This window comes from Bacillota bacterium, assembly GCA_013178125.1.
Classification (GTDB): Bacteria; Bacillota; SHA-98; order Ch115; family JABLXJ01; genus JABLXL01.
In genome coordinates this window covers 1-115,343 of record JABLXJ010000008.1, presented here as the reverse complement: position 1 = coordinate 115,343, position 115,343 = coordinate 1, and the positions used below count along the sequence as shown (strand labels likewise).

General features: G+C 56.3%; 95 protein-coding genes, 1 tRNA gene and 1 pseudogene (1 of these 97 running past the window's edge). 70 read left to right on the top strand and 27 right to left on the bottom strand.

Annotated features, from left to right (window positions below; all coding sequences use genetic code 11):
* Positions 1-758, bottom strand: partial view of a dihydroorotase family protein gene (locus HPY71_08760; protein NPV53602.1) — the 5' portion only. Its footprint begins 634 nt before the window's first position; only the first 758 of its 1,392 coding nucleotides appear in the window; its start codon is at positions 756-758; its stop codon lies off the left edge, out of view.
* A gap of 673 nt (positions 759-1,431) precedes the next feature.
* Between HPY71_08760 and HPY71_08755 the strand changes: the two genes are divergently transcribed.
* The 18 genes from HPY71_08755 (at position 1,432) to rsmI (ending at position 22,457) form a co-directional block, all read left to right on the top strand.
* Complete coding sequence (locus HPY71_08755) at positions 1,432-3,375, top strand: sigma 54-interacting transcriptional regulator (GenBank protein NPV53601.1); 1,944 nt, start codon at positions 1,432-1,434, stop codon at positions 3,373-3,375.
* A 164-nt stretch (positions 3,376-3,539) separates the two neighbouring features.
* Positions 3,540-3,797, top strand: coding sequence for a hypothetical protein (locus HPY71_08750; protein ID NPV53600.1), 258 nt, complete (start codon positions 3,540-3,542; stop codon positions 3,795-3,797).
* Positions 3,798-3,919: 122 nt separating this feature from the next.
* The gene (locus HPY71_08745; GenBank protein ID NPV53599.1) at positions 3,920-5,059 is read left to right on the top strand and encodes an MFS transporter; all 1,140 of its coding nucleotides are present in this window, start codon (positions 3,920-3,922) and stop codon (positions 5,057-5,059) included.
* Positions 5,060-5,624: 565 nt separating this feature from the next.
* Positions 5,625-6,905 carry an ROK family protein gene (locus HPY71_08740; GenBank protein NPV53598.1) on the top strand — a complete coding sequence of 427 codons (1,281 nt, stop codon included), beginning with the start codon at positions 5,625-5,627 and terminating at the stop codon, positions 6,903-6,905.
* A gap of 94 nt (positions 6,906-6,999) precedes the next feature.
* Positions 7,000-7,863, top strand: a complete 864-nt coding sequence (locus HPY71_08735; GenBank protein ID NPV53597.1) for a PIG-L family deacetylase — start codon at positions 7,000-7,002, stop codon at positions 7,861-7,863.
* A gap of 135 nt (positions 7,864-7,998) precedes the next feature.
* Complete coding sequence (locus tag HPY71_08730) at positions 7,999-8,850, top strand: sugar phosphate isomerase/epimerase (GenBank protein NPV53596.1); 852 nt, start codon at positions 7,999-8,001, stop codon at positions 8,848-8,850.
* A 37-nt stretch (positions 8,851-8,887) separates the two neighbouring features.
* A complete protein-coding gene (locus tag HPY71_08725) occupies positions 8,888-9,901 on the top strand; it encodes a Gfo/Idh/MocA family oxidoreductase (GenBank protein NPV53595.1) in 1,014 nt (337 codons plus the stop codon).
* A 317-nt stretch (positions 9,902-10,218) separates the two neighbouring features.
* On the top strand, positions 10,219-11,451 hold the full coding sequence (locus HPY71_08720; protein ID NPV53594.1) for a sugar ABC transporter substrate-binding protein: 1,233 nt from the start codon (positions 10,219-10,221) through the stop codon (positions 11,449-11,451).
* 178 nt (positions 11,452-11,629) lie between these two features.
* Positions 11,630-12,529, top strand: a complete 900-nt coding sequence (locus HPY71_08715; GenBank protein ID NPV53593.1) for a sugar ABC transporter permease — start codon at positions 11,630-11,632, stop codon at positions 12,527-12,529.
* 102 nt (positions 12,530-12,631) lie between these two features.
* Positions 12,632-13,378, top strand: coding sequence for a carbohydrate ABC transporter permease (locus HPY71_08710; protein NPV53592.1), 747 nt, complete (start codon positions 12,632-12,634; stop codon positions 13,376-13,378).
* 275 nt (positions 13,379-13,653) lie between these two features.
* Positions 13,654-15,009 (top strand): MFS transporter, encoded by a 1,356-nt coding sequence (locus HPY71_08705; protein NPV53591.1) that lies wholly within the window; start codon positions 13,654-13,656, stop codon positions 15,007-15,009.
* A 113-nt stretch (positions 15,010-15,122) separates the two neighbouring features.
* On the top strand, positions 15,123-15,464 hold the full coding sequence (locus HPY71_08700) for a zinc-binding protein (GenBank protein ID NPV53590.1): 342 nt from the start codon (positions 15,123-15,125) through the stop codon (positions 15,462-15,464).
* Between the two features lie 276 nt (positions 15,465-15,740).
* Complete coding sequence (locus HPY71_08695; protein NPV53589.1) at positions 15,741-17,336, top strand: aminotransferase class I/II-fold pyridoxal phosphate-dependent enzyme; 1,596 nt, start codon at positions 15,741-15,743, stop codon at positions 17,334-17,336.
* Positions 17,337-17,350: 14 nt separating this feature from the next.
* The gene (locus HPY71_08690; protein NPV53588.1) at positions 17,351-18,937 is read left to right on the top strand and encodes an AAA family ATPase; all 1,587 of its coding nucleotides are present in this window, start codon (positions 17,351-17,353) and stop codon (positions 18,935-18,937) included.
* A 203-nt stretch (positions 18,938-19,140) separates the two neighbouring features.
* Positions 19,141-19,470 (top strand): hypothetical protein, encoded by a 330-nt coding sequence (locus HPY71_08685; protein NPV53587.1) that lies wholly within the window; start codon positions 19,141-19,143, stop codon positions 19,468-19,470.
* Between the two features lie 6 nt (positions 19,471-19,476).
* Positions 19,477-20,709 (top strand): DNA polymerase III subunit delta', encoded by a 1,233-nt coding sequence (gene holB, locus HPY71_08680; GenBank protein NPV53586.1) that lies wholly within the window; start codon positions 19,477-19,479, stop codon positions 20,707-20,709.
* A 25-nt stretch (positions 20,710-20,734) separates the two neighbouring features.
* Positions 20,735-21,487, top strand: coding sequence for a stage 0 sporulation family protein (locus HPY71_08675; protein NPV53585.1), 753 nt, complete (start codon positions 20,735-20,737; stop codon positions 21,485-21,487).
* Between the two features lies 1 nt (position 21,488).
* Positions 21,489-22,457 carry a 16S rRNA (cytidine(1402)-2'-O)-methyltransferase gene (gene rsmI / locus HPY71_08670; GenBank protein NPV53584.1) on the top strand — a complete coding sequence of 323 codons (969 nt, stop codon included), beginning with the start codon at positions 21,489-21,491 and terminating at the stop codon, positions 22,455-22,457.
* 186 nt (positions 22,458-22,643) lie between these two features.
* Here rsmI and HPY71_08665 read toward each other — a convergent pair whose 3' ends face one another.
* Together HPY71_08665 and HPY71_08660 are read right to left on the bottom strand one after the other, a co-directional pair.
* On the bottom strand, positions 22,644-22,889 hold the full coding sequence (locus HPY71_08665) for an AbrB/MazE/SpoVT family DNA-binding domain-containing protein (GenBank protein NPV53583.1): 246 nt from the start codon (positions 22,887-22,889) through the stop codon (positions 22,644-22,646).
* 99 nt (positions 22,890-22,988) lie between these two features.
* Positions 22,989-23,237 carry a hypothetical protein gene (locus tag HPY71_08660; GenBank protein ID NPV53582.1) on the bottom strand — a complete coding sequence of 83 codons (249 nt, stop codon included), beginning with the start codon at positions 23,235-23,237 and terminating at the stop codon, positions 22,989-22,991.
* Positions 23,238-23,306: 69 nt separating this feature from the next.
* Here HPY71_08660 and metG point away from each other — a divergent pair, with 69 nt between their 5' ends.
* The 11 genes from metG to HPY71_08605 all read left to right on the top strand — a co-directional run bounded on the left by metG (position 23,307) and on the right by HPY71_08605 (position 34,298).
* On the top strand, positions 23,307-25,460 hold the full coding sequence (metG, locus tag HPY71_08655; GenBank protein ID NPV53581.1) for a methionine--tRNA ligase: 2,154 nt from the start codon (positions 23,307-23,309) through the stop codon (positions 25,458-25,460).
* A gap of 11 nt (positions 25,461-25,471) precedes the next feature.
* Complete coding sequence (locus HPY71_08650) at positions 25,472-26,311, top strand: TatD family hydrolase (GenBank protein NPV53580.1); 840 nt, start codon at positions 25,472-25,474, stop codon at positions 26,309-26,311.
* 141 nt (positions 26,312-26,452) lie between these two features.
* Positions 26,453-27,163 (top strand): outer membrane beta-barrel protein, encoded by a 711-nt coding sequence (locus HPY71_08645; protein ID NPV53579.1) that lies wholly within the window; start codon positions 26,453-26,455, stop codon positions 27,161-27,163.
* Between the two features lie 319 nt (positions 27,164-27,482).
* Positions 27,483-28,514: a DUF348 domain-containing protein gene (locus tag HPY71_08640; protein NPV53578.1), complete on the top strand. Its 1,032-nt coding sequence runs from the start codon at positions 27,483-27,485 to the stop codon at positions 28,512-28,514.
* A gap of 192 nt (positions 28,515-28,706) precedes the next feature.
* Positions 28,707-29,588, top strand: coding sequence for a 16S rRNA (adenine(1518)-N(6)/adenine(1519)-N(6))-dimethyltransferase RsmA (gene rsmA, locus HPY71_08635; protein NPV53577.1), 882 nt, complete (start codon positions 28,707-28,709; stop codon positions 29,586-29,588).
* Positions 29,589-29,594: 6 nt separating this feature from the next.
* Entirely contained in the window at positions 29,595-30,065 is a 471-nt protein-coding gene (locus HPY71_08630; GenBank protein NPV53576.1) for a hypothetical protein, read from the top strand.
* A gap of 71 nt (positions 30,066-30,136) precedes the next feature.
* Positions 30,137-31,087 (top strand): sporulation peptidase YabG, encoded by a 951-nt coding sequence (yabG, locus tag HPY71_08625; GenBank protein ID NPV53575.1) that lies wholly within the window; start codon positions 30,137-30,139, stop codon positions 31,085-31,087.
* A 213-nt stretch (positions 31,088-31,300) separates the two neighbouring features.
* Positions 31,301-31,579 (top strand): Veg protein, encoded by a 279-nt coding sequence (locus tag HPY71_08620; protein ID NPV53574.1) that lies wholly within the window; start codon positions 31,301-31,303, stop codon positions 31,577-31,579.
* 262 nt (positions 31,580-31,841) lie between these two features.
* On the top strand, positions 31,842-32,186 hold the full coding sequence (locus HPY71_08615; GenBank protein ID NPV53573.1) for a hypothetical protein: 345 nt from the start codon (positions 31,842-31,844) through the stop codon (positions 32,184-32,186).
* A 154-nt stretch (positions 32,187-32,340) separates the two neighbouring features.
* Positions 32,341-33,309: a hypothetical protein gene (locus HPY71_08610; protein NPV53572.1), complete on the top strand. Its 969-nt coding sequence runs from the start codon at positions 32,341-32,343 to the stop codon at positions 33,307-33,309.
* Between the two features lie 623 nt (positions 33,310-33,932).
* Complete coding sequence (locus HPY71_08605; GenBank protein NPV53571.1) at positions 33,933-34,298, top strand: hypothetical protein; 366 nt, start codon at positions 33,933-33,935, stop codon at positions 34,296-34,298.
* Here HPY71_08605 and HPY71_08600 read toward each other — a convergent pair.
* Entirely contained in the window at positions 34,282-35,049 is a 768-nt protein-coding gene (locus HPY71_08600; GenBank protein ID NPV53570.1) for a hypothetical protein, read from the bottom strand. The genes HPY71_08605 and HPY71_08600 overlap by 17 nt on opposite strands.
* A 357-nt stretch (positions 35,050-35,406) precedes the next feature.
* On the opposite strand from HPY71_08600, the gene HPY71_08595 reads away from it, so the two are divergent.
* Genes HPY71_08595 through HPY71_08570 form a run of 6 tightly spaced genes read left to right on the top strand, consistent with a single transcriptional unit; the run spans position 35,407 to position 43,164 of the window.
* Entirely contained in the window at positions 35,407-36,591 is a 1,185-nt protein-coding gene (locus tag HPY71_08595) for a glycosyltransferase (GenBank protein ID NPV53569.1), read from the top strand.
* Positions 36,592-36,606: 15 nt separating this feature from the next.
* Positions 36,607-37,737: a glycosyltransferase gene (locus HPY71_08590; GenBank protein NPV53568.1), complete on the top strand. Its 1,131-nt coding sequence runs from the start codon at positions 36,607-36,609 to the stop codon at positions 37,735-37,737.
* Between the two features lie 59 nt (positions 37,738-37,796).
* On the top strand, positions 37,797-39,086 hold the full coding sequence (locus HPY71_08585) for a glycosyltransferase (GenBank protein NPV53567.1): 1,290 nt from the start codon (positions 37,797-37,799) through the stop codon (positions 39,084-39,086).
* Between the two features lie 59 nt (positions 39,087-39,145).
* On the top strand, positions 39,146-39,853 hold the full coding sequence (locus tag HPY71_08580) for a glycosyltransferase family 2 protein (GenBank protein NPV53566.1): 708 nt from the start codon (positions 39,146-39,148) through the stop codon (positions 39,851-39,853).
* A gap of 40 nt (positions 39,854-39,893) precedes the next feature.
* Entirely contained in the window at positions 39,894-41,141 is a 1,248-nt protein-coding gene (locus tag HPY71_08575; GenBank protein NPV53565.1) for a glycosyltransferase family 4 protein, read from the top strand.
* A gap of 10 nt (positions 41,142-41,151) precedes the next feature.
* Positions 41,152-43,164, top strand: coding sequence for a DUF3794 domain-containing protein (locus tag HPY71_08570; GenBank protein ID NPV53564.1), 2,013 nt, complete (start codon positions 41,152-41,154; stop codon positions 43,162-43,164).
* 291 nt (positions 43,165-43,455) lie between these two features.
* On the opposite strand, the gene HPY71_08565 is transcribed toward HPY71_08570, so the two are convergent.
* Entirely contained in the window at positions 43,456-43,650 is a 195-nt protein-coding gene (locus HPY71_08565) for a hypothetical protein (protein ID NPV53563.1), read from the bottom strand.
* A 393-nt stretch (positions 43,651-44,043) separates the two neighbouring features.
* On the opposite strand from HPY71_08565, the gene HPY71_08560 reads away from it, so the two are divergent.
* The 9 genes from HPY71_08560 (at position 44,044) to HPY71_08520 (ending at position 58,003) form a co-directional block, all read left to right on the top strand.
* Positions 44,044-45,498: a DUF3794 domain-containing protein gene (locus tag HPY71_08560; protein ID NPV53562.1), complete on the top strand. Its 1,455-nt coding sequence runs from the start codon at positions 44,044-44,046 to the stop codon at positions 45,496-45,498.
* A 93-nt stretch (positions 45,499-45,591) separates the two neighbouring features.
* Positions 45,592-46,602: a glycosyltransferase gene (locus tag HPY71_08555; protein NPV53561.1), complete on the top strand. Its 1,011-nt coding sequence runs from the start codon at positions 45,592-45,594 to the stop codon at positions 46,600-46,602.
* A 189-nt stretch (positions 46,603-46,791) separates the two neighbouring features.
* Positions 46,792-48,696 (top strand): hypothetical protein, encoded by a 1,905-nt coding sequence (locus HPY71_08550; protein ID NPV53560.1) that lies wholly within the window; start codon positions 46,792-46,794, stop codon positions 48,694-48,696.
* Between the two features lie 33 nt (positions 48,697-48,729).
* The gene (locus HPY71_08545; protein NPV53559.1) at positions 48,730-50,196 is read left to right on the top strand and encodes a hypothetical protein; all 1,467 of its coding nucleotides are present in this window, start codon (positions 48,730-48,732) and stop codon (positions 50,194-50,196) included.
* Positions 50,197-50,329: 133 nt separating this feature from the next.
* The gene (locus HPY71_08540; protein ID NPV53558.1) at positions 50,330-51,286 is read left to right on the top strand and encodes a GDP-mannose 4,6-dehydratase; all 957 of its coding nucleotides are present in this window, start codon (positions 50,330-50,332) and stop codon (positions 51,284-51,286) included.
* A 165-nt stretch (positions 51,287-51,451) separates the two neighbouring features.
* On the top strand, positions 51,452-54,328 hold the full coding sequence (locus tag HPY71_08535) for a cation-translocating P-type ATPase (GenBank protein ID NPV53557.1): 2,877 nt from the start codon (positions 51,452-51,454) through the stop codon (positions 54,326-54,328).
* A gap of 108 nt (positions 54,329-54,436) precedes the next feature.
* The gene (locus tag HPY71_08530) at positions 54,437-55,600 is read left to right on the top strand and encodes an acyl-CoA dehydrogenase (protein NPV53556.1); all 1,164 of its coding nucleotides are present in this window, start codon (positions 54,437-54,439) and stop codon (positions 55,598-55,600) included.
* Positions 55,601-55,657: 57 nt separating this feature from the next.
* Positions 55,658-56,653, top strand: coding sequence for an electron transfer flavoprotein subunit beta/FixA family protein (locus HPY71_08525; protein NPV53555.1), 996 nt, complete (start codon positions 55,658-55,660; stop codon positions 56,651-56,653).
* Positions 56,654-57,307: 654 nt separating this feature from the next.
* Positions 57,308-58,003 carry an electron transfer flavoprotein subunit alpha/FixB family protein gene (locus HPY71_08520; protein ID NPV53554.1) on the top strand — a complete coding sequence of 232 codons (696 nt, stop codon included), beginning with the start codon at positions 57,308-57,310 and terminating at the stop codon, positions 58,001-58,003.
* A gap of 172 nt (positions 58,004-58,175) precedes the next feature.
* Here HPY71_08520 and HPY71_08515 read toward each other — a convergent pair whose 3' ends face one another.
* The 4 genes and pseudogenes from HPY71_08515 to selD all read right to left on the bottom strand — a co-directional run bounded on the left by HPY71_08515 (position 58,176) and on the right by selD (position 64,039).
* On the bottom strand, positions 58,176-58,352 hold the full coding sequence (locus HPY71_08515; protein ID NPV53553.1) for an iron-sulfur cluster assembly accessory protein: 177 nt from the start codon (positions 58,350-58,352) through the stop codon (positions 58,176-58,178).
* Between the two features lie 335 nt (positions 58,353-58,687).
* Complete coding sequence (selB, locus tag HPY71_08510) at positions 58,688-60,856, bottom strand: selenocysteine-specific translation elongation factor (GenBank protein NPV53552.1); 2,169 nt, start codon at positions 60,854-60,856, stop codon at positions 58,688-58,690.
* A 188-nt stretch (positions 60,857-61,044) separates the two neighbouring features.
* Positions 61,045-62,565: pseudogene (locus tag HPY71_08505) on the bottom strand (L-seryl-tRNA(Sec) selenium transferase).
* 406 nt (positions 62,566-62,971) lie between these two features.
* Positions 62,972-64,039 carry a selenide, water dikinase SelD gene (gene selD, locus HPY71_08500; protein NPV53551.1) on the bottom strand — a complete coding sequence of 356 codons (1,068 nt, stop codon included), beginning with the start codon at positions 64,037-64,039 and terminating at the stop codon, positions 62,972-62,974.
* Between the two features lie 483 nt (positions 64,040-64,522).
* Here selD and HPY71_08495 point away from each other — a divergent pair, with 483 nt between their 5' ends.
* Positions 64,523-64,804, top strand: a complete 282-nt coding sequence (locus HPY71_08495) for a type II toxin-antitoxin system HicA family toxin (GenBank protein ID NPV53550.1) — start codon at positions 64,523-64,525, stop codon at positions 64,802-64,804.
* 1 nt (position 64,805) lies between these two features.
* A complete protein-coding gene (locus HPY71_08490; protein ID NPV53549.1) occupies positions 64,806-65,168 on the top strand; it encodes a type II toxin-antitoxin system HicB family antitoxin in 363 nt (120 codons plus the stop codon).
* 69 nt (positions 65,169-65,237) lie between these two features.
* Here the strand turns inward: HPY71_08490 and HPY71_08485 are convergent.
* Together HPY71_08485 and HPY71_08480 are read right to left on the bottom strand one after the other, a co-directional pair.
* Positions 65,238-65,334, bottom strand: a tRNA-Sec gene (locus HPY71_08485).
* 122 nt (positions 65,335-65,456) lie between these two features.
* A complete protein-coding gene (locus tag HPY71_08480; GenBank protein NPV53548.1) occupies positions 65,457-65,663 on the bottom strand; it encodes a zinc ribbon domain-containing protein in 207 nt (68 codons plus the stop codon).
* 411 nt (positions 65,664-66,074) lie between these two features.
* Between HPY71_08480 and HPY71_08475 the strand changes: the two genes are divergently transcribed.
* A complete protein-coding gene (locus tag HPY71_08475) occupies positions 66,075-66,248 on the top strand; it encodes a hypothetical protein (protein NPV53547.1) in 174 nt (57 codons plus the stop codon).
* Between the two features lie 27 nt (positions 66,249-66,275).
* Positions 66,276-66,482: a hypothetical protein gene (locus HPY71_08470; GenBank protein NPV53546.1), complete on the top strand. Its 207-nt coding sequence runs from the start codon at positions 66,276-66,278 to the stop codon at positions 66,480-66,482.
* A gap of 267 nt (positions 66,483-66,749) precedes the next feature.
* Here HPY71_08470 and HPY71_08465 read toward each other — a convergent pair whose 3' ends face one another.
* Positions 66,750-68,708 carry an FAD-dependent oxidoreductase gene (locus HPY71_08465; GenBank protein ID NPV53545.1) on the bottom strand — a complete coding sequence of 653 codons (1,959 nt, stop codon included), beginning with the start codon at positions 68,706-68,708 and terminating at the stop codon, positions 66,750-66,752.
* A 196-nt stretch (positions 68,709-68,904) separates the two neighbouring features.
* Positions 68,905-69,261, bottom strand: a complete 357-nt coding sequence (locus tag HPY71_08460) for a DUF2294 domain-containing protein (protein ID NPV53544.1) — start codon at positions 69,259-69,261, stop codon at positions 68,905-68,907.
* Positions 69,262-69,774: 513 nt separating this feature from the next.
* On the opposite strand from HPY71_08460, the gene HPY71_08455 reads away from it, so the two are divergent.
* The 5 genes from HPY71_08455 (at position 69,775) to carB (ending at position 77,259) form a co-directional block, all read left to right on the top strand.
* Positions 69,775-71,625, top strand: a complete 1,851-nt coding sequence (locus HPY71_08455) for a phosphoenolpyruvate carboxykinase (protein ID NPV53543.1) — start codon at positions 69,775-69,777, stop codon at positions 71,623-71,625.
* A gap of 145 nt (positions 71,626-71,770) precedes the next feature.
* The gene (locus HPY71_08450; protein NPV53542.1) at positions 71,771-72,058 is read left to right on the top strand and encodes a hypothetical protein; all 288 of its coding nucleotides are present in this window, start codon (positions 71,771-71,773) and stop codon (positions 72,056-72,058) included.
* 83 nt (positions 72,059-72,141) lie between these two features.
* Positions 72,142-72,303, top strand: a complete 162-nt coding sequence (locus HPY71_08445) for a hypothetical protein (GenBank protein NPV53541.1) — start codon at positions 72,142-72,144, stop codon at positions 72,301-72,303.
* A 307-nt stretch (positions 72,304-72,610) separates the two neighbouring features.
* Complete coding sequence (carA, locus tag HPY71_08440) at positions 72,611-73,969, top strand: glutamine-hydrolyzing carbamoyl-phosphate synthase small subunit (GenBank protein NPV53540.1); 1,359 nt, start codon at positions 72,611-72,613, stop codon at positions 73,967-73,969.
* The gene (gene carB / locus HPY71_08435; GenBank protein ID NPV53539.1) at positions 73,969-77,259 is read left to right on the top strand and encodes a carbamoyl-phosphate synthase large subunit; all 3,291 of its coding nucleotides are present in this window, start codon (positions 73,969-73,971) and stop codon (positions 77,257-77,259) included. The genes carA and carB overlap by 1 nt, the downstream gene beginning before the upstream one ends.
* 30 nt (positions 77,260-77,289) lie before the next feature.
* Here the strand turns inward: carB and HPY71_08430 are convergent, their stop codons facing one another.
* The 7 genes from HPY71_08430 to HPY71_08400 form a co-directional block, all read right to left on the bottom strand.
* Positions 77,290-78,375, bottom strand: coding sequence for an alcohol dehydrogenase catalytic domain-containing protein (locus HPY71_08430; GenBank protein ID NPV53538.1), 1,086 nt, complete (start codon positions 78,373-78,375; stop codon positions 77,290-77,292).
* A gap of 10 nt (positions 78,376-78,385) precedes the next feature.
* Complete coding sequence (locus tag HPY71_08425) at positions 78,386-78,571, bottom strand: hypothetical protein (protein ID NPV53537.1); 186 nt, start codon at positions 78,569-78,571, stop codon at positions 78,386-78,388.
* Positions 78,572-78,592: 21 nt separating this feature from the next.
* Positions 78,593-79,444: a carbohydrate ABC transporter permease gene (locus HPY71_08420; protein ID NPV53536.1), complete on the bottom strand. Its 852-nt coding sequence runs from the start codon at positions 79,442-79,444 to the stop codon at positions 78,593-78,595.
* Positions 79,444-80,343, bottom strand: a complete 900-nt coding sequence (locus tag HPY71_08415) for a sugar ABC transporter permease (GenBank protein NPV53535.1) — start codon at positions 80,341-80,343, stop codon at positions 79,444-79,446. The genes HPY71_08420 and HPY71_08415 overlap by 1 nt, the downstream gene beginning before the upstream one ends.
* A gap of 10 nt (positions 80,344-80,353) precedes the next feature.
* Positions 80,354-81,835: an extracellular solute-binding protein gene (locus HPY71_08410; GenBank protein NPV53534.1), complete on the bottom strand. Its 1,482-nt coding sequence runs from the start codon at positions 81,833-81,835 to the stop codon at positions 80,354-80,356.
* A gap of 138 nt (positions 81,836-81,973) precedes the next feature.
* Positions 81,974-82,786 (bottom strand): DeoR/GlpR transcriptional regulator, encoded by an 813-nt coding sequence (locus HPY71_08405; GenBank protein NPV53533.1) that lies wholly within the window; start codon positions 82,784-82,786, stop codon positions 81,974-81,976.
* 304 nt (positions 82,787-83,090) lie between these two features.
* Positions 83,091-84,032 (bottom strand): sugar-binding transcriptional regulator, encoded by a 942-nt coding sequence (locus tag HPY71_08400; GenBank protein NPV53532.1) that lies wholly within the window; start codon positions 84,030-84,032, stop codon positions 83,091-83,093.
* Between the two features lie 40 nt (positions 84,033-84,072).
* On the opposite strand from HPY71_08400, the gene HPY71_08395 reads away from it, so the two are divergent.
* Both HPY71_08395 and HPY71_08390 read left to right on the top strand, forming a co-directional pair.
* Positions 84,073-84,363 carry a hypothetical protein gene (locus HPY71_08395; GenBank protein NPV53531.1) on the top strand — a complete coding sequence of 97 codons (291 nt, stop codon included), beginning with the start codon at positions 84,073-84,075 and terminating at the stop codon, positions 84,361-84,363.
* A 114-nt stretch (positions 84,364-84,477) separates the two neighbouring features.
* The gene (locus HPY71_08390) at positions 84,478-85,632 is read left to right on the top strand and encodes an iron-containing alcohol dehydrogenase (GenBank protein ID NPV53530.1); all 1,155 of its coding nucleotides are present in this window, start codon (positions 84,478-84,480) and stop codon (positions 85,630-85,632) included.
* A gap of 228 nt (positions 85,633-85,860) precedes the next feature.
* On the opposite strand, the gene HPY71_08385 is transcribed toward HPY71_08390, so the two are convergent.
* From HPY71_08385 to HPY71_08375, 3 genes are read right to left on the bottom strand one after another with little or no spacing between them, the layout of a single operon-like run.
* Positions 85,861-87,120: an ABC transporter permease gene (locus HPY71_08385; protein NPV53529.1), complete on the bottom strand. Its 1,260-nt coding sequence runs from the start codon at positions 87,118-87,120 to the stop codon at positions 85,861-85,863.
* Positions 87,121-87,137: 17 nt separating this feature from the next.
* Positions 87,138-88,046, bottom strand: a complete 909-nt coding sequence (locus tag HPY71_08380) for an ABC transporter ATP-binding protein (protein NPV53528.1) — start codon at positions 88,044-88,046, stop codon at positions 87,138-87,140.
* A 17-nt stretch (positions 88,047-88,063) separates the two neighbouring features.
* Positions 88,064-88,495 (bottom strand): bifunctional nuclease family protein, encoded by a 432-nt coding sequence (locus HPY71_08375; GenBank protein ID NPV53527.1) that lies wholly within the window; start codon positions 88,493-88,495, stop codon positions 88,064-88,066.
* 572 nt (positions 88,496-89,067) lie between these two features.
* Here HPY71_08375 and HPY71_08370 point away from each other — a divergent pair.
* From HPY71_08370 to HPY71_08335, 8 genes are all read left to right on the top strand, one after another.
* Positions 89,068-91,614, top strand: coding sequence for a glycyl radical protein (locus tag HPY71_08370; protein NPV53526.1), 2,547 nt, complete (start codon positions 89,068-89,070; stop codon positions 91,612-91,614).
* A gap of 68 nt (positions 91,615-91,682) precedes the next feature.
* The gene (locus tag HPY71_08365) at positions 91,683-92,819 is read left to right on the top strand and encodes an ROK family protein (GenBank protein NPV53525.1); all 1,137 of its coding nucleotides are present in this window, start codon (positions 91,683-91,685) and stop codon (positions 92,817-92,819) included.
* An 11-nt stretch (positions 92,820-92,830) separates the two neighbouring features.
* Positions 92,831-93,841, top strand: a complete 1,011-nt coding sequence (locus HPY71_08360; protein ID NPV53524.1) for an alcohol dehydrogenase catalytic domain-containing protein — start codon at positions 92,831-92,833, stop codon at positions 93,839-93,841.
* Between the two features lie 99 nt (positions 93,842-93,940).
* Complete coding sequence (locus HPY71_08355) at positions 93,941-94,936, top strand: sugar ABC transporter permease (protein ID NPV53523.1); 996 nt, start codon at positions 93,941-93,943, stop codon at positions 94,934-94,936.
* Positions 94,937-94,958: 22 nt separating this feature from the next.
* The gene (locus HPY71_08350) at positions 94,959-95,783 is read left to right on the top strand and encodes a carbohydrate ABC transporter permease (GenBank protein ID NPV53522.1); all 825 of its coding nucleotides are present in this window, start codon (positions 94,959-94,961) and stop codon (positions 95,781-95,783) included.
* Positions 95,784-96,016: 233 nt separating this feature from the next.
* Complete coding sequence (locus tag HPY71_08345) at positions 96,017-97,297, top strand: sugar ABC transporter substrate-binding protein (GenBank protein NPV53521.1); 1,281 nt, start codon at positions 96,017-96,019, stop codon at positions 97,295-97,297.
* Between the two features lie 559 nt (positions 97,298-97,856).
* Entirely contained in the window at positions 97,857-98,846 is a 990-nt protein-coding gene (locus HPY71_08340; GenBank protein NPV53520.1) for a sugar-binding transcriptional regulator, read from the top strand.
* A gap of 575 nt (positions 98,847-99,421) precedes the next feature.
* The gene (locus tag HPY71_08335; protein ID NPV53519.1) at positions 99,422-101,767 is read left to right on the top strand and encodes a transketolase; all 2,346 of its coding nucleotides are present in this window, start codon (positions 99,422-99,424) and stop codon (positions 101,765-101,767) included.
* Between the two features lie 193 nt (positions 101,768-101,960).
* Here HPY71_08335 and HPY71_08330 read toward each other — a convergent pair whose 3' ends face one another.
* The 3 genes from HPY71_08330 to HPY71_08320 all read right to left on the bottom strand — a co-directional run bounded on the left by HPY71_08330 (position 101,961) and on the right by HPY71_08320 (position 105,024).
* Positions 101,961-102,503 (bottom strand): hypothetical protein, encoded by a 543-nt coding sequence (locus HPY71_08330; GenBank protein ID NPV53518.1) that lies wholly within the window; start codon positions 102,501-102,503, stop codon positions 101,961-101,963.
* 358 nt (positions 102,504-102,861) lie between these two features.
* Positions 102,862-103,080 (bottom strand): NifU family protein, encoded by a 219-nt coding sequence (locus HPY71_08325; protein NPV53517.1) that lies wholly within the window; start codon positions 103,078-103,080, stop codon positions 102,862-102,864.
* A 1,050-nt stretch (positions 103,081-104,130) separates the two neighbouring features.
* A complete protein-coding gene (locus HPY71_08320) occupies positions 104,131-105,024 on the bottom strand; it encodes a LysM peptidoglycan-binding domain-containing protein (protein ID NPV53516.1) in 894 nt (297 codons plus the stop codon).
* A 588-nt stretch (positions 105,025-105,612) separates the two neighbouring features.
* Here HPY71_08320 and HPY71_08315 point away from each other — a divergent pair.
* From HPY71_08315 to HPY71_08290, 6 genes are all read left to right on the top strand, one after another.
* A complete protein-coding gene (locus tag HPY71_08315; GenBank protein ID NPV53515.1) occupies positions 105,613-106,677 on the top strand; it encodes a LacI family DNA-binding transcriptional regulator in 1,065 nt (354 codons plus the stop codon).
* 245 nt (positions 106,678-106,922) lie between these two features.
* The gene (locus HPY71_08310; GenBank protein ID NPV53514.1) at positions 106,923-108,425 is read left to right on the top strand and encodes a sugar ABC transporter ATP-binding protein; all 1,503 of its coding nucleotides are present in this window, start codon (positions 106,923-106,925) and stop codon (positions 108,423-108,425) included.
* The gene (locus tag HPY71_08305) at positions 108,425-109,495 is read left to right on the top strand and encodes a ribose ABC transporter permease (GenBank protein ID NPV53513.1); all 1,071 of its coding nucleotides are present in this window, start codon (positions 108,425-108,427) and stop codon (positions 109,493-109,495) included. Before HPY71_08310 ends, HPY71_08305 begins: the two co-directional genes overlap by 1 nt.
* A gap of 431 nt (positions 109,496-109,926) precedes the next feature.
* Positions 109,927-110,859 carry a substrate-binding domain-containing protein gene (locus HPY71_08300; GenBank protein NPV53512.1) on the top strand — a complete coding sequence of 311 codons (933 nt, stop codon included), beginning with the start codon at positions 109,927-109,929 and terminating at the stop codon, positions 110,857-110,859.
* A gap of 308 nt (positions 110,860-111,167) precedes the next feature.
* The gene (locus HPY71_08295) at positions 111,168-112,571 is read left to right on the top strand and encodes a hypothetical protein (protein NPV53511.1); all 1,404 of its coding nucleotides are present in this window, start codon (positions 111,168-111,170) and stop codon (positions 112,569-112,571) included.
* A gap of 179 nt (positions 112,572-112,750) precedes the next feature.
* Positions 112,751-113,746, top strand: a complete 996-nt coding sequence (locus tag HPY71_08290; protein NPV53510.1) for a hypothetical protein — start codon at positions 112,751-112,753, stop codon at positions 113,744-113,746.
* A gap of 427 nt (positions 113,747-114,173) precedes the next feature.
* Here HPY71_08290 and HPY71_08285 read toward each other — a convergent pair whose 3' ends face one another.
* On the bottom strand, positions 114,174-114,701 hold the full coding sequence (locus HPY71_08285; protein ID NPV53509.1) for a helix-turn-helix transcriptional regulator: 528 nt from the start codon (positions 114,699-114,701) through the stop codon (positions 114,174-114,176).
* A 302-nt stretch (positions 114,702-115,003) separates the two neighbouring features.
* On the opposite strand from HPY71_08285, the gene HPY71_08280 reads away from it, so the two are divergent.
* Positions 115,004-115,315, top strand: a complete 312-nt coding sequence (locus HPY71_08280; protein NPV53508.1) for a transposase — start codon at positions 115,004-115,006, stop codon at positions 115,313-115,315.
* Positions 115,316-115,343: the final 28 nt, after the last annotated feature.

Sequence of the window (115,343 nt, the reverse complement as noted above, 5' to 3'; positions counted from 1 at the left end):
TTGAGGTGCAGGAGGTGCAGCTTGACACCTGTTGACCGCGCCAGGAGGAGGAGCAGGGCGAAGGCCGTGTCGTAGATTATCGAGTCGCCCCATCTCAATGCCTTGGCGTAGTCTCCAGGGCTCGTGAGGCCCTTCTCCCAGAAATACCGTTTCTCGATATGCTCACAGAGCTCCTGGTTGTGAGGGTGAATTGCGACAATCGCGCCGTATTTCTGGCATGCCCTCATAATCTCCATGAGGTGACCGTCGTCGGTTATGCCCAGCTCGGGCATGTGGGGATAACCCCGCTTGGTATCCTTCATCATGAAGACCTTGATACCTATTGCGCCCATGTCCATCAGGTCCTTGATCTGATCCAGGTCATGGGGAGGTCCCGGCCAGTGGTTGAAGTCAACTATTGCCTTCTGCTCGGAGGCCTTGCGGTGCTCCTCGAAGCGCTCGGGCGAATTGGTAGTGGGCTTGGTGTTAGGCATGTCAACGGCGAGGGTGACGCCTCCCGCCGCGGCGGCCCGTGTGCCCGTCTCGAAGTCCTCCTTGTGGGTGAAGCCGGGCTCCCTGAAGTGGGCGTGGGTATCGATCAGGCCCGGGATGACGGACTTCCCGGATGCATCGATGATCTTTTCCGCCTCCCCCTGGAACGTCCCGGGGGCCTGAAGGGAAACGATCTTCTCATCTTTCACTACGATATCGGCCTTGATTGGCCTCGATGGGGTGTAAACATCCCCGCCGGTGATCAGCAGCTGCACTTTTCCGTTCATTGATAAAGACCTCCTTACATAGTCGATGCCAGTAATAGAGATGTGCCATGATAGTGGAGATGAGATGTTTACAGTTATGCTAAGTGCAGGTTCCCTAATTTGTGCCAGTTTACCAGCACGTTCCAGGACTTACGGTATTGCGCTCCGGGGACGGCGCGCTTGCGGCGCGCCTCCGTTGAAATTTGGCGCGAGGGCCCTGCCAAATTTCAAAGGCCCCGTCACGCAAACACCGTAAGTCCTGGAAAAGCAGCGGTAATCTTCGAAACTCGCCCTTAGGATTACAGGCGACTACTGGGGTGTTCCACACATTTTACATGTTCAATGTCTTATCCATCACATGAAGCAAGATGGATGCCAGGAGACCAGGGGAAAGCATCGTGGGCACAGGCCATATGCCTTAGGGTCAAGGCATATGGCCATAAATTAATTTTCGAGGCGCGGTCCGGGGCCGGAGCAGAGCCGCCCGGCAGGAGAGGAAACGGCAACGTCGAATTAAAAAATGAAACATGGTCTTTACAAAATGAAACGTTGGATCAAATATTGCCTCGTCAGGAGGTCGGTATTGGCTCTCGTATTTCAGAATGAAAAGCGCATCCGTAATCTATTGGTAAATTCATTGGTAATCACACAGTTACTTACATTGGTACTTAATTATTGAGGAGGGAGCCGGGCATTGGGCAAGATTCTATTTATCGCGCCGGAGGAGGAGACTGCACAGCTGGTTGGCAAACTGGAGGATTCCCTGGGCATCGACGTCGGGGTAGATATAGTGGTCGCCGTAGGGGAGGAGCGGCTCAAGCTCTTGGCCACATGCAGTGAGAGAGGGATTGAGGTTGTGGTCAGCAGGTGGGGCTACAGCCTGAGGCGCGCCCGGCAGGTTTCAGATGTCCCCCTCGTAAACGTGGAGATAACGGGTTATGATATAGCCCGCGCCCTGAATGCCGCGAGGGCGGTCAGCGACAGGGTCGGGGTCGCACACATGTCCAATGTTGTAAAGGGCGCCTCGATGCTGGCCCCTCTCCTGGGCATGAAGTTCGTGGGCGCCTATGTCCTCGATTCGGACAGGCCCAAGGCCCTTCATGACGCAATTCGACGGATGCGGGACCTTGGGGTGGAGGTTCTCCTCGGGGGCATTGCTGTCACCTCCCTTGCAGCCTCCTATGGCATTCAGGGGCTCAGGATAAAGGCTGGGGAGGAGGCGCTCGCCGCCGCCCTTCTCGAGGCCTGGCGCCTCATCCCCGTCAAGCAGCGGGAGCGGGAACGGACTGAGAACATCCGCGCGATCCTGGATTTCGCCTATGACGGGATCATCGCCCTCGATAAGAACGGGATAATCACCGTCTTCAACCCCATGGCTGAGCAGATAACTCGCCTCAAGGCATCCAATGTCATTGGCAAACCCATAGACTTCGTAATGCCGGAGTTACGCGGCACAGATATCCTAGCTCTCAAGACAGGGCCCGAGGTTGGCAAGATACGGAATATTGGCGGGGTCCAGGTCATAACTAATCGTATCCCCATCGTTCTTGACGGACGGCCTGTTGGCGCCGTGGTAAATTTTCTTGATATAGGCCGGATCCAGGGCCTCGAGGCCAAGGCGCGAAAGGCGCTGGCGACGCGGGGCCTTGTCGCCAGGGTTCATTTCTCGGATATCATCGGGTCGAGCCGTGCTATGTCGCAGCTGGTTGAAATGGCGAAGCGATACAGCCAGATGGATAGCCCCATCCTGATTTGCGGTGAAACGGGCACGGGCAAGGAGATGTTCGCCCAGGCCATCCACAACGCAAGCCCGAGGGCTAATGGCCCTTTTGTGGCGGTGAATTGCGCGGCCCTGCCTGAAAGCCTCTTGGAGAGCGAGCTCTTCGGCTATGTGGAGGGGGCGTTTACGGGCGCGCGGAAGCAGGGGAAGGCGGGGTTGTTTGAGCTGGCTCACCGGGGGACCATATTCCTTGATGAGGTCAGCGAGATGCCCCTGAGCGTGCAGGCGAGGTTCCTCAGGGTCATCCAGGAAAAGGAGGTCATACGTTTAGGGGATGATAGGGTCATACCTGTGGATATAAGGATCATCGCGGCCACGAACAAGGATCTCGAGGCCCTTGTTCAGGAAGGTAACTTCCGGAAGGACTTATACTACCGCCTTGACGTCCTCAATCTCATGCTTCCACCCCTAAGGGAACGGGGTAAGGAAGACATACGGGCATGTCTTGAATACTTCATGAGAAAGTGCGAGCTCCGGCTCGGCCACCCCCTCAAGGAATTGGATCCTGAGGATATGGAGGTCGTGTTGAATTACAGGTGGCCTGGCAATATCCGGGAGCTGGAGAATTTCGTGGAGCGTATAGGAGCCCTGGCCGACCCCGGGGACGGGAGTATGCCCCCCGGCCTCGTGAATTCCATGTTATCCAGCAAGGAATGCCCCGGGTCGCATGGGCGCCGTGAGGGGGGTGAGGAGGGCGGTTGTAGAAGCCTCCGCGAGATGGAGCTGGAGGCTATCGAGAGGGCGCTAAAGGAGTGCGGGGGGAGCAAGAGAAGGGCGGCGGCGCTTCTCGGGATCAGCCAGACCACCCTGTGGCGCAGGCTGAAAACAGCGGGGAAATCGGAGGGGGAAAATGCTTGAGATTACCGCTCGAGGTCACCGGGGAGGTGGTGAGGTGACCGGGCCCAAAATATGCCTCCGATATGCCTCACAATACGCCTCACATTTCTTCACACCGGGGAATACCTTAATAGCAGGGCAGAGGTTCAAAGAAGGAATATGGCGAAAGGGCGGGAATTCTATAGATGAACGATGCTATCTGGGCGGTGGGATACGTGACCGGGCGCAGGGGCAGGATTCTGGAGCGAAGGAAATGCATCATATGTGGTAGAATGATGGTGCGCGGGATCACCATCCTGGGTCATTTCGTGTGCAGGCGATGTGAGAGGCATATCTCGGAGGTCAGCCCCTTTGATTCTGGTTACGACTTCTACCGGGACCGGCTCAAGGTTTTCTGGAGGGCGGTCTTGAATCCGCCTGCTTATTATGATGTCGCGCCGTGAATATGTGAAAATATGTGAATATAATGGACGCACAGAGATGGGCGAGCAGTCCTGGAGGAGCGGTGATCTTTTTGTATAATTCGCAGAAGCTTACCTATTTGTCGTATTTCGCGGTAGTCACGATGGCTATAGCTTCGAACATCACACCAGCCTCGCTCGTAAGTATCGATGGCGACCTGCGGGTCGGCCTGGCAAGGCTCGGCGCCCTATTCCTGATTTATTTCCTCGGTTTTTCAGCCGTGGTGGTGTTCTCCGGGATCATGTCTGATATCCTCGGGCGCAGGGTTCTAATCCTGGGCCTTGCCATCATGGCTTGCGGCCTCCTGGGGTTCGGATTCTCACCGTCATTCGGGCTTATGCTCGTTTCGTCATTTGTCCTCGGCATGGGGTGCGGGATCACTGAAGGCACCGTCAGCGCGCTGGTAGCGGACTTGAATCCTGAGAGGAAGGGGTTCTTCCTCAACCTGTCGCAGGTCTTCTTCGGGCTTGGCGCGCTCCTCGGGCCGTTTATAGCGGGCAGCCTGGTGGCGAGCAATCTGAGCTGGCGTGTGATGTACGTAGCCACCGCGGTCCTGGCCCTTGTATGCTTCGGAACCCTCGCAAGGCAGGTGTTCCCGAGGGCTTCGGGATCTGATGAGCCTATAACCGTGGACAAGCTCCGGAAGCTGGGGGGCGACAGGCTTTTTCTCAAGCTTGCGCTCGGCATGGCGTTTTACGTTGGGTCCGAGATGGGGGTTGCAAGCTGGGTCCCGACGTATATGGCAACAAGCCTGTCCGCAGGCGCGATCCTGGCAAGCTCGGCCCTTTCCCTCTTCTGGGGGTCGATGATCATCGGGAGATTCAGTGCGGGCTTTGTGTTGCGGTACTGCTCCGAGGCGGCCCTGGTATTCTGCTGCGCAGTTGCGGGTTTTGCCCTGCTGGCCCTGGCCATCGTCGTTCGGGCGCCATGGCTTGCCCTCATAACCTTCTTTCTTGTCGGGCTCGCATATTCGCCGATCTGGCCCACCATCCTTGCATATGCCGGCGGGAGATTCGGGGCCATGACTGGCAGCGCTTTTGGGGCCCTGATCGCCGCCGGCGCGATAGGCGGCATGGTCTACCCGTGGATCATAGGGGCCCTGGCTGACCATCTCGGGTTGCGAATTGCGCTCGCTACGGCCCTCCTGCCGATTCTGGGGGTTGCTATCATTTTTGTAAATATATTTTATCAAGAGAAAGCCATAAGAATTAAAGCCTCTGCCCAGCAACTACAGGGGGGATGAACTAAGAGCCCTGGAGGTTGCCCTGGCAACATATGATTCTGCCGGGCGAGGGTTACCAGGCGAGCTGATTTGCCGGGATGTATGATGTTCCTCTGCGGACCTCTATCTACGAATGCGAACCTCATATCTACGAACCCCCACGGGCCTCCCGGCAACCTGGGAGATTTTTTTTCTAAGTGAAGCAGGAAATTCACCAGGCATGTAGAACACTTAGAAATAGAGATTATAAAAGGTCTTTGCAAAGTAATATCCCATGATCATTGCATATTCCGGCTTTTTATATGCATCAGCCCGATTCACGTGGGTTCGACGCAGAGTGGTCCCGCTCTCTTAATGTATGAAGTTGCAGGTCTTCGGGTTCGTACGGTGCCTACGCGGCTATAGCAGTGCCCTCGCGTTACTTCGTAAACGCATTTCGAATATTCCCATGTAGGTTTGAACCTGCGCGGCACCGGGCACCTAGAGCCGAAGTGCGCGGCACCAAAGCGCGAGGCACCAAAGCAGGGGAGCTCAGGACACTTAGGACACTTAAAACACCTAAAAATAGGGGAAGAAGTGCGCAGGCTTGGACGGCAAAGTCTATTCAGGTAAGAATGTTCAATCAGTCTACAGGGAAAACAGGGCGGCCGTGGTCGATATCGTGCGCCGGTACGGGCCGGTCTCGAAGCCGGATATAGCGAGGATGACGGGCCTTACGACGGTGAGCGCGACGAATATAATAAGGGACCTGGTCGCGCTGGGCTTCATAAAGGAAAAAGGCATCGGAAAGTCAACGGGTGGGCGTCGCGCGGTCCTATATGATATCAACGGTGAGGGCAAATACAGCATCTGCGTTGATATGAGCGATAAGGATATCAAGGTTGCGGTGGTGGACCTGGCGGGCCGGATAATCAGCAGCGCGAATTTTCACGTCAAGCCCGGTGAAAACACGCTGATGCTGGATTTGATCCGCGCCCTGGATACCTTCATCAAGACCCGGGTATCCATGAGGGAGCAGATCCTGGGGATCGGGGTGGCGGTGCCGGGTATATCCGATCCCGAAACGGGCACGGTACTGGTCTCCTACCCGCTCGGCTGGCGGAATGTCCCCCTCAAGACCATGCTCACCCAGGCCTTTAGCTATCCCGTCTTCATCACAAAGGAGACCGCCGCGGCCATACTTGGCGAGCACTACTTCGGCGAGAAGACGGACGTCAAAAATCTTCTATACCTCAATATATTTGACGGTATCGGCGTCGGGCTCATGGTCGACGGCAGGATTCACAGGGGGGCCGACGGGGTGGCGGGCGAGATCGGTCATACCGTGATAGATATGGATGGACCGGAATGTGAATGTGGGAACCGTGGTTGCCTGGAACGCGTCGCCTCCATGAAGGCGCTTGTGGAGTATGTAGATGGTATGTTGAATGCAGGAAGAGATAGCGTCCTCTCAACCGCGGAGCGGGACCAGGAGGGCAAGATTCCCGTGTCAGCAATCTCCCAGGCGGCGCGCCAGGGCGATGCCGTTGCCATGGAGGCTATTCAGAAGGTTGCTGGCTACCTGGCTGCCGGCATCGTGAATCTGAGCCGCATCCTGAATCCGGATGTGATATTCCTGAGCGGCAAGATAATTGAGAAGGGGCAGCCGCTTTTCGAGGAAATAGGGCGCGCCATAAACAAATTCCGGCCGATACTGGACGAGAGAGTCCCGGTGAAGATCTCGAGCCTGGGCGAGTCCGCCCGCCTCCTGGGGGCGAGCATTCCGGTTTTTGAGGCTGCATTTGAGCGGCACATCCGGCAGAGGTCCGCTGCGCAGAGGTCTGCTATCCAGGGGACTGCTACGCAGAGGACTGCTGCCAGGAAATAGTTTCAGGCTCAACGGATCGAGGACGCGGAGGTTGAGGGTTCGAATCAGAATGATCAGGATGAGGGTCTGAATCAGAATGGGAGGTTAAGGGTTGATGGGATTCCGGTACTATGATCTTCGCAGGGCCACGCAGTCAGGGGATATCGATCTCCTCTTCCCCGGCTGGGAGAGGGGCGGGGAGAGGGTGGCCATCTTCTCACCCCACGACGACGACGCTATTCTTGGGGCCGGCTACCTTATCCAGGCCGTGGCCGAAAGCGGCGGTGAGCCCTTTGTGTTCATATTCTGCAATGGCAATGGAGGCTATAGCTTCCCCGAGGACAAGGATATCATCGTCAAGAAGCGAAGGGACGAGACCAGGGCGGCCTATGCAGAGCTCGGGTTTGGCGAGGGCAACCTAATTAGATTTGATTACCCTGATTACAGCGTGCTCCCTAACATAGGGTGGATGTTGCCGTGGGGGGCTGAGGGCAGTTTTACCAAGACTATTAAGAATCTACGTAATCTTGGGATAACGAGGCTTGTTATACCAAACCGTTACCGGGAGCATATCGACCACGAGTCGGTGGGCCGCATCGGCGCATTCGATGGACCGCAGGTGGGGGATGAGATCCTGGTGGACTGGGGGAAGCCGGTGAGGATCAAGTCCTTCCTCGAATATGCCGTGTGGGGGGATTTCTCGCCCGAGGATGCACTCGTCGCTGGTAGCGATAGCTCCATCCGGGCGAACAGGGCTATAAAGGCGCCTCCATCTGCCGAGGCGAAGGTAGCTTCGGCCCTGAGCAAGTTCGAATCCCAGCAGCGGATAATCAAGGGGCTGCTCGAGGCGAGGAAGGAGCGGCAGTGCAGGGACTCGGGGGACGGGTATATCGAGCTATATATCGATTTCGACCCGAGGCCAGCCCTGGGCTACGGGCCATACCGGAGCCTGATATCGAGCATTGACGCCGGACGTTGAGTTGAAAGGAGAGATTCATCGCGGCAGGCTGGGCCAGGACAAAGGGCAATGAAACGGGCAGTGCGTAGATTCGGTAGAAGTAGATCGGTATATTAAGCAGGTAGATCAGGCAGATACGATGGGGGGATGGAGTCAATGAAAAAGGCCATCAACTACTGGTCCTTCCCGGGAGGGCTTGAAGGGAGCAAGGATATCATGAGCTGCCTGGATGAGGCCAGGGAGCTGGGGTTTGACGGCGTTGAGCTATGCTTTGCCGGGTCGGGAGCCCTCCCGGTGGATGTCCAGCCGGAGCGCTTGAAGGCCATAAGAGATCACGCGAAGTCCATTGGCATAGATATCTGCAGCGTCGCAACGGGCTTACTCTGGGAGAAGTCGCTCACAGATGACGATGAAGAGGTCCGCCGGGAGGCCATGCACATAGTCGAACGCGGCCTCGAGATTGCATCAGCCCTGGGGGCGGATGCCCTGCTGGTGTTACCAGGGGCCGTCGACGTCTTCTTCATGCCGGAAGTGAAGCCTGTGCCGTATGAGGTGGCGTATGCCAAGCTGCGCGAGGCGATGGAGAAGCTGGTGCCGGCGGCCGAAAAGGCCAGGGTCAACATCGCACTGGAGAATGTCTGGAATAGATTTCTCCTCAGCCCGCTGGAGCTCAGGGAGTTTATTGATTCCATAGGGAGCCCCTACCTGGGCGCCTACCTCGATGTGGGGAATGTAATGCTGACGGGCTACCCCGAGCAGTGGGTAAGGATCCTCGGCAAGCGCATAAAGAAGGTCCACCTCAAGGATTTTAGGAGGAGCGTCGGCACCGCGGAAGGGTTTGTCGACCTGCTGGAGGGGGATGTAAACTGGCCGGCCGTCGTCAGCGCCTTGAGGGATGTCGAATACGACGGCTACCTGATCGCCGAGATGATCCCCCATTACAGGTATTGCCCCGAGGTCCGGCTCGCAAACGCTTCGCGGGCTATGGATGCTATACTCGGGCTCTAATTAATCAACTTAATCAACGGATGTGGAGGGAGAGAGAATGGCTCTTCGAGTGGGACTTCTGGGGGCTGGCTTCATTGCAGGCGTGCACGTCGACGCTTACGCAAAGCTCCAGGGGGCCACGGTAACGGCTGTGGCCGACGTTAATACAGAGGCGGCTTCCGCCCTTGCAGGCAAGTGCGGGGGCGCGAATGTTTATTCAAACCCTGACGACCTTATTGCAGATGAATCAATTGATGTGGTTGATGTCTGCCTTCCAACCTTTTTACATGAGAAATATGTCGTGGCCGCTGCCAGGGCCGGCAAGCACATCCTCTGTGAAAAACCCATAGCACTCAACCTCGAGCAGGCTGAGAGGATGGTTGAGGCGACGGGCAAAGCAGGGGTTATGTTCATGGTGGCTCACGTGGTCCGGTTCTGGCCGGAGTACCTGGCGGCCAAGCAGGTGATAGACAGCGGCGAGCTCGGGAGGCCGGTAGAGGTCGCTGCTGCCAGGCTGAGCACAACGCCCGTCTGGTCGGCGGACAACTGGATTCTCAAGCCCGAGCTGAGTGGCGGGGCGGCGCTCGACCTCCATATTCACGACCTGGATTACGTGAACTGGGTCCTCGGCAAGCCGATGTCGGTCTTCGCGAGGGGCCTGAAATCCGAGAAGGGGGCACTTGATCATATAGTGACGATGATCTCCTATGAGGCGGGCGGGACGGCGAATGTGGAGGGCGGCTGGATGATGCCCGAGGATTTCCCCTTCACCACCATATTGAGGATAGTGTGCGAGAAAGGCTGCGTAGACTTCCAGGCCCGGGCCGGGGTGAATATAGAGGCCCGCGAGGCGGCAAAGCCGGCCCTGGCGGTGCATAAGAGGGGCGAGAAGGTCCGCTATCCCGAGGTCCCGTCGAGGGACGCTTATCTCGCTGAGATAGAGTACTTCATCAAATGCATAGAGACCAACACACCTCCGTCGATGGTCACCCCGCAGGATGCGGTCACCGCGCTGAAGGTGGCGCTCGCGGCGAGGACCTCGGTCGAGACTGGCGCGGTAGTCAACGTTTAGTCGTGGTCGAGGTTTAGCCTATGCGATCCGGTAGTCTATGTAATCCGGGTAGGTCCGTGCAGTCAACGTAGCTAATGCAGTAATGTAGCAATGCAGTTAGCGTGGCTATACCGTGGCCGATACGAGGCAGACCTGAGGGGAACACGGGGAGAGTTGATGGGGTCTCAGATAGGGGGGGGTGGTAATGAGCGGGGTGGCGACCTGATTATACGGTTGGGGGAAGCAGGCGAAGCAGTGATGACTGAGATGACTGAAGACTAGTGATAGCCGCTGATGGTCAAGGCTGATAGCTAAAAATGCATAGGAGGATGAATGTGATGATGAAGTCAAAATGGTTGGTGCTCGTGGCTGCGTTGTGTCTGGTGTTTGCGCTCGCCATAAGTGCAAGCGCCAAGACGAAGCTGCGGGTAGTCTGGATGGACTATGACGCAAGGTTCAACACAGTTTACCAGACCATGGAGCAGGATTTCGAGAAGGAGAACCCCGATATCGATGTAGAGACCATCATACTCCCGTGGAATGAGGGCCACGACCGTCTCGTGACATGGATAGCTGGTCGCCAGGCCCCGGACATAGCAAACACCGGGACCAGGTGGGTGCTGGAATTCAACGACATGGGGGTTCTGGAGCCCCTGGACAAGTGGCTATCGCCGGAGTTCATCAAGGGCTTCTACCCGGGCGCTCTCGAGGCCAGGATCAAGGGCAAGCTTTACGGGCTGCCGGTTGCGATGAGCGCCAGGACTCTCTTCTACCGCTCTGACTTGATTTCAAAGCCACCTACTACATGGAGCGAGCTTGTCAAGGTCGCGCAAGAGGTGACTTCCAAACACAAGATCTACGGGATAGGCGTGTCGGGTAAGAAGTTCGTAGAGCTCACGGAGTTCGTTTACTACCTCTATGGCAACGGTGGCTCTTTCTTTGAAATCGAACCGGATGGCAGCTATGGCAAGGCCAAATTCAATGACAAGGCTGGTGTCGAAGCCCTCCAGTTCATGGTCGACCTCGTCCACAAGTACAAGGTCACAGAGCCCAACGTTACAGAGAATGATAGGGGCTCTCTCCAGGACCTGTTTATAGCTGGCAAGCTCGCAATGGTTGAAACCGGCCCGTGGTTTGCCGCCATGCTGCAGGAGCGCGCTCCAAACCTGAAGTGGGGCGTTGCGCCCATGCCTCACAACGATGGCAAGCCTCAGAGCACTCTCATGGTGACGGATTCCATAGTGATGTTCAAGTCCTCCAAGAATAAGGAGGCGGCGGTTAAGTACCTCAATTTCATATACCAGGACAAGTATAGACTTGAGTTCAACAAGGCATTCGGCATGCTCCCGGTCAGGGCCAGCGTGGGGGCGATGAGCTACTTCCAGACGCCCTACTACAAGGTCTATATAGACCAGCTCCCGAGGGCTCAGGGATGGCCTTTGATGTCCGAATGGGCCAAGGCGGAGGATGTCCTGTGGGATGCCGTTGGCGCCGCGCTCCTGAAGATAAAGCCGCCGAAGCAGGCGCTGGATGAGGCGGCCAAGGAAATTGATGCCTACAGGAGAAAGTAGTCAATTCATGGATCGGGCCTTAGATTGGTCCATGATGATTAGTCAGTTCATAGTGGTGTTAGTTAATCCATAGAGCGTAGCGGTGGTGATTACTTCCGGGGGGATGGCGGGTTGCCGGATTGCTGGGGCTGGCAATCCGGCAACCCGCTATCCCACTGTAAGGGGTGCAAAAGTCAAGATGAACAATATGAAGATAAAATCAAAGGGACGGTCTCATTCGGAAGCGGGTATAGCGTATTTACTGATGGGACCGGCCCTGCTGGCCATGGTGGCCATAGTCTTTTACCCCGTCATCAGCACATTGCTCTCCTCGTTCTTTGAGATGAACAAGATGGGCGATTGGGTTCGATTTGTAGGGCTTGGGAATTTCTCGTCCCTATTTGCTGACAGGACATTCTGGGTCGTCCTGGCCCGGTCAGTCTTCTGGACCGTGGTAGCCGTGAGTTTGAAAACGCTGGCCGGCCTCGGGCTCGGAGTCCTCCTCAACCAGGATTACAGGGGACGCGGCATTATAAGAACGTTGATCGTCATACCATGGGCCGCGCCGGTCCCTATAGCGGCGATGATATGGATGTGGACCTTCAACAGCCAGTTCGGCCTGTTGAATCATTTTCTCAAGCAGATGGGCTTTACCCCCCATCCACCGGCCTGGCTTGCCAACCCGACCACGGCTTTTTGGGCGAATTTGACGGTTGATGTGTGGCTTGGCATACCATTTATGGCGTTGGCGTTCCTCGCCGGGCTCCAGGCGATATCACATGAATACTATGAGGCAGCTCAGATTGACGGGGCTAACTCGTTCCAGCGGTTCTCCTATATAACCCTGCCGTTTCTGAGGCCGGTTATACTGGTGGCCACCTTGCTCTCCGTAATGTGGACGTTTAATGATTTTAATGTAATATACATCATCACTAAGGGTGGGCCGATGAACACCACCGACATTCTGGTCACCTACCTATATAAGACAGCTTTCCTGTTTCTCGATTTCAGTCACGCTTCCGTCATGGCGTTTATCACTTTCATCGTTCTCCTTGTATTTAGCCTGGCGTATGCGAGGCTATATTTTAAGGAGGGATAGTCCTTGGAGCTTTCGGGTTCGATTAGGAAAAAGGTACAGGCGATTGCATTCTATGTCATTTCCACGGTGGCGTTATTTGCATTGCTATTTCCGTTCTTTGTTATGCTTTCAACCTCTCTAAAGCAGGTAGGCGAGGTATACTCGACCCCTCCAACCTGGATCCCCAAGGTTATCTACTGGAAGAACTATATCGAGATATGGCAACAGTACCCGCTGGGGCGCTACATATCCAATAGCTTTCTTATTGCGGTGACATGCACGATTCTGAACGGCGTCCTCGCCGTCCCTGCCGCCTACGCCGTATCAAGGCTGCGTTTCGCCGGCAGGAAGATGTTCATGTACATGTTCCTCGTTGTCCAGATGTTTTCCCCGGTGATAATAATCATGCCGCTGTTCAAGCTCATGGCTATATGGGGCCTCCTTGATACCTACCAGTCGCTGATCATTACCAATACGGTGTTTACGCTCTCCTTCTCCATATGGATGCTATCAAGCTATTTCAATAACGTGCCGGTTGACATCGAGCAGGCCGCTCTGATTGACGGGTGCTCGAGGGTTCAAACCATAACAAAGATCTTGATCCCCATAGCTGCACCTGGGATCGTCACCACCGCTATATATACATTCATCAGCGTATGGAATGAATTCATGTTTGCCCTGACATTCATATCGCGGGCGGAGATGAGGCCTCTAACCGTTGGTCTATACAATTTCATCAGATTATGGACGATCAATTGGCACCACCTGATGACCGGGGCGGTAATCGGGATTGTGCCTATCGTCATATTGTTTATGATGGCCGAGCGCAACCTCGTGAAGGGCCTGGCCGCGGGGGCTGTCAAATCTTGAGGCATGAACCACGGCTTGATCTATAGACTAGGAGTATATTAGAAGATGTGAGGTGATATCCTGACGTGCTCCCCGGAGATTTTCTCAGGTTTCCGGCTGAGATTGGCAAGGACCTGGGAAGGAAAGGGGCCATGGCGGAAAGGGGACTTGCCTTAATTGGCGGTTCTATCGTAAGCTAGTGTCAAAGGGACCGGGCGTTCCGGGAGTCTCCTTCCCGTACTTCAATAATGTGGAAGCCCCGGTGCCGCGTGATCTGGCGGAGGTGGCAAAGGCCCTTGAATGTACATCTACGGGGGCCGGTGTTTGGCTCTTTTTCTCGCTGGGGGCTCGGGATTCAGGACGGCGCCACAAGTTGCAAGCTCTTTTATTTTCTCTTCTTTGCGACCATGGCGCCATTCTTTCCCTATGTCAATCTCTACTTTCGCGGCATTGGCCTGTCCGGAGAGGAGATAGGCTTGATCAGCGCGATTACGCCGGCAGTCGGCCTCTTCATGCAGACCGTGTGGGGCACGCTTTCCGATGTTTTCAGAGGGCGTCGCGCGGTTTTGATGCTTACAACCCTTGCCGCATCCGTGCTGGTTCTCTTTTTCCTGACCGCGCGGGAGTTCTACTCCCTTGTATGGATGATGATCCTCTTCTCGGTGTTCACAAATCCCATAATGCCTCTAGCCGACAGCATCAGCCTTCGCTACCTGGAGGATTATTCGAACACAGGCGAGTATGGGATGCTCCGTCTCTGGGGATCAATAGGGTTCTCCCTCGTCGTTCCCCTTGCGGGCTGGTTCTTGCAGCGCACCTCTCTTGCGAACCTTTTTATCTTATACTCGGTCCTCATGTTCATGACCCACCTTGCAAGCCGCTTTATGCCGGAGACACAGAGGGATCCGGGCCAGGCCCCTCTTCCTTTTCCTTGCCTTCGTGAGGGCAATGAGAATCCTCCGCCTCATGGGCATGGATGTTGCGCCGATCGCGGCCCTGGTCGCGCCGGAATAACCCGCTTGCTTGTCAATAGGAATTTCATAGGGTTTCTCTTCGCGATTTTTATTCTGCAGGCTGCCACGATGAGCGTTGGCACGTTTTTCCCCATTCACCTGAGCCGCATGGGGGCCAGTACACTGATAATCGGCACAGCTCAGCTGATTGCAGCCTTGAGCGAGGTGCCGGCCTTCGGGCTCTCCGGCAGGGTTATAGCCAGGGCTTCCTCCAGAACCATAATCACGTGGGCGAGCGCCACTTACGCCCTGCGTTTTTTCGTATATGCTATGTCACCAACCCCGGGCCCGATCCTGCTCGTGCAGGTGGTTCAGGGTCTGGGTTTCGCGCTGTTTTACAGTGCTGCCGTCGTCTTTGTGAGTGAGGTCAGCCCGCCTGAGCTCAAGACTACAGGCCAGGCGGTATTCTGGGCTTTTTCCTTTGGAGGGGGAGCGATCGCCGGGAATCTCGGGGGTGGTTTTCTTGTTGATAGGATCGGCACAGCGAATCTTTATCTCCTTGCATCCGGCGGAGCTCTTTTATCTATAGCCCTTTTGCTCATGGCTGTTCAGCCTGATGTTAATGATGTTAATGAAGGTCCGGGAGGCGGGGTGCAGAAGACGCAAAAAAAGAAACGAAAAGAAACGACCGCCTATTGACGCGCTCGCCTAACTCTGATATAGTTAATTTGCGGTCTTTGGATTCTTGTCCGATCTCAGAACAAGAGCCAACTTGATCGACAAAAATCAAAATTAAGAAGGAGGCGATCAGGTTGGCGGACAAGATCCTGCGGTGTAAAGACTGCGGAGCTGAATTCACCTTTACTGAGAGCGAGCAACAATTTTACGCGGAAAAGGGCTTTACGAACGAGCCGGGCCGGTGCCCGGATTGCAGGAGGGCCCGTAAGCAGCAGAATCGTGGCGGGTACGGGGATAGGAACCGGGAGCGGGTTATGTATTCTGCGATCTGTGCCGAATGCGGTTGCGAGACACAGGTTCCATTCCAGCCGAGGGAAGATCGGCCTGTGTACTGCAGAGATTGCTATGCCAAGCATTCTAATTCTTATTCCCACGGTAATAGGGGAAGTTCGTCGCGATACGCGGCGCGATATTGATCCAGACCCGATCTTCAATCAGATTCCAATTAGATACAAGGTAAGGTCAGGTATGCCAGGTATTGCACCCTGTGATCGCGGATGAGGTTATCTCGAGGAAGCCAGGTAGCGGTAGCGATGCCTGGCTTTTGAGCTTTCCTGAGCCCTTCAAGACTTAGGATTTGTTGGACCGTCGGCGAGGCAAGGCAGGGGTAAGGCAAGGAGCAGGAAGGCAAAGCCTGGCCAGAAGGAAGGCGGTGTGAAAGAAGGCCAGACAGCGGGCCGCGTGAATGACCTATGACTCATCGTCAGACTTTAGTTTGCCGGGCCTCACGTCAGCGTCAGGCATCCGCTCCGCTTTTCGAGGCCATCCTGAAGCATATCCGGCTCGGTCTAACCCCCTTTCACATGCCCGGTCACAAGCAGGGCCGGGAGCCGGGTCCAGCCAGCGGGATCGATCCCGAATTCGCCGGATTCCTTGGCAGGAATGTCCTTGCCATGGATCTCACCGAGCTCCCCGGCCTCGACGACCTTCACGCACCCGAGGGGGCCATACGCATGGCCGAGGAGCTTGCCAGCGAGCTTTTCGGCGCGGATCATACATTCTTCCTTGTAAACGGCACGAGCGCTGGCATTCAGGCTGCCATAATTGCGGCGTGCGGTCCCGGCGACGGGGTGATCCTCCCCAGAGATGTCCATCGATCAGCCATCGGTGGCCTGATATTGAGTGGGGCCTCGCCCGTCTATATCCCGGCGGCAATTGACCCGGTTTTCGGCATCCCCCTGGGACCCGAGCCTGGGAGCCTTCTCGATGCCCTCAAGGCCCACCCTTCTGCGAGACTGGTGGTGCTCATGAACCCGAACTACTATGGCGTCACGCGAGATCTGAGATATTCAGTCGACCTCTGTCACCAATATGATAAAATAGTAGTGGTAGATGAGGCTCACGGGGCGCATTTTGCGTTTCATGATGCACTCCCGCCCCCGGGTCTCAGCGCGGGCGCTGATATTGTGGTCCAGAGCACGCATAAGACCCTCGGCTCGTTGACGCAGTCATCGATGCTCCACGTGAAGGGGCGGCGTGTGGATATGGCCAGGCTGCGCCAGGCGCTCCGGATTTTGCAGACTACGAGCCCGTCTTATATCTTAATGGCCTCTCTGGACGCAGCGCGCCGCCGGATGGCTGTATGCGGACGGGAGCTCGTGGACAGGGCAGTGAAGCTCGCGGAGAGGGCGCGTGGCTCGATCAGCGGGATAATTCCCGGGGGGTGTCTGGAGCTTCCGGCGCCTTCGGCCAGAGCCGGTGATCTCGCAGGGGCCGGTGACGTCGCGAGAATTGGCGACGCCTCAATGCTCCTGGATCCCACGAAGATTACAATTTCATCTCGGGAGATCGGGATGAGCGGGTATGAAGCGGGACGCCTGCTGCGAGAGGGATATGGGGTCCAGGTCGAGTTCGCTGATATATGGAATCTACTCGTCATGGTTACAATAGCCGATAGGGATGAAGATATAGATCACCTTATCGAAGCCATAAGGGGCGTAAGCGAGGCGAGGGGCACGGAGGTGCCTGGCATCGCCGGCGGCTCCAAATACCTTCAAATCCTGCAGCGCATGGGCGAGGTATTCACGACTCCGCCGCAGCGCCTCCCGCCGAGGCAGGCGTGTCTTGGCGGAACCGAGGCTGTGCCGCTGCGTGAAGCTGCCGGGCGCGTGAGCGCCGAGATTGTTGCGCCTTACCCACCCGGGATAGCGGTAATCTGCCCGGGGGAGGAGATTACGCAGGGAGTAATCGAGTTCCTCACGGTGGCCAGGGAGCTGGGGGCGAAGTTCCAGGGGCCCGAGGACCCGGATCTGGCATTCCTGCGCGTGGCAGGTAGTGGAAGCGGATAGGAGTGAAGGGAACCTTGACGCGGCAAGAGATAACTGATAATATTGACCTGCTCCTGGAGGTTTTACCCCCGAGGTTGAGGGGCGGCATCGAGGCCCTGGATGATTTGAATGACCTCGTTGAGGTTATCCTCGACCTGGGTCGCCAGCCGGAGGCCCGATTTGCCGGAAGATTCATCTATCTGAGCGAGGAGCCCGTCTCCCGCGAGGATATCGGGTATGTCCTGAAGCGCGTCGGGAGGTTCGGGGGTGATAACAGGGCAGGGATTGAGAGAACCCTGCACAGGATCTCCGCCATACGGAACCGCACAGGTGAAATCATCGGCCTTACCTGCAGGGTCGGTCGGGCGGTTTTTGGGACCATTGATATAATCAGGGATGTGGTGGAGCAGGAAAAGAGCCTCCTGTTGCTTGGCCGGCCGGGAGTTGGCAAGACGACGATGCTTCGTGAGGTGGCCCGGGTTCTGAGTGACGAGTTTGAAAAGCGGGTCGTCGTTGTTGATACCTCAAATGAGATCGCCGGGGATGGGGATATCCCGCACCCTGGTATAGGGCGCTCCCGGCGCATGCAGGTGCCAACACCTGCAAAGCAGGCGGATGTTATGATAGAGGCTGTGGAGAATCACATGCCGGAGGTCATAGTGATTGACGAAATCGGCACAGAGGCCGAGGCAGACGCCGCGCGGACAATAGCTGAGCGCGGGGTCCAGCTCATAGGGACGGCTCACGGTGATACCCTGACCAACCTGGTTCTCAACCCGGTGCTGAGCGATCTTGTCGGGGGCATCCAGGCCGTGACCCTCGGCGATGAGGAGGCGCGAAAGCGAGGGACTCAGAAGACTGTTTTGGAGCGGAAGGCCCCGCCCACCTTTGATGTGGTAATTGAGATAAAAGATAGGGATACGCTTGCAATTCACCACGACGTGGCGAGGACGGTGGACCTGCTTCTCCGGGGCATCGAGCCGCGGCCCGAGATCAGGGTGCGGGGTTCTGGAGGCGAGATAAAGATAGTCCAGGAGGCCGGGTTCCCCGGTGCTATGGATAGGATGGGGCCGGGAGAGATTGAGCCGGGAAGAGGCGGTGCTCAAGGCGCCATCCAAGGTCCTACTGAGGAACAGCCCAGGTTTTTGCGGATATTTCCATATGCTGTAAGTCATAACAAGTTGAGCGAGGCCATCGAGGCGAGCGGTGTGCGAGCCTATATAGCACGGGACATCGATAGCGCAGATGTAATCCTCACATTGAGGGGACAGTATCGCAAGATGCCCAAGAGGTTGCGCGAGGCGGCGGAGCGGGGTCTCCCCATCCACATCATCAAGAGCAATACGATAAGCCAGATATTGGGTTTCCTGCGACAGAGGTGCGGCTCAGGCGGGGGCGGCTCGGGTGAGGGTGTGACTCCAGGGGCTCGACCTGAAGAAGGCGCCCTCCGCGAGGCCGAGGAAGCGGCGTTGCGCGTTTCAAGGCATGCTCAACCGGTGGAATTGCGGCCTCAGAACGCATATATTCGTAGATTGCAGCATGAGCTCGCCTCCAGGAAAAGCTTGCAGTCTGTCAGCATCGGGGTTGAACCGAATAGGCGTGTAGTGATATTCTCAAAGTAGACCTCCATGCCGCAGCGCGGCACCCCGGAGAATGAAAATGTCCTGGAATTGATTGGGTCATTTTCAGGGCAGAATGCCGGGCCAGGATGTCGGGCGGGTTTACTGGCAGAGCATCAGGCTCAGGAGATGCAGGAGACGGAGGAGATGGAGGATAGAGGTAGGGCAGGAAGGACTGGATTGCAGGACCGGGGGTGGTGAAGGCAATGAAGCTCGTGATAGCGATAGTCCAGGATCAGGACGTGGCCGGCCTCCTGGATCGTCTCGTCAAGAAGGGTTATAAGGCCACGAAGCTTGCGAGTACAGGGGGGTTTCTGAGGGTCGGCAATACGACGTTGCTGGTGGGCGTGGACGATGACCAGGTGCAGGATGTCGTTGGCGTGGTCAAGGATGTCTGTAAATCCCGGACCCAGCTCATCACGCCGATGCCTGCAGTAGGGAGGTCCATAACGTCGTACGTCCCCCAGCCTGTGGAGGTAAAGGTCGGAGGGGCAACCATATTCGTCGTTGATGTGGCCCACTTTGAGAAGGTCTGATTCGAAATGCGGGAATGTGAAGAGCGGGATATTGCGCGGGTGAGGAGCGATTTGGTGGAAAGCGATTTCTTCTGCGGAGAGGTTGTGGGCCAGCCCGAGACCCTGAGGCTGCTTCAACGTGCCCTGGAGACAGGGAGGATAGCTCATGCATACCTGTTTGCCGGCCCGAGCGGGGTCGGCAAAAAAACCCTTGCGCTGTGTTTTGCCAGGGCCCTGAATTGTCTCCGCACGGATATGGATTGCACCGATAAGGATAATGAAAGTGGGCCCGATGACAAACCCGGTAAACCTGGTAATAGGGCGGGATTTTTCGCTCCGTGTGGCACCTGCCCATCCTGCCGGAAGATCGCCAACGGCAATCACCCAGACGTAAAGGTCATATCCCCTGATGGGGCCTCCGTTAGAATCGACCAGATACGGGAGATCAAGAGGGAGATGTCCTACAGGCCATATGAGGGACGTTATAGGGTGTGGATAATAGAAGATTGCGACAAGATGACAGAGCAGGCTGCAAACAGCATCCTCAAAGTCCTCGAGGAACCCCAGGAAAGAACGGTTTTCATCCTCTTGGCCTCGAACGTCCTGAGCATCCTCCCCACTATAGTCTCACGCTGCCAGATCCTCCGGTTCTACCCGGTCGGCGCCTCCGCGATATCAGGGTTGCTCGAGAGCAGGTACGGTATCCCAAGAGAGGAGGCCAGGGTAATGGCTTTTCTCTGTCACGGGAGCGTAGGGAAGGCGGTGGGCTGGGCCACCGGCCGGATTCCCCTGCCGCCCCGGGATGAGGTTATCGCCCTCGCCGGGAGCGTTTTAGGACAGGCACAGGCCGGGTACGAGGCAGGTAGGGGCGGAGGAATGCTGGAGGCTCTGAGGAACGCTGGGGAGCTTGAGAAGCGCAAAGATGATCTTGATGAGATTCTTGACCTTCTCGAGGACTGGTACAGGGACCTCATGATAGTCTATGAGGCAGCTCATGACGGGGTGGGCCTTGAACGGGTAAGTCTTGAGCGGGTAAGCCTTGAACGTGGGATTCCCCACGAGACGGAGGGCCTTTTAGAGACTCTTGTAATAAACGTGGATAAGCTCGAGGTGCTCGAGGAGCAGGCGAGGATGTGCTCCACTGACAGGGCAGTCAACTCGATTGGCGTCATCGAGGCGGCAAGGCAGGGTATCAGGAGGAATGCGAATCTGAGGCTGGCCCTCGAGAATATGCTCTTCGCTTTGATTTTCAACGTGTGAGAGACGTTTGAGGGGAGTCTTGGGGATGTATGAGGTTGTAGGTGTGAGGTTTAAGAAGGCGGGGAAGATATATTACTTTGACCCGGACGGGATCGACGTGGCCGCCGGTGATAAGGTGATAGTTGAAACTTCAAGAGGGGTCGAATATGGAGAGGTTGTTATAGGTCCCAAGCAGGTCAGGGAAGAGGACATCGTGAGCCCGCTTAAGAAGGTATTGAGAGAGGCCACGGCCGAGGATGAGGCCCAGGTGGAGGAGAATAAGCGGAGGGAGAAAAAGGTCTTTGAGATATGCCTCCAGAAGATAGCTGATCACGGGCTCCCGATGAAGCTCATAGACGTTGAATGCTCTTTTGATAATAGCAAGATAACGTTCTATTTTACGGCCGATGGCAGGGTCGATTTTAGAGAGCTGGTTAAGGATCTGGCGAGCGTATTCAGGACCCGGATTGAGCTCCGCCAGATAGGTGTGAGGGATGAGGCCAAGATGCTCGGGGGGCTGGGCCCATGCGGCCGGCCACTCTGCTGCGCTACTTTCCTGGGGGACTTTGAGCCAGTCTCCATCCGCATGGCCAAGGACCAGAATCTCTCACTGAATCCTTCGAAGATATCCGGCATATGCGGGAGGCTCATGTGCTGCCTGAAGTACGAGTCTGATGCCTACAAGCGCGTCAAGGAGCCCCAGCAGGGCAGGGCGCCCCAGGAGGCTCCCCCCGAGCCTGCCATGGACCCGGATGGAGGCGGGGACGGGGATGGAGATGGGGATGGAGAAGGATGCTAAGATGAATGAAGGTGAATCCGCGAACGGGCCTGCAGAGCGCGCTCTGCAGGGCGACCCGGGGCTGGGGGTCCTCTATATTTGCGGGACGCCGATAGGAAACCTGGGAGATATAACGCTGCGGGCCCTTGCTACATTGAGAGAGGTGGATTTCATTGCCGCCGAGGATACGCGCCAGACGCGCAAGCTCCTGGCGCGTTACGATATAAAAACCCCGCTGGTGAGCTACCATGAACATAATATGAGGGAAATGGGGCCGGAAATCTTGGACAAGCTCAGGTCCGGCAGGAAGGTAGCCCTGGTTTCGGATGCTGGCATGCCTGGAATCTCCGACCCGGGCTCCGACCTCGTGCGGCAGGCTATCGAGGCGGGTATAAGGGTCATCCCGGTCCCGGGCCCGACAGCCTTTGTGGCCGCGCTCGTGGCCTCAGGGCTCCCCACCGATGCCTTTGTATTCCTCGGATTCCTCCCGCGCAAGGGAAGGGACCGCGAAACCCTGCTGGATTCCCTTGCCACCGAAAGGCGGACAGCGATCATCTACGAGGCGCCCCACAGGGTGTGCCGGACTCTGCGGGAGCTCCGCGACCGGCTGGGGCCGGAGCGTAGGGTCGCGATAGCCCGCGAGCTCACGAAGATTCATGAAGAGTTCCTTCGCGGGACCCTGGGCGACCTGGAGAGCCTCATGGAGAGGCCGGGCCTCGCAAACCCCCTAGGCGAATTCGTGCTCGTCCTTGGACCGGCAGAGGCGCCGCTGGCTGCGCAGGGGACGCAGAGGACGCAGGCGGCGCAGGGGGTGCAGGGCCAGGAGGAGGAGGGGGGCAGCAGGGGCGGTATACAAGAGAAAGAGGGCGCTTTGAATCGTATGCAGCAGCTTGTTGACGCCGGGATGGGGAGGAAGGACGCCGCGAGACTGGTCTCGAAGGAAACGGGTTTCAGCGGCCGGGAGCTCTACAGGCTTTCGCTAAAAAAATAGCGCCTTCCGGCGTTAGCCTCCCGGCGCTAGATGACCTATGAATCCCGCTACACAAACATAAATCCGGCTACATCTATCGTCCGATATTTATTATCCTATATTCGCCTAATACCACCCTACATCCACTATCCTATATCATCCTGCGATTCCCTGTCTCTGCGACCTCCTGTTCCTGCGCCCCTTACCTTACGATACGCTCTTCATAGCCTCCAGGCAGTCTTTGCAGATATTCTTCTCCTTGAAGTTGCGGATGTTATCCGCGTTGCCGCAAAAGATGCAGGCTGGCTCATACTTCTTCAGAATGATTTTCTCCCCATCCACATAGATTTCGAGCGCATCCTTCTCGCCGATCTGGAGGGTTCTCCTGAGCTCGATGGGTATGACCACTCGGCCAAGCTCATCGACCTTTCTAACAATGCCGGTTGATTTCAAGGTATTCAGCCCCTTTCTTCTACACGTTTCGACAAGGTTCTAGTAAGAGTATACTTAAATTTCCAAGGTAAGTCAAGACGATATTTATATTTTTTGTTTTCACTTCCAATATAAACCTAATTCGTCTATTGTCAAGAGGGCCTGGGGCAGGATTTGAAAATTACCTGAGTGAATGCGGGGCGATTTGATATTGCATTTTCTACTGGTGGGCTCTATGATATCAATAGGGGTTTGGCCCATTGCCGCATCTGGCCCGTTGCTGTCATATGGAGGCTTGCTGGATCTGAATGCTGGATCTGGCTGGATGATATAGAAGCTTGCTGCATATGGAGGCCTGGCATCGCTCATTATACACGTAGACGCCAGGGCGACCCGCGGTGATGCCCCGGACCCAAATTGCCAGGAGGTGTGTCTTGTTTGGCGAAATTCTACCTCACGACAGCCATAGACTACGTTAATGGTGAGCCCCACCTGGGACACGCTTACGAGAAAATAGCTGCAGACGTTATAGCCCGTTTTAAGCGTCTCGCGGGTTATGATACATTCTTTTTAACCGGGACGGATGAACACAGCCTCAATGTAGCACGGAAGGCGCACGCTGAAGGGATGTCGCCCAAGGAGTTTTGTGACAGGATGGTGGCCTCGTTCAAGCGTGCCTGGGAGAAACTCGGTATCAAGTATGATAGGTTCATCCGCACCACCGACGAGGATCACGTCGCTACTGTCCGGGACATTGTGCGCCGGGCTAATGACAGGGGCTACATATATCAGGGAACATATTCGGGCTGGTATTGCGTCTCGTGTGAGGCGTTCCTCAGCGAAGGTCAGCTCGTTGATGGGCGCTGCCCTCTCCATCCGAGCAGAAAGGTGGAATGGGTGGAGGAGAAGAACTACTTTTTCGCCCTGTCTAAATTCCAGGATGCCCTCCTCGATCATATTGAAAAGCACCCCGAATTCATACTGCCTGAGACGCGCTGCAATGAGATTGTAAACCGCATTAGAGAGGGTCTCCAGGATGTAAGCATCTCGAGATCAACGGTGGAATGGGGCATCCCTCTTCCCATGGATCCCGGCCAGGTGGTCTACGTCTGGTTTGATGCGCTCATAAACTACCTGACGGGGGCTGGGTATGCCAGCTATATGTCCGGGATGGCCGGGGATGTGACTCGGGGCGAGGGAGCCGGCGTGAATGCAGGTGAGGTGACAGGTGCGGCGGGACCTGGAGAGCCTGGAGAGTCTAGAGAGTTTGAAAGATGGTGGCCCGCTGACCTTCACATAATCGGGAAGGATATAACCTGGTTTCATTGCGTTATATGGCCCGCGACCTTGATGGCCGCCGGGCTCCCGTTGCCCGGGACGGTCTTTGGCCACGGGTTTGTGAACATCGGCGGCGCGCGCATGAGCAAATCGGAGGGGACGGTGGTCGACCCCATCAAGCTTGCAGATGAGTACGGGGCGGATGCGCTGCGCTACTATCTAATGAGGGACATCCAGTTTGGGCGCGACGGGGATTTCACTATCGATGGGTTGAGGGAACGCTATAACTCCGACCTGGCCAACGATCTCGGGAACCTGCTGAATAGGACGGTGGCCATGACCGAACGCTTCCTGGGTGGCGTTGTGCCTGCCCCCGGGGCCAGCGATGGCCGGGATGACGCGCTCGTGGCCAATGCCATGAGGGCAGCGCGGGCTGCGAGGGAGAAGATGGAGGCCCTCGATTTCTCCGGCGCCATAGCTGATATCTGGACGATAGTTGACGATGGAAATAAGTATATCGATGAGAAGGCCCCCTGGACGCTTGCCAGGAGCGAGACGATGCGCGACGCGCTGAACACGGTCATGTACAACCTGGTTGAGGCCTTGCGCGTCACGGCCATAATGGTGAGCCCGTTCATCCCGGGCGCGGCCCGTAAGATATGGGACCAGCTCGGGCTCGATGGCAGCCCCGAGGGCGCGGGCTGGGCCAGCGCCCTCGAGTGGGGGAAGACGACGCCGGGGACGCGGATTCGGCGAGGGGACCCGATCTTCCCCAGGCTTGAACGCCAGGTGGCCGCAGAAGCGGGAGGGGCCGGGAGCGAGAAAGAGGGCCCGGGTAAAACGAAAACCGCACAGACCGCGAAAACCGCAAGAAACGCAAATGGAGGAGAGAAGAAAGTGGCAGAAGGCCAGGCATCTGAGCAGGCATCTGAGGGTGTATCCAAGATCAAGACAGGGGTTCCCGGGACGGAGACTCCGGGGACCGGGTTGATTACCATAGACCAGTTCGCTCAGGTTAATTTGAGGGTGGCCCGGGTAGTTGACGCGCGAAAGGTCGAGGGAGCGGACAAGCTGCTGCAGCTCGAGGTTGATCTGGGAACGGAGAAGCGCCAGATTGTCGCGGGGATCGCCAAGCACTATTCCCCCGAGGAGCTCGTAGGCAAGGAAATAGTAGTTGTTGCAAATCTCCAGCCGGCCAGGCTGCGGGGCATCCTGTCCCAGGGCATGCTCCTGGCGGCCGTTTCCCAGGATGGCGAGAGGGTCGTGGTTCTCACCCCGGATAAGGAGATAGAGCCCGGGGCGAAGGTCCGGTGATCGACACGGCGATGATCGATACGCAACCCGGAGAGCTTTTCCTTGTAGATACCCATGCCCACCTGGACGACGAGCGATTCGGCCCTGACCGTGATGAGGTTGTTGAACGGGCGGCGCGCGGCGGCGTGAAGCTGATAATCAATGTAGGCTGTGATATTCCTTCGTCGGAGGCTGCTATAGCCTTCAACCGGTCATATAAAGGGGTGTATGCCGTGATCGGCATACACCCTCATGATGCCTTGAACGCGCCGCCCGATGCTATAGACCGCCTCAGGAACCTGGCGCAGGATAGGGCCGTGCTTGCTATAGGCGAGATTGGCCTCGATTACCACTATGATTTCTCGCCCAGGGATGTCCAGCGCGAGCTTTTCGCCCGCCAGCTCGACCTTGCGCGGGAGCTCGGCCTCCCAGTCGTGATACATGATCGCGAAGCCCACGGTGACGTGCTGGACCTCTTGAGGGCGCGCGCCGCGGGGCTCCGGGAGGCAGGGGGCATTCTCCACTGCTTCTCGGGGAGCCTGGAGATGGCGCGCGAGTGCATGAAGATGGGATTCTACATCTCCCTTGGTGGGCCGCTCACATTCGACAACGCCAGGCGGCTTCGCGAGATGGCGGCCGCCCTCCCGCTCGACAGGATCCTGCTCGAGACGGATTGCCCCTACCTCGCCCCTGCACCGCACCGTGGCGAGCGCAACGAGCCCGGATTTGTAAGGTTTACCGCCGAGAGGCTCGCCGGGATCAGGGTCATGCCTCTCAATGTAATCGCGGAGATCACGACAACCAATGCCAGGAGCGCTTTCCCCCGCCTTCCTTCCCCGCCCCTTAGTGCCAGCGCCCAGGTGCCCGAATGAGATTGAGATGCGGTAAAACAATCGCGAGTTGGAAGGAAAACCCCAGGCACTAACGAATATGTATTATTGGACGCGGGTGTTTGTTCATAGTAATCAAGATCAAGGATGGCAAATTAGGAATGACAAGGGGGAGTTTTAGAAATGAAGAGGGGTATGATCGTTGGTCTCGTCGCGATAATGCTGTGTGCCCTCGCAGGGGTCGCGTCGGCCCAGGGCGGCGCGACGGCCTCCTATGTTATAGGGAGCACGGTGTTTGAGGGTGTGAACGGGAGCAAGCTGACTGTGAAGGCTAACAGCCTGATGATCAACGGCGATTTCATGCTCACGCCGCAGTTTGGCCTGGGCATAGCCTACTATGGTTTCTCCGACGTCAAGAGCGAGGAGAACGCAGACGCCACGCTGGGCCTGAGCTATTTCAGCGTGGATGGGCTCTACAGGTTCTACTCGGATCCCGCGGTCACCCTCTACCCGCTGGTAGGATACGCGAATCTCACGAGCAGCTTAGCGGACTCAACGGGGTCTGCGACAGTCAGCCTCAGCGGCTTCAAGGTTGGCATCAAGGCCGAGACTGCGCTGGCGAAGGGGATAACGGGCCAGATGAGTATCGGCTATTACCCATCCTTATCTACAAAGACGGAAACCAAGGCTGCGAAAATTGCGGTAGTTCCCGTCCCCGCGGAGCCCGAGCAGACCGCGAGCGCCGTCGAGTTCCTCGGCAGCGTAGCATATGAGGTCGCGCCCCAGATCAACATCAGCGCGGGCTATCGCTATCTCTCGGCGATCGGGCCTTCGAATGATGATTGGAAGCTGAGCAACAGCGGCCCGTTTGTCGGGGTTGGCTACAGGTTTTAGACATTATAGAGCTGGGCTGGGCGCGGTCCCCCGGTCGCGATGCCGGGAGGCGCGCCCGGCTTGATTTGTATAGGAAAATTTTAGAGGAAAATCGAGAAGGAATTGCCAGAGCGACGTCGAATGGAAAGATTGAACATAAATTGAATTCCAATAGACGATGGGTGGACAGAAGCGCCTGAGATCACCTGAGATCAGGCATGGGGACGTGCACCTTTGTTTCTTGATTTGAATAAAAAGAAATGCGAGTGGCTATACTGGTTATAAAAGGTTAGAATTCTAAAACCGCAGAGAAAGAGGGAGGATTTGGGAGGTTGGTGTGATGCACGGTAGCCCCTTGCGAAAGCAGAGGCTCGCCGTCCTCGCCCGTGATTCTCGCACATTCGAGGTAATATGCATCGCAGCTATCATTGTTGCCCTTTTCGCGAGCTATGTATGGGCGCAGAAGAACGTCAAGATCGAAGTTGATGGACAAGTCATTTCGGTTGCAACCACGGCAACGACGGTTGCAGGCGTTCTGGAGGCGGCGGGTATAAAGCTTCACGAGAGGGACGTGACGCTTCCGGGCTTGAATGAGACGATAAGAGATGGCACGGTTATTGTAGTAAAGAGAGCAGTTTCACTAAGCGTGGTTGCAGATAAGAAGACCTGGAAAGTCAAGACGTCCAGAGAGACGGTGGGTGAAGTCCTGGAGGAGCTTGGCCTTGTCATCGGCCCAAGGGACGAGGTCAGCCATGGCCTTGCGGCCCGCGTGGTCGATGGGATGGTTATTCGCATTGTCAGGGTAACCGAGAAGAGGCAGGTGAAACAGGTAACCATCCCCTTCAAGGAAGAAGTGCGAAAAGATCGAAACATGGACAGGGGCCGGACGAGGGTCCTAGCTGAGGGGCGAGAGGGCCTCAAGGAACAGGAGATCCTGGTCACCTACAAGGACGGGAAGCCCGTTAGCAAAAAGGTGGTGTCCGAGAGGGTGATCTCGAGGCCCGTGAAGAGGGTTGTAGCGGTCGGGATGCGGAAGCCGCTCAGGACTCTCACGACATCACGTGGGACCTACAGGTACCGCGACTCCCATGTGATGCTTGCTACGGCCTATGAGCCCGGCCCCACGAGTTGCGGTAGGTACGCGGATGGGTACACGTCGATCGGGCTCAAAGCGCAATATGGCGTCGTGGCCGTCGACCCCGACGTTATACCCCTCAGGACGAGGCTTTATATAGAGGGTTACGGGCTGGCGATCGCGGGGGATACCGGGTCCGCAATCCAGGGAAACCGCATCGATCTATGTTTTAACACCCTTGAAGAGGCCCTGCGATTCGGGAGGCGAAGGGTTAGGGTGTATCTCCTGGAACCCTAAGCGGGCCCTGATGGGCGATGCTGATGCTATATACATAATACCATATACCACGATGATTACATGAGCATTCTATGCATGAGCGATTTCCCATGACAGCTGTGACTTCGACGGGAAGACGGGGCCAGGACCCTGTTTTCCCGCTTTGTATATTTGGGAGTATTTAAGCGAAGTAGAAGGTGTGGATGTCAGGACATGAGCGTTAAACAGTCCAGGTTGGCAGCTAGGACTCTGGAGATAATAAGAAGGTATGGCCTCAGCGCAAAGAGGCGCCTGGGCCAGCACTTCCTCGTGGATGAAGGGGTGCTGGCAGGCATCATCGACGCCTCGCAGGTGGCCGAGGGGGATATCGTTCTAGAGATAGGGCCGGGGATAGGCACATTGACGGAGGAGCTATCCAGGCGAGCGCGTAGTGTGATCGCCGTGGAGGTGGATGAGGAGCTTTATGGCGTCCTCAGGGAGCGCCTGGGGCTCCGGGGTAATGTAGTGTTGGTCCACGGCGACATCCTGGCCGTCGACTTGACAAAAACCCTGCACTCTGCTATAAATGAAGGAAGAAAGTGTAAGGCTGTGGCCAACCTGCCTTACTACATTACGACGCCCACGATCTTGAAATTGCTGGATTCAAAGGGGCTATTCGAGAGGATCGTCGTGATGGTCCAGAAAGAGGTTGCCGAGAGGATGGCCGCGCGGCCGGGCGGGAAGGATTATGGCGCTTTTTCAATTGCCGTGCAATTTCATACTTCCCCGGAAATTGTTTCTATTGTGCCATCCAGCGCGTTCCTCCCCGAGCCTGAGGTGGACTCGGCCGTGGTGCGGCTCAAGGTCAGGACCGGCCCTCCCGTGAGCGTAACCGACCAGGCCTTCTTTTTTGCCGTCGTGAGGGCTGGATTCCAGCAACGGCGGAAGACTTTACGTAACGCACTCAGGGGGGCTATGCCGGTGCTCAGCGACACCGGACTGGATCGCGCGTTTGAGCTTGCGCAGGTCGATCCATCCCGGCGGGCTGAGACGTTGAGCATAGAGGAGTTTGCGCGTTTAGCTGATTGTATTCATAGTCTTAAACATCAAAGGTGATAGTATATGATCTTCATAAGCCCTACAAAGGGCCGTCTGAGCTTCAACGAGACTTTCAAGGATATAATAAGCTATGTCCAGGAGGTGCCAAACGCCCGCTATAAACTTATAATAGGCACTGATTCCCAACTTCGCGAGGAAACTTGTTTCGTAACCGCGATTATCGTACACCGGGTGGGCAAGGGCGCCCGGTATTATTATTCTAGGGAGAAGGAACGAGTCGGGCGGAGCTTGAGGCAGCGGATATTTTATGAGACCGCGAAGAGTCTGGGCATTGCGAGCAGGCTTGCCGAGAAACTGGCTCAGAACGGCCACTCGGACCTGAATGTGGAAATCCACCTCGATGTCGGTGAGAACGGCTCGACAAAGGACCTGATTCGTGAGGTTATAGGGATGGTGACCGGGACAGGCTTTGAGGCGCGCATCAAGCCCGATTCGTATGGCGCCTCAAAGGTTGCGGACAAGCACACGAAATGAAGTCATTAGCCCAGGATCGGGAGCGACGGCTCCACCGTTAGTCTGCACCATTTTGCTATCCTCCCCGTACTATGTATCGGGAATGCGTATGGGTCTGCCCGATACCCCAGGTAGATGTCGTCTCGGGGGGAGGTGGAGCAGGTTTGGAAAAGATCGCGGTGGGTGATGTCGTCGCCAGGAAATCTCATCAGATGGATCTCCTTTTCGCTGTCGTCAGGATCATAAATCCCGACGCGCGTAGGGGAAGCGCCCTGATCAAGGGGATAAATGTGAGGCTGATTGCGGACGCGCCACTTTCAGACCTGGTTAAGGTCGATCCCAGGCGGGTTGAGGAGCTAAAGCATAATATCCTGAAGGAATCCAAGGAAACGGCGCGTAAAGTCTTCCTGCGCAGGGTGCAGGAAGAGAAGGCGTGGGGTTACAGGGCGCGGGCAGCGAAGGATCCCGCGCATGATTTTATAGAATTGCCTGGAAGGGTCCTGCATATCGATGGCGATAACGAGTACCTGAAGGAATGTCTCGAGTATTATAGCCAGCTCGGCGTGCCCATCCGCGGGGAGTACGTTCCGGAGGCCAAACAACCCGACAGGATAACAGAGCTGCTGGAGGACTACCTGCCGGAGATAGTTGTCATGACGGGGCACGATGGCCTGGCTACTAAGAGGGGCAACCGGAACGACCTCGACAGCTACCGGACGTCGCGTTTCTTTGTTGAAGCAGTGAGAAAGGCACGCAGGTTTCAACCGGATAGGGATGCTCTCGTTATAGTGGCGGGGGCATGCCAGTCTCATTATGAGGCGCTGATTGATGCCGGAGCTAACTTCGCGAGCTCCCCTGAGCGCGTCTTTATTCACTGTTATGATCCTATCCTGGTGGCTGAGAAAATCTCATTCACTCCGGTCGATAATATTGCGCAGGTATATGAGGTAATAGAAAACACCATTACCGGCATAAAGGGTATGGGTGGGGTCGAGACCCGTGGCAAGTTCAGGCTCGGCCTCCCTAAACCGAAGACAGATTAAAAGGTTTCGTGCAAAAGATGCTTATGATTCGGTGCTACAGGCCCATGGGCGCTTGAAATCGCTTGGAATGCGAGATGTTTGGGCGTTTAGAACCCTTGACGACGGACATCAATTGTTGGTATACTAACATTTTTCTTGACATAATCGAGGACTCGTAGTATCATTGATATGTATATGTGTTTGTATATGGCCCCTCAAAGGAAGGTGATAGGTATGGCGGCCAAAAACGTCCTCGATAGAATCAAGGAAGACATGGAATCATTCGTGGGCAAGAGGGTTCGGCTCAAGGCAAACCAGGGGCGCAAGAAGGTAATTGAGGTCGAAGGCATCCTCGAAAGAACCTATCCAAAAGTGTTTATTGTAAGGCTGAATGAGAAACCTGGAGCCGAGAAGCGGGTTTCCTTCACATATGCAGATGTTCTCACGGAAACGGTCGAACTTTCGGTATATAGCAAGGATAAGGAAAAGCGGATTGGGTGCGCGGGGCTTTAAGACTTATAGATTCTTATCACCCGCATATAAAGGCATAATATAAAGGGGCGAAGGCAGGGCGCATTCTACACGCCCTGCTTTTCATTTTATTTTATTCATTTTGCCGCTCATATGCTCGCCCCCCGGCTCGCATTGACCTGGATAAATTGACTTGGATACCTGGATAAAATGAATTCATACCTCCCAGGCTACACCGCATAGATATCCTATAGATATCCTTAGGAGGTTAGGAAAACCGTAGCGGAGGTGTCAAGCCATGGAGATTCTCATCCTCCTGATCATCCTTCTAGCGCTGGTCTTCCTATCCATACGCGAGCGGGTCGCATCCAGGGTTAAGAGATCGGAGGAGAAGGAGCCGTCGCTGCCGGAGCCAAGAAGCTCGCCGTTATCGGAGGCGATTGTCGAGTTCGTAGGCACGGCCGGTGGGATATATCTCGCTCTCATCATGCTGATCAACTTCTTGAAGATCACCGTGCCCGAGCGGGCCTCGTTCTTCGGGGTGAAGCTGGACCCCGTCGCGGCCCTCTCGATTTTCTTGACCATCATTCAGCCTTTCCTCAACAGGCTCCTGCCGACCCTTCTCATCTGGACCTGGCCATCGAGGTAGGCGGTCTGCGCAATTCACCACTCCTCCTCTCGAGGAATATACATAAATCAGCCAAGGATCAGGATTAAAAGGCGGATAGTGCCAAGGGGAGTGGTGAATTGTGGATAGGACTATTAGGGTTAAGCAAGCCTTAAATATACACCGAGATTATCTCATGCGTCTTGATAATGTCGTGGGGGTCGCCAGGGGCTATAAGAAGGTCAAGGGTATGAGGGCCGGTGACGAGTGCATTGTAGTTCTCGTGACAAGGAAACTGCCGAGCCTCGAGGTCAAACCCGGCCATCTCGTGCCCCCGGAGATAGAAGGTGTACCCACAGACGTTATCGAGGTAGGCGATATCAGGTTCTTGTTCCTGGGGAGAACCTACAAGGTGCGGCCGGCCCAGCCGGGGGTGAGCATAGCTCATTACCGGGTGACAGCCGGGACATTTGGGGCCCTGGTAAAGGACAAGGGGACGGGTAAACCCCTCATCCTCTCGAACAACCACGTCCTGGCCAATGCCACGGACGGTGCGGATGGGAGGGCCAAGATCGGCGATCCTGTGCTCCAGCCGGGCCCCTACGACGGCGGAACGGTCGGCGATGACCAGATCGGCACGCTGGAGAGGTTTGTGCCTATACATAAGGGCCTGGGGTCGTCGACCTGCCCCATCGCCCAGATCTTTGAGAAGGTTCTGAACTACCGGATGGCGCAGTTCAGGCCGGGCTACAGCATAAAGCTATTCAAGGAAACAGGCAAGACCAATCTCGTAGACGCAGCTGTCGCAAAGCCGCTTTCCGATGACCTGGTGATCCCGGATATCCTGGAGGTGGGGAGGGTCGCGGGGGTCAAGGAGGCGGAGCTCGGGATGTCCGTGAAGAAGAGCGGCAGGACCACGGGTCTCAATACATCCCAAGTCCAGGCCCTGGATGCGACCATTCGTGTAGGCTACGGCGACCAATCCTTCGCCGAATTCGAAGGCCAGATTCTCGCAGGGCCCATGGCGCAAGGTGGTGATAGCGGGTCGCTCGTCCTCGATGCCGATAACTACGCTGTCGGGCTGCTATTCGCAGGTTCTGATCAGGTCACGGTCTGTAACCGTATACAGGATGTCATGAGGCTCCTAGAAGTCGAGTTCTTCTAAAGTCCATATTCTAGTTCTTCATATCTAGTTCATATCTACGAGACATGCGCTGGCCAGCCGGCCAGCTTTATTTTTTTATTTCCATCCTGCCAAGGATATTCCTCCCATGCCTCGATCTTCTTAGGTTCCCTGGAATAGTGTGTTGAAATAGCTGGCCGAGTTAGTTAACATAAAGAGGCGACCCTCTCCAATCTCGTGTATTCATCACGTAATTCATTTCACCGAAAGGGGAAGTAAGCGTTATGCAAAGGCGGAAGAACGTTACTTTACAGGCTCTTGTCCTCATATTCATGGTTGTTTTTCTCTTGATTCCGGCTAGCGTATTCGCGGCCACATACTACTCCAGCGGAGGGACTACATACCAGGGCTACTCTGGCTACTCTTCGAGCAGCTCCGGGTCAGGGGCCACCTATGTCTATACTTACAGGCCCGGAAATTACTACAGCACGTCGGGTAATACCTGGCACTGGAGTGGGAGCGGTGGGACCTACTACTATATTTACAGGCCAACGAACCCTGCGCCGCAGCCCCAGCCCCAACCGCAGCCCCAGCCCCAACCGCAGCCCCAGCCACAACCACAACCTCAGCCGCCTCAGGGTGGGCTGACCGCTGATGAGCAGCAGATGCTCGATCTTATAAACCAGGAGCGGTCAAGGGCGGGCCTTGCGCCCCTCCAGGTCGACATGAGGCTTGTTGAGCTTGCGCGACAGAAGAGCGCGGATATGATCGCGCGCAATTACTTCAGCCATTATTCCCCCACATATGGCTCGCCCTTTGACATGTTGAAGCGGGCGGGAATAAGCTACAGGGCTGCAGGAGAGAACATCGCCGGGGCCCCGACCGTGGCTCAGGCCCACAGCGCCTTGATGAGCAGCGAAGGCCACAGGGCGAATATCCTCAATCCTTCGTATAATCGCGTGGGGATCGGGATTGTAAATGGAGGGCCTTACGGTAAGATGTTCACCCAGCTCTTCATCGGGACCTGGTGAGGGGGACGGGGTCCTGGTTAGAAGGAGAGAGAGGGGAGCCCCTAAAGAAGTCGCACAATCCCTCGAATATAGCCTGCGCGAGCTTCTGGCGGTATTCACCGGTGAGGAGGAGCCTCTTCTCCTCGGGGTTGGAGATGAAGCCGACCTCTACGATGACGGTGGGCACCTTCGACTCGCGGAGGATGTAGTAATCCCCGGGCAGGATCCAGCCCGCGGTTTCCGGCTGGAGCTCCCTGAGCCTGCGCTGGAGCGCGGCGGCGAGGCGCTTGCTCTCAGGCTGATTGGGGTTGTAAAATGTCACGGCGCCCGAGGCGCTCGCTGACCTCGACTTATTGACATGTATGCTGACGAGGGCATCGGCCTGACTTTTATGGGCTATGTGGACCCTGGCCATGAGGTCTTGCCGGTGCCTCGTTCGCTCGTCAGGGTAGATATCGCTCAGGTCCCAGTCACCCAGCCTGGTCTGGATCGGGATCGCCTTTACCGTTCCCAGTAGGGTCCGGAGCTCCGAGGCTATGGCCAGGACGATATCCTTTTCCTTGACTCCCTGTGCATCATTGGCGCCCGGGTCGATGCCCCCGTGGCCCGGGTCGATCACGATGATCTTTCCAGTGACAGGACTTGTCGCGGGCCCGAGCACCCTTATAACGGTCTCAGCAGCCAGGAGCCCGACGAGGACGGCCATTCCCACCAGGGCTGCGAGAGAGTAGATAGCCTCCCTGAGAACGAAGACCACAACCAGCTTCCGCATATTAAGCCCTCCCATTAGTCCGGACCTCTACGCGAGCTTTTTCACCTGCAACCAACCTGCAATTACCCCGGAGATAACCCAACTATTTTCAATTAGAGATTCGATCTCATTTTCATTCTCTGTGGCGCTGCACCAGCGCATGGGGGTCTAATCTGGTTTAACCCCACGATTGCTCAACCGATGCTCAATTGGTTGCTCAACCCCGCCCGGTTGATCGGTGAGCCCCTCTGAAATCCCCTTAATTATGTATTCCAGGAATCCCCGCAGGATGACTTTCAAAGTTGGAGCGACTCGGCAGGGCATCCTTAACCAGGTACACCGGCCGTGCATAATAGCATAATATATCGTAAAAATCGGGTGGATATACCCGTACTGGCCATACATATATGGGACGCATATGTAGCTGGGGTGGTTCGCTTGAATCTCATAGATATCGGTCCTGTCTTTGAGGCTGTAGGGTATGCAGAGGTGAATCGGAATATTCTCTTAAACCTGCACAGGCGCGGGGTGAATATCAGGCTCATACCAAAGCGACTCGGGGTCACTAGCGTGGGGCTTGATCCGCGAGAGGAGGAGCTATTCTCGCGAATGATAAATAATTCGGGGACAATGGTGAACCCTGTGAGCCTCTTTGTATTCATCGGTGCCTTCTTCTCCCCGACCCCCGGGAGTTACAGCATCGGGCTCACCATGCTCGAAAGCGACCGCATCCCGGCGAGCTGGGTGGGAAGGTGCAATATGATGAATGAAATATGGGTGCCCTCGACCTTTAATTACCACACATTTACAGCCAGCGGCATGCCGGCGGAAAAGGTCAGGGTCATGCATCTTGGGGTGGACGCCGACCGCTTCCGGCCCGGCGTGCCTCCCCTCTACATCCCGGGGAGGCGGGGCTTCGCCTTTCTATCAGTATTCGAGTGGATCCCGCGCAAGGGTTATGACCTGCTCATAAGGGCCTTCTTGGAGGAGTTTCGCGCGGACGAGGATGTGTGTCTCATCCTGAAGGTCCACGATAACAGCAGCTATGACCCTAATGGGGTTAAGATCAAGGGCGAGGTTGACAACCTCAGGGCGCAGGTGGGGTCAAGCGGCCCACCGATTATAGTCATGGCTTCCATCCTGCCCCCGGCTGCCGTCCCGCAACTGTATGCGGCGGCGGACTGCTTTGTGCTCCCCACGAGGGGGGAGGGCTGGAACATGCCGGCTATGGAAGCCATGGCTTGCGGCTTACCGGTTATAAGCACCAGGTGGTCCGCGCACCTCGACTTCATGAATGCTGACAATAGCTACCTCGTAGACATCGAGGGGCTGGAGCCGATACCCCGTTTCGGGATCGCCAATGACGCAGTCTATGACGGGGCGTACTGGGCCCGGCCCAGCGTGGCTCATCTCAAGAGGCTGATGCGGCAGGTCTATGAAAACCGGGATGCGGCGAGGGCTGTTGGGATGAGGGCGAGTGGGTATGTGAGGGAGAGGTTCAGCTGGGATAGTTCCACCGGGAAGATGTATGAGAGGCTCCTCGAAATCCAGGGGCAACAATGAAGGTGGGATGCGGGGATGGGATATCAAAAGCCGGGATATCAGGAGCACCGGAGGGAGACCATGATGAGGGTCGGCATGGTAGTGCCGTCCCTCGGGAAACGGTGCGGGATATCTGAATATTCGAGGGCACTTGCAGGCGAGCTCGAGAACCTGGGGGGGTATGTCAGGCTGATCCCGAGCTGCGGGGTTGAGGCGGCAACTCGCATCATCGAGCAAGAGTTGACCCTGGCGCATTTCCAGTTCGAGTATGTCCTTTACGACATCGGGCTCCTGGCCAAGACTGTTGAGCGGCTCGCGCAGGCGGGGGTGAGCGCTGTAGCGACCATGCACGACTTTACGCCCGGCCTGGTCAACTATAACAGGTTCATAATTCAGGGCTTTCCGGATATAATCGTTCACTCCCAGCAGCTTGCGCGCGAGCTCTTGATGAGGTTGACATCGAGGGATGGGGAGAGGGTTCATGTAATCCCTATGGGGTGCCCGTCCTATAAGCTGAAGGATGAACAAGATGTGAGGGCAGCCCTGGGCCTCGGGCCCGGGCCTGCCATCGGCTTTTTTGGCTTCATGCTCCCGCAGAAGGGCATCATTGAGCTCGCCATGGCATTCAAGGAGCTCAGGCGGGACTTTCCAGAGATGCAATGCTTCATATTCTCGTCGCTTGCGCCATATACAAGTTCAAAGCGCTATCTTGCAGAGGTTGAATCCGAATTCACACGACTGGGCCTGTGGGAGGGCGTAATACTCAGAAAGGAATACCTCCCCGAAGAAGAGGTCGTCCAGCTGCTTCATGCCATGGATATCAACATTCTGCCCTATTATGACAGGGGTTTTATAGGCACCTCCGCGGCCGTGCGCACGCTCATGGCCGCGAGAAAGCCCGTCATCGCGACGGATGTCCCGTTCTTCTCGGATCTTGATGGAGAGATATACAAGATCCGGGATCCTGATCCCGGCAATATTGTGCGAGCCGTGAAGCTGCTTCTCGGGGACAGGACCTTGCGCGACAGGCTGGTTTCGCAGGCGGGGGAGTATGTGGAGCGAAATAGCTGGCCCAATATAGCCCGGAGGCATCTCAAACTCTATGATTCTATCCTGCAGAAGCGAAAGGTGACGGCAGGAAGAGTAATGAGTAGTAATGAGCAGTAATGGGTAATGCATCCGGTAAGAGCTCCGGTAAGAGCCGAAGTATACAAGGAGTAATGCCTATGGTAGCGGGTGATACTGGGGGACGAAAAATCACTATTAACATGATTGTCCCATCATGGGGGGCGAAGTGCGGCGTCGCTGAGTACTCGAAGGCCCTCGTCGAAGCCCTCGCGTTTGTTGCGGGCCGCGAGTGCCAGGTCAGAGTATCCCGTTGCGATTTGCGGCCGTATGATCTAAGACCAGACCAGGGGCCGGGGGGCGTCCACATCCAGCACGAGTATGGTCTTTACACCACCCCGGCCCTCAGGTTTCTCATTGCGACGGCGAGGAGCTGGGGCGTCCCGGTGATTATAACCATGCATGATTTTATGGCTCAGGCCCAGGAAAGGAATGAGTTGATAAGAAGCTGCGCCGACGTTATCATCGTCCACTCCAGCCAGCTGGCCGGGGAGTTTGTCAGGCTGGGCGCCGCAGCAGAGAGGGTGAGGGTTATCCCGATGGGCTGCAAGGAATACCCCCTGGGCGACAGGGACGCGACCCGCCGGTCGCTCGGCATAGGCAACAGCCCTGCAATAGGGTTCTTTGGGTTTGTGCTTCCCTCGAAGGGCATTTTTGAGCTTGCGGCCGCCACAAAGCTCTTGAGGCGTGATTACCCCGGGCTTGTCTGCTTTATATTCGGATCATCCCCGTTTTTTGCCGAGTCCTCTGCATCCGAGATCGGCTCCGAGATGGCAGCGAGGGGCCTTGGAGAAGGGATTATCCTAAGGCCGGATTACAAGCCGCTCGAGGAGGTTGTAAGCTACCTGCACGCCATGGATGTCAACGTCCTTCCTTACAGGAATGTCGGGTTTATCGGGACGTCATCGGCGGTGAGGGTTCTCATGGGAGCCAGGCGACCGATCATAACTACAGATGTTCCCTATTTTGCCGACCTGCAGGGGGAGGTTTACAAGATACCCTCGGCCGACCCGGCGTATATAGCCGGGGCAGTTCAGGAGATCCTAACCTCCCATGACAGGCAGGAGGAGCTGATTTCACGCATGACTACGTATCTAAAGGCCAACAGCTGGGAAGAGGTGGCGAGAAAGCACGTGGAGGTTTACTGGGGCGCCGCCAGGGCGGCTCGCTACGCGCCAGCCCCGACCCCGGCCCAGGCCCCTATCAGGTTTATACCGGGGGAATCCGCAGTGCTGAATAGTATTGCTGGTCACGCCCCCGGGACTTTGGAGGGAGGGGTGCCGGGCGCATCCCCCACTGTATGGGCACCGGTTACATGGTCGCCGGGCGTCCCGGAGTGGATGTGGGAGCGGGTTGTAAACAGGTTCGGGCGCAGAGGTGTGCCGAGGTAACAGAGGCGTGAGAGGTAACATACGAGAGGTAGCAGAGGTGGTATACGGGGGGTGGGAGTATGGCTACACCCAGAGTGAGCGCCATGTATATAGTGAAGAATGAGCGAGAGTATTTCCCCTTCTCGATAAGGTCTATATACAACGTTGTGGACGAGGTAATCGTGGTTGATGGCTATTCGACGGATGGGACGGTGGAGATCGCAAGGAGCATAGATAAGGTCAAGCTGTTTTTTTGCAAGAGCGAGGATTACTCCGTCAATAGGAACCTCGCTCTGGAAAAGGCGGCGGGGGAGTGGCTCATGCCAATGGATGCGGATATGGTATTTTACGACGATATTAACACAGTTCTACCCCGTCTCATCAAGGACCCGGGAGTGGACGTGTATACTTGCTGGTTTTATCACCTAATGAAGGATTATTTTCACGTCCAGAACACGAGCGATCGAGACCCGCTTTACATCCGGAACCTCCTGGTGCGGAGGACGCCCGACCTGAGCTGGGTTGGGGCGGTGCATGAGAAGCTTGTGGGGACAGGGCCCAGGGTGAGAGATTCCGGCCTGTTTTTTGTTCATTATGGGTATGTGAAGCCCCAGCGGGAGGTCTTCCAGCGGTGGGTCAAGTACGCCAAGCTGGAGGGCCGCGGGGAGGATGCCTATGCAGGCATGAATCCTGACACGATCCTCGACGACCGCCCTTTGAGGCCTTTCACACGGCCGCACCCGGAGGTAATACAGGAATATATACAGAGAAAAACGGGTAGTGCATGACCGAATTGGACGTGCGTGACCGAATCGGACGAAGGTAGTGATGCATCGGCGATATACGATCAGTGGGCTGCAGGCTGTATTGTATTATGATCATACGATCGAACGCGGAAAGAAGGCGACATACACCATGCATATGGCAACCAACCGCCACCGTGGGGCGGCCGTTGTGACGTCCATTATATGGGAGGGCTCTTTCTTCTCATCGCATAGCTTCTCCCATGTCAACAGGGAACTCGTTCTCGCGCTGATATCCTGCGGGGCGGATGTCAGGCTCATAGCGCGCGACGCCCCGGCGCACCTGCCGCAGTGGCACCTCGCCCCGCGTTTCGAGCCGTTGCGTAGGGCCATAAGTCACACGCCTTATAGGCCGTTGAGGGCGGCGGGCGGTCGTGTGCTCTACGTCCGGCATTTTTGGCCGCCGGACTTCACCCGGCCCACCCTGCCGGCTGGCTCAAGCTTCGCCGTTATGCAGCCGTGGGAGTATGGATACATACCCGTCGCTTGGGTGGGGCCCATCAAGGCCGGTGTCGACGAGATATGGGCGTATTCTACCTTTGTACGGGACGCTTATGTGCGAAGCGGCATACCGCCCCAGAGGGTCGCCGTCATCCCGTGCGGCGTGGACCCGGGGCTCTTCAACCCAGGGGCGGCGCCAGCGCCCCTCACGACCGCCAGGGGTTTCAGGTTCCTCTTCGTGGGCGGGGCGGCTACGAACAGGAAGGGGTTTGATATCCTGCTCGCCGCCTATGCGGAGGAGTTTCGATCGACGGATGACGTATGCCTCGTGGTGAAGGATAATTTTTATGGACCGGTAACCGGGCAGGTAGAGCAGGTTTCGAGGCGCCCGGGCAGCCCTGAGGTGCTCTATACTTACCAGGATGTCCCTCCCGATGCCATGCCCGGCATCTATACGGCATGCAACTGCTATGTGCAGCCATACAGGGCTGAGGGTTTTGGCCTGCCGGTCCTGGAGGCCATGGCGTGCGGCCTGCCGGTGATCACCGTGAATTATGGTCCATGCCTGGATTATTGCACCCCAGGGACCGCCTATCTTATAGGTGCGAGGGTGGCCGGGTTCCCCGAGAACAGGGTCGGGGATTTTGTCACTGCGGGGACGCCATTTTGGGCCGAGCCCGATGTAGCCGCCCTGCGGGCCGCGATGCGACACGTGTACGAACACCGGGATGAGGCAAGGGCCAGGGGCCTTGCGGCGAGCCGGAGGGTGCTGGATGGGCATACTTGGGAGCGGGCCGCCAAGATCATTATGGGGAGGGCCTGCATAAGATAGATTAGCATTGATGGGGAAGATGGGGAATATAGGGAGTATAGGGAAGATAGGGAAGGCCGGGGAGGGAGAGCTAGATATGGCTGGCGAGGTGAGGAGTAGAAGCGCGCAGGAACTAGAGGCGATGCTTCCGATGCGCGCTATTGCCATAAAAGAGATTAGGGCCACGACGCAAAATGTTACCTACGAGATAATCCCTGATAAGATCATAGTCCAGGGGAATGTGCACAAGCAGGTGTTTTACGTTGGCGAGGACAATATAGTCCACCACTTTCCGGAGACGATGAAATTCACCGCAATGGTGGAGATTCCCGGGGCTCGCCCTGGAATGCTGGCGCAGGTGCGGCCTGAGATATTCAACATTATTGCGGAGTTGAGCCCCACCGGTGAGGAGCTCCGTCAGAAGGTTATCCTCGATGTATTCGTAAAGGTCACGGACCTCGTGCAGCTCAACATCGCTGAGGATCCCTACGGTATCTGGATCCTGGCGGACATGGTTGTCGGAGAGGAGACTGTCCAGGTCCTGGAGGCCCAGGATATCACCATGGCCTTTCCTGCGATCAAGATAGCTGAGATCCGCGCCACCGTCCAGGATATCAGCGTGGATGTAAGCCCCGGGCAGGTGCTCGTGACAGGAACCATCCACAAGCAGATATTCTACGTGGGGACGGATGACGCAAACCGCCACCAGGCGGCGGATCTCCCCTTTACGGTTGCCGTGCCGGTGGCAGGGGCCCAGCCAGGGATGAACGTCCAGGTCCACCCAACCATCAGGGACATATCATTTTCCCTCGATCCCACGGGCACGATCCTATTTGAAGAGGTCCTGGTAGATATCTTCGTGAAGGTCACCGAGACCGGCCAGGTGGCCATGGCGCTCGGGAGCGGCCCCTTTATCAAGACCGAGAGGGTTATCGGGCAGGCGACGAGCGAGATTATTGAAGAGACCACGGTCACCCTTGACAGGCCGGCGATCAAGATACGTGATATAAGCGCCTCGGTGGAGGATCTGCGGGCGCGGATAATAGAGGGCAAGGTGATAATTCAGGGCGCGATAGTCAAGAATATCGTCTATATAGGTGAGGATGACCTGGAGTATACCCAGGTGGCCCGCATCCCGTTTAACGATTTTGTGGAGATACCAGGCGCCATTCCCGGGGCCAATGTTTTCATCGAGCCTGTGATCCGCGCCGTAATCTTCAACCCCGATCAGACGGGCATCCTCCTCCCCGAGAAGCTCGTTGCCGACCTCCGGGTGACGGTTACTGAGACCACCCAGCTCCCGGTCGCCATAGACCCCTATGGCCCCCTGCTCAAGGTGCAGCAGGTTATAGGCGAGGGCATGGCGCAGGTCATGGCTGAAATCGTGATCCCGCGTATCCTGCCTATCATTATGGAGTTCGAAAGGATTATGATCCCCGTCATAACTCGCATAAGCAAGCAAGCCCTGGTGGAAAGCACCTTCGCCCTGCCCGTGGAGGCCATAAAGATCAAGAACATAGATGCCAGCATCATAAATCTCGTAACGACGCCTATGACGGGGAAGGTCCTGGTGCAGGGGACGGTTCACAAGCAGATCTTCTTTGTCGGGGCGGATAACATCGTCCACCACCAGGTGGAGGATGTGCCATTTAGCTTTATCATTGAATCGTCGAGCATAACCCCGGAGACCCCCGTGGTCGTCAATGTCCGGATCGAGAATGTAATCGCAAAGCTCCTTCCCGGGGGGCTTCAGATTCACCAGCTCGTTATCATCGAGGGCGTGATCGAACACACGGAATTCCAAGTATTTCAGGTCGTGGTAAAGGTCGAGGGCCCTGGGGTCACTGCCACCACGGTCCGTGTGCGCGCGCTCGTTGATAGGGGTGGAGTGCCGACCCCGGCGGAGTTCAACGTGGTTACGGATGTCACCGGGCCCAGGGTGCGTAGCGTCTCCAGGATAACGCTGGAGCTTGATGTGGTGGATGATGGCATCCCGCATCCTGTCCCCGTCTCAGTGGTAACCGATGTGAGCTTCAATTATTAGCTTCGATTAATTATTTGTTAAGTATTAGGCATTTATTAGTATCAAGTCATATTTCAAGTCATATTTAAGTTATGTTAACTTGACCAGTATTGAGTTAGCGCGCATGAGTTTTCGCTCCTCCCGGGACCCATCTCGGGTGGTGCATCTCTTCACATATCAGGGCCGACCTCCATATTATATACAGAAGAAACGGAGGGGGAAGCCTTGGAGCTCTCAGCACTGACAAAACTGATAATGTTGCTACCGGCGATATCCGCAGCCGGGATCGGGCTCCTCCTTATCCTTTTGGTTCTATCCAGGCGCCTGGCATGGGGCAGGGAGAAGGGCCGGGGGATGGCGGCGATAGGGCTTCTTGCTGTTCCCCAGCAGGATAAGACCGGGCAGGAAGGGGTCGCGCCCCAGCAAGATGGGATTGGCGAGGCTATGGAAGATGTAGAGGGGGAAACCATGCGAGCGACCCCACAGGGGAGGCGCATCTGGTTTCACTCGCGCAGTGCCTCCTTTTCTACCTCGCGTGCCTCTACTTATGCCCCTTCTTATTCTCATATTTCTGGTCCTGCCTCAGCTTCTGTCTCTACTGATTCTTCTCATACGTCTCATACGTCCTACAGTTCAATTGCTTCTGTTTCACCTGTCTCTACTTCTACTTTTAGTTCCACTTCCACTCCTGCTTCTATTTCCCATGCTTCCGTCCCAGATTCCGGTCCCGGTTCTAATTCCGGATACACCACAGCTGGATATAACGCAGATCACAACAAAAACATGGGGGATGCCGGGGCGGCCTTCTTATGCAGTTCCAACGGTGATGGTGAGAGTGATAGACCAATAGAGCAAGGGGGAGTAGGGCATCAAGGGCAAGAAACGGGAAAGGTGGGTGGGATGCGATCTTCCAGCCGCGAGAGGGGGAGTGCGGTAAAGAGCGTGAGCTTCATCGATAAACGCGATGGAGCCATGAATGCCATAGAGGATATGGATGGCATAAAAAGGGATACAGCTGTGAAAGGAGGATTGGATATGATCGACATTAATCAGATTGTGGGGGAAACGACAACCATAAAGGTTGAGAGGGTCATCGGGCATGGGACCAGGCAGGTTCTCCTGGAGGAGACCAAGCCGCTCACCGCTATAAAAATAGTGGATATCGTTGCCACGCTCCGGAATATACGGTCATATGTGAAAAATGGCAAGGTGATTGTCCAAGGGACCGTACATAAGCAGATATACTACATAGGGACTGATGATCTCGAGCATCACCTGGCCGAGGATATAGATTTCAGCGAGTTGGTGGAGATTGTCCCTCTGAACCCGGCCCTCCCCGCGAGAGAGGGGATGAACGAGCAGGACTTCTCTGTCATCGAGAATATCGTGTGGGAGTTTGATCCCGCTGTAGGGATGCTGACCCAGAAGATAATCGTCCGGCTCGAGGTGAAGGTCACGCAGACGGAACAGCTGCCTGTGGCCTTGGACCCGTATGGCCAGTGGATCAAGGCGCAGGTGGTTATAGGGCACAGTGTCAAGCAGAAGTTCATAGAGGAACGAAAGATTCTGGCAGCGATCAAGGTCACGGATATAACCGCCAGGCTCACAAATATGAAGCTGATTGTAAAGAACGGCAAGGTGATTGTCCAGGGGACCGTGCATAAGCAGGTATTCTATGTTGGTACAGACGATCTTGTGCATCATCTCGCCGAAGACCTGGACTTCAGTGAGCTTGTTGAGGTCGCGCCTCTGGATCCGAACTTCCCTGTGCGCGAGGGGATGAACGCGCAGGATCATTCGGTGGTTGAGAATCTGATCTGGGAGTTCGACCCAGCTACAGGCCAGCTTGTCCAGAAGATCATCATCCTGCTCGACGTGAAAGTCACGGAGACCGAACAGATTCCTATCGTCCTCGACCCGTACGGGATTCAGATCGCTACCGACCTCGTTATCGGGCACGGGAGCAAACAGAAACTGCTAGAGGAAACGAAGACTATAGCAGCGGTAAAGATAGTGGATGTAGTGGCCAAAGTCATAGACGTGGTTTCGATAGTAAAGAACGGCAAGGTAATTGTCCAGGGAACCGTTCAGAAGCAGATATTCTATGTCGGGACGGACGACCTGGTCCACCACCTCAATGAGCTGCTGCCGTTTAGCGAGATGGTAGAGGTCACGCCGATAAATCCTGATCGTCCCGTCCGGGAGGGCATGGACCAGCAGGATCACTCGTTTATAGAGAATGTGGTGTGGGAGTTTGACCCTGCAACCGGGGCCTTCACCGAGAAGGTCATAGTGAGGATTGACGTAAAGGTAACCGAGAAGGCTCAGATAACCGTGGCAGTGCCCCCGGCCTAGGCGCCGGGCGGCACTGCTATGCTCCAGGTGGCCATTCCAGGAGGGGGAGGGAGTGGAAGGGAGAGAGGAGGGAGAAGGGAGGGTGGGCGCAGAGTGAGGGTATTGTTTCAAAGCCGGCCGGATATACTGACGCTACCAGCCGGGGATACCGTACAGCTCTTCGAAACCAGGCAGCACCTCCAGCGACTCGGCGTTCATGTTGATTATTCGAGCGAGCTCCACCCGTGCCTGGATGGGCATGACCTCGTACACCTTTTCAATATAACCAGGATAGCTGAAACCAGGGCGCAATGCGATAATGCGGTGGCTCAAGGCAAGGCTGTAGTGATATCGACAATATACTGGAATATGGAGGAGTATTTTGAGAGGGAGGAAACCAGGCACGCCGCTGAGCTTTTGAAATGGTGGAGGCGCGACAACGCATATCGCGCCGAGACTCTGAGAAAGGCGAGCCTGCTGCTTCCCAACGCTGCGAGGGAGATGGAGCTTATAAAAAAGGATTTCGGTATCGACCGGCCTTACCGTATCATCCCGAACGGCGCTGATCCAAGATTCGGTGAAGCCAGGGCTGACGAGTTCATCGCGGAATACGGCGTAGATAATATCATACTATGCGTAGGGAGGATATCGCCGCGCAAGAACCAGCTGGCCGTTGTGAAAGCGCTCCATGGGGTAGATATACCCTTGTTTTTTATAGGGTCAGTAAATGACCCTTTTTATCTCGAGCTCTGCAAGAGCCACGCGGGACCCCGTGTCAGGTTCATTACCCACATGCCCCATTCTCGCCTGGCTTCGGCATATAAGGCTGCAAAAGTTCACGTCCTCGCGAGCTGGTATGATACACCCGGTCTTGCGAGCCTGGAGGCTGCGGTGGCGGGGTGCAATATCGTTTCTACAGATCGCGGGACGGCGCGTGAGTACTTCGGCGGGCTCGCCTGGTATTGCGACCCGGCTGATATTGGCTCTATAAGGGAGGCGGTTCTGACTGCTTATGAGAGTCCACCCCGCAGGGCCCTGGCTGATATTGTCTGTGAAAGGTTCACCTGGGAGCGGGCGGCCCAGGTCACCCTCGAGGCATATCACGCTGCAATGATGACCCGGTAGACCCGGCAGTGATGACCCGGTGAGGCAAATTGTCTCACGACAGCTCGCGCATCCAGCCATACATGAGCACGTATGACATATAAATTGTAGAGGGGGTGAGTATAGAGAGGACGACGATAAAGAGGCGAGCGGGAGGAGCGACCGCGGCTGGTATCATACGGAAAGCATGCGGAGGGGCACGGGGGAAGCGTGGGTGGAAGGTGGCTGCGTGAGCTGATGAACATGCGCGATATAATCCTGGTTAGCAGGATCGCAGGACGCTGGGCCGGTGAGATTGTAGACGATAAGACGTATACCCTCGAGTATGATGCCGAAGAGGTGCTTGCCGTTGAGGCGGCGGTCAGCAACCTCTCTTTTTTATCCACCGGCGGCGCCGGCAGCGGCATCATAGCTGAGGGCCTGCTCGTATGCAAGGTGTTCTGCACCCGGCGTGGCGGCGTGCTGGGCTTCGAAGAGCACAGGCTGCCGCTCAGCCTCCTGTTGCCACCACCTGCCCCTGCCGCTGTCCCTGTCGCAGGCGGTCACTTGGACCCTCCGGGCCCGGTCCCTCCAGGTGCCCGCGGGGTCTCCATAGAGGGCGAGGCGGGGATTATCTACGTGAACTTCGCCTTCGATCCAGGAAAGAGGGGGATTTACCAGAGGACGCATATTCGCTTCCTCATCTACCAGGTGGAGGATGCAAGCATCACGCCTTCACTCCTTTCCGGACCCGGACCGGAGCATGGATACCCCGGGCTATGTTCATGTCCCGGGCCGCACTTCGCGCGCTATTCTATTATGGCGAGGCGGCCCTTGGTTGAAACAGCTGTCACAGGAAGGGTTGTGGCCGCCATTCACCTGGCCAGGCCGGCCAGCATCATTGAATCAGTCTCCGTGTCCGTGGCCGATCCGTCCTTTGAAATGGCCGGGGAGGGAATCATAGAGGGGATCGTGGCCTCGGGCCGGCTTCTAGTGAGCGTATTGTACGTGGATGATGGGAATATAAAGCGCCATGACTTGCGAGACGATGTAGGATTCAGCCTGCTCGCCCCAGCGCCTCCCGGCCCGTCTTTTGGCCCGCCCGGCGCGGGGGCGCATGCGGATGGGCTAGCCCCTGGGGCGAGGACAAGCTCCGGTTGCGTCAGGTGTGAGGGGCGCATGGAGGTGTCGAACGTATCGTGGCAGGTGGATTCCGGCGCTATAAAGCTGGATGTGCGCGTTGAACTCGACGCCCGGGTCAGGGTGGTCGCGGTGGCCGGGATCAACCTTCTCGCGCGCGCTGCCGGGGACGGGGATGAATGTGGGGCAGAATGGGTAGAAATAGTGGGCGCCCAAACGGTTGAGGCGAGGGTCGATGCGGTGGTGGCGGAGGCTTCGAATGAGTATATCTATAGGGTCGAGGCCCGCCTCAGGCGCAGGTGCACAAGATTGACGAGCGTTTCCGCTGAGATGACGGATATCGAGACCGAGGTGATGTTCGAGGAGGTGCTCGTCAGGGGGTTGCTGCGCGTGGGATTTTACTATGTGGGCTATAGTGGCCATGCAGGCCATGTAGGCCGTGCGTGTCATGGGGGTCATGCGGATCAGACAAGTTATGCGGGCCGGACGGACCGGACGTGCTGGACGGACCGTGCGGACCTGGCGAACCAGCAGGTCGCAGGCGGTGACGGCGAATGCAATGTCGAATGCCATGAGGAGGTCTCCAGGAAGCTCGTCAGGTTCATAACGGCTAAGGGCGCGCGGCCCGGGATGCAGGCCGCGGTCCGGGTGCATGTGACCAGTGTGGATTCCCAGTATGATCCCGGGGGATCAAGAATCCGGGAGACCTTGAGCATCACGATCGCAGTGGTTGTCACCGAGCGCCGCGAGCTGGCCCTTCTCACGGCTGCGGCTCCCTCTTCGCGCCCCGAGTATGGCGCGGCTGGCGGCCCGGGCTCCGCTCCCGAACCCAGACCTGAAGCCGAACCTGGGCCGAAGCCCGGGCCCATGGGACCCATACTCAGCATACTCAGGGGGGCATCCAGGCTTATGCAGCTTGTACAGGTTGTAGAAGAGGTCATACGATTCCTGGGGCGCGTTATCACCCTTGTAACCAGAAGAATTCCGCGGGAATAGAATGAAATGTGACTTACGCTAGGGGTTAAGGGAGTGGACGGAATGGTCTTCGATGGTCAGGGGGGTCGCCGCGCCATGATCGGCCGGCGGGTGTTGCGGCAGGGCATGCATGGCGATGATGTGAAGGTCCTCCAGGAGCGGTTGAATGAGCTCGGCTTTGAAGCCGGGGACGCCGACGGCAGATTTGGCATTCTAACAAAGGAAGCTGTTCGGGAATTCCAGCGTGCCCACCGGTTGAGGATTGACGGGATCGCCGGGTCGGAGGTCTTTTCCGTCCTGATGAGCCCATACGCTCACAAGCGGATAACGCACGTGGTCGGGGAGCGGGAACGCCTTTACGACGTGGCCAGGAAGTATAATGCCCCGGTTGAGCTCTTGATCCACGCGAACAGATTGAAGGAGGATTCCTATCTTTATAAATCGCAGAGGCTCGTCATCCCGTTTCGCAGCGTAAAAGGCTACTACCGGGAGGATGCCGGCACATCTAACGGGCAGGATGCCTGCACCCGAGGTGTTCGTCATGACCTACTGACCCTCCTTGCATATTGCTGGTTCCTTGTGGATTCGGAGGGCAGAGTTCACGGAGATATCCAGCCTGAGCTTTTTGCACCGGCCTCGAGGGACGCGGGGAATGTATGGAAGGCGGGGAAGGCTGAGTTATCTATCGCTGTGCGCTTTGGGCAGGAGGGCCTTCCTGCTGCTGAGGTTGCCCATAATGTGCTCGCGACCCGGAAGGCCAGGGCCGCCGCCGTCCGGAGTCTATTGGATGCGGCTTCCCGCAGCGGCGCCAGGGAGGTCGAGATATGGCTTGATAACCTTGACATCGAGGACAGGTATTATTTTTACTCATTTATCAGGGATCTCTCAAAATCGATAAAGGTGAGCAACAGGCAAGTATCGGTTGCCATCCCGGTGGTAGGCGATGCCCAGCGTTACAGCGAAGCAGGGGCCGGGACGGCGGAACTGGCGGAAAAGAAGGGCGGAGGGGAGGCTCCGGGCCCGGTTTTCGACTATGGGGAGATCGCGCGTCATGTCGATTATGTTACCTTACTGGCGTTTGACGAGCATAGAAAGGAATCCATGCCGGGCCCTATTGCGTCGGTGGAGTGGGTAAAGGAGGCTATAAGATATGCGCTCTCGTACATTCCGTGCTGGAAGATAATGCTCGCGATCCCCACTTACGGTTATGACTGGCCGGAAGCCAGCCGGAACCAGTCCCAGAGCCATACCTTATCTTATGACGAGATCCAGGTTATAGCCTCTACATTCAAGCCCTCCATCGAGTGGGATTCCAGGGCGATGGTGCCGCACTTCAGGTACCGTTCTTTCAGGGTCAACCACCACGTCTGGTTTGAGAACGCGCAAAGCCTGCTCGCAAAGGTTGACCTGGTTGAGAAATACAACCTCGCGGGGATCGCCCTCTGGCGGCTGGGTCTCGAGGACCCTGCGATATGGAGTGGGATCAACACGAGGTTCAAGGTAAGGAGGCGAAACGACTGAGCTGATGCGACCCTTCTCCAGCTTCGCCCCGGCGCCGCGAGCGCGGGTGAGGGTCCACCCCCGGGGTGGAGGAGGTATGAGGTATGGGTGTGCAAGGGTCAGCTCTGCAACCTTCGGGAAGGGAGGCGGAAGGATGAAAAAGGCGCTTATTACGGGCATTACCGGTTTTGCCGGGAGCCATCTTGCGGAATACCTCCTGGCCGATGGCAAAACCAGAGTCTACGGGACATTCAGGTGGAGGAGTAGAACCGAAAACGTCGAACATATTATGGACAGGTTAAATCTGGTCGAGTGCGATCTTTGTGATGCGTCCGCCGTTTACAGGGCCATTTCCGAGATTAGGCCGGATGTCATATTCCACCTGGCCGCCCAGAGCTTTGTGCCCACTTCCTGGATCGCCCCTTATGATACATTGATGAATAATATCATCGGTGAATTGAACCTGTTTGAGGCGATCCGGAGGGCGGGCATAGATCCAACGATACAGATAGCGTGCTCCTCTGAGGAATATGGCCTCGTCTTTGAGGATGAGGTTCCGATAAAGGAAACCAACCCCTTGAGGCCCCAGAGTCCCTATGCCGTAAGCAAGATCGCTCAGGACTTCTTGGGGTATCAATATTACAGGAGCTATGGCCTCAAGATAATCCGGACGCGGGCATTTAACCATACGGGCCCGAGGCGAGGCGAGGTGTTTGTGACCTCAAATTTTGCGAAGCAGGTTGCCGAGATCGAGCTTGGCCTGCGAGAGCCCGTGCTCTGGGTTGGAAACCTGGAGGCGAAAAGGGACTTTACCGATGTAAGAGATGTTGTTGAGGCTTATACACTTGCCGTAGAGCGCGGCGAACCGGGCGAGGTATACAATATCGCCAGCGGCAAGGCGTATACTATACGTGATGTTGTCGAATTCCTGCTGGGTATGGCCGAGGTTAAGATCGAGATCCGCCAGGATCCCGAGAGACTTCGTCCATCTGATGTCCCGGTCCTGATCGGTGATGTTACGAGATTCCGGGCGAGGACCGGGTGGGAGCCCAGGATACCGCTGGATAAGACGCTGGCAGACCTGCTCAATTACTGGCGGATGCGCGTATAGGTGCATAGGTGTACGTATAGGTGTGCGTATTGTTGAGGTCAGGCATATGGGCGTATAAGTAAGACCAACGATGATCCACTAATGACGATCTAATGATGATCTAAGGAAGAAATGATGATTTAAGGAAGAAGGAAGGATGAAGTCTCGGTGCAAGAGGATTCCCAATTGAGGTCAGCTCCACACGCCACACCAGTCTCTGAGGTCTTGAGTGTTTATGGGACCGACCCGGCCAGGGGGATTTCGAACGAAGAGGCCCGGGCCAGGCTGGAGCGGTTTGGTCCCAACGAAATCCGTGAGGCTCGTGCGAGGTCGCTGCTTACCATGCTCCTCGGGCAGCTGAAGGACTTCCTGGTGATCATACTTATCGTCTCCGCTGCGATCTCCGTGTCACTGGGGGAGACGCTGGATGCCCTGGTTATCATCGCCATAGTCATCCTCAATGCCATAATCGGTTTATTACAAGAGCGAAGGGCTGAGAGGGCTCTCTCAGCCCTCAAGAAGATGGCTGCCCCGACAGCGACTGTCATCAGGGACGGCGAGCCCTTGAAGGTGTCGGCCGCATCCATTGTCCCCGGGGATATCGTTGTATTGCAGGCGGGGGACCTGGTGCCTGCGGACATGCGGCTGCTCGAGGCCGTGAATATGAGCGTGGATGAGGCTGTCCTCACCGGCGAGTCAATGCCGGTGGAGAAGAACGCCGGGATCGTTGTGGATGCCGGGAGCACGCTGGGCGACAGGGTGAATATGACGTACCTGGCTACCACGGTGACGTATGGGCGTGGCAGGGGCATCGTAACGGCTACAGGCATGGAGACCGAGATAGGAAAGATCGCCGGGTTGATCGAGACCGAGGAGGATGAGCAGACCCCCCTCCAGCGAAAGCTCGGCAGGTTTGGCAAGTGGCTCGGTGGCGCCTCGTTGGGGATATGCGCCATTGTCTTTATCCTCGGCCTCCTGAGGGGCGAGCGGCCGTTTGAGATGTTTATGACCGCCGTGAGCCTTGCCGTGGCGGCCATCCCCGAGGGGTTGCCAGCCATAGTAACCGTCGTCCTCGCCATCGGTGTCCAGAGGATGATAGCCAGGAACGCTATAATACGGAGGTTGCCGGCGGTCGAGACCCTCGGGAGCGCCACATTTGTATGTACGGATAAGACCGGGACCCTGACCGAGAATAAAATGACGGTCAAAGAAATCTACCTTCCAGGCGGGGTTGTGGTGAACGTTACCGGGACGGGCTACCAGCCCGCCGGTGAATTCCTGGAGAACGGCCGGAGGATTGACCCCGCCGCCAGGGACGACCTGCGGCTTCTGCTGATGATAGGGTGCGCGTGCAACGATGCCTCGCTTATAGAGGATAGGGACGTAGAGGACAGAGACATAGGGGGAAGGGATGGGGGCGGAGATGGCAGCAGGGATGGGAACAAGGATGGGAGCAGGGATGGAAGTAAGGATGGAAGCAGGGACTGCGGCAAGGATCGCGGTAGCGTAGGCTGGCGCTATAAGATCGCGGGCGATCCTACCGAGGGCGCCCTGGTGGTCCTGGCGGCCAAGGCGGGTATGACCAGGGATAAGATCGATAGGATGGCGCCGCGCGTCCATGAGATACCCTTCGATTCACAGCGGAAGCGCATGACCACCATCAACGTGGTGGATGGGCAATACCAGGTTTTCTCCAAAGGGGCCCCTGATGTGCTGCTCTCGCTGTGTGACCGATATGTGGATGGTAAGGCTGTGGCGCAGCTCACCGAGGCGAAGCGGGCTGTGATACTGGAGGTCGTCAGGAGGATGGCCGGCGCCGGGCTCCGCGTATTAGGGATGGCTTACCGCACGCTGGACAAGCTCCAGCTCCCGGGCGGCAAGCTGCCTGAGAGGCTCGAACCGGACGCCATTGAAAGGGAGCTCATTTTCGCCGGCATGGTAGGGATGATCGACCCCGTGAGGGATGAGGCTAGGGACGCGGTCAGGAAGTGCAGGGAGGCCGGGATCAGGCCGGTTATAGTGACGGGCGATTACGCCCTGACGGCGAAGGTTATAGGGGAGGATCTCGGAATTTTGGACGGGTCAGCCAGGATCCTGACTGGCGCGGAACTCGAGAGGATGTCCGATGATGAGCTCAGGGAGGTCGCCGGAGACGTGTCCGTCTATGCGAGGGTATCGCCCGAGTATAAGCTCCGCATTGTGGAGGCTCTCAAGGCCCGGGGCGAGGTGGTGGCCATGACAGGTGATGGGGTGAACGATGCCCCCGCATTGCACAGGGCCGACATCGGGATCGCCATGGGGATAACCGGGACTGATGTGGCGAAGGGCGCCTCGGATATGGTCCTGACGGACGATAATTTTGCCAGTATAGTGGCGGCCATAGAACAGGGGAGGACTATATTCGAGAATATAAGGAAGTTCGTGATTTACCTGCTCTCATGCAATATCGGGGAACTCCTGCTCTTCCTGATAGCCATCATCAGCGGGCTCCCGCGCCCGCTTACCCCCGTGCAGATATTGCTTGTGAATCTGGTCACCGACGGACTGCCTGCTCTGGCGCTCGGCATGGAGCCGGTCGAGCCTGGAATCATGAGGCTGCCTCCGCGAAACCCGAGGGAGGGGATACTGACGCCGCGGATAACTGCGCGCCTCGTGCTCGTGGGGCTATTCATCGCCGGCGCGGTGCTGGTTCCTTTCGCCGTGGCGCTCAGGCGCGGCATCCCTGTAGAGACGGCGCGGACGATGGCCTTTATCACCCTTGGCTTTGGGGAGCTCTGGAGGGCGCTCGGCGCCCGGTCGGAGCGCAGGTTCGTGTGGAACATGCCTTTATTCACGAACCCACCCTTGATAAGCGCGATTGCGGCGTCGGCGCTCCTGATCATGCTTTCGATGACCGTGCCGTGGCTCGCCCGGCTCTTCCGCATGGTAACGCTGACCAGCCGCGAATGGGAGGTCGTCCTCGGGGCCACCATGATACCGCTTGCCGGGGCGGAGCTGCTCAAGGCGCTGCAGATCAGGGGGCGGGCGCGCCAGCCGGGGCGGCGGGGCGGCTCTCGAGATTGACAGGGGAATGGCGGTATGGTAGACTGCCATTAGTAGCTCATATTAGGAGCAGGTAATAAATCAGTGATAGCGAGCTAGATGCAAACCCTTCGTAGAGGAGTGGCTGGCTTGAATTATTTCCTTACCGAAGAGCAGCAGATGATCAAAGATCTCGCTGCGAGGATAGCAAGAGAGAAGATAGCCCCTGTGGCGCACGAACTTGATGAGAAAGAGGAATTCCCGTGGGATATCATGAAGACTCTCGCCGAATCGGACCTTTTCGGCGTCTGGGTGCCGGAGGAATACGGCGGGTTCGGCGGGGGCGTGTTTGAGCAGTGCCTGGTCGTGGAGGAGCTGAGCAGGGCTTGCGCCGGCGTTGCGACTACATACGCGTCGAGCGCCCTTGGCGCCTATCCGATCCTGCTTTTTGGCACCGAGGAGCAGAAGCGAAAGTACCTGCCGGACATCGCCTCGGGCAGGAAGCTCGCGGCCTTTGCGCAGTCCGAGGCCGAGGCCGGGAGCGACGCCGGGAATATTCAAACCACTGCGGTGCGCGATGGGGACTATTATGTGCTGAATGGCATGAAACAGTGGATAACCAGCGGCGGCGAGGCCGAGATTTACACCGTGCTGGCGACTGTGGATCGGTCGAAGGGCGTCAGGGGGATCACCGCCTTCATTGTGGAAAAGGGCACGCCCGGGTTCGAATTCGGAAGGAAAGAGAAGAAGATGGGGATCCGGTGTTCCTCTACGCGCGAGCTCATCTTCAGGGATTGCCGGATTCCGAAGGAGAACCTCCTTGACCGTGAGGGCAAGGGCTTCCTCGTGGTCATGAAGACGCTCGACAGGACGCGGCCGGGCGTTGCGGCGCAGGCGGTCGGGATCGCCCAGGGGGCGCTCGATGAGGCTGCGGCCTACGCCAGGGAGCGGGTCCAGTTCGGCAAGCCTATAGGTGAGTTCCAGGCGATCGAGCACATGCTGGCGGATATGGCCACGCTGGTCGAGGCGGCTCGAGCCCTCACATATGCCACGGCCAGGATGATCGACGCCGGCGAGCGGGAGTTCTCGAAGGAGTCGGCGATGGCCAAGGTATTTGCATCTGACGTCGCCATGCGCGTTACGACCGACGCAGTCCAGATTCTGGGCGGCTATGGCTATATGCGCGACTACCCCGTCGAGAAGAGAATGCGGGATGCGAAGGTTACCCAGATATATGAAGGCACCAACCAGATCCAGCGATCCATAATCGGCCCTGCGGTGATAAGGGAAGCGGTTCGGAGGAAGAAGGGTTGAAGGATTGAAGGGCTGAAAGAGAAGGGCAGAGGAAGGGTTGAAGAAGGGTTGGCCGGATTGAACATAGTTGTATGCATAAAACAGGTGCCCGAGGCGGATGAGGTAAAGATCGACAGGACCACGGGCACGCTCATTCGCGAGGGGGTTCCTTGCGCGATCAATCCGCCTGATTTAAACGCCCTGGAGGAGGCGTTGAGGATCAGGGAAAGATTCAAGCCCGGTGAGATGGGGCCGATGGGGTCCATGCCCATGGTCAATGTCGTGAGCATGGGCCCTCCGCAGGTAGAGGCGGCATTGAGGGATGCCCTCGCGCTCGGCGCTGACAGGGCCGTTCTCCTCTGCGACAGGGCCTTCGCCGGAGCTGATACCCTGGCCACATCCTATACGCTTGCGGCGGCCATACGAAAGCTGTGGGTCGGGGATGGGGTTGGATCCGGGTCCGGGTTCGGGGACGCGGTCGGGGCCGGAATCAGGGGAGGGGAGGCGGGGGATAAGGGCTCCATGCTGATCATCTGTGGCAATAGATCAGCTGATGGTGATACGGGTCACGTTGGGCCCCAGCTTGCGGAGAAGCTTGGTATTCCCTATATCACCTCCGTGCGCAGGCTGGAGCCGCTAAATGTGGATTCGACTGCGACTGCGACTGTGACTGCGGCTGCGGCTGCGGACGTGGCCGATACTGCAGATATGGCTGGCTCGGCCGGTTCGAAGGGATGGGGCGGCAGGGTCCGGGCCGAGAGGCTGGTGGATGATGGCTACGAGGTAGTCGAGGCGCCATTGCCCCTGCTCGTGACGGTTGTGAAGGGGATGAATTCCCCCAGGCTTCCCTCATTGAAGGGCATGATGCGCGCAAAGAAGGCCGCTATTACGGTGTGGGGGGCTTCCGACCTCGATGTGGACGCGGGGAGGGTTGGCCTTTCAGGGTCCGCGACCCAGGTAGTAAGGGTTTTCGAGCCCGAACGGCCAAGGGGCAGGGGGGAGCTCATAACGGGGGCCCCTGGGGAGCAGGCCCGCAAGTTGCTGAGCAGATTACGTGAGGCGAGGATGTTATAGGTTATGGTTATGACCCAGTTGAATATCTCTTTAGGCTTAAGTATCTCTTCAAGCTCAAATATCTCTCCATTTTCAAGTATCTCCCCACTCTCAAGTATCTCTTCGTGCCCAAGCATCTCCCCGTGCTCAAGTAGATTTTCAGGCTCGAGCGAATCGTCAGGCATCTGGGTCTTCGCAGAGCACGAGGACGGGAAGCTCCACCCCGTGGTCTATGAGCTCCTGGGCGAGGCGAAAAGGCTTGCCGCCGGCCTCGGGGAGCTTGGGGGGCTCGGGGAGTCTGGAGAGCGCAGGGAATATAGGGGGCGCAGGCAGCGCGGCGAGGTCGCGTGCATATTCCTGGGGGTTGATATCGATTCGGGCCCGGAGGCTGATATGATCAGGTCGTTGGAGGCCTGTGGGGTTGACAGAATATATGTAGTTGAGAATGGCATATTCGCATGCCTTCAGGATGAGCCGTGCGCGACTGCCCTCGCCGAGCTCGCCTCGAGATACAACCCCTCGATCCTGCTGATTGGCGCCACCTCTCTCGGTAGGTCCGTTGCGCCGAGCGTTGCGGCGCGCCTGGATACCGGGCTCACCGCTGAGTGCGTGGAACTTGATATTGGTGGGGAAGGGCTTCTCATCCAGACCCGGCCCGCCTTTGGCGCAAATATTATGGCCTCGATAGCGTGTCCGGTGAGGCGGCCTCAGATGGCGACGGTGCGGCCTGGCATCCTGAAGGTAAGAGGATGCGCGGAGAAGGTAAAGGGGCAGGTGGAGTTGCAGGCCGGATTGGGTGGGGTGGAGTCAGGAGTGGATGGGCGGTGTCTACACAGTGGTGATGATGGCGATGGGTGCCTGGACGGCCCGGATAGCCCAGGGGGACTGGATAACTCAGATAGCGGGTTTGCCAGTTGCAGCAGGAGGATTGTAAAGGTTGACGTGAATATCAGCAAACCCCGCGTCCGCCTCATCGAGCGCGTGAGCGAGGCCTGTGAGAATAACCTGGCGGATGCCGAGATCATCGTCGCAGGCGGGAGGGGCGTAGGAAGCGCTGAGGATTTCGCTCTCATCAGGGAGCTCGCGTGCGCCCTAGGCGGGGCTGTAGGCGCCACGCGGCCCGTGGTTGACGCCGGTTGGGCGCCCGAGTCGAGCCTGATCGGCCAGACAGGGCGAATCGTCTCGCCAAGACTCTATATAGCATGCGGTATATCCGGGGCTATCCAGCATATGGTCGGCATATCGGCGGATGTCATCGTCGCCATCAACAAGGATGTCGGCGCCCCGATCTTCCGGTCCGCGACCTATGGGATCGTGGGCGATGTGGCGGAGGTTATTCCTGCATTGCTCGATGAAGTTAAGAATTCGTGAAGATTATGGGATTTTGCATCGGACCCGGCTGGATTTTGACCGGGTCGGCCGGGGAAACCGGCCAGATTCTGACCCGCTTTGGGGAATGCCCGGGTTCAATTTTGACCGGGCACCCGGTCAAAATCTGACCGGGCACCGATTATTCTATCCAGGTAAATTACGGAGACTACTGCTAGCAGGATGAGGTTCCCGGTCCATATATGGAGAACCCATGTCCAAACCAGCCGGGCCTGTAGTCCACGGTCGCGCCGTCAAGGAAGCGCGCGGCCGCCGGGTCCATGATGATGAATTTGATCCCGCTTATCTCGTGAATTGAATCATTCGGTCGCGTTGACTCATCCAGAGCCAATCCGTATTTGGGCCCCCCTCAGCCCATGCCGGCGATATAGAGCCGGACCATCGAGTTTCGATGCCTCTCCTCGCTGAGCAGCTTCTTGAGTTCAGTAGCTGCCTTCTCCGTGACCTTGATCACTTTTTTACGCCTGCCTCTCTGGAGTTTGCTTTTGCTGCTATATTAGTTTGTATTAGTTTGCATTAGTTTACATTTGCATCAACGGGATACCTATAGCCCTAGGGGTATTATCGCACGCCGGACGGTTCGTGTCAAGTCACACCGTTACATCGTTGCATCTTACATCGTCACATCAAGCGGGAAAGCCGGGCTCCAAGCCGGGCCACTGGGCTTCAAGTCGGCCCCGGGAACCCCGGCCCCGCCTTTCTCACATCGCCTACGCGGCTCGTTAATTTGATGCGATCGAAGTATTCCAGGATGGGTATAACAAGCCTGCGACTTGATTTCAGGGCATCACGCAGCTCGCTGGCGCTGATCGAGCCATCTTTTTTGATCTTTTTGATGACCTCGCTTCTAGCGCGCTCGAGCGCGTCGGCGTGCAGGATGACCCCATCGGCCGTTCCACCTAGTCTTACGAGGCGTCCTGTCTCGAGTAGGAATCGCATGATTTCGGCACCGGTCTCATGGGATATGCCGTTTGATGCGAGAATGTCGGGGAGCTTCCTGGGGTTGAGGCCATCATCCCTGTATGCGGTCTCGACCGCCAGGACCTCAGGCCGCTCCGCGATCGTGCGCTCCCTATCGACACCTGGCGGCATGACCATATTCCCGCTCCGGATTATACCCCCGGTCCACCCACCGGCCCGCCCGGGTATATTGTCCCCAGACGCATTGCTCACAGGAGGCACATCGCCTACGGTAGGGGCGCCTACGTTGGGCACACCAGGTACATCGCCCGTGGCTGGTTCCTGGAGGAGCAGGAGAAATGCATCGAAATCGCCCTCATCCCAGTGGGGAGCGACCTTCATCCGGAGCTCGTCCTTGGGCATCCCCAGACGCATTGGGAATTCACAGTAGAAGTCATCCAGGGTCGAGAGCAGAGCATTGCGGATGGCGGCTGCACCCCCGCCTGACAGCATTCTCTCGGTCCCCGGGAGGATTACCACCCGCCTCTCGGCAATGCCGACAGCATTTGAACCAGCGGGCGCTTTAAGCTCGGCCTCCGCGGTTCCGGCTCCTGCCATCGCCATCTCGCTCGCTATGCGCTTGACATCGTCAATGGGCACCAGGAGCCTCGCAGCCAGCTCCTCAGCGGCGACCGGGGAGACCCGGGCGCCGGCGCCGCGCGGGGTCTTTGATAGATTTCCCTGCTCTTTCAAGACCAGCTCGATCAGCTCCTGAAGGGAACCGGATTCCTCAATGGCGAGCACGTCAAGATCGTGCTGGGAGAACCTTCGCCTCCGCGGCGCGTTATGCATCAGCACACGACCGCCGCCTATGGTCCTCACGGGCGAGTATGACCTAATAATAAACCTGTCCCCTCGCGCGGCGACTGTTGGTTCCTCGAGGACGAGCTGGGTGTACCCCTCCTCACCGCCTGCGATGCTATCAGCCCCCATCACGCGGATGCGCGCCATAACCTCCGCCGTCCCGATGTGCATGCGGACCCGCTGGCCATGGGACACGCCCGGCGTGTTTCGAAGCACCGTGAGGGTGGCATCCACAAGCGTCGATGCCGCGAGGGTGCCAGGCCTTGCAACTACATATCCCCGCTCGATCTCGTCCTTCTGGATTCCCGCGAGATTGAGCGCTGCCCGGTCCCCGGCGACCGCGCGTTCGGCCCGCCGGGCATGCACCTGGATGCCGCGTATTCTCGCGGCCCTGCCAGGGGGGAGCACCTCGACTTCCTCGCCTATCCCGATTTCTCCGCCGGCCACGGTCCCGGTCACGACGGTCCCGTAACCCGCGATAGTGAATACCCGGTCTACTGGAAGCCTGAAGAGGCTGGGTGGTATCCTTGTGGATTCAGCAACCCCGGCGAGCCGGTCTATCTCGGAAACTAGCTCGGGAATTCCCTCTCCTGTTACGGATGAGACCGGGATTATCCTGGCGCCCCCGAGGAATGTGCCCTTCAGGTAGTCCTCGATGTCGGCTATGACCATGCCGAGGAATTCCTGGTCCACGAGGTCTATCTTCGTGAGCGCCACCACGCCTGTCGAGGTCCCGAGCAATGAAAGGATGTCGAGGTGTTCGCGGGTCTGCTCCATGATCCCCTCATCCGCGGCCACAACCAGCATGACTATATCTATCCCGGTGGCGCCGGCCACCATGTTTCTTATGAAACGTTCATGCCCGGGGACGTCCACTATAGAGACGGTCCTGCCGCTGGGCAGGCGGAAGGGCGCGAAGCCAAGGTCTATGGTCATGCCCCTCGCCTTCTCCTCCTTCAGCCGGTCGGTATCTATGCCGGTCAGGGCCTTTGTCAGTGTGGTTTTGCCATGGTCCACGTGCCCCGCCGTCCCGAGCACTATGTGCTTGTCGTACTTGTAATTCGTAATCACGACGGACGTGCCTCCCGAGCCTCCCGAGCCTCCTGGGCCCCCTGGGCCCCCTGGGCCTCGTGGTCCTCCTGGGTCTTCTGGCCCCGCTCCCGGCTCCGGGGTGAACGTGGCGAGGATGCCGAGCGGCCAGCTGCCGGTGCATATAGGTGAGCTGGTTCAGCCTGTGATGCCGATAAGTCAGCGAGGGCCTCGGAGAGCGCCCTTGCTATGATCTCGCAGTCCCCCGGCAGGAGCGTCCTGACGTTAAAGAGCAACTGTCCCTTGTGGACGCGGGCGATGACGGGCGGGATCGATCGTCTCAGGGCTGACTGGAGGCCATTAACGTTCGGAGAAACCACCGGTGCCGGGGATACCGGTGCTGGGGATACCGGTGTCGGAGGTGCCGGTGCTAGGGATGCCGGTACCAGGGATACCGCTTTGCCGGGAAGGAAGACGCCCGGCAGCGAGCCTCCTCCAGCTTCAGAGGCATCGTCAATGACCTCCACCCTCCATCCGTCACCTGCTATGGGTGCGATAAGGCCGGCCAGGTGTTCCGCAATTTCCTCGAGCTCGGGTAGGGTTCTTGTAAGGAGTCTGAGGGTTGGAATCTCACATGCGGCCACGTCGGGCTCGAGATAGAGGCGCAGAACCTCCTCCAGGGCCGTGAGGGTCATCTTATCCACCCTGACCGCCCTTGCAAGGGGGTTTCTGCTGATCCTGGCTATCAACTCCTTCCGGCCCACGATGACCCCGGCCTGGGGGCCGCCCAGGAGCTTGTCGCCGCTGAATGTCACGAGATCGGCGCCGGCCTGGATGCTGTCGCGTACCGTTGGTTCGTGCGGCAGGCCCTGCCCTAGTTGGGATAAATCCAGGATGCTGCCGCTCCCGAGGTCCTCCATGATGATGAGGCCTCGGCGCCTGCCAAGTTCGACCAGTTCGGACAGGGATACCTCCGCCGTGAAACCAATTATCTTGAAGTTGCTCGTATGTATCTTGAGCAGCATGGCTGTCGCGTCGGTGATTGCGGCTTCATAATCCCTGAGGTGCGTCTTGTTGGTTGTCCCGACCTCGACCATCCTCGCGCCGCTCGATGCGATAACATCAGGAATCCGGAAGCTCCCGCCGATCTCGACCTGCTGTCCGCGGGATACCACAACCTCCCTGCCCGAGGCGAGCGTGTTTAGACATAAAAACACTGCGGCGGCGTTGTTGTTGACGATGAGCGCGGCTTCGGCCCCGGTCAGCTCGCAGAGCAGCGAGCGCAGGTGTTGCTGCCTGGAGCCGCGCTCTCCGGATTCGAGGTCGAATTCCAGATTTGAATAGCCGGAGCATACCTCGGCCACGGCATCCAGGGCCCTCCGGGGGAGCGGCGCCCGGCCGAGGTTGGTGTGCAACACTACGCCCGTAGCATTGATGAGGCGCCTCAGATTGCGCGCCGACCTCCTGGTGGCGGCGCGTTCGAGCCCGGAGGTGACCATATCGATCATCTCGTCGCGTGATGTGTTGCGGTCGATCCGGCCGCCAAGTATCTCCCCCCGCAAATCATCCAGGAGGTCGCGTATGGTTTCGGCGATATCGCGCCTGGATATCTTCTGCAAAAGAGACCTGGATATAGGGTGTTCGAGCACCAGGGCCACCGAAGGCACACGCGCGAGGAGCGCGTTCGAATGGAGTTCGCTATCGCTAGGCTCCGGCCCGCTATATTTATGATTATGGTGATCCTTAGCCATGTGCCTGACCTACTCAGCTTTCTCGTAGCACTTCGTTTCATAACTTCTGATAGGCTTCTATTTGCTCCCTAATTGCTCACCAAGCATGCGCATGACAACTTTCTTGGCAGGTCCCGTGCGAAGATGCCAATATTCTTGGCAGACGCCCATGCCGCTACGCAGCACCATCAGGTAGAGGAAAATCCCCTGATGCGGGTGGAGCTATTTTCAGGGTAGGAGGGTGGGTATCCTGCCAAGATTCTTTGCAGGTTTGACGTAGCAGGTTTGACGTAACAGGCCCGGCGCAGAGTTGTCCGGTATCCGGTGGGGCTGACCGGTATAGAGCCCCATAGGTTCAGAAGTACGGGTGGCCTTCCGTTTGCCACGCCTACAGATGCCACACGTACAGGATGCCAGACATCAGACATCAGAATACCTGGACCGCCGGAACCGGATCGCTCGCGCCCGGGGCAGGCGCTCCCTCAACCCTGCCCTCAACCTCAGCGACTTCACCAATGATCCTGGGATCCTCCACGCCGGCCTGGCGCAGGGAATCCACCAGAAGCTCCGCCTTAGCGGCCGGCACCGATATCAGGAGCCCCCCTGAGGTCTGGGGATCGAAAAGCACTGCCTTCAGAGCCTGCGGGACGCCGCTCGAGACATCGGTCCACTCCTGGAAATAGAGCATGTTCTCGCCAGCCCCCCCCGGCAGAATGCCCTTCTCGGCAAGCTCGCCCGCCATGGGGAGCACCGGCACCTTGCGCGCGTCGATGAGGAATTGCACCCCACTCGCTTGCGCCATCTCGCAGGAGTGCCCGATCAACCCGAACCCCGTTATATCTGTGCAGGCACTTACACCTACAGCCTGCATAGCCTCGGACGCTGCCTTGTTGAGGGCGCTCATAACGTGAACCGCCTCGGCCAGATCCTCTTCGCTTATCTTGTCGAATTTGAAGGCAGTCGTCAGGATGCCCGTGCCCAGGGGTTTCGTGAGGATCAGCACATCGCCAGGCTTGGATGAGCTGTTGGTAATGATCCTGGCCGGGTGCACGAGGCCTGTGACGGAAAGCCCATATTTTGGCTCCTTATCTGTGACAGTATGGCCCCCTATGAGCGAGACTCCAGCCTCCCTGACCTTATCGGCCCCGCCCTCTATAATCTCCGCGAGCACGTCCATGCCCGCTGAGCAAGGGAAACAGACGACATTCATGGCGGTGACCGGCCTCGCGCCCATGGCGTAAACATCGCTTAGGGCGTTGGCCGCCGCGATCTGGCCAAACATATACGGGTCGTCGACGATAGGTGTGAAGAAGTCGACGGTCTGGACGATAGCGAGGTCATCGGATAGCCGGTATACCCCCGCATCATCTGATGTCTCGAATCCCACGAGGACGTTCGGGTCATAGCTATAGCCATGGCCATGGCCATAGCCACAGCCATCGGTATTGTTCCTCGCCGTGATCCGCGCCCGGCCGTGGGTTTCCGCCCAGCCCAGCTCACTTTCACCCGGCTCGCCGTGCTCCGGGTGTGCTTGGCCTTCTGGGTATGTCTGGCCCTGGTCTTGACCTCGATCTTGGCCCCGGTTTTGATTCTGGTCTTGAGCTTTTGTTTTTATGCGGCACAAAACTTGTGCCAGGTCCGCCGGACCCAACTTGCTGGCTCAGCCGGCCTTCGATGACATGTGGGTCAGCCGGAGCTTTCGCACATCGGCCATCTTCATCACCTCCCGCCCAGGCTAGGATGGTGTTTTTGGTGTTTTCGTCCTGGCAATTCTATTCTACACCTTCTCCTGAGTTCCTACTCCATCATCTAAGTTTTAGCACCTTTCATGACAATCATCACGGGATTCGACTCTCAGGGAATTCAGGCAAAACCGGCTTTCCGGCCCTTTGAATGCGCCCTTATGGAACTTCGATTAGGTTATTAACAATCGAGTTATTAACGCTTGACTATTAACACTTGATCGCTGGTTCCATATATGATACCATATAGCCAGGCGGTGACAACAAGTGGCTGCGATAGAAAGCTTTACGCCAAAATCGTAAATAACCCCAAGGATGTTAGGTTCGAAGATCTAGATAAGATACTCAAGAAATATGGCTTTGAATGCAGGCAACCCAGCAAGGGTTCCAGCCACTACAACTATTATCACCCGAGACTGCCTGATATTCTTACTATACCTTACGCCAGGCCGATTAAGGCCATCTATGTCAAACAGGTCATAGAGGCCATCGGCAAACTGAGAGAGGGAAGCGAGTAGCATGAAAGACTTAGATTACTACCTTGGCTTAAGCTATGAAATCAAGCTTAGGCGACTTTCGGAAGAGGAAGGTGGCGGCTGGTTCGCCGAGATTCCTCTTCTCCCTGGTTGTATGTCCGACGGTGAAACTATCGAGGAGGCCATTAAGAACCTCAACGATGCAAAGAAAAGTTGGATCGAAACATGCCTGACCCTAGGTCGTGAGGTGCCAGAGCCTACGGTAGATGCCTTTTCCGGCCAGCTGAGGGTCCGCATGCCTAAGTCCCTCCACAGGGCTTTGTCGGAGAAGGCCAAGGAGGAGAATATAAGCCTGAACCAATTCATAGTTTATCAGCTGGCCCGCGGAATAGGGCACAAAATCTAAGAGAACCACCCGGCTCTTTTATTTTTTATCATCCCGTGACAGGACGGGATGGCATCAAAAAGTCCAGGTTGGCGGGAGCATGTGGGAATCGAACCCACCCCGGCCGGTCTTACCGCCCGACACTGGATTTGAAGTCCAGGAGACCCACCAGGATCCATCTGCTCCCGTTGTGAACTACCCTTCCCCTTCTCATCCCCACCCTTACGAATGGGAAGCTTCCGGCCGACCCCCAGCCGAAAGGTTAAGATCATGAGGGGAGATATCCAATCTCCCAGATCAGCAGGATGCTCAGCCAAACTTACGGGACGGCGATGAGGAACTCGACGACCTGGAAAAGCTTGATCCAGAGCCACCGAGCACAGCGACGCTCCCATAGATTTGAGCAACATCGCCCGACCCGCATTTGGGGCACCTGGCTCCCTTCATCTCCTCCCATGAGCAGAAAAGGCTGAACTTCTCCCCGCATTTCTTGCAGCGCATATCATACATCGCCATGTAAGCTTTACCTCCGGATGCCTTGCGTCCGGTTGACCCGGCCGCCCGGTTGGGTTATCAGTTAGGGTGAACACAGCTATGGAACCATGACTGGTTCTATTCCTTAGATTTGGGCAATATCTATTTCCATAAGGTTCCAAGGGTTCTATGGGTGCTTCTATTCATTGCGGGGGTTATTTCTAATATACCCCCCACGGTATTAAGTATACTTACAAAGGTGTCCGGTGTCAACTACAGAAGAATGGATGAACAAGATTACGTTAAAGTCATCGCGAGAATTCGAGAGAAGGAGGAAGTCATGGTCCATATAAGCTAATGAGGAGCGGATAAACTCTGCTCAAAGAGGATGCTGCCGCACGTCCGGCTCTACCTGCGCCATGATAGGAGGCCAAATGGATTTTGAACTAGGCTTTGGCAAAGAGTGATCCAGACCCTCTTTGGATGATTTCGGGATTTAAAATCAAGATGTTGGTTGCATATCTATATGTGGATGGGATAGCTGTCATCGGGGGATACTTATTGAAGCCGGACAAAGAGGATCTTAACTCAAAAATCTTGGCCACGTGCTTTGAATTTGGGGAATAATCGGCCTGAACGGGGGTCAACTATTATATGCCGACAGATGAGAATAGGCTCCGGGAATTAGGGCCGGCGCGGGATATGGATAAGGCCCGCGAGGCCATCGCCAAGGAAATGAATAAGCCGCGCGGGACGCCGCGAGGTCGAGAGGCCCGGTCCCAGAAGGCTCAGCTCGAGAGCGAGCATCGCCACGGGACAAGTAAAGGTATCAAAGTGTCGATGCAGGATAAGGTCCGCTGACAAATCCCCTCCAGAAAAGCGAACAGGGTTCCCATTTAAGGCCGTCTGCGCGGCCCACACGAGACAGGAACCCTGGATTGGGTCTGGGCCCGGATCTAATCCGGACCAAGCCCAGACCCAATCCAGACTCAGCCCGAACCCGGCCCGCATCTAGCCCGGCCCAGGCCTGGACTCCAGATTCGGCCTACTGGATCCAATCCGGGCCTATTTGGATTGCACTTTGGATGGGACTTACTTGATCCGGATTTGATCTGGATTAGCGGCTTCCTAGATCCTCCACCCGATCTCAAATCCCTCGCGGATCGCATCGATGAGTTTCCCGGGGTGCTGGGCATCACCTATCACGTAGAGTTCTTTAAGGGCCCTGATCTGGGCCTCGAGCGGGTTAAAGGGTCGCGACCCGAGGGCGAGCACGACCTTATCAGCGGGAATGAACCTTGTCCGCCAGTCATGATCCATCACCACCACCCCGTTATCCTTCACCTCGCTGAGTCGAACTCCTGTCAGAATCTCAACGCGCGCCTCCTCGAGGTCTTTCGAGAGGCTTATGCGCGAGATGGGCTCCATGTCGCTTGCGATCCTGTCGAGCATCTCAATTATCACCACGTGTTTATTGCGCTCGACCAGGAAGAGGGCGGTCTCGCAGCCGGTCATCCCCCCGCCGGCGACGACTACGCGCTGCCCGTTCACCTCGACCACGCCTCGCAGCACATCCCATGCTGTGGCAACATTGGCGCGGGGCCACCCGGCCTCATCGGGGATTATGGGGGTCGCGCCCGTCGCGATTATCACGACATCCGGATTCTCCCGGGCAACGATCTCCGGCGTCACCTCGGTGTTGAGCCGTATGTCGACGCCGAGCTTTCGTATCTGGGTATCGAGGTAATCTATGGTCCACCCGATCTTATCCTTTCCAGGCGGCACGCTCGCGAGCCTCACCTGGCCGCCCAGTTCACCCGCTTTTTCATACAGAGCAACCCTGTGGCCCCTGGTCGCAGCGACCCTCGCGGCTTCCATGCCCGCGGGCCCGCCACCGACGATCATTATCCGCTTGATAGGGTTTGCCGGTTTCAGCTCGCCAAATTCAACCTCCCTCCCTGTGAGTGCGTTTACCGTGCACCTGATGTGCAGGCTCTGGAAAACCCTGTTCCCTATGCACCCTATGTTGCAGCTTATGCAGCGGCGGATATCCTCCTGACGCCCTTCCATTGCCTTCACGGGCCACTCCGGGTCCGCGAGCAGGGTCCGGCCGACCGATACGAAATCTGCCCGCCCTTCGGCGAGCACTCTTTCGGCGAAATCCGGGTGCCGGATGACCCCGACGGTTATGACTGGAATATCTACAACCTTCTTGATCTCCTCGGCAAGGTAGACGCGCCAGCCTTCGTTATACTGCATCGGCTCGAGGATGGTTGGCATCGAGCCATAGGCGCCGGCCGAGACGTGGAGCGCATCAACCCCCGCGTCCTGGAGGATGCGGGCGATCTTCTTAGATTCTTGCAGGGTGAGCCCACCCTCCATGAATTCGTCCGCGCTCATTCTGAAGGTGATGGGGAAATCGCGCCCCAGCTTGTCCCTGATTCCCTGGATTATCTCGAGGGCAAATCTCATGCGCCCGTTCGTATCGCCTCCATATTTGTCGAGGCGCTTGTTTGTCCTGGGCGACATGAATTGGGTGATGAGATACCCATGGGCCCCGTGAATCTCCACGCCGTCGTAACCGGCGTTCCTGGCCCTGACCGCCGCGTCGACAAACTTCGCCACGAGGACCTCCACCTCGGAGGTCGCGAGCTCCCGTGGCTGGACCTGGAGAAACTCGCAGGGTATGGGCGAAGGTGCGACGGGCTGCATCCCGTCCGTGCTGTCGGGCGTGGTCTGGCGCCCGGCGTGGTGCAGCTGCGGAATGATCTTGACTCCGTAGAAATGGACGGCCTCCACGAGTTCATTATGGCCTGCGATGTAGGTATTCATGTCGAGGCGGACCTGGTTTGGGATCGCCCGCCCCACAGGGCTGTCGACGCATACGATCTCGACTATTATCAGCCCCGCCCCGCCCTTGGCACGTTCTTTGTAGTAGGCTATCATCCGGTCGGTGACCGCCCCAGTTTCGCTGGCGAGGTTGGTGCCCATGGGCGGCATGACAATGCGGTTTCTCAGCTTCATCGAGCCGATCTGGCCCGGTTCGAAAAGCTTGGGGAAATGAGGTGATGCCTGGACATGGTCCATGAAAGTGAAAACCCCCCTTTAAATTTATCATCAAGTCTTGTTTTTCTCTAAATCTAAGTTTCTTATCGGGGGCGATAATTATGCAGGATTACTTGCTCTCCGGAACTGTATAAAACTTGGATTTAAGCCCCGGGTTCGCCCTGAAGGGAGGAGGTTGCCGCCCATGGACGGCTGTAATCTTAAGCAGGTCGCCTGATCAGGAAGGGAAAAGTTCCTTATCCAGGGTGAAGACAAAAATCCTTTCCCCTGTTACAGTGCTTATATCAGTGTGAAGGCTTACGACGGATCGCCCGGTCAGTTCATGAATGATTTCCTCTAATAAATGTCTGGAGTTTTCTATCAACCGAATTCTGACCTGTTTGACTAGGATCTTCCCTTCATCGCTCTTGGCTAGCTGCTGTTCGGCAGGAGTGAGGATGCCCTTAAGTCTCACGAGGATTATATCTCCGAGGATAAAAGTCCTCACCTCCTGGGGGCCGCGGCCGAGATATTCCTTTTCGAATTTTATGAGCGCCTTGCTGATATTATCTTCCAACTGGCCTTTCGAGATCATGGTCGCATTCCCTCCGCATTGTCATTGTATTGTCATCGTGGCCCTAAACATAGCAGCCCTAAACACCGCAGCTAGGATAGGCGAACTATAGGATAGACGAACTTAAGAGCGCAAGCTATCAACTCAACACAGTATCCAATACAGTATATCATAGTGGTTCCCAAAAATTCAGGCTTGCGGTCTGGTAGGCTGCATGATATAATAAAACAGCAAAATCTAAAGCAAACCGGACAGCGGATGCGATTGCCGATCCCGTAAACGGGAAGGGCATGAACGTCCAAGATGTGGTCCGCTTGCCAGCGGCTGTTCTTCATAAATGTAAGGATATAAAGTAAAGGATAACAAAGATTGTCCTTTGCGGCAAAGAAGAGCCGATGGATAGTAGGCTACAGAAGATGCGTTCTCCAGGCTTGGAGGCGTCTCTCTGTAGCCTTTTTATTTAGGCGAGATGGATTAATTAGTCTAGATGGGATCTACATCATGGGATCCAAATCGTGGGAGGGAGGAACATCTATGTCGCTTACAGAGATAGCCTGGCTGCCCCGGCAGGTTATCATGCACACAGGAGATCAAGTCTGCAGCACTACGAGGGAGTTATTATCGAGCCCCTTATTCCGGGAGACTGTCCATAATTTCATCAGCCGACTTCGCCGGAAGGAGTCTCCCCTTCTCGATATCTTCGAAGAGCCAGGGTCAGAGCCGAGGTCAGATAAGACTGAAGCGAAGACTGAAGCGAGATCAAATAAGGCTAAGGTCGGCGAGTTTGCCGAAGCCAGCTTCGCCGAAAAAGAGGAAATCTTGATTTCTCTTCTACAGGCCCTTGGCGCATTCCCCCTTGAACAGGCAGCACGCAGCGTGCCAGGGGCTACACAATTCACCCGGAATCCAGGACTCTTACATGAGTTCGTGGAGGAACTTTACAACTACTGGCGTAGGTTCGACCGCTTTGTTATCTGTTATTCGGAGACCGGCATCGGCGGCGGGCTCGATGCCAGGCCCTATCGGACCTTCAATGACACCATAGAGCAATTAACAGACCTTGTCAGGGCAGCCTACCGGGATATTTGCGAGAACATTACAGGTGATCACCCGCGTGTCTACCGGCAGGTTGCTGCAGGTGCCCAGGTTGGCGTGATCGCTGTCCCCAAGGCGTGGCCGTGTCCTGGAGGGTGTTATACAATCCTGGAGGATATCCCGTTTATACGGCAGATTTTGATTGATCCACCCCTCATTATTGATCCTCCGATGAATAAGCGGACGGGGCAGTTTGAGAAGGTCGATGAGAATCCTCTAGATGGAATGGTTCTCAAGCGTGGTGAATGGCTCTGTTACCCCGCGCAGGTAGGGCCCCTAGTGATGTTTATATACTTCCACCGGAGATTCATGGGCCTTGGTTGCTCTCTAGCTAATCTCTTTGAGATTGCAAGCGATGACCAGATCGCGCAGGGACCGGATGCTATCTACACCTTCGGCGCCCCGCCTGAGAGCATGGAACGGTTTGGGGATCTCCCTACTGTCTTCCATGAGGACCAGGCCAATCAAATACTTGTCGCGGCTGTTCCCTGTGAGGACAAATTCGGGTATTTCGGGTATCTTAAAAAAATGATATTGACCCTCCACAATATTCTTGTGATGAAGAAATTCCGCCGCATGCCCTTCCATGGGGCCATGACCAGGATCGTGCTGAAAAACGGGATGACGGCGAACGTGCTCATTATTGGGGATACGGCAACGGGGAAATCCGAATCGCTAGAGGCTTTTAGGGTCCTGGGCGAGGAATATATACGCCAGCTCCACGTGATAGCTGACGATATGGGTTCCCTTGAAATCGGCCCGGAGGGGTGCATTAAGGGGTATGGCACGGAAATAGGGGCCTTTGTTCGTCTTGATGACCTGCAGCCAGGCTATGCCTTTGACCAGATTGACCGTGCCATCATAATGAGCCCGCAGAAGACGAATGCCCGCGCTGTAATGCCTGTGACCACCATGGAAGAAGTGCTTCACGGCCACCCGGTAGATTATCTTCTCTATGCCAATAACTATGAAGAGGTAGACGAGTTGCATCCCATCATCGAGAGATTCAACGATGTAGAGGAAGCGCTGGCTGTCTTTCGTGACGGGGCCGCCATGGCCAAGGGCACGACCACATCTACCGGCCTCGTCCACAGCTATTTCGCCAACATCTTCGGCCCGCCGCAATACCGCGACCTGCATGAGGAATTGGCACGTAGCACCTTTGAAGCGGCCTTCAAAGCCGGCGTTTTCATAGGCCAGGTGAGAACCAGGCTTGGGATACCCGGCTATGAGATAAAGGGACCGGAGTTAGCTGCTAGGGCCCTATTTGACCTGATAACGCTAAAGTGATTTAACCTGAGAACGCTAAAGCGATAGAACACACCGGGTGGAATGGAACACATCAGAATCAGAAATAGAACACATCAGAAATAGAACGCTTCGCACCCGAAGTAAAACAATCATGAACGTGGGAAAGGGGATAGGGGTTATGAAAATGAGTGAACTGAAAGTGGAAGCTATACGTCAATATCTTAGCGCCGGCGAGGTAGAACACTTGCTGGTGGTCCTGGCAGGTCTGGATCAAGCTAATCTAGCAAGCATTCTTCAGGGGCTGGATATAAGTGAGTTGCACAAGCTCATCCAACTCCTCCAAACCCGCAGGGCAGCAGGATTTTTTGAGCAACCATCAGATACGCTTAAAGGCGTTTTTGATGAGGCGGTATGTGAGATATACGCTCAGAAAGTCACGAAGCAGATGTTTGCGGAAGACCTTACAGATTAAAGCGAATTAAGATGGCTGACCGGTGACGAGAGAGCCTGAGCCTGGGGTGCCTGCGCGAGGGTGTCCATGCGGGGATAAGGGATATGACGAGAGCCAGTAAGGGACTTGCAGAGGCTCGCCGGGAGAATGCTCGTGGACTTATTGAAGATAGAGCTTGTCGGGTAGACTTATTTGAGGGGTTGTTTAAGGACTTGTTGAGGCTTGTTGGCGTGGCGTGTTTTGAGGGGCGCGTTTTGAGGGGTTGACATCCTCTCGCAGGTGCTCTAGACTATAAGAAATGCCTTGTTAGATGAACATTGCTTAGATAGATTATTAGAGATAGACATTGCGATAGACATTACGGTGTTTCGAGCGGTGTTTCGATTTGTGTACATGGGGTATCGCAAATCGGCGAATATAGGATTAGCAGAATGTCGCGAGTCGGGATGTTGCGAATCGCGGAAGCCTTCGCTTGTTGGCTTGGCGTGCAGAGTATGATGGTGCAGGGTATGATGGTAGAGAGCATGATGGTATGATGCAGCATGATGCAGGCGGGTTTGAGGTGATTGGGCAATGAAAGTTTTATTAGTGCTTGAAGATGGCTTCACCCTTGAGGGTGAAGCTTTTTCTGGGAATGGGGAGGTATATGGCGAGGTAGTGTTCAACACGAGCCTCACGGGTTACCAGGAGATAATAACGGACCCGTCCTACAAGGGGCAGATCGTCACCCTGACCTACCCACTGATCGGCAATTATGGAATAAACTTCGATGATAGCGAATCCGAGCGGCTCCAGGCCGAGGCCCTCATAGTGAGGGAGTACAGCCCCTTCCCGCATAACTGGAGGGCGACCAGGACCCTCAAGGAATTCCTCGAGGGCCACAACACCATAGGCATCGAGGGGATAGACACCCGCGCCCTTACCAAGCACATCCGGGAGGCGGGCGCCATGAAAGGAGTCATATCTACTGAGGATCTCGACCCACTGAGCCTCGTTCAAAAGGCCAGGGCGCACCCGGGCCTGGTCGGCAGGGATATGGTCCAGTATGTGACCTGCAAGGAGAGCTATGTCTGGAACGAGCGGCTCGAGCGGGCGCAAGACGGAGGGTGTGGTGGGGGGCATGATGACGATGGCTACGGCGAGGGACGCCGCCAGCATAAGCGACAATATAAGGTCGTGGCGATGGACTTCGGCATAAAGCGCAACATCCTCAAGATGCTGGAGCGGGCAGGATGTTACATCACTGTGGTTCCTGCCTACACCCGGGCTGAGGAGATACTGGCAATGAATCCCGACGGGATATTCCTCTCAAACGGCCCCGGCGACCCCGCAGGACTTCCGACAATCGTCGCGGAGGTGCGGAAGCTCCTGGGCAGGAGGCCGATCTTCGGGATATGCCTCGGCCACCAGCTCCTCGGTCTGGCCCTCGGTTTCAATACCTACAAGCTCAAGTTTGGCCATCACGGCGGCAATCACCCGGTGAAAAACCTCATGACCGGAAAGGTGGAGATCACGGCCCAGAACCATGGATTCTGCGTGGACCTCTCCGAAAGGATGACTGGAGCACCCGGAGCACTCAGAGCACCCGGGGGCGTGCCTGCGCCTGCATTTAACGATCTCAAGGTAACCCATATCAACCTTAACGATAATACCCTCGAGGGCATGGAGGTCCCGAGCCTGAGGCTCCTATCCGTTCAATATCACCCCGAGGCCTCGCCGGGCCCACATGACTCATGGTACCTATTCGAAAGCTTCACAAGGATGATGGACGACTTCATAAGAGAGGATCGAGGGCGAGTAGAGGGACGAATGGAGAAGCAGAAGCGAGTAGAGAAGCACCGAGTAGAGAAGCACGAGAAGCACGAAGAGAAGCGCGAGCGAGGCGCGGAGGTCGTCGAGCATGCGAATCCTAAAGCGGGGGTTGAGGCCTAATGCCCAAGCGAACTGATATAAAAAAGATTTTAATTATAGGCTCCGGGCCCATCATCATCGGGCAGGCCTGCGAATTCGACTATTCCGGCTCCCAGGCCTGCAAGGCCCTTCGCCAGGAGGGCTACGAGGTCATCCTGGTGAACAGCAACCCTGCGACCATCATGACCGACCCCGACATGGCCGACAGGACCTATATCGAACCCATAACACCAGAGGTGGTCGAGAAGATAATTGCGCGCGAGCGCCCGGACGTCATGCTGCCAACCCTTGGGGGCCAGACGGGCCTGAATACCGCGGCCGAGCTTCATCGCAGGGGTGTGCTGGCGAAATACGGCGTTGAATTGATCGGCGCGAAGTTTGAGGCCATCGAAAAGGCCGAGGACAGGGAGCTCTTCAAGGCGGCCATGCAGAATATCGGCCTGGAGGTCTGCCGCAGCCGGCACGTGGGCTCCGTTGAGGCGGCGATCGAGTTCGCCCAGGAGATAGGCTACCCCGTCATCGTGAGGCCTTCCTACACGCTGGGCGGCACAGGCGGCGGCGTGGCGTACAATGTCGAGGAGCTGCGGGAGATCGCCTCTAACGGCCTCGACCACAGCCCGATCAGGCAGATTCTCGTTGAGGAATCGGTGATCGGCTGGAAGGAATACGAGCTCGAGGTCATGCGCGACAAGGCCGACAATGTGGTCATCATATGTTCCATTGAGAACTTCGACCCCATGGGCATTCATACCGGCGACAGCATAACGGTGGCGCCCGCCCAGACCCTCACGGACAGGGAATACCAGGTGATGCGCGACGCCGCCATCCGCGTCATCCGCGAGATCGGCGTCGAGACGGGCGGGTCGAACATTCAATTCGCTATCAACCCCGAAAACGGCCGGATGGTCGTCGTCGAGATGAACCCGAGGGTATCGAGGTCCTCGGCGCTGGCCTCAAAGGCCACCGGTTTCCCAATCGCCAAGATAGCCGCGAAGCTCGCCGTGGGTTACACCCTGGACGAGCTTCCTAATGATATAACGAAAAAGACCCCGGCCTGCTTCGAGCCTACGATAGACTATTGCGTGGTCAAGATCCCGCGGTGGGATTTCGTTAAATTCCCCGGGGCCGACACGAGCCTCACCACGCAGATGAAGTCCGTGGGCGAGGTGATGGCCATCGGGCGGACGTTCAAAGAAGCCCTTCAAAAGGCCATCAGGTCCCTCGAGCAGGACAGGTATGGCCTCGGATCGGATGGTAAGGATGAATTGAGGATCGATCCCGGGCAATTGGGGGGTAATGGAGGTAACGGGAGCGCGAACAATGGGGGAGCGAACGGCAACGGCCTAAAAGAGCTGCGTGAGGCGATCGAGGCCAAGCTCAGGGTCCCGGACCCCGACAGAATCTTCTACCTGCGCTACGCATTCCAGGCCGGCATGGATATCGATGAGATATACTCATATACCAAGATTGACAAGTGGTTCCTTTATAATATAAAGCAGATCGTCGAGTTCGAGGAGAAACTCGCGAAGAACCCGCTCGAGCCGTCCATCCTGCGCGAGGCAAAGCGTTACGGTTTCTCCGACAAGCAGCTCGCCTACCTCGCGGGAACGGATGAGTTGAGCGTGCGGCGGCACAGGCTCGCTCACGGGATTCAGGCCGTATTCAAGCTGGTGGACACGTGCGCGGGCGAATTCGAGGCATTCACGCCCTACTTCTATTCCACATACGAGGCCGAGGATGAGACCAGGCCGTCCAATCGCAAGAAGGTCATGATCCTGGGCGGCGGGCCGAACCGGATAGGGCAGGGCATTGAATTCGACTATTGTTGCGTGCAGGCTGCCTTCGCCCTCAAGGAAGAGGGCTACGAGGTGATCATGGTCAACTGCAACCCCGAGACCGTTAGCACGGACTACGATACCTCGGACAAGTTGTATTTCGAGCCGCTCACCCTGGAGGACGTGCTCAACATCTGCGACAGAGAGCAGCCCGACGGGGTGATTTTGCAGTTTGGCGGCCAGACGCCGCTCAAGCTCGCCCTGGCGCTCGAACGCGAGGGCATCAGGATCCTGGGCACGTCGCCGGCAAGCATAAACCGCGCCGAGGACAGAGAGGAGTTTGCTGAGGTCCTGCGAAAGCTGAATCTCAAGCAGCCTCCAAACGGCACCAGCCGGTCAGTGGAGGAGGCCAGGCGGGTCGCGAGGTCCATCGGCTACCCTGTGCTGGTGAGGCCGTCGTACGTGCTGGGCGGGAGGGCCATGGAGGTTGTGTATGACGAGGAATCCCTGGCGAGCTACATGGAGACGGCCGCGGCAGCCTCATTCGGTCATCCAGTCCTCATCGACAAGTTCCTGGAGGCGGCCACCGAGGTCGATGTCGACGCGATCTCGGACGGGCAAAACGCGCTCATCGGCGGCGTGATGGAGCACATCGAATACGCCGGGATCCACTCGGGCGATAGCGCATGCTCGCTCCCGCCGTTTAGCCTGCCTGAGGAGTGCGTCGAGGAGATCAAGCGCCAGACGCTGCTCCTCGCCAAAGAGCTGGATGTGGTCGGGCTTATAAACATCCAGTTTGCCGTTAAGGGCGACGATATTTACATCCTGGAGGTCAACCCCAGGGCCTCGCGGACCATTCCCTTCGTGAGCAAGGCGACGGGCGTGCCCCTGGCTAAGCTGGCGGCAAAGGCCATGCTCGGCAAGACCCTGCCCGAGCTCGGCCTCACCCGTGAGCGGGTGCCCGAATACATGTCGGTTAAAGAGGTAGTGCTGCCGTTTATAAAGTTCCCCGGCGTGGATATAATCCTGGGACCTGAAATGCGCTCGACGGGCGAGGTCATGGGGATCGACAGGAATTTTGGCATGGCCTTTGCCAAATCCCAGATCGCGGCGGGGACCCCCCTGCCCATGTGGGGGACCATCCTGCTTACGGTGGCTGACAAGGATAAAGCCAGCCTGATCCCGATAGCAAGGGGCCTGAGCGAGCTGGGCTTTGAGCTCATGGCGACGGATGGCACATCCAGGTGGCTGCGGGCTCATGGGATACCCGTAAGAAAGGTAAACAAGATCGGCGAGGGGAGGCCTAACATCGTCGATCACATCAAGAACGGCGATATAGACCTAATCGTGAATACCCCGATCGGTAAGGGGCCCAAGTATGATGAATACCAACTGAGGCGTCAGGCCATAATCCACGATGTGCCTGTTATCACTACGATCCAGGGGGCTGTGGCCGCCCTCGAGGGCCTGCGGACGCTCATGAAGCAGGGCATCGAGGTCCGGAGCATCCAGGAATACCACACCCGCACCCGCTGAGGTTGAGCCGGTGCGGGTGTGAGACAGAATCTATGATCCCGGGATCAAGACGACTTTCACTGATTCATTACCTTCGTGGACCAGTTCTATCCCTTTACGATAATCCTTTAAAGGTAGTTTGTGGGTCACGATGGGATCGGCGTTTACCTTGCCATTTTCAAGGTATCTGATGGCCTTGGGGTAGGCGTAAGGGCTTAGATGAGCGCCGTGAATGTTGAGCTCTTTCACATCGCCGATAATCGACCAATCTACCGCGATGGGGCCCGAATGGACGCTGAACTCGACGAAGGTCCCCAGCTTGCGTATCATCTTCAAACCTTGCGGCACAGCCGCCCCGGCTCCGCTCGCCTCGATGTAAACGTCACATCCGTACTGGTCCGTCATATCCAGCACCTTCTCTACCGGATCCTCTGTGGCAGGATTAATGACCACATCGGCTCCCAGGCGCTGCGCAAGCTCCAGCCGGTGGGGTTTCAGGTCGGTAGCAACAAGCAGGCCTGGTCCCTTCATCCTGGCAACCTGCAGCATAAACAGTCCGATAGCACCCATGCCCCCAATGACGACCACATCACCCAGCTGAATGTCGGCGCGTTCAACTGCGTGAATAGCACACGCCAGTGGCTCGATAGTGGCTGCCAGCTCTGGTCTGATTTCTTTGGGTACCCTATAGTTGAGGGCGTTGGCCGGATATTTCATATATTGAGCCCATGCGCCCTCAGCTCGCCCCCGCTTGAACCCGTATATATCATGCCGCTGACACATCCAGTACTGTCCTCGCCGGCAATACCGGCACCCCCAGCACGGAACGATTTGTTCGGAGACGGCCATATCCCCGATAGCGAGGCCGTATTTCTCGGCGGCTCCTTCACCCAAGGCCACTACCTCTCCTACGAATTCATGCCCGGCCGTAACCGGTGCTTCAATATAGGGAGGGATATCCTCGGACCCCCATACGCGCAGGCCATAGAAAGTCTTCACGTCGCTTGCGCAGATGCCAGCGGCCAAAACCTTCACCAGTACCTCCCCCTGGCCTACCTCAGGGATCGGTCGTTCCTCGAGCCGGTAGTCACGGGGCCCGTAGACCACCACAGCCTGCATCGTTTTAGATATCGTCATGATAAATCGTTCACCCCCACCTGATGATCGCGAGCATGACGACTATGGAGAGAGCTGTTGCTACACTCAGCGGCACGTAAAGCTCGATGAAGCGCATCCAAATCAAGTGAATTGCCACAAACAGCACCACCCCGATGAAAACCCGATCGAAAAGATTGGTCTCCATCCTTAGAAATCCAGGCTTTCGGCTAGACATTTGCCTTACTCCCTCCCCAGCCTATTCTCGAACTGCACCAAAGGTTAATCCGGCGATGATATAACGTTGAACCAGTGCAAGGAGCAAAATGGCCGGCAGGACAGATACCATGGCAATGGCCGCCATCTCGCCCCAATTAGTGCCGACCACGGTAACGAACTCCATCAACCCGGTCGTGATGGTACGCGCCTCGGAGCTGGTTAGCGTAGCTGCGAAGAGATATTCATTCCATGCGAATATCCAGCTCAAGAGGCCCGTAATGGCGATGCCGGGCGCCGATAGAGGCACGATGATGATGCGGATCACCTGTAAGATGGTTGCTCCATCGACCATGGCCGCCTCATCCAGCTGTTTTGGGATCGTATCTACAATGCCCTTCAGCAACCAGATGGCAAAAGGGAGGTTGAAAACGCAGTACGCCAGGATAAGCCCGATGCGGGTATCGAACAGCGACCAGTCCCCCACCTTGATTACCCGGCTGTATAACAAGTACAAAGGAAGCATAAAGGCAGCCGGGGGCGCCATACGGTTGGTAATAGCCCAGAAGAAGATATTCCGGGCCCCGCTCACGCGGAAGCGTGATAAGGCATAGGTAGCCAATACAGCGAGGATGATTACCAGGAGGGTGTTGCCCGTTGCAACTACGAGCGAGTTGAACAGGTAGGCTCCATAGATATCACGAAATAGGGGGCGTATATAGTTTTCTGCGTAAAAACTGGTCTGCCACAATTTAGGTCCGGAAAAAAGCTCGAGACGGGTACGTGCTGAGATAACAAACGTCCAGTAAATGGGGAAAAGGGTAATAAGCATCAGTAGAATCCATACCCCATAAAGCCAGCCTGTATGGATTACCCATAATACCGCTCTTCGCATCAATCGCTTGTCTCCCTTCCCACTTGTATGATCGTCGTGAGTAGCAACCAGCACAGTACAATGGTGAAATAGAGTAGCAGGACCGACATGGCCGAGCCATATCCGTAGTCAGTTTTAGGAAACACTACCCGCCACACGTGGATCCCCGCATATCGGGTGGCCGTTCCGGGGCCGCCGCTTGTTAGCATCCAGACCTCATCGACGATGCGAAGCGCATCCATGATACGCAGGAATAAAGCTGTACTGATAACAGGGCGCAGCATGGGAAGTGTCAGATATCGAAGAATATGCCAGCTGTGGGCTCCATCGACCTGAGCCTGCTCAAACGGCTCTCTCGGTAGTGCGGTGAGTCCGGCCAAAAGAGTTAGAGTAACGAAGGGGGTCCAGTGCCATACATCCATAGCTACAGTGGTGAAAAAGGCCTGGCTGGCGTGGCGTCCGATGTTGTAATCGATCCCCAACCGGGAGAGGTAATATGGGATAAGGCCAAAGCCTGGGATGGTCATCAGCCGCCACGTCGCGCCCAAAGCGATAGGGGCCAGCGTCAAAGGAAGGGCGTAAGCTGCCCGGAAGAAGTTGCGGCCCCGGAGGGGCCTCATAAGCAGGAGGGCCAGGGCAAAACCCAATATCATCTCGATAGAGACGGTCCATAGGGTAAATTTTATACCACGCCATAATGCCGCCAGAAAATCCGCGTCAAAGACCAGGCGGCGGTAGTTGGCCGCTCCGGCCCAGGTGAGCCCGACCGTTCGAGAAAAGATGTTCCAATCAAAAAAACCTACATAAAGCACATATAAGAAGGGCAGGAGACCGGCGAAACCTAATACGATTAGCGTGGGGGCGAGAAGCCCCCACGCCGTGCGCTCCCGGCGAAAGCCCCGCGAAACTACAATACCCATCTTAGCCACCTTACTTCCCTTTCCCATATCCTAATCGTGCAAGCTCGGCATCGACGGCCTTGGCCGCCTGGTCTAGCGCCGCCTCAGGCGTCAGCTCTCCTGAAATTGCCTTCAACACGAAGGGCAGGATCACTTCTCGAATGGTAGCGTGGAAGGGAAACGGCGGCGCGCCAGCGAACAACGGGCCATACTTTTTCATCTTCGTGAAGTAGGAATCCACCTTCGGGTCGAGGGCCCGCACCTTAGGATCATCAAAGGTGGACTTGCGCACTATTCGAGCGGATGCCGCGGCGAAATCTCCCTGGAACTCCTTGCGGGTCACCCACTGCAGGAAGAGTAAGGCAGCTTCCTTATTGCGGGAGGAATGCGGAATCCCCAGGGCACCGCCATCATAATAGCCGATGTATCCCTTACCCTTGGCCGCATCATCCTGAACGCCGGGGTACAAAGGCGGCAGGGCGACGCCGATCTTGCCCACCACCTTAGACCGCTTCGGATCGGTGGCGATCCAGGCGGTATTCTCGCCATATACCCAGCCCTGAGCGGCTCGACCTGCTGCCATGGAGGCGGCGACCTCATCCCAGGTGCTGCTTGTAGCTTCAGGCGGGGCATATTTCAACATGCTGACCCACCAGCGGAGAGCCTCCTTGGACCTCGGGCTATCCAGCATACCTCCCTGCGCCATTGAGGATCGCCAGGTCTTCGTGTTGATGCCCCAGTTGTAAATACCCCAGGATGGCCAGATAGTCTCCACCATCTCATAAAACGCCGCTGGATGTGACCCCGCCTGAACGGTGGTGCCCCATAGATCCATTTTGTGCCGCTTGCCGTAGTCGGTGAAAAATTCCGCAATTTGTTCGTACTCCTTAAAGGTGGTCGCCGGCCTCAGATCCCAGCCGTACTTTTCCTTGAACTCAGCCTTGATCTTGGGATCTTCAAATAGATCCTTACGATAGAGGTAGAATTTGAGGAAGGATTCAAAGGGCAACCCATAGAGGTGACCGGTGTCAGCATCTTTAAAATAATTGATAAAGGAGGTGAAGTCGCCCATGTCGAGGTCAGGATAGACCAGGTTGGGTTTTTCCTCCATAAATTTAGTCAGATCTACTAGAAAGTTACGCTGGAGATAAGCATATATGATATCCTGTTCGATGTAAACAAAATCGTAGACGCCCGTGCCCGCTTCCATATCTTTGATTTCTTTGTCGTACATCTGGTCCCACGAGGTAACCTCGAACTTGACCCGGATGCCGGTCTCCTTCTCAAAAGCGGGCGCTAACACTTGCTGCATGTATTTCGAGGGAGGCGTGCTTTCAGAAATACCTGTAATAACCGTGCCGCGGTACGGTTTTGCAACCTGGGCCCACCAGGATTCGGCGGCACCGACTGGCGCGACGGAGGCGACGCCCACTAGCAGCATCACGAGTACAGCCAACAGGATTAGCCTTTTAGAGCCGCGGATGGCGGTCGTTAGGCTGACGAGACGGTACATTTTTGCTCCTCCTTTTCCTAAAACTTAATTTATCTCTAAAAACACCTACTTGTCGATAAAGTTATTACCTACAATGTATTAAAGAAATAAACCCTTTTGCCACAATGTTTGTCCTACGGCCACCCCCCTTCAGGGCCCCTAAAGCCCCAGGTATCCTATCTGTTCGACCCTGCCGCCCTGCCGGCTGGCGATGATAACCTCGCATCCCTCCCGCTCCACGTCGGCGACCATATTTGGCGGCACCCCACTATCCGTTACCCACCTCGTAATCGAGGATACGGGGCAGATAAAACATGATAAAACCTTCCCCACCTTGCTCGAGTCGGCCACCAGAATGACCTCCCGGCCTGCTTTGGCCATGACCCGCTTGATTGTGGCCTGTTCCATCCTCCCGTCCGTGAGCCCATCCTTAACCGATATCCCCAGCGCCGAGAGGAAAACCTTGTCCGGACGCACCTCGGCTATGGTCCTCTCCGCTATCACCCCGCTCGATGAAAATGATTCATCTGTAAACCCGCCCGTCGTAACCACCAGGATCCCATGCTTGCCGCACAGCTCTGCCGCTACCTTGATATCATTGGTGATGACCGTGACGTTACGCTTACCCTCCAGGTGCCTCGCAATCTGGAGGGTTGTCGTGCCAGAGTCCAGGATGACGGTGTCGCCATCGAGGATCATATCCGCGGCCACCATGCCTATGGTATCCTTTCTCTCGTTGGCCAGGCCTGTACGCGTATCATAGTTTATATATTTGGCCTCGAGCGGGCTCACGCTCATAATCGTGGCACCACCATAGACGCGCCTCAGGTAGCCCTTGGCCTCGAGAAAGGCTAAATCCCTTCGCAGGGTGTTTGTCGATACCCCGAGCCTCTCCGCCAGCGTAGCAATATCGACGGTTCCCTTTTCTTTCAGGGCCTCCAAGATAGCCAGTTGTCTCTCAAACGGCAGCACAAAACGTTATCCCACTTTCATCGAGTTATTAGCCGCGGTCCCGTCCACGGCCGGATACCGGTTCGATCCGGGCGATACGATCGAATACTGCATATCCTTATAATAATGTACATATTCGATATGTTTGCGAAAATTCCTTTTAAAATTAATCAAGGTTAACCATAAATTATAAATTATAAACAATTACCATACGGTATATCCTCCATCGACCACCAGAACGTGCCCCGTCGTAAAGGATGAGGCGTCCTAGGCTAGGTAGACGACGGCGACATCCTGGGGATCGCTCCTTTTTATAAAATTATAGTTAAGTCATTACAGCTTCAAGCGTTCTCTGATCGCTCACGATAACGTCTATGAGACCCGTCTTAAGCGCGCCCGCTATAGTTCTGACCTTCTCCTCTCCGCCTGCTACGCCAACCACAAGCGATATTCGCTTGAGTTGATCAAACCTGATGCCTACTAACCTATCGTTCAGGGATACGTTCACAATTCGCCCGGCGGAATCGAAGAAATATAGCGCTATGTCCCCTATGACGCCTTTTGCCTCTACTTCCTGGCGCTCGTTTTGCGAAACATAGTCATTTAATTGCCCAGTCACCGTATCAAGGGAGGACCCGATGCCTACAATCGCAAGATCCACTTTATCCCACAACCTGCACACATGGCCTATCGTCCGGTCGCTAAGCAGGGCGTCCCGTATCTTTACGTTATCGACAATGATAGGCGCGTAAAGAGGGTGGGATTCCCCGCCGAGGGCCTCGGCAACCCTGCGCGCCATTTCATTCGCCTGGTAACAGGGCTCCGTTTGGCCGAAGCCTCCAAAAAGCGGCACTACCTGCACCCGGGCCTTTATCTGGGGGTTCCAAAACCTCACTACTTCATAGATCGTCCGACCCCAGCCCAAGCCTATAATCTGGCCGTCGGTGATTTTCTTCCCAACGTAATCGGCAGCAACGCTTCCCAGTATCTCGCGGATCACGGGCTGAGAATCTGATTGGATTGGGACTATGATCGCCTCCTTGAGGCCAAACCTCTCGCAGAGCTTTGCCGCAAGGGCGTCACACGCGGGGAAGGGGGATACGATTTCGATTTTGACCATGCCGGCCTCCCTGGCCTTCTGGAGCAGCCTCTGGACCTTGATGCGGTTCAGTTTGAGCTGGTCGGCGATTTCTTGTTGTGTTTTACCCTGCCTGTAGTAGAGCTCCGCGGCCAGGAGGGCTAGCTCCAATTCGCAAAGGTACCCCATGAATGCACAAACCACCTGATTATCCTGATTGTGAGGATTGATGAGCACCACTGTTGAACAATTGCTCTTGCATATGCTCATTTCGATGTTTCTTCCTGAATTCCTTCCTGAAAAAGGGGAATATTTCATGCCTGGGGGATGGTTTTTTGTAGAAGTGGGTTTGCATAGAGGAATTCCCTCTTTTATGGGGAATTGTTTGTTAAGGGCCCTCATGCTTAGATGTCGGTATAGTGCTGACACTGACATAGCGACGCAGGTAATAGATGTAGACAAGAGAGGAAGTAAGATCGTAGACAAGAGAAGAAAGTGGACAAAAGAAGAAATAAGATAAAGTGGACAAGAGAAGAAATAAGATTAAGAAAGGGCGAGCTGCCTAATATCTAGCCAATAAAACAGCTGGGCAATTTGAGCCCCGGGTGGGAGGAATCAAGCAAGAGTGGGACACATTCACACGTTCCAGACTGCGGGAAGGATCATATATGGAAGAGGGAGTATATCTCAATTGAGCGGCGAGGCCGCCCGGCTTGGCCGCAAGGCGCTGCTCGTGACGGGGATGTCGTCTCTCAAGCGTCTCGGCGTCCTCGATAAGGTCATAAGCCCCTTGCAATGTAAAGGCGTTGAGGTTGTGCTGTTTAATAAGGTTGAGGCCGAGCCATCGATCAGGACAGTTGAGCTCGGTATCGAGGAGGCCAGGAGACACCATTGCGACCTTGTGATAAGCATCGGCGGCGGCAGCGCCATTGATGTAGGGAAGGTAGTAGCTGGCCTTGTCATGGCGCCGGGGAGCGTCAAGGAATATTTCCTCGGCGAGCGGGAGATTGTTGAGAAAGGTCTCCCATTTATCGCGATCCCTACGACGGCCGGGACCGGCGCTGAGGTCACAATGAACTCGGTTTTGACCGACCCTGAAGAGCTCGTGAAACAGAGCATCAGGAGCCCGTTTCTCCTTGCTGACGTGGCGCTGGTGGATCCCGAGCTCACACTCACCCTCCCGCCTCACATCACAGCTTATAGCGGCATGGACGCCCTGACCCAGGCCATTGAGGGCTTCACATCGAAGGGGGCCGGCCCGGTAACGGACGCGCTCGCGCTCAGGGCGGCCGAGCTCATCGGCAGGAATCTCCTCAGGGCTTACGAGGTTCCTGGTGACATAGAGGCCCGCGAGGCCCTCGCGACGGGGAGCCTGATGGCGGGCATGGCCTTCGCCAGCGCCCGGCTCGGGGCTGTCCACGGCCTTGCCCATCCGATCGGCGTCAGGTATCACAAACCCCATGGCCTTGTCTGCGCGGTGCTCCTGCCGGGCGTCATGAGGTTCAACCTCCCGGTAGTCACCGGTAAATACGCCGAGGTGGCGGCGGCTCTGGGGGCGGGCGAGGCCGGCACGGCCAGCGCGGCTGGTATCCCCGCTGAAGCCGGGATCCGGTTCATAGAGCACCTCCTGGATAGACTCGGGATTCCAAGGAAATTGAGCGGGATCGGCCTCGTCGAGGAGGATATCGCAAAAATAGCTGAGGAGGCCCTCCCATCGGGCTCCACCAAGGCCAACCCGCGCGACGTGACGCATGAGGATCTGGTAAATATATTGAGGCAGAATTTATAAAAGCCTGGCCCAAGAGGGGCTTCTGGTCGGGCTCCTGGTCGGTGGCTAAGCCTGCTCGATCCATGGTTTTGACGCAATCTTGGGATGTAACCCCGGGTATTAGGATGTAACTCTGGGTAGTTGATGGGAAGGTTGATTGGCGGTGTGATCGGTTGGCAGCCACCTGAGTCACCGGGATGTACCTGAATCACCGGAATGCACCTGACTGGTCACCGGAACACCTTTGAGTTACCGGAATAGAACATCCTCCCGGCTGAAGACCCGCGTTGCGATCTCCAGGGCTATGATCGCGTAGGCCAGGGAGGACGCGGCCATGAGGCCGATGTTCGACCAGTTCACCGTGCCCATGAGGAGTTCCTTGAACACCTCGAGCGCGTTCAGGACGGGGATAATAAAAGTCCACCGGGCAGGCTGCTGCCCCCCGCCGACTGTGAACTGGGTGAGGAAGCCCGGCACCATAACCAGGATATAGAGGGGCGTAATGTAGTTTTGCGCCTCCTTGAAGCTCCGCGCGAAGATGCTTACGGCTATCTCCAGGGCGCTGATGATCGACGCCAGCAGGAACGCCCCGAGCAGCATGAGGGCAGCTGAGGCTGGTGGGATGGATATCTCCATTTTCCCCCCGCCCCTGGCAAACATGGCCGGTCCCGCAATCTTGATCGCGGCCAGCATGCTCACTATTACTATCACGACAGTGATCGTCGATACCGTAAGGACAGCCAGGTACTTGCCGAATACCAGCGATCTCCGGCTCGGCGGCGCGACCACGAGGGCTTCGAGGGTGCCGCGCTCTTTCTCGCCGGCGGCCACATCTATGGCGGTATACATCCCGCCGACGGCCGCCCATATCCCGATCATCATGGGCAGGATCATCGCCAGGAAGAAGCCGCCCATCTTCTGCTCCGACGCGACGTTTTGGGTTTCGATCTCGCCGGTCGAAAGAATGGCCGGGTCGATGTTGCGGCGGGCGAGCCTCATCGCAACGACCTGCTGGCTATAGGCATTGAAAACCGAAAGAAACCTTGTTCTCGCGAGGTCAGAGTTCCGGCTGGTGCCCTCGTAGAGGACCCTCAGGCTCAGGTTCGAGTTCGGGTTCGAGCTCGCGCTCGTGTTTGGGCTCGGGCTTGCATCTTTTGTTTCCTCCCGGGCGACCCGTTCCTCGAAGCCAGGCGGGATTTCCACGACCAGGTGCACCTTACCGGACTTTAAAGCCTGTATGGGATCTCCGGGGGGCATCACGACGGCGATGTTTCCGGCGGATTTGACCGCCTCTACCAGGCCCGGCGCGTTTTCCTGGCCGGATATGATGATCCGGGAGACCATTTTCTCCGCAGACCGCTCCTGTCGTTCTATAAGCGCTGGAAAGCCCACTACCATGGCAGGCATGAGAATCATGGGAATTACAACCATCGCTAGGAGGGTGCGCCGGTCCCTGATGGTGTCGAGCATCTCCTTGAACCAAACGCTCCGTATGTGCCTCCAATTCATCTTGCTGCTATCATCCTTTACCTACTTGCTTTTTTATTTGGCTTTTCATCTTCGCCTTTATCTTGATCCTGCCCGGCCAGCTTGACGAATATCTCCTCCAGCGTGACCGGACCGGGGCCGGCGGGGCTGACTGCGGCAGCTCGCGTATGGCCATGCTCCGCTGCCTGGCGGGTTTCCGGGTGAGGTTGGGGGTGAGGGCGAGGGTAAGAGTAGGGGCTTGCTGCAAGGGAGCGGAGCTCCTCCATTGTCCCGATCGCTATGATGCGCCCACGGTTTATGATAGCAATGCGATCACATAACCTCTCAGCCTCGGCCATCACATGAGTCGATAGAATTATGCTCTTCCCGGCGGCCCTGCACTGTATGATGAAATCATGGATCGCCCGGGCTGACATCACATCCAGCCCTGCCGTGGGCTCGTCAAGGAATATGACGGGCGGATCGTGGAGAAGCGTGCGCGCGATCGAGACCTTCTGGCGCATGCCCCTGGAGAAGGTCTCTGTGCGCTGGTCTCCATGTTCATCCAGGCCGAGCATGGAGAGGAGTTCGCGGGTCCTGCTCTCAATGGCGCCCGGGGTCATATCATATAGCTGCCCGAAATACCGTAGTATCTCCCGTGGCGTGAGACGGCCATAAAGACCCGGCTCTGAAGGAAGGACACCGATCCGGCGGCGCACCTCTTCGGGCCGGGTGGTGATGTCGAATCCGTTGATCCTGGCAGTGCCGCTCGTCGGCCGCAGGGCTGTCGCGAGCATCCTCAGTGTTGTCGTCTTGCCGGCGCCATTGGGACCGAGGAGGCCAAGGATCTCGCCCTGCCGGCAGCTGAAGCTTACCCGGTCCACAGCCAAGGCCGTATTGAATCTCTTCGTCAAGTCCAGGACATCTATTGCAGGTAGAGACTGCACAGGCTGTATGCCTCCGCTCATGACCTTGTCCAGCTTTACTAGTCTGGATCCCCGCTGCCCTGCCCCGGGGCTATGATATCTTCATACCTGTAGGTGAACTCAACCAGTCTAGGGGCAACATAGATCGGGCTTCCATATCTGACTGCCAGGGCTATTGCATCGCTGGGCCTGGCGTCAATTACGAGCCTGTCATCCTTATGCTGTAAGTAGACCTCGGCATAGAACACGCCGTCCTTGATATTTGTGATCACGATCTTCGTTAGCGTGACATCGAGGCTCTGGAATATAGATTTCATCAAGTCGTGTGTCAGAGGACGGGGAGGGGTTTCACCATGGAGAGGGAATGCTATAGCCTGTGCCTCGAACGGGCCGATTCCAATCGGCAGGACCATTTTTTCCTCTGCGTCTGAAAGCAGCACCGAGAATCCCCCGCTCTGGTCCACGGTAACCCCTAGAACCTTCATTTCCATCTCCGCCAATCTTACCACCCTCTTTCGACAGGTAAGGGCATCGGCCAATGCAAACCACTTTTATCTTCAGTATGACGACAGCAGTGCGTCGACAGCGCGACCCTCTTGGGTGGCATCTTGAGTGGCAGGTGCCCATCCATTCAGGTCACCTCCCTCATTCATTCAAGTCTCCTCCTAAGGTAATTGTAGCCTCTTTACTCGTCTTCGTCAAATCTCCTAAGGGTTATGCATGCTAAGAAATTTTCGTAGCGCGCATAAGGTGCGGGATGAGGGAAGTAGACATGCTCCAGCACTAAGGTAGCGGCGCAATTACAAGACTCATCCCTGGGGTTATGCGCTGCACGAATTTTCTTTTTTTCTCCGGCAGGAACGGAGGCCACCATTGTAGAATATATTGATGCAAGATATTGCATTAATGCACATTTGTGCATCCGGGTTAGCAGTGCCACGCAGCGTAGTAAGGGGCCAGCTGCGGCGAAAGGGGTAGTTGTGGCTGAACGCGATGGAGGGGAGTGTCCAGCTCAGCGCTCTGGCCCAGCGCTCCGAGGGTTTTGGAATCTGGAGGGATGCCGATGATTCTCATGCAGGGAGGCCGCACAGATTCGGGCAGGATCGTCAGGCTCAAAGAGCGGCTCATGAGCCAGCGGCTCGAGATATCAATCGAGCGGGCGCGCCTTTTCACCCACGTTTACAGGGAGACCGAGGGGGAGACCGAGATATTGAGAAGGGCGAAGGCGATCGCAAAGGTGATACGCGAGATGGAGATTCGAATCTGGCCGGATGAGCTTATCGTCGGCAACCGGACCGCCCTGCCCCGCATGGGCGTCCTTTCCCCCGAGATGGCCGTGGAGTGGATCGATGAAGAGCTCGATATCTTTCCGACCCGGCCCCAGGATAAGTTCTGGGTCAGCGAAGGGGACAAGCGTGAGCTCCGGGAGGCAATCTTTCCCTACTGGCGCGGGCGGACCCTCAACGATTGGATTCAAGCTCATATGCCCCCCGCAACGCAGCAGGCAAGCCGGGCCAGGGTTTTCAAGGTTAACCAGACCGATAAGGGTCAGGGCCACATTCTCCCGGATTATTCGCGAGTGGTCAGGCAGGGCTTCCTGGCCATTCGAGATGAGATCGAGGCGAGGCTCGAGGCCATAAATCTACGGCTCAGGGGGAATCTGGGGTCCAGGTGGCCTGAATCTAGAAGTCCCGATCGTAAGGATGATCGTAAGGATGATTGTGAGGATGATCGTGAGGATGAAGTGGCGACATCAGCCGTCAGGCTGGGCACTGGCTCATACCAGGATGTCCAGCTGGAGCCAGAGTTAGATGATTATAATAGCCGCAGGTTGTTTTACGAGGCCGCTTTGATTGTCCTCGATGCCGCTATCGAGCTTGGCCCCAGGTATGCGGAGCTTGCGCGCAAGATGGCACAAGACGAAAGCGACCGGGGGCGCAGGTTGGAGCTTATGGAGATAGCGGACATATGTGAGCGTGTCCCCGCCCAGCCTGCGCAGACCTTCAGGGAGGCGCTCCAGGCCCTGTGGCTTGCGCACGTCGCCCTCCAGTGCGAGTCAAATGCCAGCTCGATCTCCCTGGGCCGCCTTGACCAATGGCTTTACCCCTACTATGATTCCGACCTGAGGTCCGGCGCCCTGACGCGCATGGAGGTCCTCGAATTGCTTTCCTGCCTATGGATTAAATGCAATGAGATAATCATGGTAAGGAGCACGGAGAGCGCCAAGCATTTCGCTGGGTTCCCTGTAAACCCTACGGTAACCATAGGCGGGCAAACCTGCGGCGGCCTGGATGCGTCGAATGACCTGTCCCTGCTTTGCCTGGAAGCCACCGCGGGAGTTGGGCTTCCCCAGCCCAATATCGCGGTGCGCCTTCATACGAAAACCCCGGATCTATTTCTCATGAAGGCATGCGAGGTCATCCGCCTAGGGATGGGCCTGCCCCATGCATACAATGACGAGGTAGTTATCCCGGCCCTCCTGAATAGGGGGGTGGCTTTGCCGGATGCCAGGGATTACGCTATAGTTGGTTGCGTTGAGGTCTCGATCCCCGGCAAGACTTACGGTCTCCACGATATCGCCCTCTTCAACATGGTAAAGGCCCTCGAGCTTGCCATGAGCGGAGGGCGGTGCCGCCTAACTGGCGAGGAGGTTGGGATGAAGACGGGGGATCCATATGAATTTAAGAGTTTTGCGGACCTCGAAAAGGCCTATATGGTACAGGTGGAGTATTTTGCATCCCATGCGATTGAGGCAAGCAACGTTGTCGATCTAGCTCATGCGGCGTTGGCGCCGACTCCGCTTCTCTCATGCCTCGTGGATGGCTGCCTCGAAAGGGGCATGGACGTCACTGCAGGGGGGGCGCGGTATAATTTCTCGGGCATTCAGGGGATCGGCCTCGCAAATGTAGCGGATTCCCTCCAGGCGGTGAAGCAACTTATCTTTGAGGAAGGCAAGGTGAGCTTGAGAGAGGTCTTGGACGCCCTGGACCGGAATTTTGAGGGGTATGATGGTTTGAGGGAGACCTTATTGAATTGTGCGCCAAAGTTTGGGAACGACGATGATAATGTAGACTTGCTCGCCGCCAGGTGGGCATCGATCTTTGCGAGCTGTATAGAAAGGGGGAGGAACCCGAGGGGCGGGAGGTTCCAGCCTGGATTTTACACAGTTTCAGCCCATGTCCCTCTTGGCGAAGAGGTTGGAGCCACGCCCGACGGCAGGCTTGCGCGCGAGCCACTGGCGGATGGAGGCCTCTCGCCGGTGCGCGGCAGGGATAGGAAGGGCCCGACAGCCGTCCTGAAGTCCCTCGGGAAGATCGACCAGGTGAGGGCGTCGAATGGAACGCTGCTGAATCAGAAGTTCTTGCCCTCGGTCCTCGAGGGCCCTGAGGGGCTCGCGAAATTTGCTGCTTTCCTCCGCGCCTTTGTGGCGTTGAAGGTTATGCAGATACAATTCAATGTGGTCTCGGCTGCGACCCTGCGGGATGCGCAGCGCAATCCCGACCAATATAGGGGGCTTGTGGTGCGCGTCGCAGGCTACAGCGCGTTCTTTGTAGATCTCAATAAAGTCCTGCAGGATGATATCATAAAACGGACTGAGCAAACCCTATAATACCGAGCAGGCTCTATGCATGACACGAGCAGGCTTTATGATTGTGATTTTGTGACTATGAAAAATGATTGCGAAAGATAGGGAAGATAGAAAGAGACCACTACGAAAGGGGCCGCTCAAAGGTGGACGTGTCAAAGGCGGACGATGTTGGTATCTACCTGGGCATAGACATTGGGGCAACGAAGACCCTCATCCTTGCAGCCAGTGAATCGGGGGATATGCTCCGCGGAATCAAGATATTGACGCGGGAAGAGCCAGGGGAGCACGTGAAGGCCTTGACTGCAGCGGTGGAACGGCTGTTGGTAGCCGCTGGCCGGAAAGACATTGAAGTGGAGGGCGGGGCCCTCAAGGCCAAGGCCGTCACTAGAGCCGGTGCCAACGGCGTAGATTTACGATGTACGGGAAATTTACGGTATACGGGAGATTTGCGATACACGGAGGATTTACGGTGCGCAGATTTGCGGTGCATAAGGGGCATCGGCATATGCTGTCCAGGCCCTGTGGACCCGGTCCGGGGCGTCGTGGTGTCGCCTCCTAATTTGCCCCATTGGCGGGATTTCCCGTTAGTCAAGATATTGAAAGATAGATACGGGTGTCCCGTAAAAATGGAGAATGATGCCGACGCTGCAGGCCTCGCTGAATACCATTACGGGGCGGGGCGGGGAAGCAGGCTGATGGTTTATATGACAGTGAGCACCGGCGTCGGGAGCGGGATCATACGGGATGGAGAGGTTGTGCGCGGGGCAAACGGGGCACACCCTGAGCTCGGGCACCATGTTGTCGATCCCTCCGGCCCCATGTGTTCCTGCGGTTGCCGGGGTTGCCTTGAAGCCCTTATATCGGGAAACTCTATCAGGCGAAATTATGGGGTCTCGCCCGAGGAGGCTGACGATCCCGCGATCTGGGGCGAGGTGGGGCGCTGGCTCGGTGTCGGCCTTGGAAACGTGGCAGCCGCTATAGTCCCGGAGGTGATCGTGATCGGGGGAGGGGTTGCCAAGGCTGGAGAACGGTTGCTGGGGCCGGCGCGGGACTACCTCAATACCTCGATTCGCATGGTGAGCGTTCCGCGCGTGGTTCTTGCCGAGCTGGGCGATTTGATCGGCGGGATCGGCGCGCTCGCAATCATAATGGGCCCTGCCATAAAAGTGGATGTAGCCAGGCCTGTGGATATAATTAGTGAATATGGGGTGGGTGGTGTCAAATGACAGATGAGAAGATGACGGCTCCGGTCTTCGAAGGCGACGGAAGGCTCGTCGTCAAGTCCGTGGATCGCCCGAGGATTCGGAGACCGGATGATGTAGTTTTACGCGTCGAGGCTGCGGGAATTTGCGGGACGGACCTGCAAATCTTGGCTGTTCCCCAGAGATACCCCGGGCGGCCTAATACCATCCTCGGTCATGAATACTGCGGGGAGGTCGTTGAGGTCGGGCCCGAGGTCGTGCATGTGGAGCCAGGCGATAGAGTTGTGGTGGACCCAAACATAACATGCGGGGTATGCGTCTACTGCCGACAGGGTCTGCCCAACATGTGCGAGCGTATAGTTGCGCTCGGGGTCCAGCTGAACGGCGGATTCGCAGAATACAATGTCGCTCCTGCGCGTGCGGTCCACAAGATCGACAAGAATGTGCCGCCTGAAAAAGGCATCTTCGCTGAACCCATATCCTGTATCCTCAATGCCACATCGAGGGTGCCGACCGTCCCGGGGATGCGGGTCGTCATCTTTGGGGCGGGACCGATCGGTCAGCTTTTTATTCAATATTATAAAGCTGCAGGGGCAGGCTTTATTTTGGTTTTTGAGCCTTCGGAATATAGGGCCGGGGCGGCGCTTGCAGGCGGGGCCGATGAGGTTATTAATCCGAACCTGGTGGATCCGGTAGTGGAGGTAAGGCGGCATATTGGGATTGGCGCGGATATCGTTGTAGATGCTGTCGGTAGGCTTCTGGGGAAAGCGATCGAATGTGCGAGGAAGGGTGGCAAGATTTTGGCCATTGGGCTTGACGAGACAGCTGTAGCCAGCATCCCGCAATTTGCGCTTACCCTCAGCGAAAAGACCATAATCGGCACGTTTATCGCTAATCTGACGTTTCTTCCTGCCATACGAATTCTTGAGGCATCACTCTTTGATCTCGATAAACTAATCACTCACAGGATCCCTTTGGCGTCGATTCGGGATGGGATAGAGCTCATGAAAGGCGGGAAGTGTCTGAAAGTGGTTGTCGAGACATGATCGGGGTATAACTAGGCGGTCACGCGCCTGGGCGATTGGCAATCATGATCGATAATTCGACAACGCGGATAATCGATAGGGGGCAGGAGGCGTTCGGATGTGACATTATATGCCGTGCTTTTGGTTATAGCATGTGCCGTATTGATTTATTGCTTGTTTCTGATGCGGTTGAGTGAGCGGGCCTTGCCGGTATATTTGGTATTGCCAGCCACGGTAATCCTTGCTTCTCTCACGATTTTTCCCATTATCTACCTTGTGAACCTCAGCGTTCGAGACGTGGGTATATACAACTTTCGCTCGAACTGGCCGTTTGTCGGCTTGGGAAACTATATGGCCGCTGTAAAGGACCCTGAGATCATGGCCTCGTTTTTCAGGACCTTACAATTCCTGGTGGCTTCTATTGGGCTCGAACTGGTATTTGGAATATGTATGGCTCTCATACTTTACCAGGAATTTAAGGGACGCGGAGTAGTGACGACTCTTCTCATGCTGCCGATCATGGTTTCCCCAATCCTCGTGGGCATGATGTGGCGCTATATGTTCAGCTTTAACGACGGCTTCGTAAATCAGATACTCTCTGCGTTGGGCGCTAATAAGCTGCCCTGGCTCACTAATGAGCCTTTGCCCGTCGTCAGCGCCCTGTTTGGCGATCCGAAGTGGGCCGCCAACACCCTAAACGTAAATTACGGGTTGGTTTCGATCGTGATAACAGACGTATGGCAATGGACCCCGTTTGTCGCCCTTTTGGTGCTTGCGGGCTTAAACGCCTTACCTATCGAACCTTACGAGGCTGCGGTGGTTGATGGTGCGTCGAGTTGGGCCATCTTCCGGCATTTAACGCTTCCTCTGCTCAGGCCAGTTATCATGGTGGCCATGCTGATCCGGTTGATGGACGCAATGAAGGTATTTGATACTATATGGGCGTTATTCGAAGGGGCGCCGTTTACGAGGGTTCTGAATATATCCCTCTATAATGTGGGCATAACCCGCAAACTTTACGGACAGGGTGCTGCCTTGTCGATTCTCATCATAATCCTTGTGACCCTCATGACCCAGTTGGTCATTGGCGTTGTAGAGCGCCTGGAGAAAGCTTAGACGACTCAGAGGTGGGATTCACATGGGTATGACAAAACACGGCCGAATAAAGCGTATCCTTCTTGGTTTGGCGATCATTTTAATGGTAGTCATCTGGGCGGGACCGATTTTGGTAGTTATGATCTCATCGTTTAAGCCGGCGGGCATTATACGCCAGGAAAGCCTCGTTCTTATCTTCAGGCCCTCCGTGGAGCATTATCGCTTCATTTTTACTAATTGGCCGTTCTGGCAGTTCCTGATAAATAGCGTTATTGTTTCGTGCGTATCCACAGCTATTGCTGTGACGGTGGGATCTCTCGCAGCGTACAGCATGGCCAGGTTCAATACGGGCGGCCCGAGATATTCTTTCTGGATCCTATCAACGCGAATGGCCCCGCCAGCCGTGCTTGTAATTCCCTTCTTTATGATGTTCTCGAGGCTTCGGCTCGTAAACACATGGTGGGTCCTGATATTTGTTTATCTTACCTTTAACCTTTCGTTTGTTATCTGGACAATGCGGAGCTTCTTTGAGGAAATCCCCGAAGCTATAGAGGAGGCGGCGATGATAGATGGGTGCACTCGGCTTCTGGCGTTTCGCCACGTGGTTTTGCCGCTGGTCTCGCCAGGGCTTGCTGCCACCATGATGTTCACGCTGATCTTCTCCTGGAATGAATTCATATTCGCCTTGGTCTTATCGGCATTTCGCAAGACGCTTCCTCTCGCCCTTGGTGATTTTGTCACGGGGTATGCAATCAACTGGGGGCCGCTTTTTGCCGCTGGCACTTTCGTGATGGTCCCCGCTATAATTTTTACTCTCATCATGCAGCGCAGGCTAATTCGCGGCCTGACACTCGGCGCAGTGGTTTAGGAAGAGGGACTGCCGCCCGAGACAGCCCAACATGTTGAAACGGGGGGGTGATAAATAGGGGCGGCTCGAGTTGTCGGATCGACGTACTCGAGTTGTCAGATCCACGTAGACGTTAGACAAAGTTGAGGAGGGGGTTCAGGAGACGGATCTGAGATTGGTCTGAGGTGGCTTTGGTAACATGGGTCAGCAAGGTTGACATTCCGCAAATTTTTATCAATGGAGGTAGGCAAAGAATGTTTAAGCGGCTATTTTGGTTGTTTCTTGTTGTGAGCGTGATTTCGAGCCTCTGCATGGCATTTACCGCGTCAGGGTTAGCTGCTACTCAGCCCGTCGTGCTTGCGATCCGCACCGGCCCCGAGGCGGACGGCCTTAGGGTGGTAGCTAAGCAGTTTACAGAGGAGACGGGGATACCGGTCCAGATTAACGAGTTGGGGCGTCAGGGATATGAGTACACGATCACAACGCAACTCGTCACTGGGACGGATGCTTTTGACGTAGCTTTTTATCCCGGATGGTTGATTGGTGAGGTCGTTCAGGCTGGAGCGCTCGAACCGCTGAATAACTTCATCGCAAAATCGGATCCCAAGAAGTTTGATAAGGATGACTTGCTTGTAGTATATGGCCTGGGAAGCAAAATTTACGCGCTTCCAACCGACGTGAGCGTCCATTTCCTTTACTATCGCAAGGATCTTATACCCGATCCACCCGATACCTGGGATGAATACTTCGAGGTTGCCAAGAAGTTCACTCGAAGCCTGAATCCTAAATCGCCTACGGCATTTGGTGCCGGCTTCTCAGCCCATGCGGGTGAGGAGGGCCCTAAGATCTTTTCGAGCGTAATGTGGAGTATGGGCGGCTGGATTTTCGATGAAAAGGGCAATGTGGGCATCGACAGCCCGGGAGCCATTGCCGCCGGGGAGTATTACGTGAAGCTTGCGAAGGCCGGGGTTATAAGCCCGGATATACTGTCATGGAGCTATCCAAATGTGTTGGACGCCATGAGGGCAGGCATCATAGCCATGGCTGGTCCCTTCTGGAATGCCGCCTACGCCGAGATTCTAAACAGCGATAGCCCCTACCGGAATTCGTTTGCGGTCACCCTTGTCCCGGGGGTGAAGCAGAAGGACGGCAGCATCCTGCGGACCCCATTCTGGCACGGCTGGACGCTCGTTATGAACGCTCAGAGCCGCAGGAAGCAGCTGGCCTGGGAGTTTCTAAGTTACGCCACGGGTAAACATGGCGGTGCTATCTACGCCAGGTCGGGCGGCGGCACGCCGGCGCGGCGATCTGTCCTCGGGAATCCGGACTTGCAAAAGGTCAGGCCGGAGTTTGCGCTCGTCCTCAAGACTCTGGACATCGCCAGGTGCGAGCCTGTGATGCCGTTCTATTCGAGCTACAGCGATGCCATGAACGTCGCCATCAGCCAGATGCTGACTGGCAAAGCTGCGCCGAAGGACGCCCTGCGCGAGGCAGCAACGAAGATTCGAGAGCTCTTGAAGAAATCCGGCAAGTGAAGGTAGAATAGTTGATAGTTACATGGCGTGGTCAGGGTGCTTACTGGTTAGCGCGTAGGTTCTTGTCGTAGTCTTGTAGTCTTGTCCTAGTGTCGTAGGGTCTTGTGCTTTTGAAGCTCATGCCGGCCGGGCTATCGGGCTATCCTGAATGGCACGGTGGGAGGTGAGTGAGTAGTCTGCTCGCTCAGGAGTTGATTCGTCAATTCGCTAGTAGACTATTTACTCACCTACCCGCAGCATCTGCTGCTACCCTACCCTGAAAATAATCTTACAGAGGCCATTTTCATTCCCTGCTGGTGCCGCTGAAGGCGGCATGGGCGTCTACCCCGAAAATGACCCAATTACTTCCAGAGGCATTTTCATTCTCTGTGGCGCCGCAGCGCGGCATGGGGGGTCTACCCCGAAAACTACCTAAAAAAATAGACATTACCACAGCTAAAGCCATTTCCATTCTCTGTGGCGTTGCATTGCGGCGTGGGGGTCTGCCATTCATTTATTTTGTATGTTGAGCCAATATTTTTGTATGTTGAGCTAACAGATTTGAGAGGGGATACCTTTTATGAGCGGGCTGCAGGACGGGCTCGATGCCGGTGCCCGGCTTACGATAGTGGAGATCGCTCGGTTATATTATGAGGAAGGGAAGACTCAAGAGGACATAGCGAGGGAAATGGGCGTTTCCCGGTCGACAGTATCCCGAAGCCTGAAAAAGGCCCGCGAGATAGGGGCTGTCCAGATCAGGGTCGTCGACCCGTGTTTTGAATGCACGAGCGTGGCAAGGGAGCTCGAGGCGCGTTATGGCCTGCGGCGGGCTATCGTGGTGCCTGCAGCTGACGTTGTTAGCGGGGTCTCGAGCGCGGGGGAGGCCGAGGGGCTCATAAGGCGTGATATAGGCCGGGCTACGGCCGAATACTTAAGCCGCGTCGTGCGGGATGGCGATATTCTTAGCACCGCCTGGGGCAGCACGTTGTATGAGGTCGCGAAGGCTCTTACCCCCACAAAGCCTGTTAAGGCCAGGATTGTGCAGCTTGCGGGCTTTGTAGGGAACGTTGCAGCCCACGAGCAGGCCGGCGACCTGACGCGCAGGATAGCGAGCGCGTTCGGGGGCGAGTGGTACCTGCTGCCGGCGCCGCTTGTCGTTGAAAGCAAGACTACGCGCGATGCAATCCTCCAGGAGCCGGCAATTGGGAGGGTGTTGGGCATGGCCAGACAGGCCAGCATAGCCCTAGTCGGGATCGGCGCGTGCGATGCCTCCTCCTTAATGGTCAGGGCGGGGTACCTCAAAGAGGAGGATCTCGAGGTCTTGAAGGCGATGGGTGCGGTCGGCGATGTGTGCTACAGGTATTATGATGGGGATGGGAACCCGTGCCGCTCTGAATGGGATGATAGGGTTATTGCCATAACCATCCATGAGCTGAGGAATATACCGCTACGGGTTGGGGCCGCCGGCGGGGAGCGCAAGGTAAAGGCCATACGGAGCGCCCTGAAGGGCGGTTATATCAATGTTCTCATAACCGATGAGACCGCGGCGAGGGGGCTTCTCGATTCGTAGGGTGGGGTTGGCACCAAGCACGCCAAGCACGGGCCGCATCAAGTTAGGGCTTAATCAATTATACCTTATGAGTATAATAACCTCGGTATATTAGACAGGGTTACAGGTGGGGTGCTCTTATTCCCCTGCAGTACTTCCGCTTATGGACGGGTAGAGAACTAATGGGGACTTATAAATAGGGGTGATTTTGATCTCTTCCGGCAGGAAGGAGTTTGGAGGGTAATGTGGAATAGTTATCTATAACCGCTAGCGGTCAGACCACAAGACCGGCTATACATGTAGCCCGCCATAGCCCGTTGCGGCTCGCTGCGGCTTACTGCGGCCCGCTATATCCCGTTGTAGGTCGCTATCGAGGACGCCATGCAGTCGAGGGTGCCGCGGCGGGTAGATGAGTCGCGGGTTGGGGCGGGTTGGCGGATCAGCGGGTCGGCCGGCGGTGAGTTAGGGGCGAGTCAGAGGCGGGGAGACTTGGAACTTAAAGAAGGAGACTTAAAACTTAAAAAATGAGACAGGAGGGAACTCGAGTGACTGGGGGTCTGGGGTTAAAGCCTAATGGATCTGGAGATGCTGTATCTATGTCTAAATCTAAGTCTAAATCTAAAGACCCTGCGGAGCTGCTCAGGCAGCTGGAGCCCAGGTTTGGCTACTGGGACAAGATAGGGGATTCCGTTGACCAGCTCATCGACATCATGCTCAACTACAGGCAAAGCGGCCACCCCGGGGGATCGCGTTCGAAGGTTCACGCGATGGTCGCGACGCTTCTCTCCGGCATCATGCGGTGGGATATCCGGGAGCCGGAGAAGCGGTTCGGGGATCGCCTGATACTCGTCGGCGGCCACACCATTCCCCTGGTTTACGCCACGCTGGCGGTACTATGCGAGGCGATGCGGGCGAAGTATCAAAGGACCGGCGACTCAAGGTATCTCATCCCAGAGGAGAAGGCGCTTTATGCCGCGGACCTAGTCGGATTCAGGCGCAGGGGCGGGCTGCCCGGGCATGCCGAGGTGCATAACAGAACCCTCATCCTTAAGTTCAACACGGGCCCCTCGGGCCACGGAATATCGGCCGCTGTTGGCCAGGCGCTGGCCCTGAAGCGGGCGGGCGCCGGTGAGGTCAAGGTCTTCGCCATCGAGGGGGAGGGCGGACATACCGCCGGCGTATATCATGAGGCGAAGAATTCCGCGTGGGGACTGGGGCTTGAAAACCTTTATCTCATTCTGGATTGGAATAACTTCGGCATCGATAACCACCCGGTCAGCAGTGTGGTCTACGGAACGCCTGAGGAATGGTTCGGGTCCTATGGGTGGCGCACGGTCGGCGCAGAGGATGGCAGCGATTGGAGGAGCGTGACGCGGGCGCTTGTGGAGATGAGGTTTGGCTCGAATCCCGGTGGAGTGCCCAGCATGGCGTGGCTCAAGACCAGGAAGGGGCGGGGGTACCTGGTGTATGATAACAAGTCGCACGGGGCCCCGCACAAGTTGAATAGTCCAACCTTCTGGGAGACCAAGAAGCCCTTCATGGAGAAGTACAGGGTTTCCTTTGAGGGCTATGGTGAGCCAGCGCCGTCCGACCCCGAGGAGCTTGCCCGCCAGTTTGAGGCTAATCTCGGCGTCGTGGCGAGTGTCATTCGCGAGGATGACGAGCTCGTCGACTACATAGCCGATACCCTGGTGGAGCTGGGCGAAAGCGTGTCCGAGGAGCTTTCCACATGCACGGTAGTGTTCGATAAGAACCCGCTGGCAGACCCGGAGCTCTACGATTTTAAACACTACCCGGGCGAGATGTTTCTTCCTGCAGGGACGAAGGCGGCAAATCGCTCCGGGCTCGCCAGGTGGGGCGCCTGGGTTAACGCATGGTGCCGGGGAAAGTACGGCAGGCCGCTCTTTCTCGTTGCGTCGGCGGACCTGGCAGATTCCACGCAGATAGCAGGGTTTGGCGAGGCGTGGGGCGGGAGCGGGTCTGGAGGCGGGTTTGAGGGCTACGGCTGGTATGACAGGGAAAAGAACCTGGACGGGGTCGTCCTGCCCCAGGAGATCACCGAGTTCGTGAACTCGGGTATAATGGCCGGGCTTGCTACAACCAACTTTGCTGCGGACCCGCGCAGGGAATTCAACGGTTTCCTCGGCGCCTGCTCGACATACGGCTCCTTTTCATATCTCAAGTATGGCATGATGAGGCTTTTGAGCCAGGTGGCTCAGGACTCGCCCCTCAAAGTAGGCAAGGTCATCTGGGTTGTTGGGCACTCGGGCCCCGAGACCGCCGACGATTCGCGAACCCATTTCGGCATCTTCGCGCCAGGCGTCACCCAGCTATTTCCGGAGGGGAGGATTATAAACATCCACCCGTGGGAGTATAACGAGGTGCCGGTTGTGCTCGGGGCGGCCCTCAAGTGTGCCATTGAGTATGATGTGCCAATCGTGGCTATACACCTTACCAGGCCGCCGATTCAGATTCCCGACCGCGCTGCGCTTGGGATCCCGTCGCACCTGGAGGCCGCCAAGGGCGCTTATACCATGAGGGATTTCAAGCCTGGCCAGCCCAAAATGGGAACGTTGATCGTCCAGGGGACGAGCACCACCGATGGGGTCTGCCGGATCCTCCCTAAACTCGATGAGCTGGGCCTCAATGTGAAGGTTGTGGCGGGGATAAGCTACGAGCTATTTATGAAGCAGCCCGAGGCATACCGGAATACGGTCCTGCCGGAAGAGGACTGGCGCGATTCGATGTGCATAACGAATATGGCCCGGCGGCTGATGTATGATTGGATTTATAGCAAGGAATCGGCGAGCTACAGCATGTCTTCAGACTGGGACAACAGGTGGCGGACCGGTGGAACGGTCGAGGAGGTGTTGGATGAGGCCCATCTTACCGAGAAGTGGCTCCTGGAGGGCATAGAGCGCTTTGCGAGAAGGGAGCGCTGAAAGGGCAGCTACCATGTTTTCATGCTCCGCTGATGATTGCGCAGGTGCCGGGCGGCACCTGCGCAGGCATTATAAAGCACGCTGCAATGGCTATGATAGAGATTAACGAGCTAACGAACAACGAACCAGACGGGCAGACATGGCAGATATTAAACGAATAATTATAGCGGATGTTAACTGGCTATAGCGGATGTCAACGGAAGAAGACGTGATTCCCTATAACCCTTGTAACAGGCCTTGACCGGACCCACGGATTGCTTGTCTTGGCGGGGTTATAGAAGCCGGTCGCGCCCCACGATGGATCTTCCCCCTCGAGCGCCCGGTCAGCGGCCGCCAGGGAGGTTGGCGTTGGCGGGAGGTTGATGCTCCCGTCCTGGACAACCTGGTACTGCCAGTAGCCGCTATCGATCTGGTAGATCACGCCAGGGATGCTATCAGGATAGCGCGGGTTTTTAACCCTGTTCAGGACCGAGGCCCCAACGGCGACCTGTCCTTCGAAGGGCTCCCCCTCAGCCTCAGCGCGTATGAGGCTTGCAAGGAGGAGCCTGTCCTCCGGTGAAACCTGCAAAGTATCAGGGGCCGGAGCAGGGAGGGTAGGAGGTGGGGCGCTCTGGCTTGGGTCTTCGCCCAGAACGGGCTCAGATGGGGTCAACACCCCGGGTTGTCCTCCTGTCCCTGCTACGGCCAGTATGAGTAGGGCAATGACTGCTGCGATAGTTAGGGTGTGATTCTCCATATCCTGCTCCTTTTAAATAGCTGGCAACCAGAGCCGGTAGAGGGATATTGGGCCGGGGTTCCACCGAGGTCAGTCCGTCCGGGCCTGTCCCTCCGCAGGCCTCTTTAGAGCCTGAGGTGACCGGTCCCGGGCAGTTCCTTCCCATTCCCATCTAGAGATACCGGGCGCCAGCTGTGCTGCGAATAGTAGCGCGATTAGTGCGTGTCTCCTGGTAGGGCGCTGCCCTCTCGGGAGAGAGAATTCGACGTTTAGATTGAAAATCTTTCAAGTAATTTATGGGTCAAAGCCCACTTTTCGGCGACGTTGCTGAATCATTCCTCAAACAGCCTTAAACAGCCTCAGACGGCCTCAAGTGGCCTCAAACGGCCTCGACGCTCTTCACCTCGGGCACCTCGGCCTTTATGGCACGCTCCACCCCGTTCTTGAGGGTCATCATCGACATCGGGCACCCGACGCAGGCGCCGGTCAATCTCACCTTAACGATGTCGCCGGTCACATCTACGAGTTCAACGTCGCCGCCGTGGGCTCGCAGCGCAGACCTTATACTCTCGAGGGCCTTCTCAACCTTCTCGCGCAACAACTGCTGCACCTCCCGCATATTTTCTCTTCCCGCATGCTTTCCAGCATACCTTCTCTTCCGATTCCTAGGAGATTGCTCGAAAATCCCCGCCATCCATATATGTTTTGGCCACCCTATATGTTGCAGCCACCCCATATGCTGTAGCCACTCTATATATTGTGGCCGCTCTTAGGAACTATGCCGATATATCGTGGGATACAGCCCCTTCGACAGGGTTTCCGAGCATATTCCTAGAGGATTTCGCTCGAAATCCTTCCAAGTGACATTATATATCTTCTGTCCTTATCCTTTCAAGGCCCGGAGATTTTATGTCCCTGAGGTTTTGACATAAGGTGCCAAGAAACTTGCCATGCTACCCCACCTCCCTGCCAAAAAAGTAGGCAAGTTCACCCCTGACCGGGGTAAATCGCCAAGAATATTGGCAGGCTGGGTGCGCAGCTGCCAAGAATTTTGGCATCATCACGCGCGGCCTGCCAAGAGAATAGACATCTTCGACCCTTGACTAGGGCAGACTGCCAAGAATATTGGCAGGATGTATGCGTGCCTGCCCATAAACTTGGCACCTCTATACGTGACCTGCCAAAAAAGTGATCACCCTAATACCCTGAGCAAGGTAAACTGCCAAGGATCTTGGCATCTTCGCGCGCAACCCGCCAAGAAAGTAGGCAGGCTCACCCGTGACCGGGGCCATCCTGCCAAGAATGTTGGCAGGATGGCCGCAACAAGCCACCAGCTATTAGGTAATTGGAATTCTTTGGCATCTTACGTCAAAACCTTAGGATTTTATGTCCAGGTCTATGATATGGATTTCAATATCGCCGCCAGAATTCTCCAAAACATGATGCTGCTCATTGCAGCATACTTTCTAAAGATATGCGGCAATGAGCAGCACATTCCGCCCCGATATGCTGCGTGGTGCAGCATATCTAACCCCTGGGTGTGTGGATAACCTCCACAGGTCGCTGCACCACGCTGCGCGCCACGTGATATGGGGTATGGTATACGGGACGTACAGCATGCGATATGCAATATAGGATATGGAGCAGCTCAGCTGGCCCTGATCTCGATCTCCAGCGTAAGCTGGACATTTGTTGCCGTGTTCCAGCCGGTGAGGCGGTATGTGCCGGGCCTCACGGGGCGGCCTTCATTGTCGACCTGGGTCCAGACTTCGCGAAAAACCTGGTTCTCGCCGGGGTTGAGGGTGACCGTCTGTATCACCATGACGAATGCCTTGCCCCGGGACCAGCGCCATATCTCCTGGTCATTTCTGGTGATGAGAAAATCATACCGCTGGCCCGACCGGTATTCGAGGGTAATGGGCTGGTTCGTGACATTCGTCTTTGCGAGCACGATTCTCACAGGCTCCCCGAGCTCGTAGAGCGCCTTGTTCGTATACAAAATGTATAGAATCCCGCCTTCCAGCCGCGTCACGTAGTTGCGTGCCGGGACCGGTAGAGGCGCCGGAGGCGCCGGAGGCGTCGGAGGCCCAGGGGGCACAGGTTGCGGCCCTGGAGGGCCTGGCGGCACGGGCGGGCCCGGCGGCGCAGGTGGTCCTGGAGGCACCGGCGGCGCGACGCCTACAGGAATCCTGAGGACCTGTCCTACATAAATGAGGTCCGGGTTGGCGATGTTGTTTGCCCTGGCTATTGCCTCCACGGTGGTGCCGAAGCGGGCAGCGATGGCAGCGAGGGTATCGCCGGGCTGGACCACGTAAACCCTGAAGCCGGGCGGCAAGGGAATCGGGGGTGGCGGAGGCGGCGGGGGTGGCACCGGGCGCGGGGCGGGCGGCACCGCAACTGTCGGGATCAAAAGAATCTGACCCGCAAAGATTTGATCGGGGGTTGCCAGGTTGTTTGCGCTAACGATGACTTCAACAGTTACGCCGAACTGCTGGGCGATCTTCCAGACGGTATCGCCTGGTTGAACCACATAGGTGATCATGGGAATTCATCCCTCCTCTGCCGCATAATTACCACACAATCTGCGGCTATGCCACAACCTGGGGCGCGCGTTTCGTAGCCTCGTAGCCAGCTTAGCTTAGCTTCGTGGCTATCCATGGCGGTTTGTGGCGCATGTTTAGTAGAACTCGAAACTCTAGAACTCGAAACTCGATTCTAACTCCTGATTCGAACTCCACCCAGCATACTATTCAACACGCTACAATGCACTATGATGATTATATGATATTCTATTCCTGATCTCCCCTGGAAGCCACCATGACGATATCCGCGATGATATCCCCGGGAACTGCTGGATTGATTGCGGTGCCGCCGGAATTACGACAAAATTTATTCTCGGTTGGGAAGGAATTTTGAGAAGGAATTAGGGCATGTTTGTCGTATATATATCGACAGATGGAACCGGTTCTAGTAGCCACGATCACGTTTTTGATCCACCAGGCGATGAGATGTCATATGTTATCTGTTTTTACCGAAATCGCTGGATGAAATGAACCGGTGCGACAGGTGGTAGGCAGAGCTGTTATGCCAGTAAAACCGGTTCCCGGAGGAGTCGAGGTTTTAAGAAGCTATGAAGGTAACGATCAATGATGTGGCAAGGCTTGCGCGAGTATCGAAGAGCACAGTATCGCGCGTTCTCAACAAGAGCGGGCCTGTATCGCCCGACACCGAACGCCTGGTTAAGCAGGCCGTATCCCTCCTTAATTACAGTCCCAGCCTTCTGGGCAGGAGCCTCGCGACAAAGAAGAGCTATTCGATCGCCGTTATCGTGCCTGACATAAGAAACCCGTTCTTTGCGCATGTCTGCTGGAAGGCTGAGCGTATAATGAAGGAGAACGGCTACTCGGCCATAATCTGCAATACAGATAACCAGACCAGCGAGGAATTGACCTACTTGAAATTGATGAAGGATCGAAGCGTTGACGGCATTCTCCTGGCCGGGGTGGTTGGTGATGCAACCAATATCATAAACTTCAAGGCCAGGGAGGGCATACCTGTAGTCCTTTTCGATGTCTCGGTGACAGGGTATGACATTCCGACCGTGACCCTTGACGACATCTATGGGGGGTATGAGATCACCCAATACCTGATCTCCCTCGGCCACAGGAAGATTGCGTTCGCAACCTCCGATGTGACCTATGCGGAGAGGCAGAGGCTCGAGGGCTACAAGATCGCATTACGCGAGAATGGCATACCTTTTGACGAGTCGCTCATCATTGTCAATGATGAATCTAGGTGGCGCGCAGCGGAGTGTCCCGAGCTGGTCGAGCTGCTAAACTCCAGGGGGCGACCGACGGCCATATTCTGTTCAAACGATATAAAGGCTGTAAGAACATATGAGATTCTGCGGGAAAGCGGGCTGCGAGTGCCGGAGGACATCTCCGTTACGGGTTATGACGATATCGACCTGGCGCGCGTGATATCGCCGCCCCTGACCACGATGGCCCAGCCGATAGATGAAATGGTGGTGGTGGGGACCTCCATGCTCATCTCAGAACTCAAGGGCGAGGCGATCCAGGAACGCCATAAGGAGCTGAAACCGAAGCTGGTTATAAGGCAATCCTGTGCGCCACCTGCAACAGTGCAGACCGGGATCGCGGGCTCAGTCTCGTTTGCTGCTACTGCAGGTGGCTGAGATGATGGATGTAGGAGGCTGGGATTGGGGCCGCGGGAGGCCTGGGCCTTAAATGAGGTGACGCGGACCCGAGGTGATACGGGGCCGGGGTAGCCAGGATAAGGCAGTGGTATAGTATGCGGCAGATGATATGGGATCGGATAGTGTCGGATGGTGTCGGATAGACTAAGATGGGACCGGATGGATAGGATAAAATGGGATGGGATCGGGTGGTATTGAATGGATGGGGTGGGAGGCGATGCCTGATGAAAGAAGCCCCGATTCTCGAAATGCGCAACATTAAAAAGCGATTCCCCGGCGTTCTTGCCCTCGATGGGGTTAATCTCGCGGTTTACAGCGGGGAGATCCATGCCCTGGTCGGGGAGAACGGCGCGGGCAAGAGCACGTTGATGAAGATCATAGCCGGGGCTTACCAGAAGGACAGCGGCGAGATATTGCTCAATGGGAAGCCCGTGGAGATCAATACACCTGCTGATGCTCAGGCTCTTGGGATTGCCATAATATATCAGGACCTCAATCTCATCCCTGACCTGAGCGTTGCCGAGAACATTTTCTTCGGGCGTTTCCCGCGCCGGGGCTCGCTCGGGAGGATCGATTATGGCCGGTTGAGAGATGCCGCGGCTGAGGCTCTCGAGGAGATCAATGCCGGTATAAACCCGTCGTCAATCTTGAAGGACCTTTCGATTGCCGACCGCCAGCTCGTCGCAATCTGTAAGGCTCTCAGCCTGAGATCGAAGGTGCTCGTCATGGACGAGCCGACATCCTCTCTCAGCAAACATGAGGTGGAGACGCTCTTTGAAATAATGAGGAAGCTTAAGGCGCAGGGCGTAGCCATAATCTTCATCAGCCACCATCTCGACGAGATATTCGAAATCGCTGACCATGTGACTGTTTTACGTGATGGCAGGTTCGTGGACTCCCTGCCGATAGCGGCGGTGGATAAAGAGGCGCTCGTAAAGATGATGGTCGGGCGCAAGGTTGATACCCTTTTCCCAAAGGAGGATGTCCCTATCGGCGAGGTCGTGTTCGAGGTGAGGGGGCTCTCCCAGGGGAAGAGATTGAAGAATATCAGTTTCTCACTGCGGCGCGGGGAGATTCTCGGCATCGCGGGCCTCGTCGGCGCAGGGCGCTCGGAATTGGCGCAGGCAATCTTCGGCTCTACCCCAGTGGATAAGGGCGAGATCCTCATTGAGGGGAGGCCAGTCCATCTCCGCAGCCCTCATGATGCAATAGCCCGCGGGATGGCCTTCATACCGGAGGATCGAGGCGACCAGGGGCTGCATCTAAATATGACCATCAGGGAGAATGTAACGCTCGCAAGCCTCGGCCGGTTTTTGAAGGGCGTAAGGGTTGACGGGAACGCGGAGCGACAGGCAACAGAGGCCCTCAAGCAACAGTTGGATATAAAGACGCCAGGAATCGAGCAGGTGGTCGGCTTTCTGAGCGGGGGCAACCAGCAGAAGGTAGCCATCGCCAAGTGGCTTGGTAGTCGCCCGAAGGTGTTGATTCTCGATGAACCCACAAGGGGCATCGATGTGGGAGCGAAGTCTGAGATTCATAGAATCATGGGCCAGCTTGCGGCCAGCGGGGTGGGGATAATAATGATCTCCTCAGAGCTACCCGAGGTCCTAGGTGTTGCAGACCGTATACTGGTCATGTCTAATGGGAGGGTAGCTGCAGAATTCCCAAGAGGCGAGGCGACCCCGGAGAAGGTAATGATGGCTGCAGCTGCGGGAGGTGCGGTGTAATGGATTCGGCCGGGCAGGTTTCACGAGAGACAGGATCCCCGAGGGCAAGTGTGGATGCGGAGGCGAGAGTCAATGAGGTGAGAATCAATTCAGAAGAGAAGGCAGGGAGGATCCCCAGTCCAGCTGGTGTAGCCGGCTTAGCTGGCATTGCAAAACAGTCGGGGCCCATTTTAGGGTTGATAGCACTGTGCATCATTGCCGGGATATTGTCGCCCGTTTTCTTCACCGTCGGGAATCTCATGAACGTCGTCTTGCAGGTTGCTATCATAGCCGTCATAGCGGCGGGCTCAACCTTCGTCATACTTACGGGCGGCATTGATCTATCCGTTGGCTCTGTTCTTGGATTATCAGCGGTGCTGCTTGCAGGGGTATTAAGGGCTACAGGCTCGACCTTCGCCGGGATAATCACCGGCCTGGGGGTTGGGGCATTCCTCGGGCTCGTTAACGGCTTGTTGATCAGTTACGGAGATGTCCCACCATTTTGCGCGACCCTTGGCACCATGGCCATAGCGCGCGGCCTTGCCTTCGTTTATACGAGGGGCATGCCCATCAGCAACTTCTCAGATGCCTTCCGTTTCTTCGGGGCGGGCTATTTGGGTGCAATCCCGGTGCCTGTAATCGAAGCAGTGGTGCTCTTCGTGATTTGCTGGTTTGTCCTATCCCAGACGGCCACCGGGAGATACATTTACGCGCTCGGCAGCAATGAGAAGGCCGCCCGCCTCTCGGGGATAAAGACCGATTATTATAAGACCCTTGTTTATGTAATAAGCGGGCTGCTCTCCGGGCTGGCAGGCATCATGTTCGTAGGGAGGATCAATTCTGCTCACCCGCTCGCGGGCCAGGGGTATGAGCTCGATGCTATCGCTGCAGTTGTCATAGGGGGGACGAGCCTCTCCGGGGGTTCGGGGCGCATAAGCGGGACATTCGTCGGGGCGTTGATCATAGGGGTGATCAGGAATGCGCTCAACCTGGTCAATGTGGACCCGTTCTGGCAGGGGGTCGTGCTTGGCGCGGTCATCATCGCGGCAGTCTTGATGGACCGTCGCGCAAAGAGGCAGAAATACTCCTGATGGGGCGGGAGAGCTGGGGCCACGCGTTGGCCCATGAATCGGCCCTGGCTACTGCGAGTTGGCGCGGGTTGGCCCCGGCGCGGGGCGGTTATAAATATAAACCATGGCCATGATCCCATCGTAGTTGTAGCCCCGCCCTGGTGGGGATCAGGCTGGGGGGAGGGGGTGTTTGCGAGGACAGGGTAGACATGGATTACGGCGATAGCGTCGTCTTGTAACATTATGGTTAGCATTGCGGTGTGATGCCGCAGGGTATCAGCTTTCCTTGAACTCTCAATGGGCGTAGTGTGTAGTGTAATGTAGTATAGTGTATGCGTATCGCCTGGTTGGATTATCGTGTGCGTGCTAAGGGAGAGGAGATCTGAAAGGTTCGATTAGAGGTGCTATCAAAAATATAATAGTTGGTTAAATACAATTGGGGGGTGGAATAAATGAAGAGTTTAAGAATGTTGGTTGTCATCTCTCTGGCCATTGTCGTTTTGGGGTCGTTGATGGTAAGCGGAACTGGTATCGCTGCATCCAAGAAAATTCTCCTGGGCTATTCCGTGCAGGACCTTGGGAACCAGTTCTGGGTTACGGTGGCTGAAGGTATTAAGTCTCGTGCAAAGGAACTCGGCGCCGATGTGATCGTCCTTGATGCTCGTACCGACCCTGCGAAGCAGCTTGCGCAGGTTGAGGATTTGCTCCAGCGAAAGATCGATGTCCTACTCTTGTCGCCGTGGGATTCGGATTCAGGTGGGACCTGCGTCCAGGCGGCGAATCGTAAAAACGTGCCTGTCGTGGTTGTTGACGTCGGCGTAAACACCGGGAAGATAGAGACGCTCATAGTCTCGGATAACTTCAAGGGCGGAGAGATGGCTGGTGAATACGTTGCCAAGCTGCTAGGAGGAAAGGGGAAGGCCGTTCACATCCAGTGCCAGCTCGGATACAAGATTCCAAAGCTCCGGGGCGATGGGTTCACTGAAGTGATGAAGAAGTACGGCATAAAGATAGTGGGGCGGCAGCCTGCCGATTCTCAGAGGAGCCTTGGAATGACCGTGATGCAAAACATGCTCCAGGCCCACCCCGATATCGACGCAGTATTCGCCGAGAATGACGAGATGGCACTCGGCGCCCTCGAGGCTATAAAGGCCGCCAGGAAGCAGGGCCAGGTTAAGGTGGTTGGGTTTGACGCCATCCCTGACGCTCTGAAATCCATTAAGGATGGCGGCCTTGCCGGCACGGTCGCGCAGCAGCCGTATGAAATGGGCCGCATGGGCGTTGACGCTGCTATGAAGGTCCTCAAGGGCGAGAAGCTTCCCGAGGTCATCTACGCACCGGTCAAGCTCGTGACGCCCGAGAATGTCGACCAGTTCCTAAAATAGGAGACGCATTCTAAGAATTAGATTAGGCTTCATGAATCAACAGCCAACCATCTCCAACTAAAGAGGGAGGCGGGAGGCATGATGCCTCCCGGTTGACTGGCCTTATCACCGAGGCTAAAGGACGGAGCGATGAAGGTGCTATGTTATCCAGGTCAAGAGGTAAGGCAGCTCGAGACCTCGAGACCTTGATAAGGCGATAGAAGCCTGGCGGGAAAATATAGGGTACGTTTGGAGAGGGGCCCAACCCCTCTCCGGTTTTTTGATTAAGCGTAGCTGCTAACATGGCTGCTGACTTGGGGGTATGTTGAATGAATTCTGATATAGGTTCGAACAAGGCGATGCCGGCGATACCAAAGGTCCGGCTGATCGCGGTGACTAAACCCCGGGAGTATGCGGAGAACATCCCGGAGCTGGTCAAGGAGGCCGTCCAGCGGCTTGGAGCTGCAGGGTGTGAGGTTACAGGGGGGGACATCGTCAGTGATGAAGCTGGCGTTATCGCCGAGACCTCAAGGGCTGTCGCAGAGAAAGCGGATCTCATAGTTTATTTAATAGGGACATGGATACTGGCGCCCCAGGTTGTGAGCTCAGTGCGGGCCTTGAAGGTTCCGTTCTGTCTATGGTCGCTGACCACAATAGCAAATTTTGCGCTCGGCGGCGCGACGGTTGCAAAATACACCCTCCAAGAGATGGGGGCGAGATTTAAATTTATCGCGGGACTCCCGGAGGAAGACTGCGTGATCGAGGCGATCGCCAAACGGGCCCGCGCAGCGGCCGTTGCCGCCAGGCTGGCAGGTGCGAAATTCGGCGAAATCGGCGGGAAATCCATGGGTATGTACAACGCGACGATTGATGAGTTCTACTGGAAACAGGTGGCTGGATTTGATCTCCCGCATTATGATACTTACTGGGTAATCAAAAACATGGAAAGGGTCCCTGACGAGGAGGCCAGGGAGGTTCTGGCCAGGGTGAAGGAGACTGTGGGGCATATCGTGAGCGAGGTCTCTGAGACAGGGGAGACCTTGAATGATGAGGATTTGCTGGTTCAATGCAAGATATACCTTGCGCTCAAGAAAATCGTCGAGGATGAGGGTCTGGATGCAATAGGGAACAAGTGCCAACCGGAGCTCTCTTCGAGCGCATGCGGGCTCGGGTGGGCCGCTTGCCTTTCTCACTCGCTCCTCAATGATGACGGTATAATGTGCGCGTGCGAGGCCGATATGCCATCGTGTGTCACGATGTTCATCCTCAACAGGTTAACGGGCCAAACCGTTTTCTTTGGAGATCTGAATTCTGTGGTGCGAGAAAAGGGCGCAATCAGGCTCATAAATTGCGGATCGGGGCCGCTTTCTATGGCAAGAGATAGGGATTCAATCGCCCTGTGGCCGGTCCCTGTCATGATGGGGTACCCGGGGACATCCAGAGGCGCAACCACCTCCTTCCCATTGAGGCCCGGGCTGGTCACTATCGCGAAGCTAGGCGGCGGCAAAGGGACAGCACGAATACACATGGCTACCGGCACGGTTCTCGACATGCCGCTCGAACCCCGTGGGCTTTTCCCTGAGAGGTGGCCGCAGGCGGTGATCAGGCTTGATGGCGATATTGATTCATTCCTCGAGAAGGCAATAGGTCAACATTATCTCCTCGTTTATGGCGACTGGAAGCCTGAATTGGCTGCGCTCTGCGATATCCTGGGTGTTAAGGCGGATATCTAGATGATATAGGTATTGAAATAATTGAATAATTGAGTATGTAATATCCTCCTTACGGGGTTCCCCCATTTCTCTAAAATCCATATCTTGCGGTCAGAACCTATAACTGGTAGTATAAAAGATAGGTGGATAAAGGCGACGAACAAGAGAAAGTGACACGGGAGAGGAGGTAGCACCGAGGCATGGCAATAGCAACAGATAGAAGGAGGGCAATGGAGATTACAGAGCGGCTGCGCAGGAGCGGGGTGCCGATGGCGGTCTTTTGCACGGCGAGCCACTGGAATACAGAGGCTATTCTCCTCGCAGCCAGGCACATGGCCGAGCGGTACAGTATAAAAGACATCCCCGTAGCGGTTGCTATGACCTTCACCTACGAGAACATGCCCCAGGCCTGCCGTATTACATACAGCCAGGATCCACAGGCCGGATTCATTTCCATCATGGAGCATTTAAAGGCTCTTTGCGGGCGTCCCACATCACCCTACTATGATGTCACGGTCCTGCCACATTTGGATCATGCTGACCCGCAGAAGGATAGGTGGGCCCTGACAGAAGGGGCTGACTACCTTGCCAGTGTGATGTTTGATGCCCAGAAATACCCCTGGGACGAGAATGTCGCATTGACCGCGGATTACGTTAAAGCTTATGGGGACCGGGTTCTTGTTGAAGGGATCTTTGAAAGGCTTAGCGTGGAGGGGCGCGCGAAGGGGTCGGCAGAGACGGCAGAAAAAGCGGCCGGGGCCGGAAAGGCCGATTCCTATGTGAGCGATGCCGTTGAATATATGAAGCGCACAAAGGTCGATTTCCTTGTCGCGGACCTGGGCACCGAGCAGCAGACGCGGGCACCGGGCGGGGTAAAATATCTCAAAGACCGCGCAAGATTGCTTACGGAGAGACTGGGCGCCGCGATGTTGGTGCTCCATGGAACCTCGTCCCTATCGAACGATCAAATGCAAGACCTGGGCGCTGATGGGGTCGTGCGGGTCAATATGTGGACTAGAATAGCAAGGGAGGCTGGCCAGTATGCCGCCGGGCAGCTCGTCGCCAGGAAGAGCTTAATCGATGCGGGTGAGTTTGAAGCTGCTGAATCGAGACAGTACCTGTATGATTCTATCGAACAGGCCGCCCGGATAATGGAGGATATCCTCGAGATTCTCGGGTATGCGCGGCTACGCTAGATGTGATAATCGCGAAAGGTAGAGAAAGACAGATCTTCTTCGTATACCATGCCACCCCGTTTTTTAGCACTATCTCTCGGAGCGGCTGGCTTGCATCCTCAGCTAGGATCAGCAGATCGGCCTCAAAAGGTGATGCCAGTCGCTCCATCTTAACATACATTCAACTCGTGATATAAATTCCCATATTATTGCCAGGATTTGAGTACACTCCATCCCCTATCCCCTATCCCCTATCTCTTATCCCCTATCATGCTGTAGCTTGCAGCATATTTTCTGAAAACATGCTGCAAAGAGTAGCACATTTTTTAAAAACGTGCTGTAATCAGTAGCATCAGACCCCTCCATGCTACTGATTGCAGCATGTTTTTCAAAGATATGCTGCAAGGTGCAGCACGTCCAACCTCTTGTAACAATATGGAAGTCTATGTCAAGATTCCCCATTTTGTTCCCCATTCCCCGGGCTTGGGCTGGTTGTAGCTGGTCCGGAATCCCTCTCTGCGCCGCCGGCGTGCGCCCCGGTTTCGTTGCCGTGATCCAGGCCGTTATCATAACCGCGGATTTGCGCTAGACGCCTCAAGTAGAGCTCCGTAACCTCCGCTACGTAATGGATATCCTCAATGGGTTTACCCCGCAGCATTATGGATATCTTATCAATCTCCTTCTCCTCGGGGGTTGCTGGCACCTCAAACAGGACCCCTATTCTAACTGAGAATGTCTTTGCAATCTTGCTCAGCACCTGGAGGGAGGGGAGCTTCTCTCCCCGCTCGACTGATCCAATATATGAGGGGCTGACATCGCACAGCTCTGCGAGAGTAGCCTGCGACCAGTTTCTTGGCTTGCGCAGTTGACGTATCCTCTGCCCTAAAACGCTTAACTCAGACTGGAAGATGTTTAACTCAGACTGGTTGTGGTTATCCAGGTCCGATGGCTTGATTGATGGCTTGATTTCGGGCATTCGACCACCCCTGTTTAATCTTACAATGGTGGTCGAGATATGGATACAACCTAAAAGTAGTAATTTTCTCTTGACAATATACTCCAAAAGTATTACTGAAGTATTATTGCAAGCGCGCCGGGCAGAATGACAGGGATCTGTGACAGAGGCCGTTGACTTTTCCCACTAGCTACCAGATATTCTGGCTGGCGGTGGTTATGACGGAACTATTTACATGTAGACTGCGCCTATAAACTGTACCTAATCATAAGACAAGATAAGCCATGTCTCCATAAAACCTCTATTCTAGGAGTGGATATCTGGTGATCGGGCTGCGTAGCATCACAATGTCAGCATATGAGAAACTGCTTACTACCTTCGGTATAGTCAAGAAGGATAGCTTGTTCTACGCCTTCAGGGAGCTCATCCTCCCTCTCGTAAAGGATGGGGATTTTAGGTCGCTTTACGACTTGGATAAGGGCCGTGACAGCGTATCTCCGGCGCTTCTCAGCCTCGCTCTGATCCTGCAAAGGATCCTGGGCTATTCTGACCGGGAGATGGCCCGCGCGATCAGGGTAGACCTCGAGGTCAAGTACCCATACTGTATCCTGGTTTCAAACGGCTGCCTACAATGAGACTGAGGCTTTCCAAAAGGACAAGGCG

Coding starts and splice junctions, on each gene's coding strand:
- HPY71_08750 (NPV53600.1), top strand. CDS start 3,540: ATGAACGATGCTATCTGGGCGGTGGGATACGTGACCGGGCGCAGGGGC.
- HPY71_08745 (NPV53599.1), top strand. CDS start 3,920: ATGGCTATAGCTTCGAACATCACACCAGCCTCGCTCGTAAGTATCGAT.
- HPY71_08735 (NPV53597.1), top strand. CDS start 7,000: ATGGGATTCCGGTACTATGATCTTCGCAGGGCCACGCAGTCAGGGGAT.
- HPY71_08730 (NPV53596.1), top strand. CDS start 7,999: ATGAAAAAGGCCATCAACTACTGGTCCTTCCCGGGAGGGCTTGAAGGG.
- HPY71_08725 (NPV53595.1), top strand. CDS start 8,888: ATGGCTCTTCGAGTGGGACTTCTGGGGGCTGGCTTCATTGCAGGCGTG.
- HPY71_08720 (NPV53594.1), top strand. CDS start 10,219: ATGATGAAGTCAAAATGGTTGGTGCTCGTGGCTGCGTTGTGTCTGGTG.
- HPY71_08715 (NPV53593.1), top strand. CDS start 11,630: ATGAACAATATGAAGATAAAATCAAAGGGACGGTCTCATTCGGAAGCG.
- HPY71_08710 (NPV53592.1), top strand. CDS start 12,632: ATGCTTTCAACCTCTCTAAAGCAGGTAGGCGAGGTATACTCGACCCCT.
- HPY71_08695 (NPV53589.1), top strand. CDS start 15,741: ATGACTCATCGTCAGACTTTAGTTTGCCGGGCCTCACGTCAGCGTCAG.
- HPY71_08685 (NPV53587.1), top strand. CDS start 19,141: ATGAAGCTCGTGATAGCGATAGTCCAGGATCAGGACGTGGCCGGCCTC.
- holB (NPV53586.1), top strand. CDS start 19,477: ATGCGGGAATGTGAAGAGCGGGATATTGCGCGGGTGAGGAGCGATTTG.
- HPY71_08675 (NPV53585.1), top strand. CDS start 20,735: ATGTATGAGGTTGTAGGTGTGAGGTTTAAGAAGGCGGGGAAGATATAT.
- rsmI (NPV53584.1), top strand. CDS start 21,489: ATGAATGAAGGTGAATCCGCGAACGGGCCTGCAGAGCGCGCTCTGCAG.
- HPY71_08660 (NPV53582.1), bottom strand. CDS start 23,237: ATGAGCGATGCCAGGCCTCCATATGCAGCAAGCTTCTATATCATCCAG.
- HPY71_08650 (NPV53580.1), top strand. CDS start 25,472: ATGATCGATACGCAACCCGGAGAGCTTTTCCTTGTAGATACCCATGCC.
- HPY71_08645 (NPV53579.1), top strand. CDS start 26,453: ATGAAGAGGGGTATGATCGTTGGTCTCGTCGCGATAATGCTGTGTGCC.
- HPY71_08640 (NPV53578.1), top strand. CDS start 27,483: ATGCACGGTAGCCCCTTGCGAAAGCAGAGGCTCGCCGTCCTCGCCCGT.
- rsmA (NPV53577.1), top strand. CDS start 28,707: ATGAGCGTTAAACAGTCCAGGTTGGCAGCTAGGACTCTGGAGATAATA.
- HPY71_08630 (NPV53576.1), top strand. CDS start 29,595: ATGATCTTCATAAGCCCTACAAAGGGCCGTCTGAGCTTCAACGAGACT.
- yabG (NPV53575.1), top strand. CDS start 30,137: ATGTATCGGGAATGCGTATGGGTCTGCCCGATACCCCAGGTAGATGTC.
- HPY71_08620 (NPV53574.1), top strand. CDS start 31,301: ATGGCGGCCAAAAACGTCCTCGATAGAATCAAGGAAGACATGGAATCA.
- HPY71_08610 (NPV53572.1), top strand. CDS start 32,341: ATGCGTCTTGATAATGTCGTGGGGGTCGCCAGGGGCTATAAGAAGGTC.
- HPY71_08605 (NPV53571.1), top strand. CDS start 33,933: ATGCTCGATCTTATAAACCAGGAGCGGTCAAGGGCGGGCCTTGCGCCC.
- HPY71_08600 (NPV53570.1), bottom strand. CDS start 35,049: ATGCGGAAGCTGGTTGTGGTCTTCGTTCTCAGGGAGGCTATCTACTCT.
- HPY71_08590 (NPV53568.1), top strand. CDS start 36,607: ATGGGATATCAAAAGCCGGGATATCAGGAGCACCGGAGGGAGACCATG.
- HPY71_08585 (NPV53567.1), top strand. CDS start 37,797: ATGGTAGCGGGTGATACTGGGGGACGAAAAATCACTATTAACATGATT.
- HPY71_08580 (NPV53566.1), top strand. CDS start 39,146: ATGGCTACACCCAGAGTGAGCGCCATGTATATAGTGAAGAATGAGCGA.
- HPY71_08575 (NPV53565.1), top strand. CDS start 39,894: ATGCATCGGCGATATACGATCAGTGGGCTGCAGGCTGTATTGTATTAT.
- HPY71_08570 (NPV53564.1), top strand. CDS start 41,152: ATGGGGAAGATGGGGAATATAGGGAGTATAGGGAAGATAGGGAAGGCC.
- HPY71_08560 (NPV53562.1), top strand. CDS start 44,044: ATGCGATCTTCCAGCCGCGAGAGGGGGAGTGCGGTAAAGAGCGTGAGC.
- HPY71_08540 (NPV53558.1), top strand. CDS start 50,330: ATGAAAAAGGCGCTTATTACGGGCATTACCGGTTTTGCCGGGAGCCAT.
- HPY71_08520 (NPV53554.1), top strand. CDS start 57,308: ATGGCCTCGATAGCGTGTCCGGTGAGGCGGCCTCAGATGGCGACGGTG.
- HPY71_08495 (NPV53550.1), top strand. CDS start 64,523: ATGATACCATATAGCCAGGCGGTGACAACAAGTGGCTGCGATAGAAAG.
- HPY71_08490 (NPV53549.1), top strand. CDS start 64,806: ATGAAAGACTTAGATTACTACCTTGGCTTAAGCTATGAAATCAAGCTT.
- HPY71_08480 (NPV53548.1), bottom strand. CDS start 65,663: ATGGCGATGTATGATATGCGCTGCAAGAAATGCGGGGAGAAGTTCAGC.
- HPY71_08470 (NPV53546.1), top strand. CDS start 66,276: ATGCCGACAGATGAGAATAGGCTCCGGGAATTAGGGCCGGCGCGGGAT.
- HPY71_08465 (NPV53545.1), bottom strand. CDS start 68,708: ATGGACCATGTCCAGGCATCACCTCATTTCCCCAAGCTTTTCGAACCG.
- HPY71_08460 (NPV53544.1), bottom strand. CDS start 69,261: ATGATCTCGAAAGGCCAGTTGGAAGATAATATCAGCAAGGCGCTCATA.
- HPY71_08455 (NPV53543.1), top strand. CDS start 69,775: ATGTCGCTTACAGAGATAGCCTGGCTGCCCCGGCAGGTTATCATGCAC.
- HPY71_08450 (NPV53542.1), top strand. CDS start 71,771: ATGAGTGAACTGAAAGTGGAAGCTATACGTCAATATCTTAGCGCCGGC.
- HPY71_08445 (NPV53541.1), top strand. CDS start 72,142: ATGACGAGAGCCAGTAAGGGACTTGCAGAGGCTCGCCGGGAGAATGCT.
- carA (NPV53540.1), top strand. CDS start 72,611: ATGAAAGTTTTATTAGTGCTTGAAGATGGCTTCACCCTTGAGGGTGAA.
- carB (NPV53539.1), top strand. CDS start 73,969: ATGCCCAAGCGAACTGATATAAAAAAGATTTTAATTATAGGCTCCGGG.
- HPY71_08430 (NPV53538.1), bottom strand. CDS start 78,375: ATGACGATATCTAAAACGATGCAGGCTGTGGTGGTCTACGGGCCCCGT.
- HPY71_08425 (NPV53537.1), bottom strand. CDS start 78,571: ATGTCTAGCCGAAAGCCTGGATTTCTAAGGATGGAGACCAATCTTTTC.
- HPY71_08420 (NPV53536.1), bottom strand. CDS start 79,444: ATGCGAAGAGCGGTATTATGGGTAATCCATACAGGCTGGCTTTATGGG.
- HPY71_08415 (NPV53535.1), bottom strand. CDS start 80,343: ATGGGTATTGTAGTTTCGCGGGGCTTTCGCCGGGAGCGCACGGCGTGG.
- HPY71_08410 (NPV53534.1), bottom strand. CDS start 81,835: ATGTACCGTCTCGTCAGCCTAACGACCGCCATCCGCGGCTCTAAAAGG.
- HPY71_08400 (NPV53532.1), bottom strand. CDS start 84,032: ATGGGGTACCTTTGCGAATTGGAGCTAGCCCTCCTGGCCGCGGAGCTC.
- HPY71_08395 (NPV53531.1), top strand. CDS start 84,073: ATGAGCACCACTGTTGAACAATTGCTCTTGCATATGCTCATTTCGATG.
- HPY71_08385 (NPV53529.1), bottom strand. CDS start 87,120: ATGAATTGGAGGCACATACGGAGCGTTTGGTTCAAGGAGATGCTCGAC.
- HPY71_08380 (NPV53528.1), bottom strand. CDS start 88,046: ATGAGCGGAGGCATACAGCCTGTGCAGTCTCTACCTGCAATAGATGTC.
- HPY71_08375 (NPV53527.1), bottom strand. CDS start 88,495: ATGGAAATGAAGGTTCTAGGGGTTACCGTGGACCAGAGCGGGGGATTC.
- HPY71_08370 (NPV53526.1), top strand. CDS start 89,068: ATGATTCTCATGCAGGGAGGCCGCACAGATTCGGGCAGGATCGTCAGG.
- HPY71_08360 (NPV53524.1), top strand. CDS start 92,831: ATGACGGCTCCGGTCTTCGAAGGCGACGGAAGGCTCGTCGTCAAGTCC.
- HPY71_08350 (NPV53522.1), top strand. CDS start 94,959: ATGGGTATGACAAAACACGGCCGAATAAAGCGTATCCTTCTTGGTTTG.
- HPY71_08345 (NPV53521.1), top strand. CDS start 96,017: ATGTTTAAGCGGCTATTTTGGTTGTTTCTTGTTGTGAGCGTGATTTCG.
- HPY71_08340 (NPV53520.1), top strand. CDS start 97,857: ATGAGCGGGCTGCAGGACGGGCTCGATGCCGGTGCCCGGCTTACGATA.
- HPY71_08335 (NPV53519.1), top strand. CDS start 99,422: ATGTCTAAATCTAAGTCTAAATCTAAAGACCCTGCGGAGCTGCTCAGG.
- HPY71_08330 (NPV53518.1), bottom strand. CDS start 102,503: ATGGAGAATCACACCCTAACTATCGCAGCAGTCATTGCCCTACTCATA.
- HPY71_08320 (NPV53516.1), bottom strand. CDS start 105,024: ATGATCACCTATGTGGTTCAACCAGGCGATACCGTCTGGAAGATCGCC.
- HPY71_08315 (NPV53515.1), top strand. CDS start 105,613: ATGAAGGTAACGATCAATGATGTGGCAAGGCTTGCGCGAGTATCGAAG.
- HPY71_08310 (NPV53514.1), top strand. CDS start 106,923: ATGAAAGAAGCCCCGATTCTCGAAATGCGCAACATTAAAAAGCGATTC.
- HPY71_08305 (NPV53513.1), top strand. CDS start 108,425: ATGGATTCGGCCGGGCAGGTTTCACGAGAGACAGGATCCCCGAGGGCA.
- HPY71_08300 (NPV53512.1), top strand. CDS start 109,927: ATGAAGAGTTTAAGAATGTTGGTTGTCATCTCTCTGGCCATTGTCGTT.
- HPY71_08295 (NPV53511.1), top strand. CDS start 111,168: ATGAATTCTGATATAGGTTCGAACAAGGCGATGCCGGCGATACCAAAG.
- HPY71_08290 (NPV53510.1), top strand. CDS start 112,751: ATGGCAATAGCAACAGATAGAAGGAGGGCAATGGAGATTACAGAGCGG.
- HPY71_08285 (NPV53509.1), bottom strand. CDS start 114,701: ATGCCCGAAATCAAGCCATCAATCAAGCCATCGGACCTGGATAACCAC.